The following is a 114,282-nucleotide window of genomic DNA, read 5'->3' as shown; positions in this document are numbered from 1 at the left end:
CTGGCTCGCCTTCGCCGGCCCGAACGGCACGGTCTATACGCGTGACGGCCGGCTCCAGATCGCCGCCAACGGCGACCTTCAGACGGTGGCCGGCTTCCCCGTCATCGATGCCGGCGGCGCGCAGATCACGCTCGACCCGAACGGCGGGCCGGTCTCGATCGCACGCAGCGGCGCGATCACCCAGGACAACAACGAGATCGGCACCATCGGCCTGTTCAACATTCCCACTGATGCCAATCTCGAGCGCTACGGCAATTCGGGCGTGACGCCCGACCGGCCTGCGACCGCCATCGCCGATTTCTCCCGCGACGGCTTCAAGCAAGGCTATGTCGAGGGCTCCGGCGCCAATCCGATGATGGAATTGACGAAGCTGATGGCGGCCTCGCGCGCCTTCGACGGCACCAATTCGATGATCGAGGGCACCGAGAGCTCGCTCCAGAACGCAATCCGGACGCTGGGCGAGCCCGGCAAGTAGAGTGCGCCCCGTGCGCAATGAGGGTGGACGGTCTCTTTGAACGCTCTTCGGCAACTCGAGTGGGCGCTGCTGGAGCTTCAGCAGAGCACTCCCCTGGCAAGCGTCAGCGGCGCGATCTCCGAGATCGCGCCGACGCATTTCCGTGTCTCCGGCCTGTCGCGCTTCGTCAGGCTCGGTGAACTCATCGGCGTCCACTCCGGCGGCAAGCCCCAGATCGGCGAGGTGGTGCGGATCGACAGCGAGGGCATCATCGCCAAGCCGTTCGACCGGCAATTTGCCGGCGGCCTCGGTTCCGTCGCCTACCGCATGCCGCCATTGTCTTTCGCGCCCGATCCGAGCTGGAAGGGCCGCGTCATCAACGCGCTCGGCGCCCCGCTGGACGGACAAGGTCCGCTGACGCCAGGATCGCGCGCCGTCTCGGCGGAGGCCGAGGCGCCCTCGGCCATGAAGCGCGCGCGCGTCCACAAGCCGCTGCGCACCGGCGTGCGCGTCATCGACCTGTTCGCCCCGATCTGCGCCGGCCAGCGCGTCGGCATCTTTGCCGGCTCCGGCGTCGGCAAATCGACGTTGCTCGCGATGCTTGCCCGCAGCCAGGGCTTCGACACCGTCGTGCTGGCGCTCGTCGGCGAGCGCGGCCGCGAAGTGCGCGAATTCATCGAGGACGTGCTGGGCGCCAATCGCAATCGTGCGGTCACCATCGTATCGACGGGCGACGAGAGCCCGATGATGCGGCGGCTGGCGCCGAAGACGGCCATGGCGGTAGCCGAATATTTCCGCGATCGGGGCGAATCGGTTCTGCTTGTGGTCGATTCGATCACCCGTTTCGCCCATGCCGCCCGCGAGGTCGCGCTCGCCGCCGGCGAGCCCGCGGTCGCGCGCGGCTACGCGCCGACGGTCTTCACGGACCTGCCGCGCCTTCTGGAGCGCGCCGGCCCCGGCGAGGAGGGATCCGGAACGATCACCGGAATTTTCTCCGTGCTGGTCGACGGCGACGATCACAACGAGCCGATCGCCGACACCATTCGCAGCACGCTCGACGGGCACATCGTGCTCTCCAGGCACATCGCCGACCAGGCGCGCTATCCGGCCGTGGACGTTCTGGCCTCGGTCTCCCGCCTCGCCCATAACGTCTGGGACCCCGAAGAGCGCGAATTGGTGAGCAAGCTGCGCACCATGATCGCCAAATACGAGGACACGCGCGATCTTCGCCTGATGGGCGGATACCAGTCGGGACGTGATTCGGGCCTCGACCAGGCGATCGACCTGGTTCCGAGAATCTACAGCGCAATGCGGCAAGACGCATCGGCTCAGCCGAGCGCAGATCCGTTCCGCGAGCTGAGGGACATGCTCAAGGGCGAGTAGCAGGTGAGACGGCGCACGACGCGCCCGCGATCTCGCCCTGCTCATTGTTTCTACAGTCGGTCGCGCATCCAGTCACGCGGCCGGCGCATGCCTCCCGTCACCGCCACCGCGACCCGTCGTGAGCGCATCAACCGTTCGGATGACTCATCGGGCGGCCGCGACGGAAGCGGAGACGGCTCCGCGAGCGGAACAACCGCCGCGTGTAATCCCTACAAGTTCTCTCGGCGATTCTCCGGACGCATTGCACAAGTTGTGGATGACTCATCAACGCGCATCAGCTTTTGTCATGCACAAGCTTCCATCAACTTGCATCAACGGCGGACAACGACGTGCCCTGCAATTAAACCGTCGTATACTTGCGGGCATGCTGCCCGTAGGACAACGTATTGCGTTCACTACCATGTGTCCCTAAGAGCGAGATTGTCTTGAACGTTACATTCGCCTGCAACGACATCCAGTCTCCGAGAGCGTCTCTACTTGATTTTGTTGAGAAGCTCATTCATCGTTTCGGTGGAATATCAAGAAACGTCTGCTTGTGACTTGAACTCAGGGGCTTCGGTTGAACAATTCCCGTCCATCGTCCGTTCGTGACGGCAACTTGGGCTCCCGTGCGACGACGACGCGATTGGCATGTCATCGGCGACGCGGCCTCTCGCTCCGGACGACGCGACGCACGCTGGTTCGGCTCGGGCGCGTTGCGGTCCGTGCCTTCGAGCAGGAATCGGGCACGACGTACTCATCGGGCATCTCCGGAGGTCTGACCTCTTTCGAATTAATCGCGAACCAGGGCGCAAGGCGGCTTCGGGACGCCGCAGACGAAGTTCCGGGGACGAGGTAAATCCATGCCATTGGCACGAGAGGCCGTCGAGCTGCTGGTCCAGGCGGCGAGGGCTTGGTATTTCGAAGGCAACCAGCATGGATTGCGCGATCGGGAATGGATGGCGCTGCGCTTTCTCGGCCGCGCCAACAGGTTTTCGCGCACACCGTCCGCGCTCGCCGGCTTCATCGGCTCCACCAGGGCGACTGCATCGCAGATCGTGAAGACGCTCGAGAGCAGGTCCTTCCTGGTGCGAAAGCCCTCGCACGAGGACAAGCGTTCCGTGGTGCTCCACGTCACCGCGCAGGGCGAGAAGTGCCTGAGCCAGCACGACCCGATCAACCACGTGGTGAATGCGGTCACGGCGCTCGGAACCGAGGAGTGCATCAGGCTGCGCGACTCGCTGCGGGAGATCCTCAATCACCTCGACGCAGCTCACCAGCGGCTCGATGCCAGCATCTGCCGGGACTGCATGTTTCTCGCCGAACGCAGCCTTGGCATCGGCCCGGCCGCCGCGAAGGGACGCGCAACCGCCGAATTCATGTGCCGGCTGTATCGCGCCCCCGTCTCGCTCGAGGAAACCGAACTGCTCTGCACCAGCTTCGAGCGCACCCGCGACCGCCCGAAGATCGAGGCGCATCTCGACCGTGCGCGCGTGGCGAGCCAGGGATGAGGCGAAGGCCCGCAGCCTGAGCGCAACTTCCGCACCGATGGCGCGGCCAAAGCTTGTGTAAGATTTCGCGGCGCTCGCAATGACGGCAGTATCAGCTCCGTCATCCCCGCACAACGGCGAGAGATAAGCGCCCGTAGTTTCCACATCGTCATTGCGAGCGCAGCGAAGCAATCCAGAATCCCTCCGCGGAAAGACTCTGGATTGCTTCCGCCTTCGCTAAGGCTTCGGCGGACAAGTCGCTGCGCTCGCAAGGACGGAGCAAGACGAATCGTCGTCATCTTCTGGCTCGCTTCTCGACTCGCAGACACGCCTTCACGTCCCCGCGGCGCATTTCGCCCGAGCTTTGCTTCATCGCTCCACCCTCTTTCAGCCAAGAGGGCGCAGGGAAGGCCGGGTGCCGGCTGGCACCCGCGGTCCGCTGTGCGCGTGTAGCGCATGAAAAGATGCACAGCGGCATACAGGTGCAGCCAAAACACTCGGCCTTCCCTGCGCAGTGGTCTGACGGCTTATGCCGTGATCTCCCGGGAGCCGAGTTCCTTCTGGCCTCCCTCACCCCGCGAATTGACGATGCCGTCCGCCCGGTCGGGCTCGCGTGCACCTCCGCAAAAGGCTTGACCGTAGCAACGACGGCCAGGACCACACGGTTTTGCCGTACGCGCATTCGCCGACCGCCACAGGGTTCTCCCGCGCCGTCGACGTCGCGGGAAAAATGTTGGCGAGACGAACTTTCAGCGCCGCTCATCCGCACGCGGTTTCGGGCTCACAGGGACTACCCGCCCTGCCCGCACCATGTCGTGCCGACGCTGCCGCGTCCACCGCAACCCGGCTCGCGAAACGTGACGACACAAGATCGCCCCTCAAGGTCAAGCTGGGATGGGCGACAAATACGACAAATCCGAATTTCGGTAAAGTGGAATATTTTTGCCGATGCGGATTGACAGCTTCGCGGGTGTTTTGCCCGTCGGGCAAACGAGGCTGTCTCCACACCGTCATTGCGAGCGCAGCGACTTGTCCGCCGAAGCTCTAGCGAAGGCGGATGCAATCCAGGCGCAAAAAAACACCCGGCGGTTTCCCGCCGGGTGTTCGTTCGTGTGGTTCGATAGATCTTACCAGTTGCGCTGAGCGCGGAGGATCATGGCGATCGAGTCCTGATCCTTCAGCTCGTAGGTCGCGGCCGGCTTGGCGGTCACGACGTTCGGGGTGACGCCAACCGTACCGGAGTACTTCTGGTCGAGATGGGTCCAGGAGAGGTCGGCCGAGAACGTCAGGTTCTTGACCGGGGTCCAGCGGGTGACGAGACCCAGCTGGCCGATCGCGAAGTCGGGGTTACAGCTGGTCACACCCGCCAGGCCACCGAACACGCCGCCAGCACCGCCGGCGCCGCAGAGGGTGGTCTTGGCCAGCGTACCGAACTGGGCCTGAGCGTAGGCGCCGTAGATCGCGGTGTTCCAGGCCGCATCCCAGTTGTGGGTGTAAGCGCCACGGAAGCCCCAGGTCTTGACGGTTTCCTGCGAGCTGCCGGTCACGAACACCGTGTCGGGAGCGTTGGCGAAGCCGATGCTGCCGTAGGCGCCAGCAACGCCCGAATTACCGTACAGCGCGTAGGAGCTGCCCGACAGATTCTGGAAGTTGTAGCGGGTCGCACCGTCGGTGTAGACGGCCTGGATGTTGATCGTGTCACCCGCGCCGGTCGGGATGTTCTTGATCGAGAGAGCGAGCTGAACCGCCCAGCCCCACTTGTCGTCGGGGTGGCCGGTGGTCTCGTTCGCACCGTAGTAGCCGACGTGGTTGTCATGCGCAGCCACAGACGCCTGGAAGAGGCCCCAGGCCTGGTCGACACGCACCTGACCGACGAGGTTCGGCGAACGCGAGCCGCCGATGGCGTTGGTGCCGTACGAACCGCCGATGATGCCGGCCGCGGTCGCGCCGGTCATGTTGAGGTTGCCGGCCTGATAGTACTGGGTCGCATCTTCAGCCGAGAACGACGCCGTCACGCCCTGGCCGAAGTCGGCCGTGTACGTGAACTGGGTCACACCGGTAACGGTGCCGGAGCCACCGACGAGGTTGTCGGTGATGTTGCCGGGATAGTTGGTCCAGGGCGCGTCGAACTGCGACACGGCCTTACCCATCGTGAAGCCGGCGAACTGGATGAAGGCGTAGTACACGCCGAGCGCACCGGCCGAGGTGTTGCCGTCGGTGCCGTTCACCGAGCCGGAGCCGTTCGAACCGACGAGGCCGGTGCCCGCAGCATTGAGACCGAGCGTACCGCTGTACTGGGTGCCGCCCGTTGCCGAACCGGTGGGGGTATAGTTGCCGGTCGTCCAGGTGAACACGCCGTCGAAGAAGGTACGGACGACGCCGTACTCGGTCGCGGTGCGGGTGTCGATGTTCAGGTCTTCACGAGCGCGGAAGGTGTAGTAGTTCATCAGGCGGTTGCGAGCACCGGCAACGCCGCCCTGGTTCGGATTGAAGTCCGAGTTGGTATTGAGGTTCGCGTCGGCACGCAAATAGCCGCCCAGCTTGATGCAGGTGTCGGTGCCCGGGATGTAGTAGAATCCGGCGCCGTACAGCGAGCAGACCTTCACGTATTCGACCGCTTTGGCCTTCACGGGAAGATCGGCTGCGAACGCACCGGAGACAGCCATCAGGCCGGCAGCCGAGCCGAGAAAGAGCGTCTTCGTCAACTTCATTAGTAAACCTCCAGGTCGGTTCGGGGGCTCGGCTCCTCGCTGGAGGCCGCGTTACCCACATCAATTTCCGTTCAATTCAGATCCGCACTGAAGGTCCGGACTGAAACGACAGCGAGGTGCCCCCCCTCCGTCGTGCTTCACGTATAGTTTATAAAAACAATCGTCTCAATTCATTGATTTAGTGAATCGCAAGTTGGAAAGGGGATGTTGCCTGCGAGCAACAGGAGGCGAAAGACGCGACACAAGTAGCTGAAATAAAAGAAAAAGCCCTCAGGGGGCATCCCGAGGGCTTTCTTGGAGGTCTCACATCGCTGGTCGTTGACAGCGGTCAAGAGCAGCAAATTCTGAGTGAGTACGACGTAACTTAATCAATTGTTTTGTGCAAGCATTAAGTGCCGACACGATTTCCCCAATGAAGAGTTCCGCGCACGATATGCGAGACGGTTTCCCAATATCCCGCTAAAAGGCTGATCAAAGACAAAAAGAAAAATGACCAAGGGGGAAGCCATATGATCGAGAAGAAGCTCGACCGGGCGATTACAGACTTCATCTGGAACGTCGTTGAAATCCACTCTCAGCTCGAGGACATCCACAGCAGCTGGGCCGGACTGCTGGGCATCACCGAGCCGCAATGGCTGATCCTGATGGCCATCACCGAGCTGGACGAGGGACGAGGCGTCGCCGGAATCGACGTCGCGAACAAGCTGCGCGTCCACCCCGCCTTCGTGACCAACCAGACCAAGAGCCTCGAGAAGCACGGGTTCCTGTCGCGACGGCCAGCGGCCGACGACGCCCGCTTCGTTCTGATGTCGCTGACGGAAAAGGCGACGACGGAAATCGAAAAACTGTCCAAGCGGAAGCTCGCCCTGAATTCGACCATGTTCAACGAGCTCGACGAGAAGACCCTCGCCGATTTGAATGCCGCGCTCGCGACCATTGCCAAGAATGCCCGGCTCGCTGCACGGCTACTGGCTATCGACGTGTCGTGATACGCGGTTCTTCACGACGCAGCCAAGGCGCGACGGCATGGGAAAGAATCCTCGGCGCGCTTCGGGTCGTTGTCTCCGGATGACTGCGCCGCGTTCGTCGCGAGAAGACCGCGGCTCAGTCATGCGGATCACGGGCTAAAGATAGGTGACGGGATCGAGGCGACGGGCAGCTCCAAGCTTGGCGTCGAGCCATTCAAAAATGAAGTCGTCCACCGTGATGAAATTCTCGACCTCGCCCAGAGGATACGGGATGCGGTTCGGCACGACGACCGAGCAGTCGGCTCCGGCCTGGCGATAGCCGGCTTGCAGCTCGAGCGCCTCCTGTTCGCGCACCATCGAGCGGCTCCCGACCACCATGAGAAGCGGACAGGCCATTCGACGCGGCGACGACAACGGACGCATCGAGGCTCCGCCCTCGACGACCTGCTCGACGCCTGTCATCCAGTGAACCGATGCCCGGTGCGCGACCGACCGCAAAAGACCGCCGTCGCACACGGCGGCGGCTACCCTGCGATCCGAGAGGACAAGGCGGGAGGCATGACTGGCGCCCGCTCCTTCGCCGTAGATCGCTATCCGCTGCGCGTCGACATCCGGGCGGGCCTCCAGATAGTCCAGCCAGCATTGGAGGATATGCTCCTGTTTGAGCGGACGACGAACAGGCGAACTGCCGGGATCGATGAGCAGAAGTGACATGTTCCGGCGAAGCGAGGCGGGCAAGAGCCTGCTCATCATCGAGGCCAGGGTGACGTCCTCGTCGGCGATGCAGATGACCGCGGGCGCGGAAGGCCCGTGACAGAGCGCCGGCAGGAAGAAGCCGGTCAACGCTCCCTGCTCGAAGCCGTCGATCTCGACGTGCTCGATCGCGTGAGCCGCATCGTCCGCGAAGCTTCTCAGGCTGAGACCGACCCTATCGGCGAAGTCGGTACTCGCGAGATCGTCCGGAGAAGACAGGCTTCGCGCGACTTCGAACGCCATCAGCGCGCATATCCACGCTTCGCACGCGACGATCCGGCCGGCACCGTCCGCGCGCGCGGATTCGGCGGAGCTCCGGTAGTCTTCCGCAACCCTCAACCAGTCTGAAAACCAAAGATGCCTGTGCGCCTCGCGCGCAAGCTCCGCGACAGACAGACTTTCGAAAAATTCGGACGCGCGCTTTCGCAAGCGTACGAGGCTTCCACCGGCGCCGTCACAGCGGCCATGAGGCCAATGATCACCTTCCATTTTTTCTCCGAACGGCGCCGTCAGCGATTGGTCGGGCTTGCCGGCTGCGCATTCAGCGCAGAGCCGTGCACGCCTGCTCGATGCGATCCCAGGCGTACCTGGTCGCGTCCATCGCGCTTGCGTCTGCTGATGCCGTCCGCCTCGCCGATCTGTCTCGCTGCCGTCTCGACTCCACGCAGGGACAGCACATCGTGCCCCGCGCAGGATCGGAGCGTTGTTGCAGCGAGACCCCATCCGATGTTCGTTTCGTCTTCGCTTCGCGCGGGCGAGGGCACTTGGCCAAACCGTGTGTAGCACCCATCAGCCGGTCTCAACACAAGTTGCACGCCGGCTCCAACTCAATCGTCACGTCTCAGCTCCGTTGCTGATGTACAGTCATGGCCCCGCGCCACTTTGCCATTTTTGCGGTCCTAGGTTTGTAGTTTTTTGTTGCGATCGACGGCTAAATATTGGCTGCCATTTGATGACAGAAGAGGCAGGGTCTGTGTCGGCTTCCACCGTGAATTCCTGATGACCCATCCGGCGCGCAGCTCATCACGATAGCGATAAAAGATGCGGCGGATTGCCGCTTCATCGATGCCGAATGTCTTACGCCGCGGGACTTCCCGACTGTCGTTCTCGCAGGAAAACTTGCGAGACGAATCCTCGACGTCGCGCATCCGCACACGGCGCGCGAAACGAGACGACGCATGTCGCCCTCCAGGTGAACCGGGATGGTCGAGACATCCGACATTCCGAACTTCAGATAAGCCACTTATTTAAGCAACTCAAGTATCTGCTGACGCCCTCGTGTCCGGGTGCGGATCGTCACGCTTTCGGCGTCGAGCAACACGGCCGGGCCGCCCGCCGAACCTTCCGCGCCTTGTATGCATTATCCCAGTTGCCATTATCGGGCACTTCGCTTTACATGCCGGCAACCTGCCCTCGGATTGCAGCCGGGGCACAAAAATCACATGACATTTCCAAGGGACGAAACATGGCGCGCAACATATTGATTCTCGGGGCTTCCTACGGCTCCCTGCTGGGCACGAAGCTGCTGATGGCGGGACACAACGTCACCCTCGTCTGCCGCGCCAAGACCGCGGAGCTGATCAACCGTGACGGTACCGAGGTCCGCATCAAGTTGCGCGACGAGGCGGTGCACCGGGCGATCTTCTCGCGCGACCTGCCCGGCAAGCTCGATGCGGTGACGCCGGCCGATGTCGACGTCTCCCGTTACGACATGGTCGGCCTTGCGATGCAGGAGCCGCAATACACCAACCACACGGTGCGCGTGCTCATGGTCAAGATCGCCGCGGCGAAGCTGCCGTGCCTGTCGATCATGAACATGCCGCCGCTGCCCTATCTGAAGCGGATTCCGGCGCTCGCAGGCATGGATCTCGAGGAGGCCTATACCAACGCGCAGGTGTGGGAGCGGTTCGAGCCGGGCCTGGTGACGCTGTGCTCGCCCGACCCGCAGGCCTTCCGTCCGCAGGAGGAAGCCGCGAACGTGCTTCACGTCGGCCTGCCCACCAACTTCAAGGCATCGGTCTTCGCCGACGAGAAGCACAACAAGGTGCTGCGCGAGCTCGAAGCCGACATCGACGCGGTGACGCTCGACGGCCACGACGTGCCGGTGAAGCTGAAAGTGTTCGATTCCCTGTTCGTGCCGCTGGCGAAGTGGTCGATGCTGCTGACCGGCAACTACCGCTGCATCACGCCGCACGAGCCGCAGTCGATCCGCGACGCCGTGCACGGCGATCTCAAGCGCTCGCAGACGATCTACGATCATGTCGACGCGATCGCCCGCCGCCTCGGCGCCGATCCGCAAGACCAGGTGCCGTTCGCGAAATACGCCAAGGCGGCCGAAAGCCTGCTCAAGCCGTCGTCGGCCGCGCGCGCGGTGGCCAGCGGCGCGCCCTTCATCGAGCGCGTCGACCTGCTGGTGAAGCTGATCTCGCATCAGCTCGGCGTGCCCAACCCCGAGATCGACCGCACGGTCGAGACCGTGGACCAGAAGCTGAACGAGAAGATCGTGCAGGGCGGATCGGGCGCGCAGTAGCCGCGCGCCACGTCTGTCGCTATCGCGCGACGCAGGCGCTCACGCGCTCAGGAATGATTGAAGCCAGATCAGGCCGGTCACGGCGACGAGCGTGACCGCGCCGGTGCGCGTGATGATCTCAGGGTAGCCGAGACGACGGGCGCCGCCGCCAAGCGTTGCGCCCAACGCAATCCACGCGGCGCCCGCGGTGACGATCTGAAGCGCGATCATTCCGAGCCACGGCAGGAGCTCGAACAGTCCGGCCTGGAGCGGCAGGAGCAGGAAGGCGAACACCATCGCCTTCGGATTCAGCAGCGTGGTGATCAGCACCTGACGGAACGTCACCACGGCGCCGCCGCGCAGCTCGCGCGCGTTGACGCGCCAGAGCATGACGGCAAGGCCCAGGATGTAGACACTGACCGCCACGCGAAGCACGACGGCCGCGAGCGGAATGCCGCTCACGACGGGACCGAGCGCCAGCCGCAGCAGCGCAATCGCCGCGAGATAGCCGAACAGCTCCGCCGCGAGCAGACGGAGCGACCGCGATATCCCGATCCCTGCCCCCGATGTCGCGAGCAAGGTGTTGGTCGGTCCCGGCATGGCGAGGAGAAAACAGGTCGCCGTGAAGAAGGTCAGGAAGTTCATAGCCCAGGCTAACAGCATCGCGCCGGCAAATCTTGATCTGCGTCATGCGGCGGCACCGCCATGCTCGACTTTGGCCGCGTTCGCACGGAACGGTTCCCGGTGTTGCCCGAACTCGATGAGAGCGATCGCGCCGTCCTGATCACGCGATCGTGTCGCTGCCCACGTCTCGTCGTCTTGCCTCGCGCTTAGGCGTGAGCAAGATAGCTTTGTAAGTCACCTTGCCCGGCATTGATTTGCGATGCCTGCGTTTGGGATCCAGACAAGAACACGAGAAGAAGCAATGGATCAGGCGATGCTGAGCGTCGTCCGTGCGGTCGAGGCAGGCGCGACGACCATGAAGGGCGTCATCGACGCGACCGGATTATCCCGTCTCAAGATCGAACGTGCGTTGGCTGCGCTGGAGAAACAAAAGCTCCTGGTGCGCGACGGCCAAGGCTTCAGGGCAACGGGTCTGCCGAGAACAGCGCCCAACCCGCGTCAATGCGGATCGTGCAACGCCTGCTGCGATATCCTCGAAGTCGCTGCGGTCGACAAGCCGGTGAACCAGCTCTGCAGGCATTGGCAGGCGGGCACCGGATGCACCATCTACGCGAGCCGCCCGCAGATGTGCCGGTCGTTCGCCTGCGCCTGGCTGCAAGGCCATCTCGACGATGCATGGTTTCCAGCGAAATCGGGCATCGTGGTGCATTTCAGCCAGGACGCCGTCAACGTCACGGTCGACGACGACTGCCCCGATCGCTGGCGCGAGGAGCCGTATTTCAGCAAGCTCGCCGAATGGTCGATGAACGGCATCAGGCGAATCGGAAACCGCGGCTACGCGACCCTCGTGGTCTCCAGCGAGAACCGATTCCTGCTGCTCGGACGCACCGTCGTTCCCGATCCGACGCCATCAGGCACCGCGTTCCTGCCGCTCACCCCCGACACGTTCCGGTTCTGGCGGGCAACATCACCGGAACATCTGCAGCGGCTGCACGAGCGCATCGCCGAGATCGAGCGGATCAGGCAGGAATTCGGCTCCTGCGCGATTCCCCCAAACGAGGACGACGATCCCGTCCCGCCCTATCGCCCCGCGCTTCTACGGTTGTCGAATCACGCCTGAACGCCGTCGTGGGCAACAGAGCATGATTCGCGCTGTGGTGCTCGACGCGCCCCGGCCGGGTTGATAAGCCCCTGTCCGCGAATGATGGGGACTTGAGTCGGGACATGACGGTTGCGATCGAGATGGGGCAGACCACGGCGGGCGCCGCGGCGGCCATGGACCTCGAGGAACTGCTGGCGACCCGCCTCCTGGTGCAGGGCAATTCGGGCTCCGGCAAGTCGCATCTGTTGCGGCGGCTGCTGGAGCAGAGCGCACCCTGGGTGCAGCAGGCCATCATCGACCCCGAGGGCGATTTCGTCACGCTGGCCGAGCGCTTCGGCCATCTCGTGATCGAGGCCGAGGATCACACCGAGCGCGGCCTTCAGGTCGCGGGCGAGCGCGCGCGGCTGCATCGCGTCTCCACCGTGCTCAATCTCGAGGGCCTCGATGCCGAGAACCAGATGCGCCGTGCCGCAGCGTTTCTCGGCGGCCTGTTCGACGTCGATCGCGACCATTGGTACCCGATGCTGGTGGTGGTGGACGAGGCGCAGCTGTTCGCGCCGGCAGTCGCCGGCGAGGTGTCGGACGAGGCGCGAAAACTGTCGCTCGGTGCCATGACCAATCTGATGTGCCGCGGCCGCAAGCGCGGGCTCGCCGGCATCATCGCGACGCAACGTTTGGCAAAGCTCGCCAAGAACGTCGCGGCGGAAGCCTCCAACTTCCTGATGGGCCGGACCTTCCTCGACATCGACATGGCGCGCGCCGCCGACCTGCTCGGCATGGAGCGGCGCCAGGCGGAAGCCTTTCGCGATCTCGAGCGCGGCCAGTTCATGGCGCTGGGACCTGCGCTGTCGCGGCGTCCGCTACGCCTGAACATCGGCCCGACCGATACCCACGCGCGCAACTCCACGCCGCGGCTGATGCCGATGCCGGACTCCGCACGCGAGGATATGCGCGCCGTGATCCTGGCCGCACCGCCGCCCGATGCCAGCCGGCCGCAGCGCCGGCCCGCGCCGGATCTGCTCGAACAGCTGCGCGCCGCGAAAGCGGCCGCCACGCCGGAGATCCGGCCTGAGGTGGTCGAGGTTCAGGTCAGCGCCGAGGAGCTCGCGGAGCGGCGCGAACGCGTCGACCGGACCCTGCGTGCCGTGCTCGCCGAGCCCGATGCCGGCTTCCGCGCCGTCGGCGTGCTCTATCAGGAGTTCGTGGTCCGCTGCCGCATCGAGGGCCTCGGCGCGGCCGTGCCTGACCTCAACGAATTCCGCCGCATGCTGACGCGCGCGCGCGCCGGGCTTGGCGCCGAGCATGCCGAGGACGACGACTGGCAGGACGTGTCGCTGCGCGCCTCGATCCTGCCCGACGACATGCAGGGCGTCTTCATGATGATCGCGCGCGCGGCGAAGGAAGGCTGGCCCTGCCCGGGCGATGCCGCGATCGCCCGCGCCTATGGCTCGCATTCGCTGCGCCGCGCGCAGCGCCTGCTCAGCTACATGGAGGAGCAGGGTCTCATCGTCTGCCAGCTCGACGGCGGCGGACGCAGGATCGTGACGCTGGTGGAGCTGGCCTGGGCGACCGCGCCCGGTGATCCCAATGGCGACGATCTGCCGGCGGAGCCGGCACAGAGCGCAGCTTCGGCCTGATCGTTACGCGGCCTCGGCCCCGCCGAGATAGGCGTCGCGGACGCGAGGATCGTCCTTCAGCGCCCGCGCGGGGCCGGAGAGCACGATCTTGCCGGTCTGGAGCACATAGGCCTCGTGCGCGATCTCGAGCGCGAGGCTGGCGTTCTGCTCGACCATGAACACGGACACGCCCTCCTGGTTGATGGTGCGGATCAGCTCCAGCACGCGGTCGACATAGAGCGGCGACAGGCCCATGGTCGGCTCGTCCATCACGATCATCCTGGGACGGCTCATCAGCGCGCGCGCCATCGCCACCATCTGCTGCTCGCCGCCGGACAGGGAGCCTGCGCGCTGCGACAGCCGCTGGCCGAGCTTCGGAAACAGCGTCAGCATCTTGTCGAGATCCTGCGCCACCGCATCGCGGTCGTTGCGCACGAAGGCGCCCATCAGGATGTTCTCGCGGACGGTCATGTCCGCGAACAGCCGCCGCGCCTCCGGCACCGAGGCGATGCCGCGGCGGACGATCTGCGGCGTGGAGAGGCCAATCAGCGAGGCGCCGTCGAACGTCACGTCGCCGGACCGCGGCTTGACGAGGCCGAGGATGATCTTCATCGTCGTAGACTTGCCGCTGGCATTGCCGCCGAGCAGGCAGACGATGTGGCCGCGCGCGACCGTGATCGACAGGTCGAAATGCACCTGGGCCTGGCCGTAGAAGGTGTTGACATCAGACAGCGCGAGCAGCGGCCCGGAAGAGGAATTCGTCATGCCGCGCTCTCCTGCTCCGCCGCCCCCGACAGGCCGTGACCGAGATAGGCCTCGATCACCTTGGGATCTCCACGCACCTGTTCGCCCGGTCCCTCCGCGATCTTCTTGCCCTCGTCCATGACGATGACGCGGTCGGAGAGGCGCATCACCATCTCGAGCTTGTGCTCGATCAACAGGATGGTCAGCCCCTCCGCCTTCAGCTCGGCGACGAGCGCCTGCATCTCCGCGGTCTCGGTCGGATTCATGCCGGCGGTCGGCTCGTCGAGCAGCAGCAGGCGCGGCTTGAGAGCGAGCGCACGGGCGATCTCGACGCGGCGGCGGTTGGCGTAGGAGAGGCTGTAGGCCGGCTGGTCGATCCGCGGCAGCAGCCGCTCGCCGAAGCGGGCGAGGATGGCTTTCACCTCCTCGCGCAGCCGCTCTTCCTCGTCCCTGACGCTGGCGGGACGCAGCAGCGCCAGCCCCAATTCGAGCAGCGGGCCGATCACCGGCACGGCCGGCTTCACCGCGCGCAGCCGCGTGTGCGCGCCGATCAGGACGTTGTCCATGACGCTGAGATTGCCGAAGACACGGCCGAGCTGGAAGGTGCGGGCGATGCCGTCGGCCGCGAGGCGCTCCGGCGAAAGGCCGGTGATGTCCTGGCCTTCGAAGCGGACTTGACCTGCGTCGGGCCGGTCGAGCCCGGTCACGAGGTTGAACAGCGTCGTCTTGCCGGCGCCGTTCGGGCCGATGATGCTGACGAGCTCGCCCCTGGCGAGGTCGAGATCGATCTCGTCGACCGCGGTGAGGCCGCCGAAGCGCCGCGTCAGCCCGCGCAGCGACAGCATGGATGTGTGCTGCTCTGCCATCACATCGTTCCCAACAGGCCCTGCGGCCTGAACCGCACCAGTAGCAGCAGCACGATGCCGTAGATCAGGATGCGGTACTCCGCCGCGATCCGGAACAATTCTGGCAGGCCGACCAGCGCCACCGATCCGACGATGGCGCCGACGACATTGCCGAGGCCGCCGAGGATCACGACCGTCAGCGCCAGGATGGACTGCTGCGTGTTGAAGGTCTCGTGGTTGATGTAGGAATAGAGATGCGCGGCGATGCCGCCGCTGACACCCGCCGCAAACCCGCCGAAGATGAAGGCCAGCGATTTGTAGCGGTTCAGGCTGAGGCCGTAGGCGCGCGCGGCGATGTCGTCGTCGCGGATGGCGCGAAAGCTGCGGCCGAGATGCGAGCCGAGCAGGCGCGCCTGGAGCAGCGCCAGAACGACCATGACCGCAAGGCTGAACCAGTAGACCGACGACGGGCTGACGAGGTCGTAGCCGAACAGCGACAGCGGCGGAATGCCGGAGATGCCGATCGGCCCGCGCGTGACGCTCTCCCAGTTCAGGATCACCAGCGACACGATCTCGCCGATGGCGAGCGTCGCGATCGAGACGTAGTGCCCGCGCAGGCGGAACGACGGCGAGATCAGAGCGGTGCCGAGCGCAGCGCTCATCAGGCCGCCGCCGATGATGGCGAGGCCGACGGGAACGGCGAAGCTCAGCGACAGCAGCGCGGACGTGTAGGCGCCGATCGCGAGCAGAGCCGCGTGTCCAAGCGAGACCTGGCCGATCGTGCCGGCGACCAGTGTCAGGCTGAGCGCGAGCATGCCGAGCAGCCAGGCGTTGATCAGGGTCTGGAGCACGTAGAACGACACCGGGAATAGCGGCAGGATCGCAAAGGCAGCGGCCGCCACCAGCAGCGCCCAGCGCGGAATGCGCACCGGCCGGCTCGGCGCGATGAAAGTCCCGGTGAGCGGCTCGGGCGGCGCCTGCCGCGCGCTGGCGAACAGGCCGTTCGGCCGCAACACCAGCACGACGACCAGCAGCAGGAACGCGAACAGATTGCGGTAGCTGGTGCCGAACACGGCTACGCCGTAGCTTTCGACCAGTCCCAGCAACAGGCTCCCGATCACCGCGCCCGGCACGTTGCCGGCGCCGCCGACGACTTCGGCGACGACGCCCTTGAGTGTCGCCTGAAGGCTCATCGCGGTGTCGATCTGGTTGTAGTACATGCCGACCAGCATGCCGGAGACGCCGCCGAGCGCCGCGGCGATGCCGAACACCGCCTGATTGACGCGGTTGACATCGACGCCCATCTGCATCGCGGCATCGCGGTCCTGCGCGGTGGCGCGCACCGCCCAGCCGAGCTTGCTGTAGCGCAGGAACACGAACAGCAGCAGCGCGCTGGTGATGCCGACGCCGGCGATGAGCAGATCGAGCGGGCCGATCGTGCCGCCGCCGATCTGGAAGCGGACGTCCGGCAACTGGCTCGGCAGCGCACGCGGGTTCGGCGAGAACGTCAGCATCACCAGCTGGTCGAGCACGAAGCTGATGCCGATGGTCGCGAGCAGCGGCGCGATGCGCACCGAGTTCTGGAGCGGCCGCAGGCCGAACCGCTCGATGATCAGCCCGACCAGCGCTGCGGCCACCGCGACCACGATGATGGTGAGCGGCAGCGGCGTATGCAGCTGCACCACCGCGACCCAGCCGATATAGGCACCGACCAGATAGATCGAGCCTTGCGCAAAGTTGATCAGCCGGCTGACGCCGAAGATCAGCGCGAGCCCGACCGCAACAAGGGCGTAGACATTGCCGACGATCAGCCCGTTGATCGTGTAGTCGAGCCAGGAAGACAAACGTTGGTCCCCGCGTAGGAAGGAAGGCAGCCGGAGCGGCGCGCTCCGGCCGTCAGGTCAGGTCGGCTTGCCGTCCCAGAGCGCGAACTGGCCCTTGCGCACGACCAGTTCTGCGTTCATGGCGCCCTTGACCCGGCGGCTCTCGACGTCGAACGTCGCCGAGCCGAAAATGACGCTCGACACATCCTTCACCTTGGCGAAGGCGTCGCGGATGGCGCGGCGATCGGTGCCGCCGATCCTCACGACCGCGGCCGCCATGTTCATCGCGTCGTAGGCATAGGCGTTGAAGGCGTCGGGCTCCTGCCCGTTGTACTTGGCCTTGAAGCCCGTGATGAATTTCTTCACCTCGGGCCTGGGATCCTCGGGGAAATAACGCGTGCCGAGATGGACGTCCTCGACCGCCTCGCCGCCGAGCTCCAGAAATTTCGGCGAGTATACCGAGCTTGCCGCGCAGATGGTCTGCTTCAGCCCGACCTGGCGGGCCTGGCGCGCGATCAGCGCACCGTCGGAATAGTAGGAGATCAGGATCAGCCCGTCCGGACTGGCGTCGCGCACGCGCACCAGGGTGGAGCGGAAGTCGCGCTCCTCCGCGATGTAGCCCTCGGTCACCGCGATCTCGGCGCCGTATTCCTTCGCCGCCTTGACGAAATAGTCGCGGCTGGTGCGGCCCCAATCGGTGTTGAGGTGGAGTATCGCGAGCTTCTTGAGACCGAGGCGCTTGACGGCATAGGCCGCCAGCAGCGGCTGCTCGTCGGCCTGGCTCACCGACGTGCTCCACATGAAGTCGCCACCCTTGGTGAAATCGGGGTGCGAATTGGTGAAACCGAACTGCACGAGGCCGCCGCGCTGATAGATCGGGGATGCCGCCATCGAGGCCGGGCTGGAGAAATCGCCGAGCTCCATGACGATCCGGGGATCGGACACGAACTTCTGGGCGATCGCCACCGACTGGCGCGGGTCGCTCTGGCTGTCCTCGAAGCTGTAGGCGAGCTTGCGGCCGTTGATGCCGCCGGCGGCCTGGATCTCGTCGAGTGCGAGATCGAAGCCCTGCTTCCACTGCGTGCCATATTGCGCGTTCGGCCCGGTCAGGGGGCCGCTGACGCCGAGCAGGATCGGCTCGGACGACTGCGCAAACGCGCTGCGCGAGAAGGCCGCTCCCGCCATCATGGCGGCGAGCGAGCCCTTGACCAGGGTACGGCGATCGATGTTGCTCATCTACGGCTCCATCCACTCAATGTTGAAACAAGCAGCAATTTCCATGCCGGTGAGATTGCCTATTTCGAGGGCTCACCGAGCGACAGCATCAGCCGGTTTGCCCAGTTGAAGAACGAGGCGCCGTTGATGACGTCGACGATCTCGGCATCGTCGAGACCGGCGCGGCGCAGCTCCTCGACATTGTCGGGCCCGAACGCGATCGGCGTCGCGGCCAGCGCCACCGAGGCCTTGACCACGGCATTCCAGCGCTCGCCGAGATCGGCCTCGACGCCTTCGTCGAGCAGCCGCTGCACGTCGTCGCGGCGCTTGGAATAGGTGCTGGCAAATCGCGCATGCACGGAGGCGCAATAGATGCAGCCGTTGTAGCGCGAGGTCGCGGCGGCTGCGAGCTCGCGCTCGGCGCGCGGTAGGCCATCGGCGACGTTGTAGAAGATGTCCTTGTCGGTCTTGGTGCGGGCTTCCAGCACCTCAGGATCGCGCACCAAGAGGCGGAAATATTCCGACTTGGCGCGGGCGCGATCGACCAGACCGGCGAAGTGCCGCTCGGTCAACTCGGCCTCGGGCAGCGGGTCGATCCACGACACCCAGCCGAGTTCGTCCTGGGTGAAGACGACGGGCGGATTGACGGTGTTTGCAGCGCTCATGATTGCGGTCTCCTTACGCGCCAGCCGCGGCGTTTGCAGTGCGCCCAAGCGAGGCGCCGAGCACGCGCAGGCCCGTGACCACGCGCACCTGGAACGACAGGAACGCAACGAGCTGGGAGAAGGTGACGATGCCGGTATTCGACCAGCCGGCGGCCAGCAGCGCCTTCATGTCGGCGGACGCGGCATCGCGCGGCCGGAACACCAGCAGATGCGCATGCTCAAGCGCCGCAACGAGCCGAGGACCGAGGTCGGGTTTGCGCTCTGCGCTGACGCGATAGATCAAACCGGCCGTGTTCTCGACCGACAGCGGTCCAGCCGGGAAAGCGCCGTACGGGCCCGAGGTCGCGCCGCGCGCGATTTCGACCTCGATCGCTTCGACCAGGCGCGCTCCTTCGGCGGTCGCCGCGAGCTTTGCCCGGTAGAACGCGGCGACAACGGGCTCGCGGTGAAGACCGATCACGAAGAACGCGACCGCGGCGCGCTCGGAAAGCGAAAAATCGCCGGCGTCGATCGGCTCGAACAGCGACAGATAGCTCTTCTGCGCGTTCTCGCGCGCCTGCACGCGCTTCGCGCGGATGCCGTCCAGGGCGGACCCCGGTTCGATCCCGGCGAGCGTGTCGATGATATCCTTCGTCGCCATCATTCAGCCTCGTGCAACGCGATCATGTTCATTCCGACTATTGTTTGAGCGTGATTTTTCGGAAGACCGCTGCGGACTTTGCACTAACGCGGCCCTTCGGCTCCGGATCATGCTTTAGCCCGCCAGCGCCACGTCTTGCGCCGCCGTCCGGGTCCAGCCCAGCGCCGGCGCCACCTTGTCCGCGACCAGCTCGATCGAGCGCAGGATATAGGGGTGCGGTGCATCGACCGAATGCGCCTGGAAGACCAGGTCGGTCACCCGCTCCAGCGTCGCGTCGCCACGCAGCGAGGCGATGACCTCGTCGGCGGCGCCGACATGCGTGTCGAACGCGGTGATCATCTCCGCCAGCGTCTCGCCCGGCGGAAGGTGACCGCCCTTCATGAATTGCGGCAGCGCGCGCCGCAATCCAATGTCGGCAAGGCGCATCGCCTCACGATGGTCGTCGGCGACGAAGACGCTGCGCGAGGCCATGATGCGCGGCTCGCGTCCCGGCGGCAGCGCTTCGAGATAGGCGTCGATGATCGGGTTCTGGATCTCGGCCAGCGTTGCGCGCGGCGCCTCCTTGGCCCGCGGCTGGGTACGCGAGAGCAGGAGGCCATCGCCCGCCTTGCCGGCGCGGGCGCCGCCGGCGACCGAGAATGTCGCCTGCCAGATCCGGCCGTCCAGTTGCGGCCGCTGCGGATAGAGCGTGTCGCCGCCGGTGAGCGGCTTACCGGCGAGCGCGGTGCGGACGACCTCGAGATTGCGCGCGAAGATCTCGTTGCGCTGGGCGCTGTCGAGACCGAAGGCGGCAAAGGCCGACGGATTGCCGCCGGTGCCGACGCCGAGCTCGAACCGGCCGTCGCAGAGAAGGTCGAGCACCGCGGCGTCCTCCGCCACCCTCACCGCATTCTCCAGCGGCAGCGTGACGATGCCGGTGCCGAGGCGGATGCGCGAGGTCTGCGCGGCGACATAACCCAGGAAGGTGAAGGGCGACGGCAGGCCGCCCTCGCGCTCGTGAAAATGGTGCTGCGCGATCCACGCGGAATCGAGGCCGGCCTTCTCGGCGCGCACGATCTGCTCGGCCGCAAAGCGATAGCGGTCCGCCGGCGGCGCCTCGTCGAGAAGCCGCGTGAAGAAGCCCAGTCTTTTCAGATTTGCGAACCGTTTCATGCCAACCGCGCCCAACGTTGCAACAGCCCGCATGATGTCTGCTGCCGCAGCGCGAGGCAAGCAGCCGCCGCGCAGGGCTGCCACCCCGGAGCCATCCATTCCTGCCGAAGATACGACGCCGGCTGCCTACCAGCTGGGCAGCACCGCCCCCTTGAACTTGGTCAGGACGAACTCCTTCACCTCAGGCGTATGGTAGCTGTCCACGAGCACCTTGACCCAGGGCTTGTCCTTGTCGGCGGTGCGAACCGCGATCAGGTTGACATAGGGTCCCTTCGGGTCCTCGCGCAGGATCGGATCCTTGACCGGATCGAGGCCCGTCTGGGTTGCATAGTTGGTGTTGATCGCGGCTGCGTCGACGTCGTCGAGCGCGCGCGGCGCCTGCGCGGCGTCGACCTCGATGAACTTCAGCTTCTTGGGATTCTCGGTGATGTCGAGCACCGTGGGCTTGAACCCCGTGCCATCCTTCAGCTTGATCACGCCCTTGTCGCGCAGCAGCAGCAGCACGCGGCCGCCATTGGTCGGATCGTTCGGGATCGAGACCTTGCCGCCCTCCGGGATATCGGCGAAGGCCTTGTGCTTCTTCGAATAGACGCCGATCGGGAAGTTCACGGTCAGGCCGACGGCCTCGATCTTGTAGCCGCGATCGGCTTTCTGGTTGTCCAGATACGGCTGGTTCTGGAACGAATTGGCCTGGATCTCGCCGGCGTCGAGCGCGGCGTTCGGCACCACATAATCGGAGAACTCGAGCAACTGGATATCGAGCCCCTGCCTGGCGGCGATCGGCTTCACCGCCTCGAGGATCTGCGCATGCGGCCCCGGCGTCACGCCGATCTTGATGGTCTCGGCTGTTGCTGTGGCCGACCAGGCGGCGAGCACGGTCGAGAGGATCAGAGGGAGGCGAAACGACATCTTGGTCTCCGTAGGTCTGCGACAATGATTGGAACCGTATTCGCTTCTCCGCAGGATGAAATCAATAAAATGGAAATCCATATTGGCGGCCTGGGCGGGCCACACCTTCTCCATTCGACGCCAAACAGAAAACGAATTCACGGCGCCCGACGGCGCTACAGTTGCTGACCAACGCGCTACTGCTGCCGGTGCCGGCCGTTGGCGTTGCCAGCATCAGGTGAGCCGCGCCTATTCGGACCGCCAGGTCGACGGCGACAGCATGACCAGGGCGCAGATCGCGGCATAGGCTGCGAGCGCCACCGCGACCATGGTGGCGAGCCCCGCCATGCCCGCGCCAAAGCTTGCCACCGCGATCCAGCCGCCGCCGGCCGCGATCAGGATCCGCGCGATCGAGGAGGCGAGCGGCCCCATGGCGCGCCCGGTGCCTTGGGCGGCGAAGGACGTGACGAAGCCGAAGCCGAGCGCGGCATAGGCCGGCGCCACGATGCGCAAATAGGTCATGCCTTCGCTCACCACTTCGGCATCGCGGCTGAAGAGATTGAGCCAGGCGGTCGGGAAGATCGCGACCAGTAGGCCAATCGTCCCGGTCATGACCATGCCGACGATGCCGCTGATCCAGCCGATCCGGCGCGCCCGCGCGGTCTGGCCCGCGCCCATGTTGACGCCGACCATGGTCAGGGTCGCCGTGCTAATGCCGAACAGCAGCGGGATCATGATGTAGTCGAGCCGCGAGGCGATGCCGTAGCCGGCGAGCGCGGAGGTGCCGAACAGGCCGACCGCGCCGGTGACGAGGATGACGGTGAGGTTGGTCAACACCGCGTTGAAGGCGGTTGGGATGCCGACCGTCAGCATGTCGCCGAAGATTTTTGGGCGCAGCGGCACGATGTGCAGCTTCAGGCCTGTCGCACCCGATGCCATGTAGCGCAGCAGGAACAGCATGGCCGCGCCATAATAGAGGCCGAAGGCGACGCCGGCGCCGCCGATGCCGAGCCGCGGGATCGGCCCGAGGCCGAAGATCAGCGCCGGCGAGACCGGGATGGTCACGATCGCGCCGACCAGCGTCACCAGCGCGGGCACCTTGACGTTGCCCGAACCACGCAGTGCCGCCGCCTGGAGGTTGACGATCCACACCGGAATGGCGCCGGCGAACAGATAATTGGAATAGGTGGTGGCCGCAGCGAGCGCATCGCCCTGGCCGCCGAGGGTACGGTAGAGCCACGGGCCACCGAGGATCACGCCGAGCGTGAACACGCCGCCGGCGAGGATGGCGAGCACGACCGCATGAAACAGCGCCGCCTCGGCATCATCGCGACGTCCCGCCCCGACCGCGCGCGCCACCGAGGACGCAACGCCAGAGCCGAACCCGCCGTTCGACATCATGGTCATCAGCATGAAGATCGGGAATACCAACGCGGCGCCCGCCAGCGCGTCGGTACCGAGGAACCCGACATAATAGGCCTCCGCAATATTCACCGCGGTCTGAGCCACCAGCACGGTCACGGTCGGCGCGGCCAGCTTGAGCAGCGTGGGCAGGATCGGCGCGGTCAGCAGTGCCGTTCGCCGCTGCTCCGCCACGCTTGGGGTGACAGCGACGCCTGGCGCGGCCGCCTGGCGAAGCGGAGCCGCGGCGGCATGGGCCGCGACTTGCGCGGCGGGCAAGGCCGGGGCGGCTGCATCCTCGACTGACATGAGTATCGTCCTCGCGTCCCTGCCGGACCGCCGCCGATCGGCCGCCCATTGCATTACAGCCATAATGTAATATTATGATCGTAATGCAATAGCCCCCTCCTCACGATTTCGTTGACCGGGGTGGGCATCCCAAGGAGGCGCGATTGGCGCGGTACGACAAGGGACACCGGGACGCGACGCGGCGGCACATCATCGACGTCGCCTCGGCGCAGTTCCGCGAGAGCGGCATCGCCGCCGTCGGTCTCGCCGGCATCATGTCCGAGGCCGGCCTGACCAACGGCGCCTTCTACACACATTTCGAATCCAAGGAGGATCTGGTGCGCGCGGTGCTGCTGGATGCGCTTGAGCGGCGCGAGCAGCGGCACAAGGGCAATCTCGCAAACGGCATCGCCCTGGAGACTACGATCCGCGACTACCTCTCCCCGCGCCATCGCGACCACGCCGAGACCGGCTGCCCGACCGCGGCGCTGGCGTCCGAGATCGCGCGGCATCCGAAGACGACGCGCGATGCCTTCACCGCAAAGATGTCCGACATCATTGCGCTGATGGCGGCGCAGATGCCGGATGGCTCGGCTGCGGAGCGCCGGCGGCGCGCGATGTCGGTCTATGCGACCATGGTCGGCGCGCTGCAATTGTCGCGGGCCGTGAGCGACAAGCAGTTGTCGGAGGAAATTCTGGAGAACGCGGTGAAGGCCGCGTTGACGCTTGCGAATGGGCGGTGACGCGTTCGAAATCTTCGGCGACCCAACTGCGGCCGCTCTCCGCCCCAGCTAGACGATGCCGCTTTGCCGGAGCGCGGCGATCGCGGCCGCGTCATAGCCGAGCTCCGCGAGGACACGATCGGTATGCTCGCCGAGCGTCGGCGGGCGGCTCGCGATGTCACCCGGCGTTTCCGACAGCCGCACGGCGGCCCGCGCCACCGGCGCGGGCTTCGGCAAGCCCGGATAATCGACGTCCTGCATGAAGCCGGCGGCGCGAATGTGCGGATGATCCAGCGCCTGCTGCGGGCTGAGCACCGGCCCGGTCGGAATCATGGCCTTGCCCAGCGTGTCGACGGCCTCCTGCGTGGTGCGCTCGGCGCACCAGCGCGCCATCCGCTCGCTGATGACGGGGCCGTTGTTGCCGCGGCTGATGTCGTCGGCAAAACGCGGATCGTTCAGCCACTGCTCCTCCTCGCCCATCAGCTTGGCCCAGCGTTTGAACAGCGGATGCCCCGTGACCTGGCACAGCACCCAGCCATCCCTGGTGCGGTAGATGTCGGCTGGAGCTGCGGTCTGGCCGAGATTGCCAGTCGGAACACGGTTGACGTTGATGACGGCCTGCTCGATCAGCGTGGCATTGGTGAGGGACAGCGCGGTGGCCAGCAGCGCGCCCTCGACGATCTGCCCGCGCCCGGACTTGCCGCGCTCGATCAGCGCGGCGAGCGTGCCGAACGCGCAGTGCAGCGCGGTTCCGAAATCGACCCAGTTCACCGCGGCGCGGTACGGCGGATCACCGCCGCCGGTCATGTACACCGAGCCCGACATGACCTGGCCGACACCGTCGAAGCCGACGCGGTCGGACCAGGGCCCCGGGCCGCCGAATGCGGTTGCCGTCGTCAGGATGATGTCGGGCTTGATCGCGCGAAGCGAGTCGTAATCGAGCTTCATCGCGCGCAGGGTCTGCGGCGGCAGGTTGGCGACGACCACGTCCGCGGTCGCAACCAGGCGGCGCATCACCTCCTGCCCCTCCGGCTTCATCGGATCGAGCGTGATGCACTTCTTGTTGCGGTTGACCTGGAGGAACAGCGCGCCCTCGCCGCCCGCGCCGACCGGCGCCACGAAGCGATCCTCGCTGCCGTCGCGCTTTTCAACGCGAATGACCTCGGCGCCGAATTCGGCCAGCAAGGTCGCGCAATAGGGACCCGCGATATAGCGCCCGAAATCGAGGACGCGCACGCCTTCCAGAACTCCCCCCATTGACCCTTTCCTTGATGTCTTCCGCCTAGATTACAGGGAATGGTTGCCGCGGCAAGGTGGCCGACGGCATGCCCCGATCAGCAGATGTGATCGGCCGACGGTCCGACTGGCCGACGTTCTGCTCTAATATGACCCGTCCGTCCCACACCCAGAGCCACAGCCATGCCGCAACAGTTCGATCGATCCGCTGAAGACCTCGGCAACGCGATCCATTTCGAGCACGTCAACATCCAGGTCCCGGATCAGCGCCTGGCGACGTTATTCTACGTCACGGGACTTGGGCTCACCCGCGATCCCTATCTGATGGTGTCCGACACCAACATGTGGATCAACGCCGGGCGGAGCCAGTTTCACCTGCCGAGCGGCAGGCCGCAGGTGCTGCGCGGCCATACCGGCCTCGTCATCGAGGGCCGCGAGGCGTTGCTGGCGCGATTGGCATCGGTCGCGAAGAAGCTCGAGGGGACGGCATTCACGTTCGCCGAGCACAATGACTATGTCGAGGCCGTCTGCCCATGGGGCAACCGGATGCGCGTCCATGAGCCGGACGCGGCGCGCTTCGGGCGGATCACGCTCGGCATTCCCTATGTCGAGTTCGACGTGCCGATCGGAACGGCATCGGCGATCTGCGCCTTCTATCCTGACATCATGGGCATGCCCTCAGGCATGCGGAATGGCGACGGCACGGTTGCGGCGGTGAAGACGGGCCGCGACCAGCACCTGCTGTTCCGCGAGACCGATCGGCCGCAGGGCGAGTATGACGGGCACCATGTGCAGATGTACATCACCGACTTCTCCGGCCCCTATCGCAAGCTGCTCGCGCGCAACCTGATCTCGCGCGAGGACAATCAATACCAGTACCGGTTCTGCGACATCGTCGATCTCGACAGCGGCAAGAAGCTGTTCACGGTCGAGCACGAGGTGCGCAGCGCGACCCACCCGATGTTCATGCGGCCGATGGTCAATCGCAATCCTGTCGTCACCAACCGGAACTACGCGTTCGGCCATGATCAGACGTCATGGGCGATGGGGCCGGATCAGTACGACGGATAGCGCGTTCAGGCTTCGCGGTAATCCAGCAGGATCAGCCCGACCAGGATGAAGGCGACCGGCCAGATCCAGGCCGCCGCCCGCCTGACCCGGCCGTCGAGACGCAGTTCGAGCCAGCGGGCCCAGCCGGCGGCGACGCCGCAGAGCGCAAGCGGGGTGTGGCTCATCTCGATGAGCAGCTGGTCCTTGATGTTGGCGATCGCATGAGAATGCGTGAGCAGCAGGGCGCCGCCGAGCGCCGTGGTCAGGGGAAACACCAAGGCCGACGGACCGGCCTTGGTGCCGCGCAGCCGCACACGCCATTCGAACAGGCCGAACACGGCGATGAGCAGCACGAAGATGCGATGCTGCGCCACCTCCGGATCACGCAGCGACTCGAAGAAGCCCGCCGGGCCGAGCGGCCAGGCCTGCTCGTCGGCGCGGAAGAACAGGAAGGCCGCCATCGCGAGGAAGAGCAGCGGCCAGTGCCGCGCCCAGCGCCCCCAGCGGAAATGCTCGACCAGCGCCAGGAGCCCGATCAGCACCACGAAGACGCCGGCCCAGTGATGGTTGTACTCCGACCAGGCGATATCTTCCGCATTTCGCGGCAGGATCGTGCCCTCACCGGGAACGTAGGCCGATTGCGCGCTCGCGCGCCCGGCGTCCGCCAGCGTGATCTTCGCCTGGAGCTGCGCGACGGTCAGTTTGTCGTAATCCGGGCTGGTCAGGCGCGGCGGCCATTGCGGCGCGGCGCGCTCGACGATCTCATGCCAGTCTAGGCGATCATGAGGGAGATCCGCGCCCGGCGGCAATGACGTCAGGGACGCCGCAGCAAGCAGCACGGTGATGCCGATGCCGATCTCGACCTCGGCGAAACGCTTCAGGCGAAAGATCGGCGTCGTGGGGTCGCGGCGTAGACGTTCGACGAGGAAGTAATTGCCCGAGCCAAGCATCAGCAGCATCAAGAGCAGCCCGACCTTCGCCAGTGTCATGACGCCATAGGCGGTGCCGTAGATCGCCGCGACGGAGCCGATATAGTTCGCCGCCATGACCAGACCACCGCAGACGATCGCCGCGACCGCCGCCATCGACATCAACGAATAGCGGCGCGCAATGAGGCGCCAGTCGCCGGCGTCCTTGCAGCCGTTCAGCGCGATCAGGAAATAGGGCAGACCGCCGATCCAGACGGCCGCCCCCGCCATGTGACCCGCATCGGACAGCAGCAGCGGCCAGCGCACATCCGGCCGGCTGGCCGCATGCGTGAGCCGGGTCTGCATCGCGAGCGCCAGCACCGACAGGGCGAGAAGCGCGGCCGACCGCGCCCGGTGCGCCGGACCGTTCGTCAGGACGGCGATGCCCGCTGCGCAAGCCGCGATCACGAGGTCAGCGCGGCCAAAATCGGCAGTGACCGCTTCGCTCCAGGGCACCTGAAGCGTCCCGACCAGCGCGGCCGCGTTCAGCGCCAGCGAGGCGACGGTGAGGAGCGCCCATGCGACGGCGCTGAACCGCAGGAACGTGCGGCATCGCTCCTCGATCGAGAGGCCGAAGACGGAGAGCTGCGGCTGCAGCGGCCCCCACAGCAACAGCTGAAACGCGAGACCGCCGAGGGTGAACGACTGGGCGATCAGGATCAGGCCGCGCAGGACCACCGACAGATAGCCGAAGATGTCGAGGAGCAGGTACACGGCCGTGGTTTCAGCGGACGGTGAACGGAATGTCGCCGCGGGTGATGTGCCCGTCGACGCTCAAAACCTGCCAGCGCAGGTGCCATGTCCCCGCCGGTAGTAGCGTCGCATCGGCATTGAGCTCGTCGGCGGGCGCATCGGAAGCCGGCCTCAGCGCGCGCGACGCACCGTCCGGTGCCAGCAGCGTCAATTTCGAGCGCGCGTGATCGATCCGGCTGTTGAAGTGCAGGCGGATCGCGACGGTGTCACCGGATATTGTCGCGCCGGTCGCCGGCGAGGACGAGACGATGATGGCGTGGGCCTGGGACGCGTGCGGATGAGCAGGAAGCCACAGGGCAGTTAGAACGAATGCGATTCGGAACAACCCGCGCATGATGCTCACTCGCTGTCGACAGCCGTCTCTTTCACCCGCCCCTGGCGTGTGAACTTTACCGGACGCTATGTTGGAGCGAGTTGGTTGTTCGCAAGAGCGCGAGGAATTTGGATCTGATCGCGGATCGCGGAAAATCGCCGATTGTTGCCGTTGCGACACACTCAGGTGCGATCACCCCGGCGCGGCGCCCCTGCTCAACTCGTCAGGATCGACCATGCGCCGCCGGGCGCTCGGAGCCATACGGCGATAGAGCACGACCGAGACGAGCCAGGCGAGCGCGAACAGCGCGATCACGGCAAAGCCGAAATTGGCGAGCGAGTCGTTGACGGCCTCGACCAGCGACCACAGCCCGCCGGACAGGCCGAGCTGGTCGCCGATAAGCCCGAGCGCCTCGATGCCGCCGATGAACAGCGCGACCGCGACCGAGGCGCCGGTGATCGTAAGGTTGTACCAGAGCTTGCGATAGGGATCGACGAAGGCCCAGCGATAGGCGCTGACCATCAACGCGGAATCGGCGGTGTCGACCAGCGCCATGCCGGCGGCGAACAGGGCGGGGAACACCAGCACATGCGCGAGCGAGGCGCCGCGCGCGGCTTCGGTGGCGGAGATGCCGAGCAGGCCGATCTCGGTCGCGGTGTCGAAGCCGAGCCCGAACAGCAGGCCGAGCGGATACATGTGCCAGGGTTTGGTGACGAGGCGGAACATCGGGCCGAGCAAGCGCGCCAGGAATCCGCGGGCAGCGAGCAGCGCCTCGAGCTGCGCGGCGTCATGAATGCCTTGCTCGCGCACCTCGCGCAGGATCCGCCACAGGCCGACGAAGATGGCGAGATTGATCGCCGCGATCACCAGCAGGAACAGCGCCGACACCGAGGTGCCGATCAGGGCGCCGATCTCCTTCAGCAGGCTGTCGCCGCCGAGACTCACGACGCCGAGCGCGAGCAGCGTGGTCGCGGCCAGGACGACCGTGGAATGGCCGAGCGCGAAATACAGGCCGACGCTGCGCGGCGTGTCGCCCGCCTGCATCAGCTTGCGCACGACATTGTCGATCGCGGCGATGTGGTCGGCATCGACGGCATGACGCAGGCCGAACACCCAGGCGAGCAGCGCGGTCGCCATCACCGCGGGCCGGTCGCCGAACATCGCGAAGGCGAAGACCCATGCGGCGATGTTGGCGGCGATCAGCCCGCCAAACAGCACGCCGGGCTCGAACGCCAGCCTCGCGATACCACCTGACTGAATCACGTCACCCCTCCGAGTATGATGTTTATACCAATCCATCATACTCGCCGGCAAGAGCGGGGCCATGTTCGGGGGACACAGCCGGTCACCCGGGAACGCGCGTCTCCACGATAGGCGATCGCGACATAGCGACGGCAGTTCGCGTCGAGCGCCTGGGTGGCGTGCAGGCGACCATCGGACCCATCCCCGACTCAATGCGCCGCCAGGATCTCTCCCAGAAACTTCCTGGTGCGGTCGTGCTGCGGATTCCTGAAGAAGCTTTCCGGCTCGGCCTCCTCCACGATTCTGCCGTCGGCCATGAAGATCACGCGGTCGGCGACCTGCCGCGCAAACCCCATTTCATGGGTCACGCAGATCATGGTCATGCCATCCGTCGCGAGGGCGATCATGGTGTCGAGCACCTCCTTGACCATTTCGGGGTCGAGCGCGGAGGTCGGCTCGTCGAACAGCATCACCTTCGGCTCCATGCAGAGCGCGCGCGCAATCGCAACGCGCTGTTGCTGGCCGCCCGACAGCTGGGCCGGATACTTCTCGGCCTGGTTCCCTATTCTGACCCGATCAAGCAGACGGCGCGCGGTCTCTTCGGCCTTCGCCCGCGGCACTCCCCGGGAGCGCATCGGCGCCAGCATGCAGTTCTCCAGCACGGTCATGTGCGGAAACAGGTTGAATTGCTGGAACACCATCCCGACCTCGCGACGCACCGCATCGACCGAGCCCGCAGCGTCGTTCAGCCGCGTGCCGGCGACGACGACTTCGCCGCGCTGGTAAGCTTCCAGCGCATTGATGCAGCGGATGAGGGTGGACTTGCCCGAACCGGACGGCCCGCACAGAACGATTTTTTCGCCCGGGCGGACCGTCAGGCTGATATCGGTCAGGACCTGGTAGGTGCCGTACCATTTGCAGACGTCGCGCATGGCGATCATCGGCTCTGGAGCAGTTTCCATCGCGACTACACCCGGCATGGCGCTCTCTCCCTGCCTAGCTGACGTTGAAGGGAATACCGGGAATGGTCTCGGGGAAGGCCGGCAGCAGATTATTCATCCAGTTCTGATAGATCTTCGCCAGCTCGCCATTGGCCCTGATCTTCTCGATGAAGTCGTTGGCGAAGGCGTTGATCTCGTTCTCCCCGAGCCGAGTGCAGGCGCCGTTGTAGAGTTTCGTGAATTCGAGCTTGTTCTCGTAATAGCCGGGTTTCGATTCATCGAGACGCGGAACGTAGAAGATGTTGCCACCGACCGCCTGGACCTGACCGGACAGCAGGGCCTGCATGGTCGGCGCGTCGCCGTCGAAGCGGCGGATGGTGGTGCCCGCCGGCGCGGCCTTGGTCACGTCGCTGTCCTGCACGCTGCCGCGCGCAACGCCGATGACGTATTTTCCCATGTCGGCCGGAGATTTGATCTCGAACTCCTTCGGCGCGATGAAGGTGATGATGTTCGCGCCATAGGGTTTTGAGAACTGCACGGCCTTGGCCCGCTCCGGCAGCATGGCCATGGTCGCGAACAGGATATCGACACGACCGGACGTCAGGGCCGGGATACGATTGGCGACCGCCAATTGCGTGAACTCGGCGGGCACACCGAGCTCCTTGGCGAACAGCGCCGAAATCTCCGCATCGTATCCGTCCTGCTTGCCCGTCGCATCGACGAATCCCCAGGGCGGATTATCGCCCTGGATGCCGATCAGAACCTTGCCCCTCGCCTTGATCTCCGACGGCGTCACCGCATAAGCGGCGCGCGTCAGCACGAATGGCGAGGCGATCGTCGCGGCTCCGAGCGCCAGCAAACGACGCCGATTGAGTCCTGTGGTCCTTGCGTTGGTCATCATTCCCTCCTCTGTCCTCGTCCTGTTGTCTGTTGCTGTCCTCGTCATCGCGCGGCGACGGCCATCCGGCGTTCGAGCCGCGCGCCAGCGAGCGACAGCGGCCAGCAGATGGCGAAATAGAGGACGCACACCAAGCCGAGGACGAGCAGCGGCTTGAAGTTCTGGTTGGACACGATGGTCCCTGCCCGCATCAATTCGGTGAAGCCGATGATCGCTGCGAGCGACGTTCCCTTGATCAGCTGGACCAGAAATCCGATCGTCGCTGGCAGCGAGATGCGGATCGCCTGCGGCAGGATGACATCCTGCATCCGCGAGACGTAGTTGAGGCTCAGCGCCTTGGCGGCCTCGACCTGGCCTTTCGGCACAGCCTCGATCGCGCCGCGCCAGATCTCGCCGAGGAACGCGCCGGAATGCAGCGTGAAGCCGATGGAGACCGAAACCCAGGCATCGAGCTTGAGGCCCGCCAGCGCCAGCCCGTAATAGACCACGAACAATTGCATCAGGAGCGGCGTGCCCTGGAACAAGGCGATGTAGCCGGCCGCGCCGCGCTCCAGCGCGCGGTGGCCCGACGTGCGCGCGAGCGCCACGCCGAGGCCGGCAATCGAACCGACCGCGAAGCCGATCGCGGACAGCGCGAGCGTCCATTTGAGGCCAACGAGCAGAAACAGGAACTGATTCCGGTCCATGGCCCCTCACTTCACGGGATAGCTGAAGTAACGCGCATTGATCAGCGCGAACATCTGCATCAGCATCCACGACATGACGAAATAGAGCGGCGTGACGACGCCATAGACCTCGAAACTGCGGAAGGTATTGGTCTCGATCGTCTGCCCGACCGAGGTCAGTTCATAGGCCGAGATCGCAGACGCGATGCTGGTCGTCAGCGTCAGCATGATGAACTGACTGGTCAGCGACGGATAGATCGCGCGCAGCGCCGGCTTCAGCACGATCAGGCGGAACACCTGCGCCCGGCTCAGGCTGAGCGCGAGACCGGCTTCCACCTGCCCCTTGTTGATCGACTGCACGCCACCGCGGATGATCTCGATCGCATAGGCCCCGCCGTTGACACCGAGCGCGATGATCGCGGTCAGTGTCGGATCGAGGCGAACGCCGACCAGCGGCAGCGCGAAGAAGATGAAATAGATCTGCCCGAGGAACGGCGTGTTGCGGATCGCCTCGACAAAGGCGATGACCAGCCAGCGCAGCGCAACGACGCGGGATTCGCGCAGCACGACGCCGCCGATCCCGATCGCAAGCGCCAGCACCATGCCGGACAACGCAAGCTGCAGCGTGCCGGCACAGCCCCACAGCAGGTCCGGAAGTCCGTCGAGCACGGGGCTAAAGTCGAACGTGTAGTTCACCTCGTTCCTCCCTCCGGGCGGCCCTTCTTGCCGGCGTCGTTGAGATCGCGCCGGGGCTCTGCCCATCCTGGTCCGCCGAGCGGGCGGCGAATGTGTTTGCGCTCAGGAAACCCTTTGCTGGTCTGGCGTTGCCGGCACGACCGGACTTGCGAGCGTTTCGTAGCGATGGCGCAGGTCGACGCGTCGTCCACCGGCGGCTGCCTCGGCGACCGCCAGGGTCGCGATCAGGCTTCGCGCGCCGTCCTCGACCGGCTGCAACGACCGCGCGTTGGCGCGAATGATGTCGCGGAAATGGTCGAGCTGAGCGACGTAGGGATCAATCGAGGAGGCATGGATGCGCTGGGCCTGGATCGGCTTGTTCCAGTCCTGCGCACTGCCGGCCTGCGACCATTGCACGAGCGCCGGAAATTCGATCGACCCGGTTCGGCCAAGGAAGCGATAGCTGCTCTCGCCGCTGAACGGGAATTCGGGGGCTTCGCCGAGCCCCTGCTCGGACGTCCAGGGCGATACGGCGCTGTCGCTGATGAAGAAGGTACCGAGCGCGCCGCTGTCGAACTCGATCAGCGCCGCAGCGGTATCCTCGACCGCAAAGCCGCGCTGGCGGTTCGACGCAATCGCTTCCACCGCGACGATCTCACCGACGGTGAAGCGCAAAAAATCGATCTCGTGGATGAGGTTGATCAGGATCGGTCCGCCGCCGGCCTGCGAGCGCCATGGCGCGATCTCGAAATAGGCGGCCGGCTTGTGCGTGGCCCAGATCGCCGACACCCCGACGACATCGCCGATGCGCCTGTCTCCCAAAGTCGCCTTCAGCGTCCTGACCTGCTGATGGTGGCGGCGGTGATGCCCGACCAGCGACTGGATACCGGCCTTGCGCACCTCGGCAATCAGGCTTGCCGCGGTCTCCACCGTATCCGTGACCGGCTTTTCGATCAGGATGTGAATGCCGCGCCTGGCGCATGCGATGCCCTGCTCGGCATGAAGCTGGTTGGGCGAGGCGATGATCACGGCCTCCGGCCGCGCCTCGTCGAGCAGTTTCCGGTAGTCCGCGAAGACAGGGGTCCCGGGATAATCGGCTGCGACCCGATCGGAGTTCACGTCGGCGATGCCGACGAGGTCATAGTCCCCACGCCCGGCCAGCTTGGCGAGGTGCTTCCGCCCGATCAGTCCCGCGCCGATGACGCCTATAGTGATGTTCTTCATCTCACGTCGTCCGTATCTGGATTGGGCCGCCGGCTTCGCGACGATGGTCTGGCCGCGACGCTCCGCGCGGCCGATGCTCGAGCAGGCGCCTCGTGCCGTTGAACGCCGTGGCGAGCCGGGCCCGCACGGCCAAGGCCGGCAGCGGCATCTCGACGCTGATGCTGGCGTCCGACGGAAGCGCTTCGAGCAGCTCGCCGAGCGGCAAGGCGCCCTCGCCCGGCGGCAACCGGCCTTCGCGCGCCTCGGCGATGATGGCGGCATCGCTCGCGGGTATATCCGCGACGGCGTCGCAGATCTGTACCGCACGCAAATGCTGCGCGGGCATCGAGATCAAATCGCCCGGCTTGCCGCCGGAACGATGCAGATGCAGCGCATCGACGAGAATGGTGCCGTTCGCCTTGCCCGCGCCACGCACGATCGCCTCGGCCTGCGGCAGCGAGCCAATCGCGCGCCAGCGCATGAACTCCAGATCGACACGCAGGCCGAATTGCTGCGCGAGGTCGCAAAGCTCAGCGAAATGCGCAGTGAGGCGGACCGGATCGTCGTCATCGCCCGATGCCGTGACCGCCACCGCGCCGAGATCGGCTGCGGCTTCGAACAGGCTCGCGAGCGGCGGAATGTCGATGCGCGGTGTGAGCTGAACGAACTCGATCTCGTTCAGTCGCACCCCCTCGCCGGCGAGAGACCGTTTGAGCTCGCGGTGCGCGTCCGTTCCGATCCGCGTCGGATAGGCAGGTCCGCCGGCAGTCACAGGGATCACGCGCAGGCCGATGAAGCGGAAGCCGGCATGCGCGGCCTCGGCCACAAGCGCGACAGGCGCAAGGTCCAGTGCCGTCAGATGAGCAAGGCCGAGATCCGTCATGGCTAATTAATCCATAGGTTAATTACAATTAACCCACGGGATAATTGCTGTCAAGGACCGCCGATTGCGCTATGGATGGAGGGGCAAGCAGGCCTGGCCGGATGCAAAGGACCGAACCGCCGGATGAGACCCAAGGAAAAGCCCGTCGCGGAGGACGCGAAGCAGCCGCCGGTGCGGCGGCGCGACCGGGAGCGCACCAAGCGCGAGATCCTGGAGATCGCGTTCGCGGAATTCGCCGAGAACGGCCTCGCCGGCGGCAATACCGATGCCATCGCCGCACGCGCCAACATCACCAAGCGGCTGATTTTCTACTACTTCAAATCCAAGGAAGAGCTGTTCACGGCCGTGCTCGAGATGGCCTACGCCAAGATGCGCGTCGCCGAGCAGGATCTTCACCTCGAAGCGCTCGCGCCGGAGGCCGCGATTCGCAGGCTGGCCGAGTTCACCTTCGATTTCGACCAGGCCAACCCGGAATATGTCCGGCTGGTCACGATCGAGAACATCCATCGCGGACGGCACATCCGGGGCAGCAAGAAGCTCAAGGAGATGACGCGGCCGATTGTCAGCCAGATCGCCGCGGTGCTGGACCGGGGCGTTCGCGCCGGCGCGATCAGACCCGGCATCGATCCGATCGAACTGCACATGTCGCTGAACGCGCTCTGCTTCTTCTCGGTCGCGAACCGGCATACGTTCGAGGCGCAATTCGCAACCGACATGTCCTCGCAGAAGGCCAAGGCACAGCGGCGGCTCGAAATCGCCGACCTGCTCTGGCGCTATGTGCGGAGCGACTAGCGAAGGCGAATTGACGATGCCCCGCCCGGCTGGGCGCGATGCATCGTCGCGACGGCACGACCGCGCCATACACACCTTCGCCATTTCGCCGCAGGGGTTCCCCGCCTTGTCGGCATTGCCGCCTTGCCCGCGATGCAACATGATGGGTCGCCGGTGACGACTTTTCTGCGCGAAGGTGGAGCTCATCCGATGAACGAGAACGAAATCCGCAAGGCCATCGCGGAGGTGAAGGACGGCACGCTGTCGCGGCGCTCGTTCATCCGGACAATGGCCGCGGTCGGGATCGCGGCGCCCGTTGCAAGCCAGATTCTGCTCTGGAACGACGTGGCGATGGCGGATGCCACCTTGCCATACAAGCCGACCAAGGCCGGCGGCGGCGGCCCGCTGAAGATCCTGATCTGGCAGGCCCCCACCTTGCTCAATCCGCATTTCGCGCTCGGCACCAAGGACCAGGTCGCCTCGCGCATCTTCTTCGAGCCGCTCGCCGGCTGGGACAGGGAGGGCAACCTCATCCCCTGCCTCGCTGCGGAGGTTCCGACCAAGGCGAACGGCGGCCTCTCGCCGGATGGCACCAGCGTGACCTGGAAGCTGAAGCAGGGCGTGCGGTGGCATGACGGCAAGCCCTTCACCGCCGACGACGTCGTCTTCACCTGGCAATACGCAGCGGACCTCGCGACCGCGGCGTACACCACGGGGTCCTACCAGAACATCAAGGTCGAGAAGATCGACGACCACACCGTCAAGGTCATCTTCAAGGCTCCGACCCCGTTCTGGGCCGACCCCTTCGTCGGCGCGGTCGGCCAGATCCTGCCGAAACATCATTTCGGCGACTATGCCGGCGCGAAGTCGCGCGACGCACCGGGCAATCTGAAGCCGGTCGGCACCGGCCCGTACAAATTCGTCGAGTTCAAGCCGGGCGATTTGATCCTGGCCGAGCGCAACCCCGATTATCACGTCAGGAACCAGCCGCATTTCGACACGCTCGAGGTCAAGGGCGGCGGCGATGCGGTCTCTGCCGCGCGCGCCGTGCTGCAGACCGGCGAATACGACTATGCCTGGAACCTGCTGGTGGAGGACGAAGTCCTCAAGCGCATGGAGGCCAGCGGCAAAGGCAAGGTGGAGTTCACGCTCTCCGGCGGCGTCGAGTTCATCGTCCTCAACACGACGGACCCGTGGACCGAGGTCGACGGCGAGCGTTCGAACGCCAAGACCAAGCACCCAACGCTGTCCGATCCGGCCGTTCGCCGGGCGTTCAACCTGCTGGTCGATCGCGAGGCAATCCAGAAATTCATCTACGGCCGCGCCGCCGTCGCGACGGCGAGCTTCGTCAACCAGCCCAGCCAGTTCAAGTCGAGCAGACTGAAATACGAGTTCAACGTCGACAAGGCGAACAAGATCCTCGACGAGGCCGGCTGGAAGATGGGCGCTGACGGCATTCGCGAGAAGGACGGCAAGAAGCTCAAATACGTCTTCCAGACCTCGATCAACGCCCCGCGGCAGAAGACGCAGGCCATCATCAAGCAGGCCTGCCAGAAGGCCGGGATCGATATCGAGATCAAGTCGGTCACGGCATCGGTGTTCTTCTCGTCCGATGTCGGCAACCCCGACACCTATTCGAAGCTCTATTGCGACATGGAGATGTACAACACGACGCAGCCGCAGCCCGACCCGGAGCGGTTCTTGAACCAGTGCGTGTCGTGGGAGATCTCGACCAAGGAGAACAAGTGGCTCGGCCGCAACGTCTCGCGCTGGTCCGATCCCGAGGCCGACAAGGCCTACAAGGCCGCACAAAGCGAGCTCGATCCGGTCAAGCGCGCCGCGCAGCTGATCAAGGTCAACGAGATCTTCTGCGAAGCCAACGTGCTCGTGCCGCTGCTGTCGCGCAACATCGTCGGCGGCGCCGTCAACAGCCTCATGACCGACATCTCGGGCTGGGACGTCACGACGTGGAATCTGGGGAGTTGGTATCGGAGTTGAGGGGGACATAGGAGCGCGACGAGCGCTGTCTCAATCGCATCATTGCCCTCCGGACGAGGGTGAATGCGACTTTCTTTCCGTTCAAGTACGGCGAAGGGTCGCTGCGTACGCTCATCCGCTCACCCTCTATCCACCACGCACTCGGCGGCATCGATAACGTACGCCGCGTGGCGAAAATCCCTGATGGTGGCGAGCTTGTCGGCGGACCAGTTCAGCAGCATGAAATATTTCGGCCGCCCGTTCGGCTCATTCGGATCGAACACCAGGATCGCGGGACGTCCGTCGACCTGCCCCGTCACCAGGTGCCAGTCGCTGACCTTCGAATAATTGCCGAAATAGCGCGACACCTCGGCCTTGCCTTTCAACCTGGTGCGGTTGACGAGCTCGAGCCTGACGTCATCGGCGATCATTTCGCGGATGGCGTCGAAGTCGCGGGCGTTGAAATGGCCGACATAGGCGTTGAGCCGCGTGCGGTCGGCGTCCGACAGGTTCGCCTGTGGCACGTCGTCGGGCTGCCCGGCGAACTCACGCAGCTGCGTGCGCCCGCGATGCAGCGCGGCCTTCACCGCCGGCAGGCTGAAATCCATGATGTCGCAGACCTCGGCCAGCGAGCAGCCGAGCACGTCCATCAGGATCACGCTGGAGCGCTGCGCCACCGGCAGCCGCATGAAGGTGCGCAGGCTGGTGGCAGCGATCTGGCGGCTTTCCAAATCATCGAGCTGGTCGGCAATCATCTCCACCTCCTCAGCCGAATGCAGCGCCTCCTGCCGGTTGCGGCGGCGCAGGAAATCCAGCGCGGTGTTGTGCGCGATGCGAAACAGCCAGCCCTCCGGATTGACGGCGGGCGTGACCGTTTGCAGCGCTTCCATCGCCTTGATCAGCGCATCCTGCAGCACGTCCTCACCGTCGATGACCGAGCCGACCATGCGTGCGCAGTAGCGATGCAGCTTCGGCCGCATCCCCGCCAGCAGGGACTCGATATCGATGGTGGCCAGGGGGTCTGGCGCCATTGTTCCTCCGCCTCGCCTGCTCAGGACTCGTCCAGCATACGATAGTTGCCGACGATCCTCACGTCGCGAACCAGCGGCGGCTCCGCGCAGCGGTCGCGGATGCCGTCCTGGAACGCCTGAAACGCCCTGAGCTTCGGGATCGGGCTCGAGCCGTCCTCGGCCGCGGCCTCGACAAAATGGATGAAGCTGTCGTCCTCCAGCCGCAGCGTCAGATAGCGCACGCCGTCTGGGCTCTCCGCCTTCAATTCCGCAAACACCGCCGCAACCAGCTCGGCGTTCCGGTCGGCCAGTTCCGGCTTGGCCTTGTACCTGATCAACGTCCTTCTCATCGCGCGCTCCTTTTTTCATGTCGCGACCTGGCTCGCGGCCGCCTCACCCCTAGGACGTTTGCCGGCAGCCGAAGGATGCGGCCCGGAAAAAATTATTTCCGGGCGCATCCCTTGCCCCTCCGGCCTCGTCTAGCCCGCAGAACGCGCCGCGACAGGGTGGCGCAGCACACGGAGAGAGGGCGATGCAGATCCCGACCAATCGCGCCGAGCAGAACTGGGTGCTTGGCGTCACCGCGCTGGCATCCTTCATGATGGCGCTGGACGCCATGATCATCACGACGGCATTCGCGGCCATCCGCGCTGAATTCGGCAGCCCGGTCGAGACGCTGCAATGGACCGTCAACGCCTTCAACCTGACCTTCGCCGTGCTGCTCCTGACCGGCGCCGCACTCGGCGACCGCTTCGGTCGCCGCCGCATGTTCGCGGCCGGGATCGCCCTGTTCGTCGTTGCATCGGCGGCCTGCGCGCTCGCAGGCAACGCCACCGCGCTGATCGCCGCCCGCGCGCTGCAAGGCGCCGGCGCCGCGCTGGTGATGCCGCTCGCAATGGCGATCCTGAGCGGCACGTTCGGCCGCGAGGAGCGCGCCCGCGCGCTCGGCATTTTCAGCAGCATCACCGGCTGCGCGCTGATCATAGGCCCCGCCATCGGCGGCTTCATCACCGAGCATCTCTGCTGGCGCTGGGTGTTCTGGATCAACCTGCCGATCGGCCTGATCGCGATCGCCCTGGTGCTGGCACGGTTGCGCGAAAGCTTCGGACCGGCCGCCGCGTTGGACATCCCCGGACTGTCGCTCGTGGCGCTTGCGGCGCTCGCACTGGTCTGGAGCCTGTTGCGCGGCAACGCCGTGGGGTGGGCGAGCGCCGAGGTCATGGGCGCGCTGATGTCGGGCCTGGTGTTCGCGGCCGGCTTCGTGCTCTGGGAATTGCGCACGGCCGCGCCGATGGTGCCGATGCGGCTGTTTGCATCGCGTGCCCTCGCCTCGGGCATGTCGGCAAGCGTCCTGTTCTACGCCGCGATGTATGGCGTGGTGTTCCTGCTGCCGCAGTTCCTGCAGACCACGCTGGGCTTCGATGCCTTCGGCGCCGGACTTCGCTTGCTGCCCTGGACGGCGACGCTGTTCGTCACCGCGCCAATCGCCGGCGCGGTCGTCAACAGGTTCGGCGAGCGGCCGCTGGTGGTGACGGGATTGCTGATGCAGGCGATCGGCCTTGGCTGGATCGCCGAGATCGTGAATCCCGCGGCTCCCTACTCCGCCCTGGTCGCGCCGCTGGTGCTGGCCGGCGTTGGCGTCTCGATGGCGATGCCGGCGGCGCAGAACGCCATCCTGAGCTCGGTCACGGTGGCGGAAATGGGCAAGGCGTCCGGCGTCTTCAACATGGGGCGCTTCCTCGGCGGCATGTTCGGCATCGCTGCGCTGGTAGCGACCTTCTCGGCCAACGGCGGGGCCTACTCGGCCGCGCATTTCGAGAGCGGATTTGCTGCGGCGATGAGCCTCGCCGCAACGCTGTCGTTGGCCGGCGCGATTGCGGGGTTGTTCCTGCCGGCACGGCGACGCATCGCCGGCGTAGCCGCGCCGCAGGATGCGTGACCTGTCGAACAGCGGACATGCCTTCCCGGTCTCGCGGCGCATTTCGCCCGAGGTTTGCTTGATCACTCCACCCTCATTAGCCAAGAGGGCGCAGGGAAGGCCGGGTGCCAGCCGGCACCCGCGGTCCGCTGCGCGAAAGGTAGCGCAAAAGAACCGCACAGCAGCATACAGGTGTAGCCAATCACTCGGCCTTCCCTGCGCAGTGGTTGGACGGCTTATGCCGTGCTCTCCCGGGAGCCGAGTTCTTGCTGGCCTCCCTCGCTCTCGCGAAATTCACCAGCACCGCGCCGGTTGACGCGACTGCCGCATCCGCAAGAGCTTGACCGTAGCAACGACGGCCAGGACCACACGGTTTTGCCGTACGCAGGGCCCGCCATTTCGCCGCAGTTTTCCCGGCCCTGTCGACGGAGCCGGAAACTTACAGACGAGACGAACCTGACAGCGCCGCTCATCCAGCACGAAGTCTTGGGCTCACGGAGAGCAATCCGCCCCGCCCACGCCTCTCGCGCCCGACGCTGCCGCGTCCACCGCAAGCCCGGCTCGCGAAACGTGACGACACAAGATCGCCCCTCAAGGATGAGCCGGGATGGGCGACACATACGACAAATCCGAATTTCGGTAAAGTGGAATATTCTCGCGGGGAAGGGTTGACGGGGTGGCGAAACAGGACAGGATTTGGCTAGCGGCAGCCAAAGTAAACGCGACAAAATCAGGATTCGCGGCGCTCTAGTCGTACTCCTCAAACGCCACTAGAAGGTCGGCGCTTCGGTGTGCCACCGCACCAGGGCGTCCATATCGACCAGCTCTATCCTATCGGACAGCCTCGCCGATTCCGTAGCCTCCTCAGTGAACGCGGCTGTGGTGACGATGTAGCCCCGAAAAGCGCCTTGTTCTTCAATGACGCCCTTGAATTGCTGGACAGTGGGCCGTCCGACCTTATTGTCAGCCGAATGTCGCTTGCATTGTATGACCATCAATCCATCAGGATGAACGGCAAAGCCGTCGGCACCGAAGTCGTTCGATTTTCGCGTCGCCCATGCCTCAAGGCCGGCGGCTTCGAAGAAGCTCATAGTGTGGCGCTCGAACTGGAAGGGGTCCATGCCAAGCAGATGCTTCCGAAGAGCCAACTCCTCAACCGGCACGGCGAACCGAGTTGGGTCCATCGGCTGCTCCTTCATCGCAGCCCTCATTCGCGCACTAGTGCGGCGCAGCCGTTCGTCTTGGATGATGACCTCTATGATCTCGGCGACATGAGGCCGCACCTCAGGGTTTGTAATGACGGCTTCGATTATCGATGTGATGCCCGCCGTGCCGAGAAAAATCAGCAATAGTACTGGGACCCCAAGAGCACCGCCAAACGCTGCGATACCGGCTGCATGTCCGCCGACTAACGGAATGGCAGCTAACGTCGCGGGCAGAGCGATCTTCATCGACAACGGAAGGTCGGATTTCCGGTAGTTTGAAACGGCTTCAGAAACACTCTTCGCAATCGCAACAATGGCCGTTCGAGAACTGATCAGTGTATTCAGCTCCTTGAATTTTTCGACAGGTCGCAGATCACTGGCAACGATAGCGCGCGACTCGCTGAGCCATTGTACGGCGAGCACCCGATCTTCCGCGCGCGTCGTATGCTTGATGGCCGAAGCAAAACGGCCGACCAGCCATTTTCTGATGCCCTCTGTGATTGCATCGAACATGATTGCCCCCTAAAACTGTAGATATTTCTATAGTGTCTGCGAACGATTAGCCAAGGAAATTTCAGATGAGAGCATATTGATACTCGTCTTGTTAGCCATCGCCACTTGCAGCGCCCGGTGTGAGGAAACGCCCGCTCCCAGCCGGATCGACGGAATAACCAAGTCGGCGCGTGACATGATACCAGCCATGCCTTCAATGCCGTCCGTATCCCTTCCGTCGATGCCTGACCTCTCCTTACCAGACCTTTCCGATGCGACCGGCAAAGTCATGACGGAGTTCAACACGTTCATTCAGCAAGTCGGCGACGCGCTGCCTGTCCTCGAACAGATGGGTTATGAGGTCACCACATTCAAAATCACCTGGGGTCTGCCACCCAAAGCCCGGTTGCGACTGAAATCGACTGGCAACCCCGACGTTCAAAAAGTGAATGCAATCGCGGCAAAGGCAGCAAGCGGCGGCGTGCTGGTTTCCGCGCTGATCACGAGCGCCACAACAGCAAAGCGCATTCAGAGCACTATGCGTTTGGGAACGGCCTACCTAGACGTGGATTTCGCTGTGCCGCCTCGGGTGAACATGAAGTTCGTTAGCTCGAAGGCGAGCGACAAAGATGAAATGCTCCGCGACGCGGACGAGTTGGAGATAGCTTGCAAGTGACTTTGCGTCTCTTCTTCGCGACAGCAATCGCGCAGCGCACGCGCGACCGCATTCTCAGGCACGCCAGCGATGTCCGCGGCCGCAATGGTCGCAAAGGTATTCTCGATCCTGAGATTGCCGCAATGATTGAGAAGTTTGAGCCGCCGGTGGTCAGGCAGATGAGAAAAGTCTTGCTTGCTGCAAAGCGCCGCGCCGACACAGGCGAACTCACGTCCTGAGGACGTATCGATAGCCTTCGTTAGAGAGCTGCGCGCCAGGTGTTTACGCAGCCGGCAAGGCAAAAGAGAACGTCGCGCCGCCGTCCGGCTCATTCGCGGCGAGAAGCTCGCCGCCGTGCTCGCGCACAATGCCGTAACTGATCCAGAGGCCGAGTCCCGTGCCCTCGCCGACCCGCTTGGTCGTGAAGAACGGCTCGAAGATGTGGCTGATGTGATCCTTGTCGATTCCCGGACCGTTGTCCGAAATCCGGAACAGGATCTCGTTGCCCTTGCGCGCCGCCGAGACGACCAGCCGCGGCAATTCGGTGTCGCGCATCGCGTCGATCGCGTTCTCGACGAGATTGACGATGACCTGGTGCAACTGTCCCTCGTTGCCGGAGATCCAGAGTTCCGGCTCGAGCTCCATCTGCAGGTCGATGCGCACCTGCTTGGTGCGGACGGCCCACAGCACAGCGGTGTTGATCAAACGCTCGATATTGACGCGCTCGACCTCGCCGAGCTTGCTGAAGGAGAGCCGGCGCAGATTCTTCACGATCTCGCTGATCCGGACCGCCCCCTCCATGGTGCCCTCGATCAGCGGGCCGAAATCCTCCATGACCTCGTCGATGCGCAGGCTCTTCTTCAGTGCGGCGAGGTCGCTCGCCCGGCCCTTGCCGTGGATCGCGTCGAGATAGGCGACGATGGCCGCGCGGTAGCGGATCAACGTGTGAATGTTGCCGTAAACGAAGCTGATCGGATTGTTCAATTCGTGCGCGACGCCGGCGACGAGACGGCCGAGGCTCGCCATCTTCTCCTGCTCGACCAGCTGCCGCTGGGCGCGCTGCAATTCCTGATGGGCCTTGTGCAGCGCCTCATAGGCGCGGCGCAGCTCGCCGATCGGCCGGCCCGTCAGCACCACGCCGATGAAGCGACCGCGATGATCGTGGCGCGGCGAGCTGTTGATCGCGAACAGATCGGTGCTGCCGCCGTCCGTCGCGAACCTCAATTCACCGTCGACGACGTCGGGCGTACCGCGCGGCTTCAATAGCGGCACCAGCTTGGCACCGTCGGCGGCATCGATGACGTCGGCGATGTTCCTGCCGACCACGTCCCCGACGCTGCGGCCGAGCGCATGCTGAAACGCGGAATTGACCTGCTGCACCATCCCCCTGGCGTCGCAGACGATCAGGATGTCCGAGACGGATTCGATGACGTTGGTGACGAAGGCCTGCGCCTCCTCGAGCTCCGCGTTCTTGTGCTCGAGGTCGACCTCGTAGCGCAACAGGTCCGAATAGACCTCGTCCATCTTGCGGATGACTTCGATCCAGGCGCCCTCGCGCTCGCGGTCGAACTCGATCGCGCCGCCGCTGGTGACCAGCTTGAGCAGCGAATCCGCCTCGCTCGCTTCAGGAGAATGCGTCGCCTTTGGCATTTTTTCTCAGATCATACCTGGACAGCTTGTTCCTGAGCCCTACCCGTGAGAGACCCAGCTCGCTGGCGACACGACTGATGTTTCCGTCGTTCCTCTCCAGGCAGTTCATGATAACCGACTTCTCGAGATCCTCCACCTTGTCTTTCAGCGAGGCCGATCCGTTCAGCCTGCCGTGGGCCGGCAGCGGCGCGGATCGCTTCCCATTGCGGCGGCCGAGCAGCGGCGGCGCGGCCAGCTCGTCCCGGTCGGCGAGCACGGCCATGCGCTGGATCTCGTTCTGGAGCTCGCGGACGTTGCCCGGCCAGTGATATTTGCCGAATTCCTCCAGCGCCGAACGCGCGAAGCGCAGGTTCGGCCGGTTGAAGGAGCTCTTGACCGCCGACAGCACGCCCTCCGCAATCAGCGGGATGTCCATCGGGCGCTCGCGCAGCGCCGGCATGTGCACCGGGAATGCGGCGAGGCGGTAGTACAGGTCGCGCCGGAAGCGGCCGGCCTCGACCTCCGCCTCCAGGTCGCGATTGGTCGCCGCCACCACGCGAACGTCGACCTTGCGCACGCGCTGCGCGCCGAGCGGCCGGATCTCGCTCTCCTGCAGCACGCGCAGCAGCTTGACCTGGAACGCCGGCGAGGTCTCGCCGATCTCGTCGAGGAAGATCGTGCCGCCATCGGCGACCTCGAACAGTCCGATGCGATCCTGGTAGGCGCCGGTGAAGGCGCCCTTCTTGCAACCGAACAGCTCGCTTTCCAGGAGCTCGTCCGGCAGCGCGCCGCAGTTCTCGACCACGAACGCCCTGTTGGCCCGCGCCGAGCCGTAATGGATCGCGCGAGCCAGAAGCTCCTTGCCGGTGCCGGATTCTCCGGTGATCAGAACCGAGATATCGTAGTCGGCGGCGCGCCTGCCGAGCTCGATCACGGCGTGCATCGGGCTTTCCGTCGAATGCACGATGCGGTCGAAATCGTAGAGCTGCTTGGCCACTCCGCGCTTGACCGAGACGACCTTCTTGATGTGCCCGGAGGTCGCCTTGACGTCGACGCCGGCGGTCTCGGTCTCCTTCTGCAGCCGATAGAGCTGAACCGCCTCCTTGACGGTTTCGACCAGCTGGTCCGGCTGCCAGGGTTTGGTGATGTATTGATAGATGCCGGCCTCGTTCAGTCCCGCGATGATGTCCTCGGACTCCGAATAGCCGGAAATGATCATCCGCACCGGGTCCGGCCAGAGCTCGCGGACGCGCTTCAGGAAGCTCACGCCGGATTCGTGCGGCATCCGCTGGTCGCAGAGGATCGCGTGGACGATCTCGCCCTCCAGCAGCTTCTCCGCATCGGTCGCGTTGCCGACGCAGAGCACCTCGAAATCCTCCCTGAGCACGCGCCGCAACGCTTCCTGCGAGCGGACCTCGTCGTCGACGACGAGAATGGTTCCCTGAATGCTCACGATGACACCGCCATGCCGACAGGCCGACCTGGCGCACGCCTGATACGGTGACCAGCGATGGTCAGCGGCGTGCGCGACTTCGGTACCTTATGGATGAAATTGTAGCGCGCGACATGATAGCTCGGATCGAAGCCGTAGAAATTCAGCTTCATCCGCCGCAGCTCCTCGTCGCGGTAGGATTGCAGGGGCTTTTCGGCCTCATCGGCGGCTCGCCGCTGCCGCTTGGCGGCAAGGCGCGCGGCAAAGCCGGCATCCGACGCCATGGCTGCGCCGCTCTGCACGAGGCTTGCGTCGGCGAGCGCCTCGCCCGACAGCACGCGGTCGACGATGGCGAGGCGCCGGGCTTCCGCCACGCCCATCGGCAGCCGGCATTGCGTGATCCGGGTTGCGTTCGCGGCCCCCGCACGGCGCGGCAGCAGATAGGTCCAGTATTCCGAGCCGTAGAGATTGCCCATGTCCTTGTAATGCGGATTGAGGATGACCTGGTCGCTCGCCCAGACCTCGTCGGCGGCAAGACTCAGGAACACGCCGCCCGCACCCGCATTGCCGCGAATGACCGAGACGACCAGGCGATCGGTGGTCTCGATGATCGCGCGGGCGAGATCGTCGATCGCATTGATGTTGCGCCAGGACTCGTCCGCGGCGCTTTCGGCCGCTTCGATCCCGGCAAGATGGATGCCGTTCGACCAATAGTCGGGGCCGCCGGTCAGCAGCAACACCCTGGTCGGGCGTTCCAGCGCCGCGCGATAGGCGCCGAGCAAGGCTTCGCAGTCGCCGGTCGCCATGGCGCCGTTGTAGAAGGAGAACGCGAGCTCGCCGACTTCGCCATGCTCGCGATACCGGATCGGGGCGTAGCCGCAGCCAGGCCGGTGCGGCAAATACGCCGCCTCCGCGGCGAAGACTTTCGCAGCCGGCAGCTTCAGGCTCTTCGGCGCGAGTCGCCTGACATGGCCGATCCAGACCGCGCCATCGACCGTGGCACGCGCCAGCGCGCCCTCGCATTGCGCGATGACGGTGCCGGGCACGCCGGAGATATCGTGCGCTTCGTGCGCATCGAACAGCCTGACCTCCTGGAAGAACAGGCTATCGACGAGGCCCGGCATGCCATCGGCGCTGTTGATCTTGCGCAGCACGGTCATGATGCTGTCGTGCTGCCAGTCGATCGTCCGGTCCGCCTGACGGCAAGGTCCGCGCACGCGAATGCGCGGGTCACCCGCCTGCATCGGCTGCGGGGCAGCCTGTCCGGCTTCGATCGCAGCGACCGCTTCGAGCACGGCTGCGACCGCGCAGGAGGTTAGCTCGTTGCGGTAGATGCTGGACTTGGCCGCGCACCGCATCGGGAAGCTGCGGAACGACCAGATTGGACCGGCATCGAACTCGCCATCCGCCTGTAGCACCGTGACGCCCCACTCGGCGACGCCTTCCAGAACCGCCCAGTCGAGCGCGGCCGGACCGCGGTCGCCGGGCGGCCCGGGATGGACGACCAGGCAGCGCACGCTCCGCCAGACGTCGTCGGGGATCGCGCGCTTCAGGAACGGCGCGATCACCAGGTCCGGCCGATGCAGCGCCACGCTCTCGCGCGTGACGTCGGCGTGGATGTCCAGCTCGACCGAAACCTCGTGGCCGCGCTCGCGCAACTCGACATGGAGCCGCTGCGTCAGGCTGTTGAAGGAGTGCGATAGCAGCAGGATGCGCATCTCGAAGCCTCAACAGATTCTCGGCAGTTGCTCGCCCGACAGCCAATCGACGATTCGACCGCCGCCGAAGCTCGTCGCCATCTGCACGAAATGATGATCGTCGGCAACGGCCTCGCCAATGTCGGCGGCGTCGCGGCCGAGCGGATGCGCCCGCATCGCGGCCAGCACCGCTCCGGCGGCCTCCGGCGCGACGATCGCGACCAGCTTGCCCTCATTGGCGACGTGGAGCGGATCGAGTCCAAGCAGCTCGCAAGCCGCAGCCACGCCCGGCTTCACCGGGATCGCCTCCTCGAGGAGATGGAAGCCGAGGTTGGACTGCTGGGCGATCTCGTTCAGCGTCGCGGCGAGCCCGCCGCGCGTGGGATCGCGCATCAGGCGGATGCCACGACCGCCGGCCTGCACCATCCTGGCGACGAGATCGTGCAGCGACGCCGAGTCCGAGACGATCTCGGTCTCAAAAGCGAGATTCTGCCGCTTGGACATGATGGCGACGCCGTGGTCGCCGAGCGTGCCGGAGATCAGGACGCGATCGCCGACGCGGGCCTTCTCGGCCGACAGATCGAGCCCGTCAGGCACGACGCCGACGCCCGCGGTCGAGATGAACAGGCCGTCGGCCTTGCCGCGCTCGACCACCTTGGTGTCACCGGTGATGATGTGGACGCCGGCGTCGCGCGCCGCCTCCCCCATGGACTCAGCGATCAGCTTGAGGTGGGCGAAGCGAAAGCCCTCCTCGATGATGAAGCTCGCCGAGAGATAGAGCGGCTTCGCGCCGGCCATGGCGATGTCGTTGACGGTGCCATGCACCGCGAGCGAGCCGATATTGCCGCCGGGAAAGAACAGCGGCGAGACCACATAGCCGTCGGTCGTCATCACCATGCGCCCGGCGCGGACGTCGAACGCCGACTGGTCGTTGCCGCGCGCCAGCCATTCATTGCCGAAGGCCTCGTGGAACAGGCCGGAGATCAACTGCGCCATGGCGCGGCCGCCCGAGCCGTGGGACAGGTCGACGCAGCCGTTCCTGATGTCGAGCTTGCGCTGATAGGCCTTCATGACGCCCGCCTCTGCTGATGATCGCGGAAGCGGCCATAGGTCCAGTGCGCGGCGCAGGCGCCTTCGGAGGAGACCATGCAGGATCCCATCGGCGTCTCCGGTGTGCAGACGGTGCCGAACAGCTTGCAATCCACCGGCTTCTTCACACCGCGCAGGATCGCGCCGCATTCGCAGGCCGGATTGTCGTCGACGCGCAGCTCGTTCATGTCGAAGCGGACCTCCGCGTCGTATTTCGCGTAAGCGCGCTTCAGCTTCAACCCGCTATAGGGCACCTGCCCGAGCCCACGCCACTCGAACTGGTCGCGCAGCTCGAAGATGTCGGACACCTCTTCCTTGGCGCGCAGATTGCCGTCGCGGTTCACGGCGCGGCTGTACTGGTTCTCGACCTCATGCCTGTGCTCGTTGACCTGCCGCACCAGCATCAGGATCGCCTGCATCATGTCGAGCGGCTCGAAGCCCGCGATCACCACCGGCTTGCCGAACTCCTCGGCGAAGAACTCGTAAGGCGCAGTACCGATGATGGTCGAGACGTGGGCGGGTCCGACAAAACCGTCGATCTCGACGCGGCCGATGTTGCGGATGTCCGGGCTCTCCAGGATGTTCTGCATCGCCGGCGGCGTCAGCACGTGGTTGCAGAACACGCTGAAGTTTTCGAGTTGCTTCTTCCCGGCCAATCGGATCATGACCGCGGTCGGCGGCGTCGTGGTCTCGAAGCCGATGGCGAAGAACACCACCTCGCGCCCGGGATTATCCTCGGCGATCCGGATCGCGTCGATCGTGGAATAGACCATGCGGATGTCCGCACCACGGGCCTTCGCCTTCAGGAGCGATGCGCCCTGCGAGCCCGGGACGCGCATCAAGTCGCCATAGACGCACAGGATGATGTCGGGCCGCATCGCGAGCCGGATCGCCATGTCGATGCGTCCGGCCGGCAGCACACAGACCGGACAGCCGGGCCCGTGGATCATCCGCACGTTCTTCGGCAGCATGTCCTCGAGGCCGTAACGCGAGATCGCGTGGGTATGGCCGCCGCAGAATTCCATGAAGCGATAGGGCTTTCGCGGATCGGCTTCCGCGCGGATCGCTTTGGCGAGCCCGAGCGCGATCTCCTTGTCGCGAAACTCATCGGCATATTTCATGACGCGGCTCCCTGTCCCTCGGTGCTGAGCTCGCGCAACAATTCGAGCGTCCGCCTCGCCTCCTCCGGATCGATCTTGGTCAGAGCGTAACCGACATGGATGATCACGTAGTCGCCGACGGCGAGGTCTTCGATCAGGGCGACCGAAATTTCCTTGCTGACGCCGTCGATGGAGACGATCGCCATCTCGTCGGGCAGAAGTTTTGTGACCTCAGCGGGTATCGCGAGACACATCAGGCGGTTCCTTCCTGGCCTTGCGGTTCGAGGAGTTTGAGTGCGGCGATCCAGGCCTGCCCGAGGCTGAGACCGCCGTCATTGGGCGGCATTTGCCGCGGCAACAGCGGCGAGAGACCGGCAGCGATACAGCCGCGCTCAATCTCGGAACTGAGGATCGCGTTGAGAAAGCAGCCGCCGCTCAAGGCGACGGTCGTGATGCCGGTCTCGCGCGCCGCGCGGCCGATCCAGTCGACGCAGGCAGCCGCAAGCGTTCCATGGAACAGCCCGGCCCCGTCGACTGGATCGATGCCCTCCGCCGCAAGCCGCGCAAGCAATGGAAACAGGGACAGCACGCCATCCTCGATCGTCCAGCCGCTCTTCGCGATGCGTGGCGTGCGAACATGCGCCTCCAGCTTCATCGCGGCTTCGCCCTCATAGCTCTGCACCGGGCAGAGACCGAGCAATCCCGCCGCTGCGTCGAACAGCCGGCCGGCGCTGGTCGTCACCGGCACGCCCGGCTGTTCGAGCATGGCGCAGAGACGTGCGGCCTGCGGCTGCGCCGCGAAACGGGTTGCGATCGCATCGCTGCGGCGAAGGCCATGCAGCACGCTTGCGGCCATGCGCCACGGCTCGCGCGCGGCACGATCGCCACCCGGCAACATCATCGGCGCCAGATGTCCGAGCCGCCGGAACTGCGCGCTCTGGCACAGCAGGAGCTCGCCGCCCCAATTGCCGCCGTCGCTACCCTGGCCGAAGCCGTCGAGCACCAGCGCCAACGCAGGTCCCGTGAGGCCATGCTCCGCCATGACGGAAGCGGCATGGGCATGATGGTGCTGGACCGCGATCAGCCGCTTTCCGCTCGCTTCGGCGAAGCGGGTCGAAGCCATGTTCGGGTGCAAGTCATGGGCGATAACTACCGGCTCGACGTCCAGCGTCGACAGCAGATGGCCGACGGTTTCCTCGAAGAAGCGGACGCCTTCCGCGGTGTCGAGATCGCCGATATGCTGGGAGACGAAGGCCTCGTTACCGCGCGTGACCGTCACGGTCGACTTCAGCGCGCCGCCGACGGCCAGGATCGGCGGCACGGTCTGCGCGAGACGAACCGGCTCGGGCACGTAACCACGGGCGCGGCGGATGAACCGCGTCCGCCCGGCGACGACCGCCGCCACGGAAATCGTCGGCGCGCGTGACGATGTCGCGGTCATGGGTGACGATGAGATCGGCGATGCCGGCAAGGCGCAGCTCCGCCTCGCGATCGTCGATCAGAAGCGGCTCGCCGCCGGGATTGGCGCTGGTGGCGACGGTCGCCCAGCTTTCGCCGGCCCGCTTATGCACCGAATTCAGCGCCTCGAAGATCAGGTGATGAAGCGGTGCGACCGGCAGCATGATGCCGATCCGCGACAGCCCCGGCGCAATCGCAGGCGCGAGGCTATGGCGGGACGTCATCAGCACGATCGGCCGCGGCGACGTTTCGAGCAAGGCGAGCTCGGCAGCATCGGCAGTAGTGAAGTCGGCGACCGCGTCCACCGAGCCGACCATCACGGCAAACGGCTTCTGGTCGCGCTCCTTGCGCTGCCGCAGCCGCTGCACGGCCGCTTCGTCACGGGCATCGCAGATGAGCTGGTAGCCGCCGAGCCCCTTGATCGCGACGATTTTGCCTGCGGCAATCGCGGCGGCAATCTCCTCGATTCCGTGGCTGAGCCTTGGGCCGCATTGCGGGCAGGCAATCGCCTCGGCATGGAAACGGCGGCTCCTGGGGTCGGCATAGTCGTCCGCACAGGCCTTGCACATCGCGAAGCGCTTCATCGCGGTGGTGGGGCGATCGTAGGGCAGCCGCTCGGCGATGGTGTAGCGCGGACCGCAATGGGTGCAGTTGACGAAGGGGTAGCGATGAAACCGGCTGGCGGGATCGAACAGCTCGCTCAGGCATTCCGGACAGGTCGCGGCATCGGCGACGATGCGCGTCGATACCCTGCCCTGCTTGCTGGCGCGGATGCAAAACTCCTCGCTCGCCATGGCGCCGACCGGGTGCACCGAGATCTCGTCGATGCGGGCGAGCGGCGGCTTTTCGAGCGGCAGCGCCGCGACGAAGTCCGACGCGCGCTCTCCTTCCACCTCGATGATGACGCCGTGGGGATCGTTGGCGACGAAACCGCCGAGGCCATAGCGCGTGGCGAGGCCGTAGACATAGGGACGAAAGCCGACACCCTGCACCGCGCCACGCACATGCAGGCGCAGCCGCCGTCCGTCCAGTGCTGTAGCCTCGCCGCCCATCGTCATTCCGCCGCCGTCATCGCGGCCGGCCTCGTCGCCTCCATCCGCCTGCGAATCCAGGCATAGAACGCCGCAAAGCCTTCGCCGGTGCGCGCCGACACCGTCAGCACCTCGATCTTCGGGTTGACCCGCCGTGCATATTCGATCGTCTTCGCCAGATCGAAATCAAGGACGGGCGCGAGATCGATCTTGTTGATCAGCATCAGGGACGAGGCGGCGAACATGTCAGGATATTTCAACGGCTTGTCCTCGCCCTCGGTGGTCGAGAACACCACGATCTTGCAGGCTTCGCCAAGATCGAACGCTGCCGGGCAAACGAGGTTGCCGACATTCTCGATGAAAAGCAGCCCGCCGTTCAGCCAGGGCAGCCGGTCATAGGCCTCGCCGACCATGGCGGCATCGAGATGGCAGCCCTTGCCGGTGTTGACCTGGATCGCCGGCACGCCGGTCGCGCGAATGCGCTCGGCATCGTTGGAGGTCTGCTGGTCGCCTTCGATCACGCCGATCGCAAAACTGTCCTTCAGCTCGGAGACGGCACGGGCCAAGAGCGAGGTCTTGCCGGCGCCGGGGCTCGAGACAAGGTTGAAGGCAAGCACCTCGTCGGCGCGGAAGCGGGCGCGATTGTCGGCGGCGAGCCTGTCGTTCTTGCCGAGGATGTCGCGCTCGACTTGGATGATGCGGTCGCTGCTCATGCCGGCGATCTTCTGGCCGGCCGGATTGGCGCCGCAGTCGAGCAGCCCGGCATCGCCGTGGGAGTGATCGTGGTGATGATGGTGGTCATGGTCATGACCGTGGTGGTGGTGATGATGCCCGTCGTGACCATGATCGTGGTCATGCCCGTGATCATGATGATGATCATGGGCATGTTCGATGGACGCCTTGCCGTCGCTGCAGCCGCAGACCGTACACATCAGTCGACCTCCAATTCCCTCACGCGCATCTCTTCGCCGCCCGTCACCTGCAATTGATAGCCGCCGCAGGACGGACACGGTTCGTATCGCTGCTTGATCTCGACGCTCTTGGAACAGGCCATGCACCACGCCGTGCCCGGCGTCTCGACGATCTCGAGTTTGGCGCCTTGCGCGATGGTCCGCGCGGCGACGGCCTCGAAGCAGAATTTCAGGGCCTCCGGCGCGACATGGCTGAGCGCACCGATCTCGAGGCAGACGACGTTCACCTTGGCGAAAGCGCGCTTGCGCGCTTCCTCCTCGACGATGCCGATGATGCCTTCGCACAGCGCCATCTCATGCATGGCCGGCCTCGCGAAAATCAAGGCTGAAGCCGACGCAGGGGTCGAAGGAGCCGACCAGCGCGCGAACCGCATCCTGGCCCGGTCGGCCGGCGGCGAGCGTCGCGCCCTTGAGGATTTGGACCAGTGGACCGCGGGCGTGAAAGTTCCACTCGGTCGGCGCCAGGAATTCGAAGTTGACGATGCGATCCTCGTCGTCGAGTACGACGGCGTGATAGAGTCGGCCGCGCGCACATTCGACCGCGGCCGCGCCCTTGCCGGCGCCGAGCCGATAGCTCGCCACGATACCGTGTTCGAGATCCGCGTCGCCGTGATCGAGCCAGGTGCACAGCTGCGCGACCTCGGCAATGCGCGCCCTCAGGCGCGCGGCGGGGCCCGCCGCCGTCGATGAAATCTCTTCGCGGTGCGCCTTGCGTGCCCAGACGCCGGTTTCCGGAATCTGGCCGCAGAGGTCCGGCGCATCGGAATAGGCCGCCCCGTCCGCCAGCAGACGCGCGACGATATCGAGATCGTTAGCCGCCGTCAGGAACGATGGCTCGGCCACCGGCTGCGACACCAGCTTGCCATCGCATCCCTCGACGGAAGCTGCGAGCGCGCTGCCCGACGCAAGCGCATGGTCTTCGGAGATCCCCAGCGTGCCGACCGCGGTCCTGATCTGCGCGACCGCATCGCGACGCAGGGCCTGCGGCACGGCCTCGCTCGGACCGCCGAGGAGCGCACTCGCCTGCATCACGGCGCGCACCGCCGCAGCGCTTGTGCCGTCGAGCCCGCGCCGTCCGACGAAGAGGCCGCGCAGCAATTCGGTCAGCCGTTCGGCGACGACCACGGTGAGGCGATGCCGCACCGTCGCGGGCGCCGCCTCCTGCCCTTGCGCAGCTTCCACTGCCGACAGGAATGCGACCTGATGGGCAACCGAGCAGAGCGAGAACAGCCGCGGCAGCACCGGGAGCAGCGAGGCCGCCGGCTTTCCCGCAAACAGGCGCGTCAGCGGCGGCCGGCTGCGCGGCTGGATCGCGACGTCGGCGATCGTGGCGCCGGAGAGCCACACCGTAATGTCGATCTCGTTGCGGAACGAGAGGCTCATCCGCGCCGCTCCGTCAGGGTACCCCGCAGGAAATTACGCCGATCGATCGGGGTTGTCGCGGGCTCGCGGCGGCGAACCGCCTCCTCGCTGTCGGCCGGCAGCATCAGTTCGGCAAGCGCGGCTTCAGCCGTCGCCCGCGCGGCGTCCATGTCGGCGAACTGGAACATCGGCGAGAACAGCGAGCAGCTCGCGATCCGGCCGATTTGCCCGACCTCGCTGATGGTGAACTCGATATCGCCCGCGGGAAAACGAATACGCGCAGTCGCGCCCGAGGTGGCCTGTGCCACCGCGCTCGCCGGCAGCACCACGTTCATGAACCAGGGCGTGACCATGATGCCGACGATCGTGCCGTTGAAGGCGCGGAAGCCGACCGCCTCGACGCCGAGCGCATCGTTGTAGATCGGCAGATCGCGCATGGCGCGCTCGCCGATCTCCCGATAGCTTCCGGCCAGGAGATCGCCCCATGCTACGGCGTCGGCGTCCGGATTTGGCGCGCTCCCGGTCATGATTCGATCGCCATGAACTTGGACTTCGGGGCGTCGCAATTCGGGCAGTGCCACTCCTCCGGCAACGCCGCGAACGGCGTGCCGGGCGCGATCTGCGCCACATCGTCACCGTCAGCCGGATCATAGACGGTCCAGCAGATGCCGCATTCCAGCCGCGTGACGTCGGTGACGTCCTGGCGCACGCCAAAATTCTCGAAGGCGCTCATTTGAAATAGGCCTCGATGATTTCCTTGAGCCGCTCGGCGGAATCCTCGAAATCCTCGTCCGCGGCCAGCGCAACGGTCGGCACGCCGCCGACTTCGAGCGTATCGAGAATGATGGTGTCCATGGCGTTGAAGAACTGCACGGACCAGACATTGCGGATGCCCGTGGACAGCACCCGGCAGGTGCCGTAGCCGCGCGACACCAGTTGGATCGGTCCGTTCCGGATCGTGTCCTGCAAAAAGCTCATGTCGACCGGACTCATCGGCAACAGCGTGAAATTGATGATCTGCGAGCGGATGCCGGGCCGCCACGCGAGCGCGCGCTCGCGGATTTCGGCGAGCACCGGCAGCACGTTCATGGCACCCTCGGGCACCTGTCCGATCTCGAAATCGGCGGATGTCAGGTCGGCGGCCGCGCGCTTGACGATCTCCGGGACGGCGCCGATCTCGAGGTATTCGTGGTTGGCGTCGGTCTCGAGCCGCACGCGCCAGATCCCCGCCAGCACCGATTCCTGGATCTGCGCCAGCGATCCATCCGGCAGCGCGACGACGCCGGCGACCTCGCCTTCGCCGAGCACGTCGGCAATGAGCTTGCTCTCGAGATCGTTGAGATTGGCGAGCCGGAACAATTGCGACGGCGCGTCGGCTTTCTGGCCCGCGATCGCATCTGCGATCCGCGAGAGCAGCGCGACCGCGTTTGGGCAGCTCCTGGCAAGCTCCGCGCTGTCGAGCGTTGCAAGCTTGGCGAGCGCACCGGCCGCCGTGAGGCTTCCTTTCGATGCATTGAGACTCTCTTCGCCGATCGGAAACACGCTGACCGGTTGCTCGGCGCCTTCGGGCGCATCCCAGAATCCGACTTTCATAACTCGGCACCTTGTGTGCGGTGCTGGGGCACGATGGTGACGGCCACCGCGGCGCTTTGCCCGCGCGGCCGGTCGATCAGCTTGGTGATGCGGTCGACATAGACTGACCAGTCCTGGATCTTGGCGATCAGCCCCAGTGTCTCGCCCTTGGCGACGAAGATCAGCGTCGGCTGCACGCGGACGCCAAAACGCTGGCCGAGCGCGCTCTCGTCGCCGCGCGCGATGACCGCACCGCGCAGCCGGCCGCCGAATGCGGCGATCAGCTCCGGCAGCACCACAGCGACGTCGGTCGCCTCCGGAAAGCGGTTGGGATCGCCCGCCGACAGCAGCACGGCGATCGCACCAGCCTCGTCTGCTGCGCCAAGAAAATGTTCAACCGTCGCGGCATCGACCTCATTCAGGCCGTGCCGCGTCAGATCATGCTTCCCCACCTGGAATTCCATTGGACCTCCCCTGATAAGCTTATGAATTGCTCGGGATAGGGGTTAGCAAGGCATGTGCCAGGACATGCTAGCGACTTTCCGGATTTATCTCATTGACTTACATCAGATATTTTATTGCGCGCCGATGATGCAGCCCCCCGATGATAAGATACTTTCCACATTCAGTGAAAGCTATCTTTGCAGATAGAAAGACGCATTCCAGGTAGCTTGTGGCGCCCGCACGCCGATCCGGCCGCGGAGGCGGTGATTCCAGTTGATGCCTGGACGTGGGCCTATTCGGACCGCAGGTGCGCTGGCAGTTGCGGCTCGCGGTCGATCAAATCGGCGAAGAAGCGGTCGCAATCCTCACCGTCGAGCGCAGCACCAAGACCGTCGATCGCGGCGCCAATCAGGCGCGCCTCTTCCTCATCGAGAAGCCGGATCGCGGTGTCGATATAGACCAGCACGTGGGTGCCGACCGGCGGGTTGGAGAGCAGCAGCACGGAGACGCGGCGCTGTTCGCCGCGAAATGCGCACAGCGCCGAGACGCCATCCGTCTCGACAATCGTCATCGGCAGGCCGAGGCACATCGTGCTTTCTCCGGAGATCGCGCCTCTCAGGCCGGCCGCATCTCGTAATTGGCGTGATCGATGTCATTGGCGAGCAGCCGCTCGGACTCCGCCAATGGCGCGCTGCGGCGGCTCACCGTGACGCCCCACTCGGCCAAGACCTGGCAGGCGAGATCGATCGAGGGCGCGATCTGGTCGCGCACCGGCGGCGTCAGCGGCCCGCCCCAGTCTTCGAGATCGAGCGGCTGGCAGCCGATCAGCACGAGATGCTTCGGGCACCGGCCGAGCAGGTCGGCGGCGCTGATGACCTCCTGGAAGCCGGTCTGGTGCAGGCTCATCTTCTTGGCGCCGGTGAAGCGAGGCACCTCGTCGTCGCGCACGAGCTTCAACCGGCCGGGCTCGAGCCCATAGTCGATGGCGTCGAACACGATGAGGCGGTCGGCCTCCTCCAGATAGTTCACGAGGTACAGCCCCTGCGTGCCGCCGTCGAGGATCGTGACGTTGTCAGGCACGGCGTAGCGGCGGTGGAACTCCTCCACCGCGCGCACGCCAAAGCCTTCGTCGGCCCACAGGATGTTGCCGATGCCGAGCACCAGGATGCGATTGTCTTGCGAGGATGTCGGCATCGTCAGTCTTCCCGTTTCAGTCGCGGAATTGCCGCTCGCCCGAGATCATCGAGGAGATGATGCTCTGGCGCGACATGATGTCTTCACGGACCGCGGCGTAGATGTGCACCATCACGAACACGACCAGCGCCCACATGCCGAGATGGTGCCAGGTGTGGACGTCCTGGCTGTTCGGCCAGATCGCAAACACCCAGCCGAACAGCTTGTGCTGCCAGCTGTCGATGCCCTGACCTTCCGAATAGAGCGCAAAGCCGGTGACGATCATGAAGGCCACGAACAGGGTGAAGCCCGTGAACATCGCGGTTTGCGCCAGCGGGTTGTGCCCGACATACATCTTCGGCTCGCGTTCCAGGAACGCGTACCAGCGGATTTCATGCAGCACTTCCTTCCAGAACTGCTTGCGGTGAACCGGGATGTAGAAGATCTGCCGGGAGTGATGGTTGCCGACGAAGGCCCACAGGATACGCGTGAGGAAGAACACCGCGAGCACCTGTCCCGCTGCGAAATGGGCGAAGCGAATGTAGCCCATCACGAAGTTGTCGGACGCCTCGCCCGCGACCGTCGGCAGCGGCGTTCCGATCAGATAGCCGGTCACCATCAGCACAATGATCGAGAACGCGTTCACCCAGTGGCAGATCCGCACCGGCGCTTCGTAGACATAGACGGTGGGACGCCCCACCGCACGTTCTCCGGAAGCGTCGGCGGCGATCGCCGCGAGGTCGGGCCTCGCGTCGGAGGCGGGAGCAACTGCATCCATCATGGCGCCCTCCTACCTGACCTTGACCTTGGCGAGCTCCTGGCCATCCGGGCTCATGACGTGCGTCGAACAGGCCAGGCACGGATCGAAGGAATGGATCGTGCGCAGAATCTCGAGCGGCTGCTCGGGATTGACCATCGGCGTGTTCATCAGCGACGCCTCGAAGGCGCCGATGTTGCCCTTGGGATCGCGCGGCGAGCCGTTCCAGGTGGTCGGCACGACGCACTGGTAGTTGTCGATCTTGGTGTCCTTGATCTTGATCCAGTGCGCGAGCGCGCCGCGCGGCGCCTCGGTGAAGCCGACGCCCTTGGCTTCCTTCGGCCAGCTCTCCGGCTTCCACTTGTCGACATTGGCGGTAGAGCTGTCGCCGGCCTTGATGTTGGCGACGAGCTTGTCCTGGAAGTAGCGCATCTGCCGTCCGGCCCAGACGGATTCGAGCGCGCGCGCGGCGGTGCGACCGAGCGTCGAGAACAGCGCCGACGTCGGCAGGTTCAAATCCCTCAGGAACTTGTCGACGGGATCCTTGAACTCGGATTTGTTCTGCGCGTAGCCGACCACCCAGCGCGCCAGCGGGCCAACCTCCATGGCGTGGCCCTTCCAGCGAGGTGCCTTGATCCACGAATACTTGCCGCCCTCGTCGAGCTGCTCGATCGCGGTCTTGGTGCCCTTCGCATTGGGCCCCAGCACGTAGTTCGGCTCGGTGACGCCGTCCCAGGGATGCAGACCCTTGGTCTCGTCGGGGTATTTGTACCAGGAGTGGACCACGAACTCCTGGATCTCGTCGGGGTTGGCGTGATCGACCGGAAACACCTCGGACAGATTGCCGTTGATGATGGCGCCGCGCGGCAGCTTCAGGCTCTTGGCGGAATAGTCGTTGGTATGTTCGGGCACGTCGCCATAGGCGAGCACGCTCTGGCCCGAGAGGCCGCCGCCATAGAGCCAGTCCTTGTAGAACGACCCGATCGCCGCCACGTCGGGCAGATAGACCATTTCGTTGAACTCGATCAGCCGGTCGATGATCGAGGAGATCAGGTTCAACCGCTCCATGTTGATGGCGCCGACGGCACCCGTGCCGTCGACGTTGATCGGACAGGGCACGCCGCCGACCAGCCAGTTCGGATGCGGGTTCTTTCCGCCGAAGATGGTGTGGATCTTGACGATCTCCTTCTGGAAGTCGAGCGCCTCCAGATAATGCGCCACGGCCATCAGATTGGCCTCGGGCGGCAGCTTGTAGGCCTTGCTGCCCCAATAACCGTTCTTGAACGGACCGAGCTGCCCGGACTCGACGAACTTCTTCAGCCTTGTCTGCAGATCCTTGAAATAGCCGGGCGACGACAGCGGCCAGTTCGAGATCGACTGCGCCAACGTCGAGGTCGCCCGCGGATCGGCCGAGAGCGCGGAGACGACGTCGACCCAGTCCAGCGCGTGAAGGTGATAGAAATGCACGACGTGGTCGTGCACCTGCAATGCAAGCTGCATCAGGTTGCGGATCGAATTGGCGTTCTCCGGAATGGTGATCCCGAGCGCGTTCTCGACCGCGCGCACCGACGTCAGTGCGTGGGTGCCGGTGCAGACGCCGCAGATCCGCTCGGTGAACGCCCAGGCGTCGCGGGGATCGCGGTTCTTCAGGATCACTTCGATCCCGCGCCACATCGTGCCGGTCGAGACCGCATTGCGGATGACATTGTCGGCGTCGACATTGACCTCGACCCGCATGTGACCTTCGATACGGGTCACCGGATCGACGACGATGCGCTTGCCGGAATTGTCGAGATTGAAGCCGTTGGGAGTCTGGATACCCATGGTGTTCCTACCCTAGTGTTTCTTTTCGCTCAGCTGTTGTGGTCGGCGTCTTCGCGCTTGGTCGCGAGCCGCTTCACTGCGGTCACGGCCGCATGCGCGGCCACCGCGGCGCCGACCGCGCCCGCCGCCACCATGCCGATCTGATCGGCGTTCTTCTCGATGCCGAACTGCTTGATGTTGGTGAGACGGTCGTAGAACGAGCCCTTGTCCCAGAAGCCGTCCTCGGAGCAGCCGATGCAGCCGTGGCCCGACTGGATCGGGAAGGATACGCCGCCATTCCAGCGCACGGTCGAACAGGCGTTGTAAGTCGTCGGGCCCTTGCAGCCCATCTTGTAGAGGCAGTAGCCCTTGCGGGCGGCCTCGTCGTCCCACTCCTCGACGAACTGGCCGGCGTCGAAATGCGGACGGCGGTAGCACTTGTCGTGAATGCGTTGCGAGTAGAACATCTTCGGCCGGCCCTGGCGGTCGAGCTCGGGCAGTTTTCCGAAGGTGGTGATGAAGGTGACGACGCCGGTCATCACCTCGGCGATCGGGGGGCATCCCGGCACCTTGATGATGGGCTTGTTGGTGATGACCTTGTCGATCGGCGTCGCCTGTGTCGGATTGGGCTTTGCCGCCTGCACGCAGCCCCAGGACGCGCAGGCGCCCCAGGCGATGATCGCCATCGCGTCCTCGGCCATCATCTTGAGCTTCTCGACGAACGGCTTGCCGCCGTCGATGCAGAACATGCCGCCTTCGTTCAGCGGCGGATTGCCTTCCACCGCGAGGATGTACTGGCCTTTGTGCTTGGCGCGGGTCTCCTCGAGGATGGCCTCCGCCTGGTGACCCGCGGCCGCCATGATGGTGTCGTCATAGTCGAGCGAGATCATCGACAGCACGGCATCCTTGACCAGCGGGTGCGCGGACCGGATGAAGCTCTCGGAGCAGCAGGTGCATTCGAGGCCGTGCATCCAGATCACGGGCACGCGCGGCTTGGTCTCGAGCGCGTTCGCGATGCGGCTCGCCGCCAGCGGCCCGAGCCCGAGGCTCGTCGCCGTCAGGCTGCAAAATTTGTGAAAGCTCCGACGCGTGATGCCTTGCCGCCTGATCACGCTGTAAAACGTTTCCGTCGCCGCGCCCATGTATCCTCCCGCCTTCGCTTTGACTTTTCGATGACGCCAAGGACAGCAAGAAGCAGGCCAACAGCCTGGAGCGATTCAAAAGTGGAGAGATTCCAGAACGTTGGGTGTTTGAATTGCTCGCAGGAGCGGTACACGAGGACGCTGGAGATACGAGAAGCGGAAACAATTCGATTTGCAGCCGGCAACGAAGTTTCCGGTCAGTGCGCGGTGCACACCATGCAGGGATCGAACGAGCGCACGATGTGCTGGATCGCGACCGCACGTGGGCCGGCATCGCCGACATCGGTGCCGACCAGCGCCTGCTCCAGCGGGCCGCCGACGTCGAAGGAATCGCGCGGCGAGAAATTCCAGGTGGTCGGCGCGATGATCTGGTAGCGCTCGATCCTACCCTGGCTTACCGCCATCCAGTGCCCGAGACTGCCGCGGGCGGCCTCGACGAGCCCGACATAGCTTCCGTCGGGGATCTCGCGCGCATTGTTGCAGAATGGCTCCGACAATCGCAGCGCGCGCGTCCACTGCTCCATGGCCAGCGCGATGCGCGCGGTCTCGATCAGCCGCGCGATCACGCGGCTGCGCACGTTGGTGCCGTCGCGCGCGACCAGATCCGTGATCAGCGCCTGACCGGCCACCGTCTGGCGCGCGATCGCGCCGACTTCGATCGGCTGGCCCGACAGCCGCGGCGCCTTGCACCAGCTATAGGCCGCCGGCTTGTCGGGATCCGGAACCGTGCTGCTCTGGGCGGGATCCGCGGAGGAATCCCGCATCCAGGCGTGCGAGACGTCCTCGGTGATCTGCGTCAGCGGCAGCGGTTCGATCGTGGCGCGCGGACCGAACAGGCCGCGCGGAAACAACTCGCTGTCGACGCCATGATAGGCGCCGTAGCTCATCATCAAGCCAGTGCCCCTGCCGAGCCCGGTCAACGCAAGAGTGTCCGCAAGCCGCAGGAAATGGGCGAAATCGCCGCCGCGGCCGTCGCGCCAGCTATCCAGCTCGTCCGCGGAGGCAATCGCCAGCACATTCTCGAGCGAGTCCGCGAAGACGACACGCTCGAGAAAGCTTCGAAAGGCCGTCGTGATCGACAGCAGCCGGACGCGCTCGCCAAGGTCGATGGCGCGCGTCGTGCCGCCTGGCTGGAACGCGAGGCTATGCGGCCATTTCCCGGCGATGATGCCCATGGTCTCGAGCAGCCGCGCCCGCGCCGGCAGGGCATCGCGCGCTGCGCTGCCGCGGGTTGCTGCAAAGCGCTCGCGCGTCTCCGCGTGCCAGCTGTGCGCCGCATAGGCCTCGCGGGCAAAGTCGGGCATGAAAAAGATATAGAAGTGGGTCAGATGGTCGGCCGCATTCTCCGCCGCATGGGCGATGTTGGTGGCGAGCAGCCCGTTGGGCGCAGCCTCGATCGACATGGCGTCGCGCAGGGCGGCAGCCGCCGCGACCGATTGCGAGACCGAGCAGATGCCGCAGATCCGCGGCGCCAGCGCCAGCGCGTCGAGCGGCGGCCGGCCTTCCAGGATCTGTTCGAAGCCCCGGTAGAGCGGCGCCGTCACCTCGGCGCGCATGACGCGGCCGCTCTCGACGTCGAGGCGGACTTCGAGATCGCCCTCAACACGGTTGAACGGGCCGATCGTGATCCGCGTCATGGCTTGCCCTTGGCCGTCGAACGGCCCGGCGGCACGACGACGTGGTCGGCGGTCGCATTCAGCCGCACGCGCCGCGGCGTCGCCGACTTCGACAATGCCGCGAGCGCGACGAACCAGGCCTTTGGCATGTCAGTCGGCAAACCAACCGGAATGCCGGCGAGCTTGGCGGTCTCCAGGAAGTTCTGCGCCCCTTCGAATCCCGGCGAGGTGCAGGCGATACAGGCATAGCCGCCCTTGGTGCAGGAGCCGCCGCCGTTCCAGGAGCGCTGGTTGCAGTCGCCGACCGCCTGCGTCGCCTTGCAGCCGAGATGCTCCATCAGGCAGCCGCGCTCCGACATCGTCTCGGCGCTCGCCTTGAACTCGTAGAACTCGTTGCGCGAACAGCCGTGATGGGCGAGATGATTGGCGATGAATTTCGGCCGTCCGTAACCGTCGAGATCAGTCGCGGCAAGATCCTTGCTGGTCAGTGCCAGGATGGTTTCCATCATCCAGCCAGGATGCGGCGCGCAACCCGCGACATTGATAACGGGCAGACCGAGTCGCGAACGGAAGCCCGCGCCCAGCGCGCCGCCGCTGTCGGAACCTTCGAACTGCAACCCCACGGCATCGGTCGGGTTCGATCCCGCGGCCGGCACGCCGCCATAGGCAGCGCAGCTTCCGACCGCGATCACGTAGTCGGCGAGCGGCGCGAGATCGAGCATCCAGCGATAGACCGAGCGGTTGGTGCCCGCGAGCATGTTGAAGCGGCCGCTGTCGTTCGGGCCGCGGGCGACGGAGCCTTCCAGCAAGAGCAGATCCAGCTGCACCTTGCCGTCCAGAACGGACTGGAGCACCTCGACCGCTTCCTCGCCCGTCTCTTCGCTCACTGACGGATGCCACAGCAGGTTGATGCCGAACTGCCTCAATTCGTCGAACCAGCCGGAGGCGCCGCTTTCGAGGATCGACATGGTGCAGCCGCCGCAACTGGCTCCCTGCAGCCAAAGCACGTTGGTCGTCCCATCCGATCGGCTCATGGCTCCTCCTTAGCCCGCAAGCATCCGTCGCTCGTAGCACAAGAGCAAGGCTCTGGCTTGAGGGAACTCAATCATGCCCACCCGACGTCGCGCCGTCATGCTTCAAGTGCCGCTGGCGAATCCGGTGCGTGACAATCCAGGTGACGCCGATAGCGACCGGCACGAACAGCGCGGTCGCCAGCGACGGCTCGACATGTACGCCGCCGTCATGCGCGCCCTTGGCAAGATACCCGAACAGGCTGACGACGTAATAGCCGATCGCTGCCACCGACAGGCCCTCGACCGTACTTTGCAGGCGCAATTGCAGCTTGGTGCGCTCGTTCATCGAACGCAAGAGGTCACGATTTTGCTCCTCCAATTCGACGTCGACGCGGGTGCGCAGGAGGTCGGCTGCGCGCGCAAGCTTGATCGACAAATTGGCCTGACGCTCCTCCAGGGCGGCGCAGGTCCGCATCGCCGGCGCCATCCGGCGGGCGAGAAACGACGACCAGGTCGGATAGCCTGCGATCTCGCCGCCTTCGATCACCCCAAGTCGAGCCTGCACGATGTCGTAATAGGCCCGGCTAGCCCCGAACCTGAACAGGCTGCCGGCGGCGCCGCGCTCGAGCGAGGCGGCGAGCGCAGTCAGCTCGGTCAGAAGGTGATTGTTGAGCTTGAGGCCCTCCGCACCCTGCATCTCCTCGAGCACCTCGACCAGTCGGCGCCCGATGTGATCGACCGATGGTGCGAGTTCGAGCGCAGCCGGCAAGCCGAGCAGCGCCAGCGTGCGATAGGTCTCGATCTCCAGCACGCGCTGCACCAGAGCGCCCAAGCGGCCCGGCGACAGGCCGTCGTTGCAGATGAGGATGCGAACAAAACCATGGTCGTCCGCGCGAAAGTCGGAGGCGACCACGGCAGATCCGCTGCGGACCGCCGCCATCGCGAGGCTGCCTCGTTCGAAAACCTCCTGGGCACGCTCCAGCGCCGCCGAGGTTTGCTCGACCCCGAGCTTGACCGCGACCAGCAATTGGCCGGACTGCGACAGGGAGCGTATCAATGCGGCGGGCCCATCGCCGATCTCGCCGAAACTCCGAGCGGACGTATCCGCGTTGCCGAGGATCCAGGTAAAGGTGGTGAACTCCGAGTGCTGCTCCCAGCGCAGCTGGATCGCGCCGATAGCGACCTGATGATGTTTCGTTCCTTCATCCGGCGGCTCCTGCCCGTGCGACGTGCAGAACGCGACGAACTTCTGCCGATTGGCGGCGGCAACCTCGCCCTGGCTGAGAAAGGCAAAGCGCAGCACGGTGAGCGGCGCCGTCAGCCGGGTGAACGGGCGGGCATGCACCTCGCCCAGCACCGCACCGCGCTGCGGGTGCAGCTCAAAACCGGCGAGATCGAGGTCACGGTTCATCGGTGGTCCCTTGGGTAGGCGCTCTCAGGCCGCGGTGTACCGCGAACCTCGCCATTCACTACCACAACACACCCATGCTCTTGCAATCACCCGTTGGCAGGATAGGCCGACCTCAGGCTGCGGCAACATTGGCCATGAAACCGTCGAGCTCGACGCGCAGGCGCTGGCTGGCCTCGGTCAGGCCGCGGGCCGATTGCAGCACGGCGGAGGCGGCCGCGCCGGTCTCGGTTGCCTCGCGATTGACCTGTTCGAGATTGGTCGAGACCTGACCGGTACCGGAGGCCGCATGCTGGGCGCTGCGCGCGATCTCCTGCGTCGTCGCCGTCTGCTGATCGACGGCGGTCGCGATCGAGCCTGATATCGACGATATCTCCCCGATCGTGCCGGCGATCGTCTTGATCGCCGCGATCGATTCACCCGTCGCCTGCTGCATGCCCTGGATGTGCGCGCCGATCTCCTCCGTGGCGCGCGCCGTCTGACTGGCGAGTGATTTCACCTCAGAGGCCACCACCGCAAAACCGCGGCCGGCATCGCCTGCACGCGCCGCTTCGATCGTGGCGTTGAGCGCCAGCAGATTGGTCTGCTCCGCGACCGCCGTGATCAGTTTTACGACGTCGCCGATCCGGTGCGAGGCCTCGGACAATGCGGCAATGCGCACGTCCGTGTCCCGCGCCTGTTGCACCGCACTTTCCGAGATGTCGTTGGAGTTGCGCACCTGTGAGCGGATCTCGTTGATCGAAAGCGACAGTTCCTCGGCGGCGGCGGCGACCGAACGGATGCTTCCGACCGCTTCCCGGGAAGCGCCAGCCACCGCTGTCGTCAAGTCACCGGTCGCTTCCGCATTGCGCGACAGCGTCGAGGCGGCGGCTTCCAGTTGCCGGGCCGAGCTTGATATGTCGTTGACGATGTCGCCGACCGCGGTCTCGAACGTGCCGGCAAATCGCGTCAGCTCCGAACGGCGAAGCTCCGCTGCCGACCTGTTGCGCTCCTCGATCTCGGCCGCCTCCCGCTCGGTGCGCTCGATCGCCTGGCGCTTGAACATCTCGACGGCGCCGGCCATTTTGCCCACCTCGTCGCGGCGGCCGAGGCCCGGCAGCACGATCTCGTGCCTGCCGCGGGCGAGCTCCGTCATGGCAGCGCACATGGCGATCACGGGACGCGCAATGCCGCGTCCGACAGCGAAGGACAGCACGAGGCCGATGGCGATCGATGCCAGCGCCAGCGCCACTACGACCGACTGGCCGCTGGCGATCTGCTCCGACGTCTTCTTTTCAGCCTCGGCCTGCTCGGCCAGTGCCACGCGCTTGAGCGAGCTCGCCGCCCCCGACAGGCCATGGCGCAGCTTCCACATGCTTTCCACGAGGCGGTCGATTTCCTGCGCGGACGCCACGACGCGTGCGACGCTTTCGCCATAGACGGCGAGACGATCGGCAAGCGCCTTCTCGCCGATGGCGTCCATCGAGCGCAACGCGCCGCGATCGACCAGGCGCTTGATCGTCTCGAGGCGTTGCGCGGCGGCCTGCGCCAGCGCGTCATCATGGCGCTTCAGCTCGGCGGTTGCGAGCAGATCAACGACCTCAAAGCGGTTGAGCGCGCCTCCGATTTCATCAGCATCGCCGGGCGATACCTTCGCATCCGCAAGGATGGATTTGATCGCACGCGACTGATCTTCCATCACGGTACCCGACCGGCTGATCTCCGACCGCAAGGCCAGCACCTTGTTGAAGGCGTCGGTATAGGCGCGATAGGCCTCGAACAGCTCCTTGATGGACTGCTGCCAGCTCAAGGTGGAGGTCTCGGTCTTGGCCGCGGTAATGGCTCCTTCCAGCCTTCGCCTCGCCTCCTCGGCCGCAGATTCCGCCTCCCTGGTGCCAGCCATCGCGAAATAGCGCGCGTTGCTCTGATAGGCGGACAGGGAACTGTCGATCTCGCGCGCGTAGTCGGACTCTGACATGCTAACCCGGTAGACACCGAAGCCGTCGAGGATCTTCTCATAGCCGAACCAGGCGCCGGCCATGGTGACGGCCGACAGCAGCAGCACGACCGCAAAGCCGATCATGATCTTTGCTCGGATCGACACGTTGGCGAAGACCGGCTCGCTCTTGGGAAGACTGATGGCGGCGGCATTCATCCGCCCATGGCCATGAAACAGGCCCGACATCGACTGCCCATCCCGGGCAAAAACGCGTGCAACGAAGCTCAGATTCATTTCGCAATACCCGTTCTCGGAAAGCTCGCAATGATGCGACGATGCGGCCACTCCCCTAATCATCGGTAAATCGAAAACTGTTGCTCCGCAGCGAACGAAGCCTCCAACGCGACGACGCTCAGCGTTGCGCCGCGTGCAAATTGAACGACTGCGCCGCTTGCGATGAAGAAACCGCAAGCAGTTTCAAGAAAGGCCTGAAAGGCGAATTTCCAGCATGAGATAAAATATGTTTCCATTTCGACGCATCATGCGGCGCATCAAGCGCTGTACGAATTTTTTTCGCAGCGGGGATTTTGCAAGAGAGTGCGCGCGATATTGTCGGAAAGGGTGAGCTGATTCGTTTGTTCCTGCGTCGGATCGCTTTTGGGCAGGAGCAATCGATGACTGAGATTTCCGAGATTCCCGGCACGCTCGATGCGATCGGCGCCGCGGGAACGAGCCGCCAATCGATCTATGTGTACGAAGCGCCGGTGCGGATCTGGCATTGGCTCAATGCCGCGCTCATCACCATGCTCGTGATCACCGGCTATCTGATCGCCTCGCCGCTGCCGTCGATGCCGGGAGAGGCTTCGAACTGGTACACAATGGGCTATATCCGCTTCATCCATTTCGCGTCGGGACAGGCGCTTGCCGTTGCCTTCCTCTATCGCATCTACTGGGCGATCGTCGGCAACCCTTATGCACGGCAACTCTTCGCGCTGCCGTTCTACAACCGGATCTGGCGCTGGGGTTTTCTATACGAGCTGCGCTGGTATCTCTTCCTGGTGCGCTACCCCAAGAAATATGTCGGCCATAACCCACTCGCCAATACCGCGATGTTCCTGTTCATCCTCGCGATGGTGGGGATGATCATGACCGGATTTGCCCTTTATGCCGAGGGCGCCGGCATCGACAGCCTGTGGTATCGTTTCTTCGGCTGGGTGTTCAAGATCTTTCCGAACAGCCAGGACGTCCACACCATCCATCATCTCGGCATGTGGTTCATCGTGGTGTTCGTCATCCTGCACATCTACGCCGCGCTGCGCGAAGAAATCATGTCGCGCCAGAGCTTGCTGTCCGCCATCATCACCGGCGAGCGCACCTTTCGCGACTCCCGACCTGACTAGCTAGAACGTCCCCGCGACCGTCAAGCGGAACGACAGCGGCTCGACCGGATGCAGCACGTAATCCATCACTCCGTTCCGGCAGACCGCGGCGGGCGCAACGCCGCCGGTGCAGAGATTGTACAGCGCGTCGGTCTTGAGCAACGAACCGTAGGCATAGGTAATCTGGTTCGTTCTCGCGTTGAAGAGATTGAGCACGTCGAGCTGGATGCGCCAGCCATTGTCGGCGCGATAGCCGAGGCGGCCGTTGAAGATGCTGGTCGCGGACGAGCGGAACGCATTGTCTTCCGTCAGCGGGCTGGAGGCGAGATAGCGCCAGCGCAAGGTCCCGAACCAGCCGGTCTTCTCGCCCAGGGTGATGCCGGCCGAGGCCACCATCGGCGGCGCGTTCGGGATGTAGTTGCCGGGCGCGTTGCCGATCTGCGCCTCCGGATAGCCGGCGAGCGCGGCGTAGACCTCCGCCTGGTCGCTGTCATAGCCGCGAAAGCGCGCACGGGTCATCGCCAGATCGGCGTCGACATCGATCCAGGATCGCGGCCGGTAATGGTTGGTCCACTCGAAGCCATAGCGGCGGCTGGCGCGGGTCGCCTCGGTGTCGCCGGCATCGCCGGAGAACAGGATCTCGGAATCCTGGTCGAGGATGAAGACGCTGAACGAGGTGTCGAGGCCGGGAATGATCCTGCTGCGAACGCCGACCTCAGCGCCCCTGGTGCGCACCAGTAGCGGCGACGGCGAGAGCTTTGTGGCGGGATCGCCCGGGTCTTCCGTCGTGGTGGCGCCACGGGCGTCGTTCGAGTGCATGCCGTAGCCGGCGCCGAGAATGAATTCGGTCTGGTTAAAGGGACCGAGCACCATCCGGAATTTCGGACTGCCGAGCGAGGCATTGACGTTGCCGGAGTTGTTGGAATTGAACAGCGAGGTGACGTTGGCGCCATAATAGTCGCCGCGCCAGCCCATTGTGGTCCTGAGCCAATCGGTCCAGCGCAGGGTATTTTCGGCGTAGACGCCGACGCTGCCTTCGCCGACCTGGTCGCTGCGGACCCTGGAGAGGTAGCTGCGCTGGACCGTGTTGGTGAGCGCCAGATCAATCGCGTCATAGCGCGATTGCAGGCCGAGCGTGGTCTGCATCGGCAGGCCCGCAAACGAGCCGTTCAGCGTGCGGGAGATATTGGCGCCGGCCATCAGGCGATCGTCGTGCTGGTGGAACTGGTCGCCGAGCACGGGATCGCGGAGGAAATAGGTGAAGTTGTTGAAGAGATCGAGCTGGCTCTTCACGACATAGGCATTGGCCTTCCAGGAGCCGAGATCGTCGCTCTGCGCGAGGCGGCCCGAGAGCGCGAAGCGGTTGGTGTTTCCGGCGTCGGTCGGGTCTTCCGAGCCGAACCGGTCGAGAAAGCTGCTCGTTATCGCGCGCTGCGGCACCTGGTCGGTGGAATTCCATTTGTTCGCATAGGCCATGCCGGTGACGGTCAGGCCATCCGTCGCGGTGCCCTGGCTAAAACGCACGAGACCGTTGAGCTTGCGCACATTGTCCGGATTGTCCCAGGGACCGTTGTAGGTGCCGATCTCGCCGGCGACGAGCAGCGCGCCCTCACCGAGCTTCGCGGAGTCCATGCCGAGCAGACGCCGATAGCCAAAGCTGCCGGCAGTCACCTGTGCGAGGCCCTTCTCGGTGCGGTCGATCAGGCTGATGCGCACGCTGCCGACGGAGGCGAAATCGCTCTCGTCGGCGAAGTACGGGCCCTTGCGCACGTCCATCGCGCTGATGGTCTCCGGGATCAGCCAGTTGAGATCGGCATAGCCCTGGCCGTGCGCGTGGGTGCGCATGTTGACGGGGACGTCGTCGACATAGATTGCGAGATCGGTGCCGTGGTCGAGATTATAGCCGCGCAGAAAATACTGGTTGGCTTTGCCCTCGCCGGAATGCTGGGTCAAGATCAGCCCCGGCACGGCTTCGAGCACCTCGCCCGGCCGTGCGAAGGGGCGCGTGTTGAGCTCTTCACCGGAGACGGTGAGCGCGCTGGCCATGCCCGGCGGCCCCTCTGGGCCGGAGGCGACGCTGCGGGTGCCCGACGCTGGCGCTGCTGCCGGATACACAAAGATCCGATGACCGGCCCGTGTCGATGTGCCGGCGTGCCGCGACGCGGGCGGCCTTTTGTGACGCGGTGTCTGGCCGGCAAAAATCTGGACCGGCGGCAGTTCGCGCAGGCCGCCATCGCTCTGTGCGAAGGCGTTGCCGTCGACCGCGAGGAGCCAGAGGGCTGAGAGTACCGTCAGCGGACCGCAGCGTCGGCAAGACTCAGACCGCCTCGGTCGCATCAGCGCATTCCAGGACTTCCGTGTCGGCAAGGCCCGAGCTGCCCGCAATTAGGCGGCGGTAGAGCACGATCGAGAGCAGCCAGGCGATCGCGAACAACGCGATCACGGCGAGGCCGACATTGGCGAGCGACTCGTTGAGGGCGTCGATCAGCGTCCACACACCGCCGGAGAGATCGAGCCGGTTGCCGATCAAGCCCAGTGCCTCAATGCCGCCGATGAACAGCGCGACCGCGACGGAAGCGCCCGTAATGGTGAGATTGTACCAGAGCTTTCGCATGGGATCGACGAAGGCCCAGCGATAAGCGCTGACCATCAGCGTCGAGTCCGCGGTGTCGACCAGTGCCATGCCGGCGGCGAACAGCGCGGGAAAGACCATGACGTCGGCGAGCGAAGCGCCGCGCGCGGCCTCAGAGGCGGAGATGCTGAGCAGGCCGATCTCAGTTGCAGTGTCGAAACCGAGCCCGAACAGGAAGCCGAGCGGATACATGTGCCAGGGTTTTGTCACCAGGCGGAACATGGGGCCGAGCAAGCGCACCAGGATACCGCGATGAGCGAGCAATGCGTCGAGCCCGGCGGCGTCACGAATGCCCTGCTCGCGCGCCTTGCGAAAGGTCCGCCACAGGCTGGCGAAGATGGCGAGGTTGATGGCCGCAATCACCAGCAGGAACAGCGCCGACACCGAGGTGCCTATGAAGCTGCCGATCTCCTTGAGCAGGCCGTCACCGCCAAGGCTCACCACGCCGAGCGCGAGGAGCATGGTCGCGACCACGACCACGCTGGAATGGCCGAGCGCGAAATAGAGGCCGGCCGATCGCGGCGTACCGCCCGCCTGCATCAGGCTGCGCACGACGTTGTCGATGGCCGCGATGTGATCGGCATCCACAGCGTGGCGCAGGCCGAACACCCAGGCGAGCAGCGCGGTCGCCATCACCACAGGCCGGTCGGCGAACAGCGCGAAAGCCCAGGCCCATGCGACGATGTTGGCGGTGATAAGCCCACCGAAGAGAACAGCGGGACCGGCACAGGAAGCAGTCCGAGACCGTTCGCTCCGTCGATGCGCATTGGCCAAGATCAGAACTCCCCTCGTATGATCTTTTTCTAAACCCGTCATACTGAAGGGCAACATTCGGGCCAGACAGCGGTCCTCCGCGGACGCGCTTCGCAATTGGACGCAAGCTAATGTCTTCAAAGAAGAAACGGTCTCAGCCGTATTCTTGAGGTTTCAAGACTGCAATGCGCGATCCGGAAACCAAGTAGCCAATAGCGCAAACATAGTTTGACACTCATAGCGAACGATTGGCAGCACCCGCTAAGGCGGTCCTTGCCCATGCAGCATCGCGCAACGAGAGTGCGTCAGAGGAAGGAGACCGAGGCCTTCCAGCCTGAAGAACCATTGAACGAGGAAAGTATGCTCACGCTCGCAGGCGGTTTGTGTCACCAGGCGTTGAATTTACCTGACAGTGCGCATGAAGAGAGGACACCTTGTCATCGGTAGTCGAGATCCGCACCTGCACATCCTTCGGTTTCGCAAGATAGGGCGATGAAGTCACCAGGATATCGGCCCCAGCCTCTGCGTAGGCCGCGGCATTAGCCGCATTGACTCCGCCGGCGGCGGCGATGATGGGACGTTCGCGCGTATACGCCATCACGGCTACGCGCTTGACTAACGCAGCGACCTCGGCCGGCGAAAACTTCTCGGCCTGGATCACGTCGAAGCCGGCGACCGCTGCGGCAAGTGCGGCATCAGCGGTCTTCACCTCGATCACGAGCTTCTTCTCTGGCGCCGCCCGGCGCAACCGCTCAACCGTCTGAAACAGCGGCTGTTGGCCAAGAAAGGCCCGGTGCTCGGGAAAGACCAGCACCGTCTCCGAGAGGCCGAGCCGGTGCATCACGGCCCCGCCGGCCTTCACGGCCGCCACAGCAAAGCGCTTGGTACCCGGCACGTTCTTGCGCGTGCAGGCAACCGGAATATTTGGTGCGACCGCCCTTGCCGCGTCGACGATGGCGCGGGTCTCGCTGGCCACGCCTGACCAGATCTCGATCAAGGTCTGCGCCACCTTCCAGCTCTTGAGCAGCGCCGCGGCCGGACCGCACGCTTCAAGGATCGGCGCGCCCTGCTGCAGCGCCGAGCCGGATGCGGCACAAAGGTCGACGCTGCAGCCAGACAGCTCGATGATTTTGGCGGCATCCTCGGCGAGCGCGAGCACCATCGGCGCGCGCGCGGAAAGACGCATAACGCCGTCAACTGCGCCGATCCCCAGTGCCTCGGTGGTAAGATCACCGTATGGAACGTCGTCTTCCAGTAAACGTTCGAGCTCGGCACGCGATGCAACGGTAGCCATATTGTGCTTCCCTTCGATCGTGTCAGCTTGCCGACCACATTGTCGGAAATCCGACACAGATAGTCAGTCCCGCCGCGGCACTGGGCGGAAACCCCGCTCTTTCAACGCCCGTTCCTGCAAGGCGCACACCAAGCTTCGTCCCCGCATCCGGCACGCCGATTGCTGAGCCTGCAATGGCCGGCGCCTCGCAGCAATCGGGCTTTGCGGAAGCGGTTGCCGTCCGTTGGAGTTCATCATGGGACTGTTTCGCTCGATCGCCTTCGTTGCGGGCCTGCTGCTCGCATCCGCGCCGGCGCAAGCCGCGCAGACTAACGTCGCCGTGGCTGCCAACTTCACCGAAGCCGCGAAGGAGATCGCAGCCATCTTCAAGCAAAAGACGGGACACGAGTCGCGCCCAACTTGTCGGCACTGCTGCAAAAAGATTCCATGGCGCCTGCACGCTTTGTCATCCACTTCGCGGAATTCACCATCGAAATGCGCGACACGCTCAAGATCGGGTTCATCGCATTGATCCAGCGCAAATCCGCGAGAATTTTTCCGGGACCAGCTGCTGCCGTCTGATCATACATGCTGCCCTCCGTTGATCGGTACTTCGGCACCCGTAACGTAGCTGGCCGCATCCGAGCACAGGAAGAAGATCACCTTCGCAACCTCTTCCGGCGTGCCCACGCGATGCAGGGGGATGATCGGTGCCAATTTGGCCTCGGTCTCCGGCGACAGAATGTCCGTCTTGATCTCGCCGGGGGCAATGGCGTTGACGCGAATTCCGAACGGCGCGTAGTCGTGCGCCATTTCGCGGGTCAGGCACGCGAGCGCGGCCTTCGACGTCGCATAGGCGGTGCCGGCAAACGGATGCACCCGGGAGCCCACGATCGACGTGACGTTGACGATCGAGCCGGCGGCCCGCTTCAGCTCGTCGGCGAGGCCCTGCGCAAACAGGACCGGCGCGAGCAGGTTGACGTGGAACACGCTCATCCAGGTTTCGACTGGCGTCGTCAGCGAATTCAACCGCGCGCCGTCAGCGGCCTTTGGCGAAATGCCGGCGTTGTTGATCAGTGCATGCAGCGGACCGCCGTTGAGCCGCTCCTTGATCTCGGCGACGACGCGCGGCAGCGCGCGATGGTCGCTCAATTCCACCTGCACATGATCGTCGGCCCCCGCATCCCAGGGACAACGACCACCGTCGAACGGTTGCCGGGAACATGTGACGATCCGCCAGCCGGCTTCGGAGAACAGCTTTCCCGTCGCATGCCCGATGCCCCGGGACGCGCCGGTCAGCACCAGCGTCTTCCGTTCACCGGCTTCCGCACGCGACTTGTCGCCGTGAAACGGACACAGGGCGACATCGGGCGCCGGCGCGCCACCCGGCGCACCGTCGCGATCCAGCAGATCGAGCGTCACCTCAACTCCTCACTGCGTCCAACAGGCGCCATCGGATTCAACCGAAAGCAACTTTGCAGGAATCGGGCCACGCCCTGTCGCCCAATCGCTGCGGTTTTCGCAGCCCGATGTCGGCTTCGCGACACGCTGGAAGGTTTGCAACACGCGCGCGTGCGCTTTCGCACTAAGCGGCGACGTCACCACGCGTTTCCGCTTTCTGAATGTTGGCCGGCAGTTGCGCGCTGTTTTTCAATCGTTCCAAATGGCCCGGCTCTTGCTCTTCACGTTGCAAGCTTGATCGCCCCTTGCTGCACCTTCCCTGCAACCGTGGTTTCAGATGCCCCAGCCGAACGACCACCGACTCTTTGCCGTCATCCTCGGTACCAACGAGATCGCATCCGTGATCGGCATCCAGCTCGTGCGCGCCGGACATTGCGTGGTGCTGTCGCACGATCCGGATCCACCGGTGATCCGGCGCAAGATGGCCTTTCACGATGCCCTCTTCACCGACACCGTGCAGCTCGAGGACCTCGTCGCCGAACGCGTCGACGACGGCGTGCAGGTCCATCAGGCCCTGGGCCGGGCGCCGCAGATCATGGTGACCTGGCTCGGCCTGCTCGACCTGCTTCCGGTCCGTCACATCGACCTCCTGATCGATGCACGCCTCCAGAAGCGCCGGATCACCCCCGACCTCAGGCGCCTCGCCCGGCTGACCATCGGGCTCGGCCCCGGCTTCTCGACGGATTTCAATTGCGATGTCGCGGTGGAGACCCGGCCCGGCAGGATCGGGCTCGTGACCGACACGCGCTGGACCGACACCGCCGACGGTGTCGCGAGTTCGCTGGGCGATGTCGGCGCGGAACGCTTCGTCTACTCGCAATTCGCCGGACGCTGGCACACGCCGGTCGAGATCGGTACCCGCGTCTACAAGGATCTCGTGCTCGGCCATCTCTCCGGCGTTCCCGTGGTTGCGCCGCGCGACGGCATTTTACGCGGCATCGCCCGCGACGGCAGCGAGGTTCCGGCCGGCGTCAAGCTGCTGGAGATAGATCCGCGCGGGCGTGATGCCCAATGGACCGGAACGGACGATCGCGGCCGCGCCATCGCCAACGCTACGAATGCCGCCGTCAGACTCTATGCGGCACGTCGCATTACGCAACGGAATCCGGCATGATCGTCTGCTCCTGCAACATCATCAGCGATCACGACATCAGGGGCGTCGTTGTATCGACGAGCGAAGAGCTTTGCTCAACCGCGCAAATCTACGGTTGCCTCGGATGCAGCGTACGATGCGGGCTTTGCTCGCATTCCGTGCGACAGATCCTTGAGGAGCATTTTCCGCGGAAAATGCAACACTCGAACATCTCGGAAAATACGCCGCGATCGTAGCTTCGGACGTCCCAGCACTCCACCGCCGCTTTGGCGAAGATCCAACTGAAGTCCGATTCGCCGGTTGTCAGGATGGCGAAGCTCGACCTGATCGTCATCGACGGGGAAAGCGGCTGGGCCGGCGCCTGCGACGCAAAACGGGGAAACGGAGAGACGGCTTGAAACACTCGAAAGCCGCTTGAGAGGGACTTGCGCGCGACCCGTCTCGTGCTGGCCTCACATCTTAAGAAGCCCGGACTCGATGTCGATCGGATAGCGAGCGCCGTCACCGACTATCATGGCGGTTCCGGCTTCGCCCGCGACATCTCGCGCGTCGCAGCGAACCGGCAAGACGGGGATTTTCAAGGATTCATCGGGAATATTGGTAGCGGAAGACCGCTACCGCCTTTCCCCACACGACGCAAATCTGCGATATTTCCTCCGATCGTCCGCCCATCCGACGCTCGAGACTGGCAGAAGAGAAGCCGCTGCGCGGGCTTAGTGCCGGCAGAGCCGCGGAGGTCCACGGCAACCGCCGGGATGAACCGGCAGGCCAATGCAGCCACCGTCGGCAAAAACGGTGCCTGTAAGACGACGGGCGGTTCGAAAGCGATAAAGGGCGCTTCGGGAGGTTACCATCGTCCCGGGGGCCATTTCTGCTGACGAGCAGCGGCTCGACCGATCAAGTCCTCATCCGGCCAGTCCATACACGGACATCCTGGCGGAAACGCCTCGTAACTGGTGCTCACCGAGATGCTCGACATCATGAGAGAGATGTCGAGCGACGGCTTCCGTCATGAGGAGATCCCGGCCTATCGTCTTGGTGAGCGCTTCCACACGGCAGGCCTCGTTGACGGCGGCGCCGATAACCGTGAAGTCCAAGCGATCCGGAGCACCGATGTTGCCGAAAAAGACCTCACCTTCGTGAAGGACGATGCCGGCCCGCAGCAAGTGGCGACCCTCGGCGTCGGACGCGACACGGATAGTCCGATTGGAAACCTCGAGCCGCGCGATCGCCTCTCTGGCCGCCGAGACGGCCGCGCGCGACGCTTCGGCGACGCCGACCGTTACCGGGAAGACCGCGAGCATACCGTCGCCGATGAACTTGAGGATTTCGCCGCCGTGAACGGCGGCGGCGCTCACCATCGTCTCGAAGTAGGCGTTGAGCAGCAGCAGCGTGTCGGCCGGGGCCAGGGCGTCCGACATCTTCGTGAAATTTCTGAGATCCGAGACCCAAATCACGGCGCGGATCGAGTCTCCGGCGCCGCGCTTGATTGCACCTTCGAGCACCCTGGTGGCAGCGCCGTAACCAAGGTAGGCTCCCAACGCGTTTTCGGAGATCTTCAACTCGCTGTGGCGTTGCACATGCAAGGCGAATAGTTTGAAGAGGCGGGTCAAGGACTCTATCTCGACCTCGGCGAAACCGCGGGCCGCTTTCGTCGCGATGGTGACCACGTTACGTGTATCAAGACCAGACAACGGGATCGCCACGTAGTCGGTCATGCCGGCGGCCGCGAGCTCGATCATGATGGGAAATTCCGCCTGCGCCGTCTGCTCATTCGGCCGTCGCCGGATCGTGTCGCCGGTCTCGACGATACGCTGCAACGGATTAAGCCTGTAGGCGTCGGAATCGACCGCGGCGTCAGCAACCCGCACCTCGTCGCAGAAGCCATCGTCGGCGTTCCAGACCCATGCGAATCCGACCAACTGGGGATGGAGCGTGCCGATATGCAGGGTAAGTCGATCGACCGAAGAGTCTGCCGCCTTCATCCGACGGATCAGCTTGACGAGAAGGTCAATCATCTGCCGCTCGACGGAGGCCTCTTCCAGGAGCCAGTTTTCGATCTGGGTGAAACTGTCCGCGATGCCGGCGGCGACAATGATCGGGCCGGCTCTTCGCACGAGCGAGACCGATCGGGGATAGGATCGAGGCGATGGATCGGACGTCTCAGAAGCCATTTCAGTTCCCTCGCGTATCGCCTGCCGCATCTCGACGGCAGACCGGTCTTGATCCCGTCCAGACGGCAGGATCCCATCGTTCCTGCCGACAATGCGGATGCGCCCGCTGCCAGCCGTCGACGGCGACGGTCAAGGTCGACCATCGCGTGCTCCCACCAGGCCATCAGCTCCGGCCCTTCAATTCCGATCGCTCACGCGCCGCGTCACTTCGGCTCGGCGGTGGCCAGGAACACCGCCGGCACAGCAATCAGCGGAGGCAGGACGAAGCACCAGGTCCCGAACTTCGCATAGAGACAAGCGCCGGCTGCGCATCCGAGTGCGAAGGCAGCCACGCTCGCCGTCATCTTGCCAAGCCGCGGTCTGGCGACGGTCAGCACCGAAGCCGGCGCGCCGCGCAAAACGTCTGCGACGTCGATCATGATCTGGGTGGTCGTGCCCGTCATCAAGGTGCTGGGAGGTTCGGTGCCCATATGGATGCGGTGCGCGGCGTTCTGGATGGCCATGGCGGCAACCAATATCATGCCGGTGCAGATCGCCTGCCAGCTGTCGCCTTGGACAAATGGCCCGAAGTAGACGGCACACGCGCCGCCTGCCGCCAGAAGTATCGTCTTGATGGCCAGCATCGAGCGAAAGATCGGCAGTCCCACTGCGGGGAGATAGAAGCTCAGGATTCTGCTGACAACCACGACGAAGCAGAAGACCGGGAGAGCGAGCAGCTTCGCCAGGCCACCGGACGTCCCCAATACCATGGCCGCGCCGAAGGTGACGAAGTTGCCGGTGACGTGCGCAGTGAACAATCCCTGGAGCGCAAGAAAGCCGGCGGTATCGACGAAGCCGGCATTCAGGCTCATGAGGAGCGGAAGCAAAAGTATATTGCGTGGCATGTCACCAACCATATTGAAGCTGGACACCCAGATAATTGCTGGTGTGTCCGCCGGCGCGGATGATCGTGTCGCCGACATCGAAATGCACGGCCTCGATGGCGCCCGTAAGATGATCGTTGAACGCGTAGTCGATGCGAAGCTGACCGTAGGCTCCCGTCCAATTGCTGCCGATCCCGGCGGTGCCCGCTATCGGCACGCTGGGCTGGACGTAGATCGCGTCGGCCGTCGTTTCGCGCCACTGCAAGCCGATCGCTCCCATCACCTTCAGCCGGTCCGCGGGACTGATGGTTATAGAGGGTTTGAGGTGAAGGATGTTCGCATATCCCGCATATCCGGCCAGCGTGAAATAATAGCCATTCGGGAACAGCGGATTGAACGTTCCCAGCGTTCCGTCTCCGGAGCGATGGTCGCCCGATGCAGCGTCGAACTGGAGGCCGATGCGGGGCAGCCAGGGAACACCGGTCAATGTATATCCGATCCGCGTGCCGACGGCCCAGGCACGGATATCCTTCGCTCCCACCTGGCCCGCCTGCCCCATGGCCTCGAGATCCCAGTCGAACTGTTGGGACTTCGCCGCGAATCTCGCATCCAGAACGTGACGGCTTTCGTCGCCCAATGCATCGAGATATCTGGCGCTCTTCCGCTCGTACAGCGAGTAGTAGCCCGACAGCTCGTTGTCACCCATGACCTTCCGCTCGACCCGGAGCGTGCTGAAGCGGAAGTTGTCGTTCGAGGTGTCGTCGAAAGGGCGAACGTCGAAATATTGGACGGGGCGGCTGACAAAGCCGATGAAGCGCCAGACGCCGGTTTCCCAGTCGGCCCAGATCGCATCGAATGATTGTCTGACGTTGGGACCATCCCGCGACGATACGAAGCGCTGCAGGTCGAAGGCGAAGTCCTGTCGTCCGATGCGCGCCTTCAGGGTCCCGCCCGCGAAAATGTTGACGTATTCGAGGAAGGCAAGGCGAAGGTCGGCACGGTCCTGGTCGACAGGGGAGATGCTGAGCTTGTCGAAGGCCCGATCGTCCTCGAGCTGCACGAAGGCGCGCCAGTTCTCGTTGAAATGAATGTCGGCGTGGACCTGCAAACGCTGTATGAGATAGCTGTCCGAGGACGTGTTGCCGGTGCCGAACGCCGCTGCGCTATTGGTCTCGAAGCGTTCGCGCAGCGTCGCCCCCAGCGAGACGTAGCTTTTCGGATCGGTGGCCCAAAGCGGGATGTATTTGAGCCCGTCAAACGGTTCGGTACGCAACCTGGGATCGGCAAGGACCGACCAGTCCTCTGCCCAGCGGTTCGCCTGGATCGCCGGCCGCTTGGAGACCGCAGCGTCCTCGGCCCGCGCGAACCCGACGCCGGCGCCAAGGGTCGCAAGCGTCAGAACGATCCAGAAGTTGCGCATATCGCCCCGTGCCAGCATCGGCGGACGTCACCTCATTTGGCGTCCGCCCGCGATGCACTCTTCGGGCCAAGGGAGTGGATCTCGGCGACGTACCCGCCGGGGAACATGACGAACGCAGCAGACCGGCTGCTCGACGTGTAGGATTCGACCAGCACCGTGGCGCCGGCGTCCTTCGCCTTGCCGAGGGTGGCTGCGAGGTCAGCGACTTCATAACCCGTCGTCTCCCGACCGTAGGGATAGGGCAGATGACCGTCGGTGACCAACACGACCATCTTCCCGAATGGGGACTCGATCCGGATGCGCCGGTAGGTCAAATCGGGTCTTCCGATCTCGACGCCGGGCGCCTTCGCGTCGTCCGAGACGACCTTGCCGCGGGAGAAGGCAAGAAAACTCCGGGTGAAGGCGGCGGCCCTGTCGGGCGAGACGTATACGCGATTCTCCGGAATCCGCTCGAAGGGAGCGTAGTCGGGTTTCGTCGTATGCCAGTAGAGCTGGAGGTTGACGCCGCCGGGCCACTGGACCACGGCATCGCGCCCGATGGGATCCGGGAAGGTGGAGACGATCACGTCAGCCCCCGCAGCGCGGGCCGCCTTGATCGCCTCGTCCATGTCGCCGACGAGGTAGCCGTTACGTTCGGCCCCGAAAGGATAAGGGATGGGCGTCTTGAAGCCGAACAGCGAGACGGTGCCGACAGGCGTCTGCAACAGTTGCGACGTGGTGCTGCTCGGCGTGGGCGTTACGGTTGCCACCACCTGCTTGGTGCTCTTGCCGCCAAACGTGGCCAGAAAACTGGATACGAACTTGTCCACGTCCTCAGGCGCGACGTAGACGTGCGTTGTGTCGTATTGCGGGGCAACGGCAACAGCCTGCTCCTTCGACTTCGTTGCTTCCCTGGCGACGACCGGCGAGCTCACCGCGACAGCCGCCGCCAACGCCACGACAGCGAACATCCGTGTTGATTTCATCAGGAAACTCCTTGGACGGATTGAGATCGCGGCGCCCGGTCCGGGTGATGCGAAGTCTCATTGGACAGAATCGATACGATGACAAGGCCCGCAATCAAGCCGAGATGCTCGAAGAAGGCATTCGTGGCCATGAATCTCTCATGGCCACCAATGGTCCAGAACGCGTTCGCGGTCAGCATCGCCACGAACGTGAGGACGCCGAGGCCGCCGGCGCCAAGCCAAACCCAGCGGTTGATGACGACGAGCAGAGACCCGAAGAGTTCGACCAAGATGGCGGCTGACGCCCACAGCCATCCCGGATAAAGGCCGAAGTGCTCCTGCTCGGCCGCGGCACCCGCGAGGTCGAGCAGTTTGGTGAAGCCGCCGAGCAGATAGGCCGATACCAGGGCCAGCCTGGCCGCATGCCACAGAAGCGGCCAGCGCAGGATCACGGAGATCCGGTTCGGTGTGGCTGCGGCAGGCATGTCAGACCGCCCAGCAGGCGCACCCCAGCGCGCCCCAGAAGCTTCGGAGGTCGGAGACCGGCAACCGGCTCGACCAGGCCGCCGCATGGTCGTGTCCGTGGACGCCGCAGGAATTGGCGCAGCCGCACATCTGCATGGCCTTCATCGCGAGGCTGGTATCCTTCGTCTTTGCCGTGTCGTCGGCCCAGGCCGCGTACCCGCCAAAGCGGCGGACCGGCGACCAGTCCGGCATGGCGGGCGGCGGTGTGACGCTCTCCAGCTTGGAGAAGTCTCCCGCGCCATAGACGATCCTGCCTCCGACCATGGTCAGCAGCGAAGTCGTATCGGCGATCTCGGCCTCGCTGCACGAGAAGTAGTCGCGGTCCGGGACGACGAGGTCGGCGAGCTGGCCGACCTGGATCCGACCCTTGTTACCCTCTTCGTTCGAGAACCACGTCACGTTTTCGGTCCACATCCGCAGCGCCGTCTCGCGATCCAGACAATTGCGCTGGGGCGTGATGCGCAACCCGCCGACGGTCCGGCCGGTGACGAGCCAGGACAGAGAGACCCACGGGTTGTAGGACGCAACGCGGGTCGCGTCCGTACCGGCCGACACCTTGACGCCCTTGTCGATGATCTTCTTGACCGGCGGCGTCGCCTCGGCGGCTCCCGCTCCGTACCGTTCCACGAAGTATTCGCCCTGATAGGCCATCCGGTGCTGCACGGCGATGCCGCCGCCGAGCGCCGCGATGCGATCGATCGACTGGTCCGAGATCGTCTCGGCGTGATCGAAGAACCAGTGCAGCCCTTCCAGGGGCATGTCCTGATTGACCCGCTCGAACACGTCCAGCGCCCGTGAGATCGTCTCGTCGTAGGTGGCATGGAGACGCCACGGCCATTTGTTCTGAACGAGGACCCGAACGACCTCCTCGAGCTCGCCTTCCATCTCCGCAGGCATGTCCGGACGGGCGACCCGAAAATCCTCGAAGTCGGCCGCCGAGAACACCAGCATCTCGCCGGCACCGTTGTGCCGGAAATAGTCGTCACCCTGCTTGTACTTCGAGGTTTTCGTCCAGTTGAGGAAGTCTGCCTTCTCGCCCTTGGGCTTCTGGGTGAAAAGGTTGTAGGCGAGTCGTATCGTCAGGAGGCCTTCGTCGCTCAGCTTCTGGATGACGGCGTAGTCGTCGGGATAGTTCTGGAATCCTCCGCCGGCGTCGATCGCACCGGTGACGCCGAGCCGGTTCAGTTCGCGCATGAAATGACGCGTCGAATTGACCTGATAATCGAACGGAAGTTTCGGGCCCTTGGCAAGGGTCGCGTAGAGGATGTTGGCGTTGGGCTTGGCCAGCAGCAAACCCGTCGGATTGCCCTTGGTATCGCGCATGATCTCGCCGCCCGGCGGTTCGGGCGTGTCCTTCGCATAACCGACGGCCCGCAGCGCCGCGCCGTTCAGGATGGCCCGATCGTAGAGATGCAGCAGGAAGACCGGCGTGTCGGGCGCGACGGCGTTGAGCTCGTCGATCGTCGGAAGCCGCTTCTCCGCGAATTGGTGTTCGGTGAATCCGCCGACCACTCTGACCCACTGCGGCGGTGGCGTGACGGCGACCTGCCGCTTCAGCATATCCATCGCAGTGGCGAGCGAGCGTACCCCGTCCCAGCGCAGCTCCATGTTGAAGTTCAGACCGCCGCGGATGATGTGAAGGTGGTTGTCGATCAGGCCCGGCAACACGCGCCGTCCCCTGAGATCGACGATCTTCGTGGACGGCCCCGCCAGCTTCATCACGTCATGATCGTGCCCGACCGCGACGAAGCGGCCATCGGCGATCGCGACCGCCGAAGCCGCCGGGTTCGAGCGATCGAGCGTCGTGAACAGACCACGATGCAGGATGATATCGGGTGCGGAGCTCATGAATGTTTCTCCTGGCCGTCCACCGAGGCGGCATTTTTCGATTGGTCGTTTTGACGACCGGGCAGCATGCCGAACATGTGTGGGGCGCACTTGGCTTGCTGCCACGCCGACGCCAGCCCGTGCCCGGACAACAGCTGCCGGGCCACGGGAACGATCTGCTCACCGGCGAGGATGCCAAGAAGCCCGACCAGCGCGACCAGCGGCGGCGCGGGCGAGCGCACGTTGAGAAGGCTGTAGATGACGCCGACCAACAGGCCGGCGCCAAGGGACAACAGATAGATCTTCATCACGGCGATCCGCAATTGGAGGAGGTTCAGCCGGCTTTCGCGCCCCCTTCGGAGGCATGTTCGCCGAGTGCCCATTTCGAGAAGCGGATCTGGATTCCGTAGGGCGAATGCGCGCGCTGGATGTCCATCATTCCTTCGTAGGTCTCGCTGCGCGCCCAGTCCTGCTGAAGCTCGTAGGCGTATTGCGACGAGGTGATGGGAACCGCTCCTGCCTGGATGGCGCGCTCCATGGCGCGGTTGTGGGCTTCGAGCGAGAGATCGCCGCAAGCGTCGGCGGCAATGTAGATCTCGTAACCTTCCTTGAGCATGTCCAGGGTCGGAAAGATCACGCAGGCCTCGGTCCAGAGACCGGCCAGCACGAATTTCTTGCGACCGGTGGCAGCCACCGCCTTGCGGAAGTTCGCGTCGAGCCAGGAATTCATCGACGTGCGGTCGATGATGTCGTGCTCCGGAAACAGCGAGGCGACTTCCGGCATGAAGGGGCCGGAGAAGGAATCCCGCGCCACCGTGGTCAGCACGGTCGGAATTTTGAAGAGCTTGGCGGCCTTTGCCAGGATCTGGACGTTGTTAACCGTGACGAGGCGGTCATGCGATTGAACGCCCTGGAACATGGCCGGCTGGTAGTCGATCAGAGCGATCGCGCTGTTGTCGGGGGTGAGCATATCGAGTTTCGACATCGAGAAGTTCTCCTTGCGATCGGCATGAGCGATCGAGCGAAAGGGGATGGATGGGCGGCTGTATCGTGAACCCTGAACGCCGGCCAACGCTTGGACGATTTCGTCGCGGCTTGGATTTCGGCGCGATGATCATTCACGTGCGGCGAATTGCCGGGCGCATGTCCGCAGCGCCGGTCGGAGATCGCCAGCATGTCCAAACGACGCGCAGATCGTGCAAGCCAATCCGCGCCCTATCCGCAAACTTGCGGGCAGGAGGACCGAACCGCCTTGCAGAATGCCGTTCGGTTTTCATCAATTCGTCACAGGAGCGAACGATGGCCTTGCTTGAATTGCGGGACGGCACCGAGCTTTATTACAAGGACTGGGGAAGCGGAAAGCCGATCCTGTTCAGCCATGGCTGGCCGCTTAGCGCGGACATGTGGGACGCGCAGATGCTTTTCTTCGCCGAGCGCGGTTATCGAACGGTGGCGTTCGACCGCAGGGGCTTCGGCCGGTCGAGCCAGCCCTGGACGGGCTACGACTACGACACCTTCGCCGACGACATCGCTGACATCGTTAATCATCTCAACCTGAAGGATGTGACGCTGGTCGGATTCTCCATGGGCGGCGGAGACATCGCGCGCTACGTGGCGCGGCACGGCACGTCGCGGGTCGCCAAATTCGTCCTGCTCAGCGCCGTGACGCCCCTCTTCGTCAAGACCGCGGACCATGACGGTGTCGACAAGTCGGTGTTCGACGGCATCAAGGCCGGCCTGGTGAAGGACCGTGCGCAATTCCTCGACGACTTCAGCCCCCTCTTCTACGGCACCAACCACGGCACGAAGGTGTCGCAAGGCGTCTTCAAGCAGACCCTTCAGATCGCGCTTCAGGCGTCGGTCAAGGCGACCATCGATTGCGTGACCGCGTTCTCGGAAACCGACTTCCGGCCCGACATGGCCAAAATCGACGTGCCCACCCTGGTGATTCACGGCGAGGACGATCAGGTCGTGCCGTTCCCCTACACGGGCAAGCTGGCCGCCGAGATGATCAAGGGCGCCAAGCTGAAGATTTATCCGGGCGCTCCGCACGCAACGGCGACGACGCATGCCGACCAGGTCAACGCAGACCTCCTCGCGTTCCTGAAGGCCTAACCGGAGAAAGTCGATGGCCCCGAATCCGCTTCATCTGCTCGAGCCCAGGGACTGCGCCCTGCTTTTGATCGACCAACAGGCCGGCCTGGCTTTCGGAGTGGGGTCGATCGACCGGCAGGTTCTCATGAACAGCGTGGTCGCGCTCGCGAAGACCGCGACCGTGTTCGGCCTGCCGGTCGTCGCCTCCACCTCGGCGACGAAAGTGTACAGCGGGCCGCTGATGCCGGCGGTCAAGGCGGCGCTTCCAGGCGTCGAGCCGATCGACCGGCGCAGCATGAACATGTGGGAAGACGACAAGGCGCGCGCGGCCGTTCTGGCCACCGGTCGAAGCCGCCTGATCGTTTCGGGTCTGCTGACCGAGGCATGCGTGACGTTCGCGGTGCTTTCTGCACTGTCAGCCGGCTTGGAAGTCTACGTCGTCGGCGACGCCTGCGGAGGATTGACGACTGCGAGTCACGAACTGGCTCTCGGCCGGATGCAGGCCGCAGGCGCCCGCCTCACATCCTGGATCCAGGTTCTGCTCGAGATGCAGCGCGATTGGACGAGGCATGAAACCTACGATGGCGCACGCGCCATCGTCGAATCTCATGCCGGAGGATACGGGATCGGCCTGGCCTACGCCCGCGACATGATCCGACCCGCTTGAGACAGGATCCTGCTTGCGTCAGCCCTCGGAGCGGGCCCTTCGCCATGCTCCGGGGCTGGCCCCCACGTTGCGGGAAAACACCCGGGTGAAGTAGCTCTGGTCGCCAAAGCCGCAGATCAGTGCAATGTCGGCGAGCGGAAGCTTGGTGCTCTGCATGAGGCGCTTCGCCTCGTCGATGCGAAGCTGGGACAGGAATTCGTGCGGGGCAACGCCCGTGCTGCGCCGGAACGATCTGGCGAAGTGGCTTGGCGTCAACTTGCATTCGGCGGCGACGTCGGCAATCGTCAGATTGCTGGCGAGACGCGCTCGCATGATTTCCTTGGCGCGACGCTCCTGCCAGGGGGCAAGGCCTCCACCCGCAGCTTTTCCTTGTGGGCGCATTCCGCCATAGGTTTGGGCGAAATGGGCCAGAACACTCAACCCGATCTGATCGACGAAGAGCTGATTGCTCGTCGGATCCTGCTCCACCGCACTGAGCAGAACGCTGGACAGGGTCGACAGGAAGGGGTCACGCTGATCCCTGCTCCATTTGAGCGTCGAGATCGGTTTGGCCCCGTGCTCACGGGCAAACTCGTCGAGGGCCGTCTGGGGCACGTAGTATTGAACGGCATCGAACGGGCCTTTGAACTCACATTGAGGGTTGTCCATCAGATTGATGACGCTCACGGTCCCCGCACCGAAAGCTCCCGAATATCTCGGTCGTCCAGCGAGCCAACAGGAATGCCGATCGAGGTCACCGAGCTGTTGCAGGATGCTGAAGGCCGGTTCGGAAGGAATGACCGCGGTCCGCTCCCGAACGAATTGAGAGCAGGTCAGCCGGGTCATCGCCAGTGCCAACTGCCCTTCGCGCTTGATGCGCAGCAGGCAGTCACCCTCCATTCCCAGGTGCTGGCTGAGGCGACGACCGTAGAAGCCGCCGGTCGTACTATCAGACTCTTCCATCATCGGGGTATTCAAAGCTATCCATCATTGGATATGCCGCCATCATGAGTCCGAAGGACCACCTGCAGATCACGTCCGCCGCACCGATTTTCCTCTTAGAGCGATAGTCGTCCTCGTTCAAGTCACCGATCCGACAGTGGCGTGTCAGCAGGAAAATCGATCGCAAAACGAAACGATGACCCAGCATAGGTGACATTTGGCGGACTTGATAATCCGCTCCAATTCCACTTTATCTGTGAAACGGTTTCATAGATGGATACACGATGGATAATCGCATCGGGGAAATGCAGGTCTTCCTCCGTGTGGTGGAAGCCCAGAGCTATTCCGAGGCAGCCCGTCGACTGTTGATGACACCGTCAACCGTCAGCAAGCTCATCGGAAGGATCGAGGCGCGGCTCGGCGTCAGACTGTTCGAGCGTTCGACGCGGCGGCTGTCGCTGACGTCAGAGGGTCGGATGTACCACGACAAGAGTGTTGCACTGCTGGCCGAACTCGATGGCATCGAACGCGGCATTTCTCGGGGTGCAGCGGCGGCCGGCGGGACGATCCGGGTCAACACCACGGTGTCCTTCGGCATTCTCGGCCTCGAGCCTCTGCTCCCCGCCTTTTGGCAAGCACACCCTGAGATCGTGGTCGACATCTCGCTCTCCGACGAAATCGTCGACATGTACCTCGACCGGACCGATGTCGCCTTCCGGGTCGGGCCGTTGCAAGCCTCCGCGATGGTTGCCCGACGCATCGGGGTCGTCAAAAGAAGGATCGTCGCATCTCCAGACTACATAAATCGGCTAGGTGAGCCAAAAAGGGTTCAGGACCTTTCACGTCACAACTGCCTGGGATTCAATTTCCGGCGCTCTGCCCCGGTCTGGCCTCTGAAGGAGAGCGGGCGAATTGCCGACCGGGCAATCAGCGGCTCGCTGCTCGCAAACAACGCTCAAAGCCTGCGGCGAATGGCAATCGTGGGCATCGGCCTTGCAAGGCTCGCCGACTATCACGTCCGCGACGACATATCGGCTGGCCGCCTGGTCGAGGTTCTCAAGGGCACGGCAGGTGACGAGGAACAAATTCATGCGCTTTATCACGGTGGACCGCGGCTGCCCTTTCGCGTGAGAGCATTCCTTGACTTCATGTGCCCGCGACTGACCGATTTCATGGAAGGTCGGGCTCGCGATGGTCGACAGGCAGTTCAAGCGAGCGGAGGCAGGATCGCCGCCAGTTCGGCGCGACGCTCTTCGAGAAAGGCGGGAAGCTGAAGTTGCTGGCCGAGCTGCTCCGGCGCCTCGTCGACCGCAAAACCCGGGCCGTCGGTCGCGATCTCGAAAAGCACGCCGCAGGGGGCGCGGAAGCCGACCGCGTTCAGGTAGGTCCGCTCGATGGGATCGCTCACCACGATGCCGTACACCGACTGGAGTTTCTCGACCATCTCCGATCGATCGTCGAGATTGCTCGCGCGGAAGGCGACGTGCCGGATGGTGCCGCCGCCGAGGCGCCCCCGCGATGACTTTCCGATCATGCGCAAGGTGATCGTCCCGCCCGGACCGTCATGAGCCACGAAGCGCATGGCGCCGTTTCTCTGAGAGACCAGCTGGAAATCGAAAACCTTCTGGAGGATGTCGATGGTCTCATCCTCCTCGCGGACATTCAGCGTGACGCCATGAAGGCCGCGCAGCGCGAGATCGGCCTTGGAGTTTGGGTCCGCCTGCCCCGATCGTCCCTCCCATGTCTCGATCAGCGAGAGGGCCGTACCATCGGGATCCGAGAAACAGAGCGTACGCTCGCCGAAGGGCGACACCTCCGATCGATAGGGCACACCCGCAGAAGCGAGCCGATCGGCCCACCCGTCGAGTGAATCCCCTGCGACGCGGAAGGCGGTCTGCACCACCTCGCCGGCGCCGGTCAGCCCCGGCGTCACGCAATTCCAGGCCAGCGTGCTCATTACGGTGCCCGGATTTCCGACGTCGTCGCCGTAGTAGACGTGGTAACTGCCGGGGTCGTCATAGCAGACGGTCTTCTTGACCCGATTGAGCGACAGCACACCCGCGTAGAAGCCGCCGGCGCGCCGCACGTCGCCGATGATTGCTGTGACGTGATGAAGTCCCCGTGCGTTCACGCAGTTGCTGCCTGATCCTCGATCCCGAAGCCGTCCGTTCGGGGTACCATGTCCACCTCGCGGATCCTCGTTCTCCCTTGCGTTGCTGGTCGTTACGAACATGCAATCCCGAACATCGCCGCGCGTCTTGGACTTTTTCCCGATCTTGGAACCGCCGCCAGGGTAAAATTCGGTGCCCCAACCGACCGTTTCCGCAACTACAGCGACGCAATCGTGCAAAACGCCGTGACAACCTGCAATCAGTCCCCTCCGACTTGACCAAGGATCGTGCCCGGAAACCTCTTACTCCGGGCATGACATCGGTGACCACCATTCGTCGCGCAACCTGCCGAGCAAACGGCATCCGCCAGTTCTATCTGGAGGCTGGGGCCGGTCCTCCGATCGTGCTGTTGCACGGCTTCCCGGAGACCAGCTTCGCCTGGCGTTTCCAGATACCGGCGCTTGCCCCCCACTACCGGGTAATCGCGCCGGACCTGCGCGGATACGGCGAGACCGACAAACCGCCGAACGGCTACGACAAGAGGACGATGGCCAACGACATCGTCGAGCTCTTGAAGACACTCGGCGTGGGGCGCGTGGCACTGATCGGACACGATCGCGGCGCGCGGGTCGCGACCCGCCTGGTCAAGGACCACCCGGATCTGGTCGATCGCCTCGTCGTCATGGATAACGTTCCAACCCGCATCGTCGCGCGCGAGATGACTGCGAAAGTCGCCCGCGAATACTGGTTCTTCATGTTCCACCAGATCCCCGACCTGCCGGAGGCACTGATCGCGGGACGCGAGGACATCTGGCTTCGTCACTTCTTTTCCGACTGGTGCCACGACCCGATGACGATCTCCGGCGAGGCGTTCGAGACCTACGTGAAGTCCTACAGCGCGCCTGGCGCCGTACGGGGCGCGATGTCCGACTATCGCGCCAGCGCAGAAGACATCGCGCAGGATCTCGAGGACGCGGAGCAGAAGATCCGGTGTCCCGTGCTGTCCCTTTGGGGTGAAGACTTCGGCGCCGTCGGCCGTCTCTTCGACATGAAGGCGGTCTGGAGCGAGATGGCGGAAACCCTCTCGGTCGCCCCGATCGAACGTTGCGGCCATCTTCCGCAGGAAGAACAACCGGAAGCGGTCAACAAGCTTCTTCTCGATTTTCTGAAGGGCTGGAACGGATGAAATCCTCAACCGCACCATGTCATGCCGTCGACTGAACCGGGACACCTGGCGATGAGGAGACAAGGATGAAGCCGATCCGCACCGTCGCGATGTTGACATTCGTATCCCTGCTGTCTCACGGCCAGGTGCATGCCGGCGCTCCCCAGGTACGCACCCAGGCGCCGGGCTTCTATCGCATCATGCTCGGGCGCATGGAGATAACGGCCTTGCTCGACGGGACCCATCCGTTTCCAGTCCACGACGTGATGACCAGGAACGAGACGATGCCGGGCGGAGACCGGAAAGCCGTGAAGCTCGCGGAAAGCCATCCCGGTAGAGGGGATGCCGTGCTCGCCGCCTCCGATCTCGCAGCTCCCGTGGAAGGCTCGATCAATGCCTTCTTGGTCAACACGGGAGACAGGCTCATTCTGATCGACAGCGGCGCCGGCAGCCTCTATGGCGCATGTTGCGGGCACCTTCTCGAAAATCTGCGCGCGTCCGGATACAGACCGGAGCAGATCGACGAGATCTATCTCACGCACTTGCATGCCGATCACGTCGGCGGCATCGCTCCAGAAGGAAAGCCTGCGTTTGCCAATGCAACCATAAGGGTCAACCAGAAGGACCTCGACTACTGGCTCGACGCCAAGAACGAGAGTGAAGCTCCCAAATTCCTCAAGCCGATGTTCGAAGGCGATCGCGCCTCGTTGAAGCCCTACAGGGAATCCGGCCGGCTGAAGCCCTTCTCGGAAGGTCAGGAGCTTTCGCCGGGGATTCGTGCAATTCCTACTCCCGGGCACACCCCAGGACACACCTCGTACGAGGTCTCGAGCGGAGGGCAAACATTGCTTGTCTGGGGCGATCTCGTCCATGTTGCGCCGATCCAGTTTCCCGATCCCGCCGTGACCGTGACTTACGACAGCAATCCGCTGTCGGCGGAACTGGAACGCACGGCAGCCTTCGCTCGGGCCGCGCGGACGTCGACGTGGATCGCGGCGGCTCACATCGCCTTTCCTGGAATCGGACATATCCGCTCGGTCGATGGCCGGTTCGAGTGGCTACCGGCGAACTACACCACCGTGTTGAAACCGACGAACGACTGACGCGACGCTCGGATTCTCGAGCATTTTGATCCGACACCGCCAGCCTTGCGCGGGTTCGATGGTTTGAGTGAATCAATGCCCCTATCCAACGAAAAGCCGGATCCATCGTCGACGGTGCCCGACACTTCCCCGTGGATCGCGTTTCGGCACACCACGTTCACGGTTGTCTGGATTGCAACCGTCGTCGCCAACGTCGGCACCTGGATGTACAACGCTGCGTCCGGATGGCTGATGACCAGCCTCGATGCCAATCCCCTCACCGTCTCCCTGGTTCAGGTCGCGAGCAGCCTTCCGATGTTCCTGTTCGCGCTGCCGGCTGGCGCGCTGGCGGATACTGTCGACAAACGCCGTTTTCTGATTGGTTGTGAAATCGTCCTTACAATCATCGCGGCAGCAAGTGCGGTGCTCGTCGGGCTTAACCTCGTCACTCCGCCCATCCTTCTGCTGTTCACGTTTCTGCTCGGCGCCGGCGCTGCGTTCACCGCGCCCGCATGGCAGTCGGTTGTCCCTCAGCTTGTCCCGAGGCAAGACCTGGCCGCGGCCGTGGCCGGCAACGGCGTAGGCGTCAACATCAGCAGAGCCATCGGGCCGGCGCTGGGTGGCGCCGTCATCGGCGGGTTCGGCATCGCGGCCCCCTTCTGGATCAATGCTCTGAGCAATTTCGCCGTGATCGGAGCGCTCCTGTGGTGGCGCCCGGCGTCTTCGCAAGGCAGCGCGCTTCCACCGGAACGTCTCGCTGGCGCCATGGTGATCGGCTTCCGCCATGCGCGATTCAATCCGAAGCTTCGTGCGACACTCGTCAGGGCGGCGGCGTTCTTCTTCTTCGCGAGCGCCTATTGGGCACTGCTCCCCCTCGTGGCGCGCAATCAGATCGCGGGCGGTCCAGCACTCTACGGCATCTTGCTCGGAGCGATCGGCGTGGGTGCCGTCATCGGTGCGTTCATACTGCCCTGGATGAAGACAACCTTCGGGCCCAACGGGCTCGTTGCGGCCGGCACCGCCGGCACGGCGCTTAGTCTGATCCTCCTGGGCATCGCGCGTCACGCGGAGATCGGACTTGCGGCGTGCCTGATCGCCGGTATCTCATGGATCGGCGTCCTTGCGACGGTCAATGTCTCAGTTCAGGTCTCACTGCCGGACTGGGTGCGCGGCCGGGGGTTGGCGATCTTCGTCACCGTGTTCTTCGGCGCGATGACCGCTGGCAGCGCGCTCTGGGGTCAAATTGCCTCTGGACTCGGCTTGCCTACGGCGCACTTCCTAGCCGCTGCGGGCGCCGTCGCAGGAATCGCGTTGACCTGGCGCTGGAAGCTTCAAACCGGTGCAGGCATCGATCTTGCGCCCTCGATGCACTGGCCCTCACCTGTCTTGGCAATCGAGGCAGACGCTGACCGCGGGCCAGTCCTGATTACGGTCGAGTACCGCATCTCCGCGGAGCGCCGCGAAGCCTTCCTCGTCTCCATCAGAGACTTGGAGCAACAACGAAGGCGTGATGGCGCATATTCCTGGGACGTCTTCGAAGACGCCGCCGAGAGCGGACGCTTTCTGGAGACGTTTATGGTCGCGTCTTGGCTTGAGCACTTGCGGCAACACCAGCGCGTGACCAATACCGACAGGGCCGTTCAGGACGCCATCCGCAAATTCGGCGCCGCGGCCGAGCCCAAGGTCACCCATCTCATCGCCGCCAATTTTCGGCAAACCGGCTTAGGCACGCCCAGCAAACAGTCGTTGCTGTAGATGCTGATCTGCCGACGTTGGGGCGCTACCACCTAGCGTTAGAAATCGTACAAAATCGTAGTTTGGAGCGCAAAATCTGAGCCTTGGTAGCGGGTGACCGCTATCGTCCGCCTATCCTTGCGTCCCAAGCTCGGGCAAGTCGCCAACTTGAAGAGCACGCCGTAACGGCCGAGCGCGACCATCCCAAAACTGACTCTGCGTTGATTTGTCTTGATCTCCCAGTGCACACGACACCGACTACCCCCGACAGTTAGGACTTTTCCTAAGGTTAGATCGGTCCGCTCGTCTCAATTTGCCGCCCCACCTCGTGCATAGCTTGGTCGAGTACCCGGAACCCCGGTAGATTTCCTCGCGCGCATTCTTCTGCGCGTCATAGATCCTGATCTGGAGCATGGGAGAACACTTCTTTAGTTTTTCTCCACCTCCCTGGCGCAGTTACGAATTCCGCGCCAGCAAAGGCTGTAACCGCACCCGAACGGATGTAGCCGATGTTACGGGTGCCAGACGAAGCGCCATATCCGAACTGACGACTGGGCATTCGACCTTCCCAGGATGACATTCTGTCCGGAGTGCAGAACCCGTCTGATCGCGCGGAGCGATTGCGATGAGGGAGGCTACGATGGATTTTTCGCGGATGTCGGATGGAATCCGGCTGCATCACGCCTCTCTTCACCACGATGGGTACGATGGCGAGGACGAACAGAGCCCTGCGCCGAGTGCCCCGTTCGTGGCAGACGCGGTCGGCGGTGGCGCCCTAGTCCATCGTCCCGGCCCGTTTGCAGGTCCTGGAGCGCACCCCGCGAGCGCGAATACCCAGCATAATGACTCCGACCCGGTTCAATCCAAACATCCCACATCGGGGGTCGACACGGGCGGCCACGCCGGCGACCACGCTGCGGCGGGTCTGGATGCTCCGTCCACGAAGCCTGCTGCCGGCGCATCCTATCCCGGGATGAGCATTGCTTCGGTCGAGAGTGGGGCGAACACGGCCGGGAACGGCGGGGATGGCCACTTTTACGGAGGGATCATTCACGCGTCCCTGTTGGTCTATGAACCGATCAACATCTCCGTGAGCCTGGGATACGGCTCGGTCGCTCTAGCCAACCAATCCAACAATTTGAATGTCGATCAATCCGCTTTTCAGATGGCCGGCGTCGGCGGCCATGGCGGCAACGACAACATTGCAGCGGGTGGGAGCGTCAGTACGTCGTTGGGCGCCGGCGTGATCGCGAGCGGCGACAACGGCGCCGGAAATGGGGGCAGCGGTTATTTTTCGGGTGCGATAGTGGACGCTCCCGTGGTGATCTATCATCCGATCAATATTGCGATGGCGGGTTCGGGCGGCACTGCGCATGCAAGTCAATCGAACACGGTCGACATCGATCAATCGGCCACTCAGATCGCGGGCGTCGGCGGAAGTGGCGGAAATGCCAATGTGGCCGCCGGCGGCAGCGTTATCACGCTAGACCCCAGTTGGGGATCAAGCAACGGAGGGAGCATCTGGGACGTTCAAACGGGCGGAAGCCAGGCCGGCAATGGCGGCGACGGCGCGTTCTACGGCGGGCTCGTCCATACTTCCTTCGTACTGTACGACCCGATCAACATCGCAGTCGCGGGCTATGGCTCCAACGTTCATTCGGTCCAGACAAATGACGCCTACGTGGATCAATCCATAGTTCAGATCGCCGGCATTGGCGGACACGGCGGCAACGGCAACGCCGCGGCGGGCGGCCATGCAAGCCTTCTTTCCCATGGCTTGTGGGGCGGCTCCGACACGATCGCGACCGGTTCGAACGGCGCAGGCAATGGCGGCAACGGCTATTTTGTCGGCAGCCTGATCGATGTCAGCGTCGCGATCTATGCACCCATCAATATCGCAATCGCGGGTCCCCATTCGACAGCCCTAGCCGATCAGGTCAACAACGTGCACATCGACCAGAGTGCGGTCCAGATCGCCGGGCTTGGCGGGGACGGCGGCAACGGCAATCTCGCGCTGGGTGGCGATCTTTCCGCCCATCTTCTGTCGGATCTTCACCTGATGGGATAGCGAAACATCGCGCCGCTCGCACAAGCCCGATCGCGAGTTGCGTCGATACTCTGCGCATGCAAGCTCGCCCTGCGGACCCTCCCGGATGTTTCGAGCTCCGATGTTGTGCGACGAATGTCATACTTTCGTACGTAGGTCGACCAGACCGGATGGTGTCCGATTTGACATCTATCGCCATCGCGCTTGGGCGGATCAGACTTGCCGCGCGCGTCCGCCTGATCGGGATGGATGATGCACGAAAGCCAACAGAAAGCAGGAGGCTCAAATGTTGCCCAAAGCGATCAACATCTCGGACTCGATCGGATTCAAATCGATCAGCACCGGTGGTCAGAACGTCGGAAATGGCGGCGACGGCACCTTCAAGGGAGCCATCATCAGCAAGCCGACGCTCAACTTCGATCCAACCAACAAGGCGGAAGGTGCCGACGTGCACGTGAGCACCGGCGATCACGTCAATCAGACGGCAGACTGGGATGCCGGCGGCGCCAACGCGCAGGCCTCGTTGTTTTCGAAGGCCCATGGCGGAGACGCCCAGTCGAACGGAAGCCAGAAATCCTACAGCGGTTACGATACCTCCAAGGTATACGCCAATACGGATGCGACCCAGATCAACAAGCTCGCGGTGGACCAGCACCAAGAGGTCGTGGCCGGCATCGGCGGCAATGGCGGAGACGGTAACGCCGCGCTCGGCGGAGAAGTGAGCTTCCATCTCGATACTTCTTTCTGACCACCGGCTCGTCCGACTGGCAGGGACCGGTGGCCGCCGCCACCGGTCTGAAGTTCGAGCCAATACCCCGCCGATACGATACCGTTGGCAGACGACGTTGGCCATCGGTCAAGTGCACCGGACCTCGATTTCAGGCGGTGACGATCATGCTGATGCCGCCCATTCGGTTGCCCATCCTGCCGCAGGTCCGGACGCCACTGCACGCAGCCCTCCGGTCCTGTGTGGGACCACTGGGTCTCGTATTCGCATATAGTTGCAGCTACAACCTGCTTCTGTTTGCGCCCTCCATCTATCTTCTTCAGATCTACGACCGGGTGTTGTCGAGCCGGAGCGGCGAGACGTTGCTCCTGCTCACGCTCATTGTCGCGATCACGGTGCTCGTCGGCGGCGTCTTTGATGCATTGCGGCGCGCCGTCCTGGGACGCCTCGGCGCCTGGCTCGACGATCGCCTTCGTCCCTGCGTGATTTCGGCCGGCCTCGAATCGGCGCTTCGCAGCGATTGGACGCAAGCATCGGGCGCATATCGGGATCTCACCGTGCTGCGCCAGTTCGTCGAATCCGGCGCATGTCCGATGCTGTTCGACGCGCTCTGGGCGCCCTTGTTCCTCCTTGTCCTCGTTCTGATCCATCCCCTGCTCGGCGTGGTGGGCGCCTGCTGCGTCGCCTTCCTGTTCGCGCTCACGGTTGCCGGAGAGCTGGTCACGGAAGACGTTCTGCTCAGATCCGGCGCCGCGCTATCCAGAAGCTGCGGCCGCCTCCAGACTGCAGCGAGCAACATCCACATGATCCGCGCCATGGGAATGCTCGATAGCGCTGCGCGCATGATCCACCGTGACGCGCAGCACGCCCGCAGAGAGCACGATGTGGCACTCCGGCGAGGCGAGATCGTCTCACTGGCCGCCAAGCCGGTTCGCGCGCTGTCGCAGGTCCTGATCATGGGGGCTGCCGCATGGCTCGTCCTCGATCACGGGAAGAGTCCGGCAATCATCTTTGCTTCCACGCTGATGTTCAGCCGGGCGCTCGCGCCGGTCGAAAGTGCGGTCGCAGGCTGGAAATCGCTCGTGACGGCCGTGAGCGCTTGTCAGCGGCTCGGCGCACTTCTCGCCGCATTCCCCGTCGCCCGGCAGCAGAGCCCAGAGGTTTCTCCGCTGCAGGCGCGAAGCGGCCTCGTCGTCGACAATGTTGACGTGAGGCTTGCGGGGACCAACCATCTGCTCCTGAACGGCGTCTCGTTCAGCCTCATGCCCGGAGAATGCCTTGGCATCATCGGTCCGTCCGGGTCAGGCAAGTCCTTGCTCGGCCAGGTGATCGCCGGGCTGTCGATGCCAACGCATGGCCGTGTCGTCCTCGACAATACCGACGTCTCGCTGTTTCGCGAGGGCCTAAAAGGCGACCGCCTCGGATATCTCCCCCAGGACATCAACCTCCTCGGCGACACGATCAACGACATCATCGCACGCCTTGACGATGCCGATCGGCGGAAGGTCATCGAAGCGGCCAAGCTCGTCGGTATCCATGGGGCGATCATGCGCTTGCCGCTGGGTTACGACACGGTGGTTCAGAGTGAAGCAACCTTCTCGCGCGGGTATCGGCAGCGCCTCGGTCTTGCCCGCGCCTTTTTCGGCAGTCCACGCCTCATCGTTCTCGACGAACCCAACGCCAGCCTCGACTACGGGGGCGAGCGAATGCTCCTGGATGCCATCGAGCGCATGAAGCTCGCAGGCGTCATCCTTGTCGTCATCACTCACCGGATGGGTCTTCTCGCCGCCACGGACAAGATTGCCATCATGGAGGACGGTGCGGTCGCCGCGTTCGGCGACAGCGAGGACATCTTTGAACGGCACCTGAGCCGACCCCAGGTTACTTCACAGATAGCGCCATGATTTGGAACTCTCTCACCATCTGGAAACTTCCCGCCGTCTCGAGACTTCCCATGATCTGGGACCAGCTCGTGCGAGCGCCGGCGCCCCACCCACCCGCTCGGCGATTTGGCGTCGTGGTGACCGCAATCGACGATTTCGAGCCTCTGGAATTTCCATGGTGCTCGACGCCCACGCCGACCTCTCCGCGCGGAAGGCTTCGCGGCATCACCGTCGCGGGCAATCTGCTGGTGCTCTGCTTCATGCTGGGGCTTGGTACATGGGCGAGCCTCGCGCCTCTCGAAAGCGCCGCGATCGCGTCTGGCGTCCTGGAATCGGAATCGAGCCGCAAGACGATCCAGCATCTGGAAGGCGGTATCATCAGGAAGATCCTGGTTTCGGATGGCGATATCGTGCGCAGCGGCCAAACGCTGATCGCGCTGGACGACACCCGGGCCGGCTCGGAGATGCAAAGCCTCCAAGGTCAATTTTGGGATGCAGCTGCTCGTGCCGCACGGCTTCAAGCCGAGCAGCAGAGATTCGAGAGGATCGCAATCCCGGACGCGCTGGAACAGGACAGCAGGCAGAACGGAGTGGCCGCCGCTGCGGTGTCGGCGCAGCAGTTCATTTTTCAGGCACGCATGCAAGTTCACGAGTCGCAGCTTGCGGTCATTCGCGAACGAAGGCATCAAGTCGAGAAGGAGATCGAAGGTCTCAAGGCTCAGGAAACCGCCACCGGGCAGCGGGTCGAAATCGTTCGGGAGGAACTGGATATGGTCGCGACCCTCGTCAACAAGGGGCTCGAACGGCGGCCGCGGCTTCTGAACCTGCAGCGGGAGCTGGCCGACGTCGAGGGCCGCCGCGGCGAGATCGCCGCGCAGATTGCCCGCGCCGGGCAGGTCATCAGCGAACAGCAGGCCACATTGTTCAAGCTCGAGAGCGAGAGGCAGAACGAGATCGCACAGTCGCTTCGTGAAGCACAGAACCAGATATTCCAGCTCCGCGAGCGGTTGCTTGCGGCCAGGGATCAGCTATCGCGAACGGAGGTCAAGGCGCCCGAGGACGGCGTGATAACCGATCTGCGGGTTCATACAGCCGGCGGTGTCATCGGAGCAGGTGCTCCGCTCATGGACCTAGTGCCCCGGCAAGACCGTCTCATCGTAACCGCGCGCCTGAGGCCCGAGGACATCGATGTGGTTCATCCCGGCCTCAGTGCCGAGGTTCACCTCGTACCGTACAATCAGCGTCGCGTGCCTCGCCTGAAGGGAACCGTCGTGCACATATCCGCAGACCGGCTCCTCGACAAGCGTACCGACCAGCCATACTACGCGACAAAGATCCGGATCGACGATGGGCAGATCGCGGCAAACGACATCCAGATCGTCCCCGGCATGCCGGTTCAAGTGTTCATCACGACCGGGCGAGGCACCGTGGCTCTCTACGCGCTCAGGCCCCTGCTCGACAGCTTCCGTGGTGCATTCAGAGAGGACTAAAGCGCGATGAGATTGGGATGAATCGTCATCGCGCTTTAGGTTGTTGTTGGAGCATGATCTCCACGCAAACGCGTTCCGCGTTTGTCGCGAGGGAGAACCGCTGCGCACCTTGCGTTAACGCGGCCCTCCGGGTCCGGATCATGCTTTAGGTCTCCGGCATTAGAGCCGCACCGGGGTCGTGATCGCGACTCTGCGCGGGCAACCGGCCGCGCCAGCGGAGGACGGCTTCCGTGCGATTGTGCGCAGCACATTTCCTCATGATATGCTGAATGTGCATTTTGACTGTGCTTTCCGAGAGGCCCAATTTGGCGGCGATCAGCTTGTTGGGCAGGCCGAGCTCCAGTTCCGCCAGAACCTGTTGCTCACGAGGCGTGAGATCGGTCACGCTCCTCCTGTCGATAGCCACTCTGGCTCCCTCGTTAATCAGATATGCGGGCACAAGCCCGCGCGCATCCGGTGGCTCGAAATCCGTTATCCTGTTCATCCCGGCCACGGGCAACGGCCTGTAGGCGCCGCCGACAAGAACAAGGCGCAGGCCTGCTATGGCGATCTCGATCGGTAGCGAGGTGGAAAGAAAGCCGCGCACGCCCCGCTGCATCGCGGCCTGCACGGTCGGTTCGTCGTCATGATTTGAGAGGACAACAGTGGCGGCGTTGGGACAACACTCCGCAACGAAGGCGAGATCGTCCTCAACCGAGGGATCGCCGATGGGCTTGTCCGCGATACTCAGCATCACCAGACGAACATCGCGGGCAGACGTGCAGTCCAGGCCTTGGACCGTTGCCATGTCAAGGATCTCAAATTCGTCCAACTCCCTCCTGAGGACGTGCAGAATGCATGTACGAGGCAACACGAGCGGCTCGATGATCACCAGAACCGGCAAGTGAAGCGATTCATTGAGCCGCTTTGACGTGTTGATTATGTCGTGCATGATGCCCTCGAGATGAAACGAATTTCCGCTATATTCCCATTCCGTATTGCGTCTCCCGTGCTGCTGCGTTCATCCTGAATGCATCATCACGAGAGCGGCGCAGTGCCGCCGTTAGTGCCGCATCCACTGCGGGATCACTTGACACCTGGGTGGAAATTCTTTCCGCTCAAATCATTTTGGCGTGTACCGCGCGGTGGCGCAGTCGACGCATCCCTAATTGCAGATATTTCGATACGCCGTTGAGGCCGCCGACCCTGACCTACCGTCGACGACGTATGCTTCATCCTCCTTCACGAGATACAGAAACGGCCGCTCTCCAGTCTCGCCGCCTGACGCGCTTCTTCCTTTCACGCGCCCGCAAATCGTATCCACGCGGCGTCCAAGCATGTTCTTTCGCATTGCGCGCTTCACGTCGCTGAGTTCGACCGTCTCCGGATCCCCCATCTGCGTCGCGATCGCAACCTTCGCCTTGTCCAGAGCACGATCCGACATTTCCGCGGTCCGTTCCGGTGCCGGGACGCTGATCCTCGTCCGCGGGGACGCCGCTTTGGCAAGATCGGTCGATCCGCGTTTCTTCGGAGTTGATGTCTTGCCGGGCCTTGCCTGCGTTGCGGAATTCGATCTGACAACCGCAGGCTCTGGCGCCAACGCAGTCGGCATTGGCTGCGCGGGTTGGGCGACAGCGCCCCTGTCGAAACAGGGTCGTGACGCGCACCCGAGGAAATACCCCCGGGACGGCGCGAACCAGCCAAAGCCGATCAGGACTCCTGCCAGCACTCCGACAAATAGCAGTCCCATCCGATTCCCCTCCTCGGGAGCTCGGCTCGCACTCGTAACTAGGACTAATTCCGCGCTGGTGATCTATCTGTTGCGCAAAAGCATTAAGCGCCCATTAAGCGCGCGCCGTTGTCCGGCCCATGCCTGGATGGACGGATTAGATCGGACTCCAGACCCGTGCCGCGATGATCGCAAAAGGCCAATCGTGAAAGCAATCATGGCCGATTTGGTCCGCTCTCGGACCATTCTGCAACTTGCGAGTTCGTCCGAAGGTTTGCACCACCAAACGCTGCCAATCGCCGACTTAGGGCCTTCAGGCAAGTTTCGGAGCACGCACCAGCGCTTCGTACCAGAACCGGCGTCAACGAAACGCAACGAAAGCACTTGGACCCGAACAAAACCGCAGGAGATCAACGGATCTGACCAATCTTCGGCCGCTCATAACGATCTGGTTGCAGGTTCGAGTCCTGCCGGGCCCACCACCGTGATCAATAGCTTACCTCGTTCTCGGTGCCTGCAGTGACACCGCCGTACCAGAAACCGCACCAGATACATCCACTTTTCGTTCGCGCGCAGCTCGTGAGCATGTCAGGCAAGCTCGATTGCTGATGAGTGATGCGACATGCATTCACGAACCCTGCCTTTACGGCCGACGGAAGCGGTCTCTACATTTGGTGATCGAAGCTCATCGGCGCAGGGCGCGGAGATAGACCCCTGCGCAGTCATCGAAATGAGGCACGAACCTCATCGACGGTTTGCTTCGGATCCTGGAGGTGAGGAAAGTGCCCAATACCGGGAAGAATCGCGAGTTCGGCGTGGACTCTTTCGGCGAATTCTGCGCCCATCTCCTTCTTGATGTAGAGGTCTTTCTCGCCCCAAACTACCTTCACCGGCGTTTTAAGCCGGGCGAGTTGCGATTCGAAACGGTCCTGGTCCCGCGTAAAGTACGAGTAATAGTGGGAGAAAGCGTCTACCGTCGTCATGGCGCCCTGGCTCCATCCGCGGGACATGTCGTCCCTGAATTCCTCCGTAACTTCGAATTGCGCTTCCTTGGGCAAGCCTCTTGTGAAGGTGTTTGCGAGGATCTCGTCGCGATTCCTGTTCATGTTGGCGCGGATCTGATCCATTGCAGGCCCCGCCTTCAGGCCTTGCAGGCTCTCATACATGAACTGGGGCCTGTCAAAACGGGGCGAAGTCGCCAACGATAATTGTCCTTGCGATATCAGGTTTTTCCACCGCCAGCAGGAGTGCCGGTAGCGCTCCGATGTCGGTCGCGTAGATCGTGAGCCTCGAGGTGTCGATGCCTGTTTTCACGATGTACTGATCCAGAATATGCGCGTAGTCCTTCGGCGAATAGGAGAACCTGTCGACCGCTGGCCTCGATGAAAGACCGTAGCCCGGCCAGTCGAAAGCGTGGACGTCGTAGTCATCGGCGAGAGCCGCGGCAATATCCTTCCAGGCGTACAGGGTCTCCGGAAACCCGTGCAGGAAGAGAACAGTCCCCTTCCGCCCCGGGTTACGCAAAACCATCCTTCTGAGCGCGATATCTTCGTTGATCTGGAAAAAGTCGATCGCGCTGTCGTTGATCCGGTGTGACATGATGTGTGTCCTTTCGTCCTGTTACCTGATCAGCGTGCAGGCAGAAGTGATCTGGAGGCTGAACGAAGCTCGGCGGAGAAGAGTTCCGGCACCTCCAAGGCTTACTGTCCGAGTACGGCCTGCGGCGTGTTCCGAAAGCTGATTGCAATACGATTGTAGGCGTTCATCAAGCCAACTGCGATCGTCAGATCCACAAGTTCTCGCTCGCCGAACACGGCGCGGGCAGCCTGATAGGCTTCATCCGGCACATTGGTCTCCGCGACGCGCGTCACGTTTCGGCCCACGCAAGGGCGGCGCGCTCGCGCTCGTCGAAGAGGTTACCGGCTTCCCTCCACGCCTGTACCAGCGCCAGCTTTTCGATCTTCACTCCCTTCTTGAGCAGGTCGCGCGTGTGCGAGTCGAGACAATACGCGCAGTTGTTGATCTGTGAAATTCGCAGGTAGACCAGGTCGACCAGCGCGGGTGGAAGGTTGCTCTGCATTATGTAACCGTAGACGCCGCCGAGCGCTTTCACGCCTGTCGGTGCAATCTGATTGTAGTCGAGACGCTTGCTCATTTTTTGCTCCTTGATGACAAGTGTTATTTGATCGGGGTAGTCAGTTCCCTGTCGTCGGTATCAACGACGAACACGGCGAGCAGCCTTGCTGGCCTGGTCTTGCTGGCATTGCGGCTGATGGAATGGCGCGAGCCTGGCGTCTCGTAAAAACTTTCGCCGGCGCGGTAGACCCGCCTGGGTCCGTCATTCACCTAGGACTCGATTTCTCCCGACAGAACGTAGCCGAAGATGAAAGCCGACTTGGCGTGGATGTGCGGAGCTGACGCCCCGCCCGGCGTATAGTCGACGATCATGGCCTTCAGTGACTTGCCGGGAATGTTGGGGATCATCTGTTGAAAGCGCGGCGTGACCGTTTCGCCGCCGCCATGGGCGACGGCAGGCGTTGCAGTGGCGATGGCAACGGCAGCGAAAGCCGCGCCAAAGATGAATCGTATTTTCATGGTGGTGTTCTCCTTTGTCCCGCATAGGTGCGGCTGCTCTGGTCCGAAAAAAAGCACCAAGAACGCACAAAAATCGTGTACCAAGGGGGCATGACCAAGCCGCTGCGGCTGGAGCTTGATCGATCTGCGAAGACGCCCCTGGCCGAGCAGATCCGCAAAGGCATCAGGGCCGCCATCGAGAACGGCGTGCTCGCTCCGGGAGCGCGTCTGCCCTCCTGGCAGGACCTGGCAGCCCAACTCGGTGTCGCTCGAGGCACGGTGCGATCGGCGTACGAAAAGCTGTCCGCTGCTCAACTCATCGTCGCTTCCCGCGCGGCCGGAACGCATGTCGCGGATCGTCCTTCCATTGCTGCTCGACAGGAAGAAACAGCCGATCCCGGCTCGTTCATGGAGATGTATCGGGAGCTCACTGCGGGGCCGGCGATTTTCCAGATGGGCGTGCCCGCGCATGAAACTTTCCCCGCCAAGCTCGTCGCCCGGATTCGTTCGTCCGCTATTCGCGTGGAAATGAGTGGGCCGGCGATATATCCGGACGCTCGTGGTGAGCTGGAACTACGGCGGGAGATCGCGGCGTATCTTGCTATCGCGCGTGGTATCGAGTGTACAGCTTCCCAGATCATCATCACCGGCGGCTACTGCAGCGGCTTGGGACTGGCGCTCCGTGTGCTCGGCCTCGAACGGAGAAGAGTCTGGATGAAGGGTCCAGGCTTCCCAATCACCCGGCATGGCCTGGAGCTCGCAGGATTGTCGCTCGCCCCAATCCCGGTTGATGCGGACGGCATTGATGTCAGTTATGGCCTGAACCATGAGCCCGATGCGGCGCTGGTTGTTGTAACTCCAGGGCAGCAGGCGCCGCTCGGGTGCACGTTGTCGCTGGAGAGGCGCTTGCGCCTTCTCGACTGGGCCGCTCAGAAAGGGGCGTGGGTGATCGAGGATGACTATCTGAGCGAGCTTCAACTGAAGGGTCGGGCCACACCGGCACTTGCCTCGCTCGATCGCGCCGGGCGCGTCATCCACATCGGATCTTTCAGCAAGACTCTGACCCCCACCCTGCGGCTGGGCTTTCTGGTCGCTCCTCCGTCGCTGACGTCTCAGTTCGCCGAGGTCGCGGCGTGTCTCGCGCCGGCGCCTGGGCCGTCTGTGCAACTCGCGACTGCGAAATTCATGCGTGACGGCCACTATATGCGGCATCTTCGACGTACGAAGCGTGTCTATGCAGCGCGAGGCGACGCGTTGCTAAAGACCCTTCGCCCACGCGCCAAGGACATAACGATCGCTGGATTGGCGGTGCTAATGCAATTGCCGGACGGGACACCAGACCTCTCCATCGCCAGGGAAATGCTGTCGTTCGGATTGGCGCCTGCTCCACTATCGCCCTGGTATGCAGAGGCAGCTTCCGCACGATCCGGTTTGCTGCTAGGCATCGCGACAGCTCCTAACAAGCGTCTCGCGGCGTCTTGCGACCGCCTCCTTGGGATCATCGATCGTCTTATGTGACGAACGCAGAGGCAGGGCGCTCGCGAGGACAACGCTCATAAGGTACGTCGTGGCCTTGCTGGAAGAGTCAAGCAGGGTTTGGCTGCAGGACTGGCGAAGGGAGAGAATCTAGAAAGAAAGTTCCTCTTCCGCTGCATCCCAGGTGCTCTGGGTAGGCGAGAGGGACAAGATTTGCCGGCCTCTCCGCGTACCGCCGCGGGTCTAGACTGCCGTTGGACGCGGCATCATTGTACCCGAACAGGCTAATCCAGACGCGCGCAACCCTGCCCGGCTAGCCATTTGGATGGCAAAGCCAAACAACAACCTGGGCAGACGGTACAAGCCCGCCTAAAGTTTCCTCAGCGGCTTCCTCCGACCAGCCCAGACTTGATTCCAGGGGCTCCTTTAGGTGGCTCTGAATGGGCCCTCCGCGGACCGGTGAGGACGACGGATTTTCGAAATCCTTCGCGGCTTTGTCTTGTTTGCCGACCAAGCCGGCTTATTTTCGGAGCGGTCAGCACTCGCTAGCTTCGACTGCTATTTCAAAAAGCGACTAGAAGATAGGAGGAGAGCATGAAATTCCGTCCGCTTCACGACCGGGTCGTGGTCAAGCGCATCGACGCGGAAGAGAAGACCGCTGGCGGCATCATCATTCCCGACACGGTCAAGGAGAAACCCTCCCAAGGTGAAGTCATCGCCGTTGGCCCCGGCGGTCGTGACGAAAGCGGCAAGCTGATCCCGATCGACGTCCGGGTCGGTGACCGCGTATTGTTCGGCAAGTGGTCCGGCACCGAAGTCAAGATCGACACCCAGGAGCTGTTGATCATGAAGGAGAGCGACATCATGGGCGTTCTCGCCGACGTGTCTTCCAAGAAGAAGGCCGCCTAGTCCACCGCTCAAGCGCCTGTCGAGCGCCTCATCAAGGGTGAAACCAAGTCAAAAACTCAGGGAAACCCACTATGTCAGCAAAAGAAGTCAAATTCGGAGTCGATGCCCGCGACCGCATGCTGCGCGGTGTCGACATCCTCCACAATGCGGTAAAAGTGACGCTCGGACCGAAGGGCCGCAACGTCGTCCTCGACAAGTCGTTCGGCGCTCCCCGTATTACCAAGGATGGCGTCACCGTCGCCAAGGAGATCGAGCTCGAGGACAAGTTCGAGAACATGGGCGCCCAGATGGTGCGCGAAGTCGCCTCCAAGTCCGCAGACGCGGCTGGCGACGGCACCACCACCGCGACCGTGCTCGCCGCTGCGATCGTCCGTGAAGGCGCCAAGTCGGTTGCCGCCGGCATGAACCCGATGGATCTGAAGCGCGGTATCGACATGGCTGTGGAAGCCGTGGTCGCCGACCTCGTCAAAAACTCCAAGAAGGTCACCTCGAACGAGGAAATCGCCCAGGTCGGCACGATTTCAGCCAATGGCGATGCGGAGATCGGCAAGTTCATCTCCGACGCCATGAAGAAGGTCGGCAACGAGGGTGTCATCACCGTTGAGGAAGCCAAGTCGCTCGAGACCGAACTCGAAGTTGTCGAGGGCATGCAGTTCGACCGCGGCTATATCTCGCCCTACTTCGTCACCAACGCCGATAAGATGCGCGTTGAAATGGATGATGCCTACGTCCTGATTAATGAGAAAAAGCTATCTCAGTTGAATGAACTACTTCCCTTGTTGGAAGCCGTGGTGCAGAGCGGCAAGCCGCTTGTGATTATCGCCGAAGACGTCGAAGGCGAAGCGCTCGCCACCCTCGTCGTCAACCGTCTCCGCGGCGGCCTGAAGGTCGCGGCCGTCAAGGCTCCGGGCTTCGGCGATCGCCGCAAGGCCATGCTCCAGGACATCGCGATCCTAACCGGCGGCCAGGCGATCTCGGAAGACCTCGGCATCAAGCTCGAGAACGTCACGCTCAATATGCTCGGTCGCGCCAAGAAGGTGATGATCGACAAGGAGAACACCACGATCGTCAGCGGCGCCGGCAAGAAGGCCGACATCGAAGCGCGCGTGGCGCAAATCAAGGCGCAGATCGAGGAGACCACCTCGGACTACGACCGTGAGAAGCTGCAGGAGCGTCTTGCCAAGCTCGCGGGCGGCGTCGCGGTGATCCGCGTCGGCGGCGCGACTGAGGTCGAGGTGAAGGAGCGCAAGGATCGCGTGGACGATGCGATGCATGCGACCCGCGCGGCGGTTGAAGAAGGCATCCTGCCAGGCGGCGGCGTTGCGCTACTGCGTGCCTCCGAGCACCTCAAGGGCATTCGCACCAAAAATGACGACCAGAAGACCGGGGTCGAGATCGTGCGCAAGGCGTTGTCCTACCCGGCCCGCCAGATCGCAATCAACGCGGGCGAGGACGGCTCGGTCATCGTCGGCAAGATCCTCGAAAAGGATCAGTACTCGTACGGCTACGACTCGCAGACCGGCGAATACGGCAACCTGGTCTCCAAGGGTATCATCGATCCGACTAAGGTGGTTCGAGTGGCGATCCAGAACGCGGCGTCCGTCGCAGCGCTCCTGATCACCACCGAAGCTATGGTGGCGGAAGTGCCGAAGAAGAACACCGGTGCGGGCGGCATGCCTCCGGGCGGCGGCGGCATGGGTGGCATGGGGGGTATGGACTTCTAAATCCGACATTCAGAGCTCAACAATAAGGCTCGGCAGCGACGCCGAGCCTTTGCTGATTTCCTAGCGGTCAGCCGCGGTCCAACACTTGCGCACCGTATTGCGCGAGCGCGTCGAAGCCTGCGCCGCCGACGAGTTCGAGGGGGAAACCGCCCGGAATCATCCTGAGGAGCCTCCATTCCCGAAAACAGCGACCGACGCTCGCCGCCCAAAATAAAGAGATTGCCAATCATACCAGGACGACGCGCCTCGCGAAGAGTCCAATCGCGGCGATCGTGCACGGGCAGCTTCTCAGCTCTGTGAACCGGTGCGACCGGCCCCGATCCGCCATCTTTTCCCAACCACGTCGCCGTAAGTTCGCTCTTGGACAGACTGCCTCAACGGGTCCGTCTCAAACTAACGATGTTTCATATCTGGCGATTGCCAAGCGGCGCGCCCCGGCAGCCCTTTAGGGTTGAAGGCCACGGGGTATTTTCGCATTTAGGTTGCGATATTTTCCCGGTCCGATGCGACAGGATTCCTTGCGTTGTTGGGACACACAAAGCCAGCTAGTATTCTTCAATTGACTTGCTGAATGCTGTTTCCAGTCGGAGTATTTCCATGGCTAGGCGAGCAGTATCCCGTGATGATTTTAAAGGCTTGTTCGCGCTCTTTGCATTCGCGGCGCAACACAACGAAAACCACCACGGTGCGTCTCGGCTGCTCCACCTGTTCATGTCCAGCCGATATATTCCTGATGACCTTCTCGATCTATGGTCAGAGTGCGCCGAGGCAACTGGTCCTGAAACTATAGGCGAACAACTCTGCCTGCGCGCTCACGCGGTGGCTGACGGCAGTTCGAGCTACGACCATGCCAGCGCATTTCTGCACGCGTTGCTCAAAGCGCTCGATCAAACACAGCACTGAGCCTTCGTCGACCACTTGCTGACCCTGCGCCTTATCGCTCCGAACGACTACACCGTTCACGACGACGGCAGCCGCGTTCGGCCGCATCCGAGATGATCAGTCTGCTTAGCCCCTAGAAGCAGACCAGGTACAGACGGCCCAGTACGGACGCGAAGAGCCACTCCAGACGTCATTGGCATGGCGCAGACCTGATCATCGCCATGTATTGTGCGCGAGCCGAGAGTGGTGCGCCACGGACGTTTAGCTGCGTCGAGCGTTACCGCTTACACGGACCTTAGTAGCGCCGCCGGATCCAAACGCGCCGCCCGCTGAGCGGGTAGCAGACCGAAGATAATGCCGATGAGACTGGAGCAGGCGATCGCGATCAGCGCCATCCGTTCGTTGAATTCAGTTGGCCAACCTAGCGCGGCGGGAACAACGCGCGCGCATGCGTAGCCAACGGCCAGTCCCAACAGGCCGCCGATCGTGCATAGGAGCACCGCTTCGAACAGAAACTGTCGACGGATGTCCTGCGGTCGGGCGCCGAATGCCAGTCGAATGCCTATTTCATTAATCCGTTCGGTCACCGACACGAGCATGATGTTCATCACCCCAATGCCGCCGACTAGCAATGAGATTCCTGCAAGCGTGGACACCAGCAACGTGAACTGGCGATAGGCTCGGTCACGCATCTGGGCGACCTGAATGAGGTTCTGAATTCGAAAATCGTCGGCCTTGCGCCCGACGATCTTGTGACGTTGCCGCAGGACGCGCGCAATCGCGGTTTCTGCCGCGGGCATTGACTGAGCGGATTCGGTTTTCACCAAAATCGAATGCACGGCATCGGGATTGGCCTGACTGCGTCCAATGGCGAAGATTCTCGCCGACGACAGCGGAATGAACATGACGTCATCCTGATCTCGCCCCGTGAAATCCTGCCCCTTCTCGGCAAGCGTTCCGATCACGAGATAGGACGAGCGTTCAATACGGACAAAACGGCCAAGTGGATCACTGTCCCGGAACAGCTCACGCGCCACGGTACGACCAATGACGGCTATTTTTGCGGCCGATGCGACTTGGTCATCGTTGAAAAGCTGACCTTCCGCAAGCCTCCACCCGCGCGCTTCAAAAAAAACGGGCGTCACACCGGCAACAAGTGTCGACCAGTTCAGGTCTCCTGATATCGTCGTCTTCTGCTCGCCGACGAACGGTGCCGCGATAACAACATCGGGCACTTCGCGGGCGACAGCGATTGCATCGCCCGCCGTGAGCGAAAGGATGGTGCCCGCCTGCTGTCGTACGCCCTGCGCGACTTGCGCGCCAGGTTGCACGAGCAGCAGATTCGATCCAAGCGAGGTGATCTGTCTCGAAACCTCGGCACGGGCTCCCTCCGCCACCGCGACCACGATCAGGACGGCCGCAATGCCGATGACAATGCCGGTCACTGCGAGAATGGAGCGCAGTATGTGCACACGCACAGACCGAAACGCGAGATAGATATAACTGAATGATCGCATTGAACTCTCACGCCGGTCAAACGCTCATGAGGTAGCATCACATCCCTGGTCGCCGACAATTGCGCCGTCCCGTAGCTTGATCCTTCGCCACGCATACGCCGCGACCTCAGGATCATGGGTTACAAGCACGACCGTGAGGCCGGCGCGCTGCAATTCGCCAAGAAGCGCTAGAATGGACGAGCGCGTGCTGGTGTCCAGTGCGCCAGTCGGTTCGTCGGCCAGGAGAAGGTCGGGACCGTTGACGATCGCCCGCGCGACGGCAACACGTTGCTGCTCACCTCCAGAAAGCTGGGCAGGCACATGGTGCATTCGCCCGCCCAGCCCCACCTGCTCGAGCGCAGCGCGTGCCCTCGCGATCGGATTCCGCAGCGGCTCGCGCCGATAGAATAGCGGCAAGCCGACATTCTCGAGCGCGGTCAGCCGGGGTAGCAAGTTGAAGTTTTGAAAGATGAACCCGATGCGCCGGTTTCGCAGTTCGCTCAAGTGTCCCTTCGACTGCACGAATATATCTTCGCCATCGAAAAAATAGCGGCCGCGTGAGGGATGATCAAGGCAGCCGAGGATCGAAAGCAACGTCGATTTTCCAGATCCCGATGGGCCCATGACCGCAACGAACTCTCCGCGATCAATTTTCAGGCTTACGTCGGACAATGCGCGAACCTTTTGGTCACCGAACCGGTGTTGCTTGTGGATATGGTCGAGGGTGACGAGCGATCGCATGCGCTAACCGGCCAAGCGGCTCCAATCTAACGTTTGCTCCGATAACCGACGGCAACCTGTTCGCCCATTTTGAGATCTGGCGACCGGATCTCAGTGAGCGAATCTCCGGTAGCGCCCAGTGACACGGTGGCGGCAGCCAAATGACCCGATTTCGTGCGGACCCAGATCACGCCCTGACCGGGTGCAGGGTTGCTTCCGCCGTCTCGGGTCGGACGAAAACTCAGCGCGGCGTTGGGAACCACCATCGCGTCTTGATGCTCCTGAACCAGGATGCGGACGTCGGCCGTCATTCCCGGAAGCAGAAAAGCGTCTGGATTGGGCGCCGAAATCATCACGGTGTAGGTCACGACGTTTTGCACCATCCGCGCAGCCTTCCGAATCTCGCGCACGCGCCCCTCGAATACGCGGCCCGGATACGAATCCACGCCGAAGAAAACGCGCTGCCCGGTTCGCACCGCGCCGATATCAGCCTCGCTGACGAATGCATTTACGCGCATGTCCGAAAGATCACGCGCGATGGTGAAGATCGTCGGCGCCTGCAGGCTCGCAGCCAGCGTCTGGCCAAGCTCGACGCTGCGCCGAATCACGACCCCGTCGATCGGTGACTTGATGGTGCTTCTTTCGAGGTCAAGTCGAGCCCGTTCCAGAGAAGCGCGCGCAGCCATTACCCCGGCCGCGCGTATCTGCTCGCGCGCCTTGGCCGCGGACAATTCCGCGGCGAACGCCCGAGCCGTCATCTGTGCTCGCTCGGCGTCGCGCTGGGAAACACTGCCGTTCTTGCTGAGCGCAGCCTTGATCTGAAGCTCCCGCAAAGCGTCATCGTGGCGTGCCTGTGCGCCCTCGATGGCTGCCTTGGCCTCTTCCTGTTGTGCCAACGCGACCGCGAGCGCAGCCTCCGTTTCCTTGAGCAAGACTTCAAAGGTCGCGCTGTCAAGCGCCGCAAGCGGCTCGCCGGCGCGTACGCGGGAATTGTGGTCAGCCATGAGTCTGGCGACCTGACCCGACAGCTGTGAGCTGACCTCGACGGTGTCGACGGCTTCGAGCGTTCCGGCAGCAGTGACGTTCTGAACAACGTTATCGCGCGTGATGCTGACGTAGCGCAGATTGTCATGATTATCCCCAATTGCGGAGACCGGGCTATCCGGTGCCCACAACGGATACGCAACAGCAATCGCAACGCCTCCCAGTGTTGCGCGCATCAGAAGTTTTCGATGTAAACTCAGTTGATTATCCGTGCGAATGATAGCCTCGCCGCATTAGCTCTTGCGGTGCTCCATGCTGAACGTGGCCCCCCTTCTTGGCAACGCCGCAGGCGCGGCGCGTTCAGACCAGAAGACCTGATGGTGAACGCGCCGCTTTTGGCGCGATCCGAAACGATCGCAGTCGGCTGGATTAGGGCACCGAAGGGCTGCCGGTGGGCACAGTCTTCGTCCCGGTCAGTGCGGGCGGAGGTGTCTTAAGAATCTTCACCCCGGTCGTCGTATCCGTTGCCGGGACGGTATGGTCCTCGCCCTGAAATACGCTGCCTTGACCTGGGACTTCGTCACCCGGCCGACCTGGATTGTTGATTCCGTTCAGGAATGGTTGGCTCGTCGTAGTCGACAGTCCGCCCGCAGCCACGGCGGTGAACAGGTGGTCTGCTGCATAGCTTGGGCAGGCGCCTGCAAGCAGGGATACGCCTGCTGCTAGGATCGTGAGTTTCCTCATCATCAACTCCTCTTCTGAGGTGAGCTGCGCCAACGCGCGGCGAGCTCGTCACCTGCGCTGTTAGCCAAGTTTGAATGCAGTGGATCTCCTGCGGTTCCTATATCTCGCGGAATAGCGCTCAATGTCCGATGACGAATGAGTTAGTTTCTGACAAGGACGTCAGAATCGTCGAGATGAGTGGACGATCCTTCGAAATTGCGGTGACAGTGCCGGACTGCACCCCCTTAAGTAAGACACGGCAATTGCAGTGACAGTGCGGTTGCTCGCCATGCCGGTCTTTGCAGTCTTGCCTTCAAGTCGCCTACCATAGAGCGCGGCATACCGTTCTCACCTGACGTTGAATCAGCGAGGCTCAGGCGGCACCGCACCAACGCGACTGATCCTTTTGAGAGTTGTCTGAGATGGGTCAGAATGCGAAGAACTCAACCTAAGAAAATCTAGTCCGCCGTGCCTCACTGAGCGGACCTTAACGAGGTGCGCCGCTACTTCGCTGATGGGCCACGAGCGTAACGTCGCCGCGCAGCTCGATTAAAATCTCATGTTGGCCTGATGTGCCGGGATGAAAGTGTCAAGAGTCAGCATCGTTGACATGCTCGGTAAGAAAGGTCGGCGCTTTCTATGCCAAACGGAAATGCGTAGCCGCGTGCAAGAATTCGCTCTAATCTTGCCAACGCTCGGTCGAAATCCCTGACCTCGAGCCAGATCATGACCGACACGCTCATCACTATTGCTGCTACGGCTACGGCGCGACTTTGGTCCGCGCAGGCGGTGTTGGGGCAATCAGACTGGAGCGCGACTTCCACACGTACAACAGTCGAGATTGTCCGCTGGGACCACCCGCAGCCTGTCGAGGAGAAACAGGATCAATTTGGCAAACTTCAGCGGAGGAGCCGCGATGGGTAGCAACTTGAAAAGCGCATGTGACGGAGTTTTGCAAAGCGTCGTCACGGGCAAAGACCGTGTTCCCGGCGTGGTCGCGATGATCACTGATCGGTCGGCCAACATCTACGAGGGCGTCGCCGGCGAGCGTATGCTTGGCAGCGGTCAGCCAATGACGGCCGATACCGTCTTTGCCATCTTCTCGACCACGAAAGCCATCACAGGCACAGCCATCTTGCAATGCGTCGAGGAAGGCAAGCTCGACCTGGATGCCCCGGCGAAGAGCTATGTTCCCGAGATCGGTAAGCTCGAAGTGCTCGAAGGATTCGATGCCGGCGGAAAGCCGAAGCTGCGGACGCCGAAACGCGACATCACCACCCGAATGCTGATGCTGCATACGGCTGGCCTCGGCTACGACTTCTTTAACGCCAGCTATTTCCGCCTGGCCCAGGAGCAGGGCCAGCCGAGCGTCGTCACCT

101 protein-coding genes and 5 pseudogenes (2 of these 106 only partly in view) are annotated in these 114,282 nt (G+C 63.8%); 33 read left to right on the top strand and 73 right to left on the bottom strand.

Translation table 11 applies throughout. The features are described 5' to 3' along the window. The 3 genes from flgF to ACVWW6_RS16915 all read left to right on the top strand — a co-directional run. Positions 1–475: the 3' portion of a flagellar basal-body rod protein FlgF gene (flgF, locus tag ACVWW6_RS16925; protein ID WP_011089622.1), read on the top strand. 254 nt of this gene lie to the left of the window's left edge; only the last 475 of its 729 coding nucleotides appear in the window; the start codon falls outside the window, past its left edge; its stop codon occupies positions 473–475. Positions 476–511: 36 nt separating this feature from the next. Continuing rightward, on the top strand, positions 512–1,837 hold the full coding sequence (gene fliI / locus ACVWW6_RS16920; protein WP_456681091.1) for a flagellar protein export ATPase FliI: 1,326 nt from the start codon (positions 512–514) through the stop codon (positions 1,835–1,837). Between the two features lie 842 nt (positions 1,838–2,679). Further along, entirely contained in the window at positions 2,680–3,327 is a 648-nt protein-coding gene (locus ACVWW6_RS16915) for a MarR family winged helix-turn-helix transcriptional regulator (RefSeq protein WP_456681090.1), read from the top strand. A 1,106-nt stretch (positions 3,328–4,433) separates the two neighbouring features. Here the strand turns inward: ACVWW6_RS16915 and ACVWW6_RS16910 are convergent. Then, positions 4,434–6,017 (bottom strand): porin, encoded by a 1,584-nt coding sequence (locus tag ACVWW6_RS16910; RefSeq protein ID WP_304567326.1) that lies wholly within the window; start codon positions 6,015–6,017, stop codon positions 4,434–4,436. A 509-nt stretch (positions 6,018–6,526) separates the two neighbouring features. Between ACVWW6_RS16910 and ACVWW6_RS16905 the strand changes: the two genes are divergently transcribed. Then, positions 6,527–7,006, top strand: coding sequence for a MarR family winged helix-turn-helix transcriptional regulator (locus tag ACVWW6_RS16905; protein ID WP_011089627.1), 480 nt, complete (start codon positions 6,527–6,529; stop codon positions 7,004–7,006). Positions 7,007–7,141: 135 nt separating this feature from the next. Here the strand turns inward: ACVWW6_RS16905 and ACVWW6_RS16900 are convergent, their stop codons facing one another. Then, positions 7,142–8,227, bottom strand: a complete 1,086-nt coding sequence (locus ACVWW6_RS16900) for an alpha/beta hydrolase family protein (RefSeq protein WP_161533550.1) — start codon at positions 8,225–8,227, stop codon at positions 7,142–7,144. Positions 8,228–8,637: 410 nt separating this feature from the next. Next, positions 8,638–8,886 (bottom strand): hypothetical protein, encoded by a 249-nt coding sequence (locus ACVWW6_RS16895; RefSeq protein WP_456681089.1) that lies wholly within the window; start codon positions 8,884–8,886, stop codon positions 8,638–8,640. A 317-nt stretch (positions 8,887–9,203) separates the two neighbouring features. On the opposite strand from ACVWW6_RS16895, the gene ACVWW6_RS16890 reads away from it, so the two are divergent. Continuing rightward, positions 9,204–10,268, top strand: a complete 1,065-nt coding sequence (locus ACVWW6_RS16890; RefSeq protein ID WP_456681088.1) for a ketopantoate reductase family protein — start codon at positions 9,204–9,206, stop codon at positions 10,266–10,268. Between the two features lie 39 nt (positions 10,269–10,307). Here ACVWW6_RS16890 and ACVWW6_RS16885 read toward each other — a convergent pair whose 3' ends face one another. Beyond that, positions 10,308–10,910, bottom strand: a complete 603-nt coding sequence (locus ACVWW6_RS16885; protein ID WP_271551540.1) for a LysE family translocator — start codon at positions 10,908–10,910, stop codon at positions 10,308–10,310. 262 nt (positions 10,911–11,172) lie between these two features. Here ACVWW6_RS16885 and ACVWW6_RS16880 point away from each other — a divergent pair, with 262 nt between their 5' ends. Both ACVWW6_RS16880 and ACVWW6_RS16875 read left to right on the top strand, forming a co-directional pair. Then, positions 11,173–11,991 (top strand): CxxCxxCC domain-containing protein, encoded by an 819-nt coding sequence (locus ACVWW6_RS16880; RefSeq protein ID WP_038965652.1) that lies wholly within the window; start codon positions 11,173–11,175, stop codon positions 11,989–11,991. A 104-nt stretch (positions 11,992–12,095) separates the two neighbouring features. Then, positions 12,096–13,610 carry an ATP-binding protein gene (locus ACVWW6_RS16875; protein WP_060908746.1) on the top strand — a complete coding sequence of 505 codons (1,515 nt, stop codon included), beginning with the start codon at positions 12,096–12,098 and terminating at the stop codon, positions 13,608–13,610. Between the two features lie 3 nt (positions 13,611–13,613). Here ACVWW6_RS16875 and ACVWW6_RS16870 read toward each other — a convergent pair whose 3' ends face one another. From ACVWW6_RS16870 to ACVWW6_RS16830, 9 genes are all read right to left on the bottom strand, one after another. Continuing rightward, complete coding sequence (locus ACVWW6_RS16870) at positions 13,614–14,354, bottom strand: ABC transporter ATP-binding protein (RefSeq protein ID WP_011089634.1); 741 nt, start codon at positions 14,352–14,354, stop codon at positions 13,614–13,616. Continuing rightward, on the bottom strand, positions 14,351–15,199 hold the full coding sequence (locus ACVWW6_RS16865; protein WP_456681087.1) for an ABC transporter ATP-binding protein: 849 nt from the start codon (positions 15,197–15,199) through the stop codon (positions 14,351–14,353). The genes ACVWW6_RS16870 and ACVWW6_RS16865 overlap by 4 nt, the downstream gene beginning before the upstream one ends. Further along, complete coding sequence (locus ACVWW6_RS16860) at positions 15,199–17,022, bottom strand: ABC transporter permease (RefSeq protein WP_038965650.1); 1,824 nt, start codon at positions 17,020–17,022, stop codon at positions 15,199–15,201. The genes ACVWW6_RS16865 and ACVWW6_RS16860 overlap by 1 nt, the downstream gene beginning before the upstream one ends. A gap of 57 nt (positions 17,023–17,079) precedes the next feature. After that, positions 17,080–18,237 carry an ABC transporter substrate-binding protein gene (locus tag ACVWW6_RS16855; protein ID WP_028174227.1) on the bottom strand — a complete coding sequence of 386 codons (1,158 nt, stop codon included), beginning with the start codon at positions 18,235–18,237 and terminating at the stop codon, positions 17,080–17,082. A 59-nt stretch (positions 18,238–18,296) separates the two neighbouring features. Further along, complete coding sequence (locus tag ACVWW6_RS16850; RefSeq protein ID WP_011089638.1) at positions 18,297–18,881, bottom strand: alkylhydroperoxidase domain protein; 585 nt, start codon at positions 18,879–18,881, stop codon at positions 18,297–18,299. A gap of 13 nt (positions 18,882–18,894) precedes the next feature. Continuing rightward, complete coding sequence (locus ACVWW6_RS16845; protein WP_038965667.1) at positions 18,895–19,521, bottom strand: CMD domain protein; 627 nt, start codon at positions 19,519–19,521, stop codon at positions 18,895–18,897. 114 nt (positions 19,522–19,635) lie between these two features. Continuing rightward, on the bottom strand, positions 19,636–20,673 hold the full coding sequence (locus ACVWW6_RS16840) for a putative FMN-dependent luciferase-like monooxygenase (RefSeq protein WP_161533545.1): 1,038 nt from the start codon (positions 20,671–20,673) through the stop codon (positions 19,636–19,638). Between the two features lie 126 nt (positions 20,674–20,799). Beyond that, a complete protein-coding gene (locus tag ACVWW6_RS16835; RefSeq protein WP_456681086.1) occupies positions 20,800–21,582 on the bottom strand; it encodes a MetQ/NlpA family ABC transporter substrate-binding protein in 783 nt (260 codons plus the stop codon). Between the two features lie 228 nt (positions 21,583–21,810). Continuing rightward, positions 21,811–23,271 (bottom strand): MATE family efflux transporter, encoded by a 1,461-nt coding sequence (locus ACVWW6_RS16830; RefSeq protein WP_456681085.1) that lies wholly within the window; start codon positions 23,269–23,271, stop codon positions 21,811–21,813. Between the two features lie 143 nt (positions 23,272–23,414). Between ACVWW6_RS16830 and ACVWW6_RS16825 the strand changes: the two genes are divergently transcribed. Beyond that, entirely contained in the window at positions 23,415–23,993 is a 579-nt protein-coding gene (locus ACVWW6_RS16825; protein ID WP_456681084.1) for a TetR family transcriptional regulator, read from the top strand. 48 nt (positions 23,994–24,041) lie between these two features. Here ACVWW6_RS16825 and ACVWW6_RS16820 read toward each other — a convergent pair whose 3' ends face one another. After that, positions 24,042–25,229, bottom strand: coding sequence for a CaiB/BaiF CoA transferase family protein (locus tag ACVWW6_RS16820; RefSeq protein WP_456681083.1), 1,188 nt, complete (start codon positions 25,227–25,229; stop codon positions 24,042–24,044). A gap of 162 nt (positions 25,230–25,391) precedes the next feature. Here ACVWW6_RS16820 and ACVWW6_RS16815 point away from each other — a divergent pair, with 162 nt between their 5' ends. Then, complete coding sequence (locus tag ACVWW6_RS16815; RefSeq protein ID WP_456681082.1) at positions 25,392–26,279, top strand: VOC family protein; 888 nt, start codon at positions 25,392–25,394, stop codon at positions 26,277–26,279. Between the two features lie 5 nt (positions 26,280–26,284). Here ACVWW6_RS16815 and ACVWW6_RS16810 read toward each other — a convergent pair whose 3' ends face one another. From ACVWW6_RS16810 to ACVWW6_RS16770, 9 genes are all read right to left on the bottom strand, one after another. Next, positions 26,285–27,940, bottom strand: a complete 1,656-nt coding sequence (locus ACVWW6_RS16810; RefSeq protein WP_456681081.1) for a copper resistance D family protein — start codon at positions 27,938–27,940, stop codon at positions 26,285–26,287. A 10-nt stretch (positions 27,941–27,950) separates the two neighbouring features. Next, positions 27,951–28,313, bottom strand: coding sequence for a copper resistance CopC family protein (locus ACVWW6_RS16805; protein ID WP_456681080.1), 363 nt, complete (start codon positions 28,311–28,313; stop codon positions 27,951–27,953). 171 nt (positions 28,314–28,484) lie between these two features. Then, positions 28,485–29,555 (bottom strand): HoxN/HupN/NixA family nickel/cobalt transporter, encoded by a 1,071-nt coding sequence (locus ACVWW6_RS16800; protein WP_456681079.1) that lies wholly within the window; start codon positions 29,553–29,555, stop codon positions 28,485–28,487. A gap of 188 nt (positions 29,556–29,743) precedes the next feature. Further along, positions 29,744–30,514: an amino acid ABC transporter ATP-binding protein gene (locus ACVWW6_RS16795; protein ID WP_084302433.1), complete on the bottom strand. Its 771-nt coding sequence runs from the start codon at positions 30,512–30,514 to the stop codon at positions 29,744–29,746. Positions 30,515–30,530: 16 nt separating this feature from the next. After that, a complete protein-coding gene (locus ACVWW6_RS16790; protein ID WP_456681078.1) occupies positions 30,531–31,373 on the bottom strand; it encodes a transporter substrate-binding domain-containing protein in 843 nt (280 codons plus the stop codon). Between the two features lie 44 nt (positions 31,374–31,417). Continuing rightward, positions 31,418–32,059 (bottom strand): amino acid ABC transporter permease, encoded by a 642-nt coding sequence (locus ACVWW6_RS16785; protein ID WP_456681077.1) that lies wholly within the window; start codon positions 32,057–32,059, stop codon positions 31,418–31,420. Between the two features lie 6 nt (positions 32,060–32,065). Beyond that, positions 32,066–32,734: an amino acid ABC transporter permease gene (locus ACVWW6_RS16780; RefSeq protein ID WP_456681076.1), complete on the bottom strand. Its 669-nt coding sequence runs from the start codon at positions 32,732–32,734 to the stop codon at positions 32,066–32,068. Positions 32,735–32,836: 102 nt separating this feature from the next. After that, positions 32,837–33,937: a Gfo/Idh/MocA family protein gene (locus ACVWW6_RS16775; RefSeq protein WP_456681075.1), complete on the bottom strand. Its 1,101-nt coding sequence runs from the start codon at positions 33,935–33,937 to the stop codon at positions 32,837–32,839. A gap of 1 nt (position 33,938) precedes the next feature. Beyond that, positions 33,939–34,799 carry a sugar phosphate isomerase/epimerase family protein gene (locus ACVWW6_RS16770; protein ID WP_456681074.1) on the bottom strand — a complete coding sequence of 287 codons (861 nt, stop codon included), beginning with the start codon at positions 34,797–34,799 and terminating at the stop codon, positions 33,939–33,941. Between the two features lie 123 nt (positions 34,800–34,922). Between ACVWW6_RS16770 and ACVWW6_RS16765 the strand changes: the two genes are divergently transcribed. Together ACVWW6_RS16765 and ACVWW6_RS16760 are read left to right on the top strand one after the other, a co-directional pair. Continuing rightward, positions 34,923–35,591: a TetR/AcrR family transcriptional regulator gene (locus ACVWW6_RS16765; RefSeq protein ID WP_028174210.1), complete on the top strand. Its 669-nt coding sequence runs from the start codon at positions 34,923–34,925 to the stop codon at positions 35,589–35,591. Between the two features lie 189 nt (positions 35,592–35,780). Further along, positions 35,781–37,568: a peptide ABC transporter substrate-binding protein gene (locus ACVWW6_RS16760; RefSeq protein WP_456681073.1), complete on the top strand. Its 1,788-nt coding sequence runs from the start codon at positions 35,781–35,783 to the stop codon at positions 37,566–37,568. A 119-nt stretch (positions 37,569–37,687) separates the two neighbouring features. On the opposite strand, the gene ACVWW6_RS16755 is transcribed toward ACVWW6_RS16760, so the two are convergent. Further along, complete coding sequence (locus tag ACVWW6_RS16755; protein ID WP_060908763.1) at positions 37,688–38,578, bottom strand: sigma-70 family RNA polymerase sigma factor; 891 nt, start codon at positions 38,576–38,578, stop codon at positions 37,688–37,690. Positions 38,579–38,598: 20 nt separating this feature from the next. After that, on the bottom strand, positions 38,599–38,907 hold the full coding sequence (locus ACVWW6_RS16750) for a hypothetical protein (RefSeq protein ID WP_456681072.1): 309 nt from the start codon (positions 38,905–38,907) through the stop codon (positions 38,599–38,601). Positions 38,908–39,089: 182 nt separating this feature from the next. Here ACVWW6_RS16750 and ACVWW6_RS16745 point away from each other — a divergent pair, with 182 nt between their 5' ends. Then, on the top strand, positions 39,090–40,496 hold the full coding sequence (locus ACVWW6_RS16745; RefSeq protein ID WP_456681071.1) for a DHA2 family efflux MFS transporter permease subunit: 1,407 nt from the start codon (positions 39,090–39,092) through the stop codon (positions 40,494–40,496). A gap of 749 nt (positions 40,497–41,245) precedes the next feature. Here ACVWW6_RS16745 and ACVWW6_RS16740 read toward each other — a convergent pair. Continuing rightward, entirely contained in the window at positions 41,246–42,193 is a 948-nt protein-coding gene (locus tag ACVWW6_RS16740; RefSeq protein ID WP_456681070.1) for a restriction endonuclease, read from the bottom strand. Positions 42,194–42,380: 187 nt separating this feature from the next. Between ACVWW6_RS16740 and ACVWW6_RS16735 the strand changes: the two genes are divergently transcribed. Both ACVWW6_RS16735 and ACVWW6_RS16730 read left to right on the top strand, forming a co-directional pair. Then, complete coding sequence (locus ACVWW6_RS16735; protein WP_456681069.1) at positions 42,381–42,848, top strand: hypothetical protein; 468 nt, start codon at positions 42,381–42,383, stop codon at positions 42,846–42,848. Then, a complete protein-coding gene (locus ACVWW6_RS16730) occupies positions 42,839–43,066 on the top strand; it encodes a hypothetical protein (RefSeq protein WP_456681068.1) in 228 nt (75 codons plus the stop codon). The genes ACVWW6_RS16735 and ACVWW6_RS16730 overlap by 10 nt, the downstream gene beginning before the upstream one ends. A 43-nt stretch (positions 43,067–43,109) precedes the next feature. Here the strand turns inward: ACVWW6_RS16730 and ACVWW6_RS16725 are convergent, their stop codons facing one another. The 24 genes and pseudogenes from ACVWW6_RS16725 to ACVWW6_RS16610 all read right to left on the bottom strand — a co-directional run bounded on the left by ACVWW6_RS16725 (position 43,110) and on the right by ACVWW6_RS16610 (position 67,972). Continuing rightward, the gene (locus ACVWW6_RS16725) at positions 43,110–44,477 is read right to left on the bottom strand and encodes a sensor histidine kinase (RefSeq protein WP_011089662.1); all 1,368 of its coding nucleotides are present in this window, start codon (positions 44,475–44,477) and stop codon (positions 43,110–43,112) included. After that, complete coding sequence (locus ACVWW6_RS16720; RefSeq protein WP_011089663.1) at positions 44,452–45,909, bottom strand: sigma-54-dependent transcriptional regulator; 1,458 nt, start codon at positions 45,907–45,909, stop codon at positions 44,452–44,454. Before ACVWW6_RS16720 ends, ACVWW6_RS16725 begins: the two co-directional genes overlap by 26 nt. Then, the gene (locus tag ACVWW6_RS16715) at positions 45,906–47,606 is read right to left on the bottom strand and encodes a hydrogenase maturation protein (protein ID WP_456681067.1); all 1,701 of its coding nucleotides are present in this window, start codon (positions 47,604–47,606) and stop codon (positions 45,906–45,908) included. Before ACVWW6_RS16715 ends, ACVWW6_RS16720 begins: the two co-directional genes overlap by 4 nt. 9 nt (positions 47,607–47,615) lie before the next feature. Beyond that, positions 47,616–48,656, bottom strand: coding sequence for a hydrogenase expression/formation protein HypE (gene hypE / locus ACVWW6_RS16710; protein WP_456681066.1), 1,041 nt, complete (start codon positions 48,654–48,656; stop codon positions 47,616–47,618). Beyond that, positions 48,653–49,795, bottom strand: coding sequence for a hydrogenase formation protein HypD (hypD, locus tag ACVWW6_RS16705; protein ID WP_456681065.1), 1,143 nt, complete (start codon positions 49,793–49,795; stop codon positions 48,653–48,655). Before hypD ends, hypE begins: the two co-directional genes overlap by 4 nt. After that, the gene (locus tag ACVWW6_RS16700; protein WP_011089667.1) at positions 49,792–50,028 is read right to left on the bottom strand and encodes a HypC/HybG/HupF family hydrogenase formation chaperone; all 237 of its coding nucleotides are present in this window, start codon (positions 50,026–50,028) and stop codon (positions 49,792–49,794) included. Before ACVWW6_RS16700 ends, hypD begins: the two co-directional genes overlap by 4 nt. Beyond that, positions 50,028–52,290 (bottom strand): annotated as a pseudogene (gene hypF, locus ACVWW6_RS16695) (carbamoyltransferase HypF). The gene ACVWW6_RS16700 and the pseudogene hypF overlap by 1 nt, the downstream one beginning before the upstream one ends. Continuing rightward, entirely contained in the window at positions 52,287–53,195 is a 909-nt protein-coding gene (hypB, locus tag ACVWW6_RS16690; protein WP_456681064.1) for a hydrogenase nickel incorporation protein HypB, read from the bottom strand. The pseudogene hypF and the gene hypB overlap by 4 nt, the downstream one beginning before the upstream one ends. After that, positions 53,195–53,536, bottom strand: a complete 342-nt coding sequence (hypA, locus tag ACVWW6_RS16685; RefSeq protein WP_456681063.1) for a hydrogenase maturation nickel metallochaperone HypA — start codon at positions 53,534–53,536, stop codon at positions 53,195–53,197. The genes hypB and hypA overlap by 1 nt, the downstream gene beginning before the upstream one ends. Further along, a complete protein-coding gene (locus ACVWW6_RS16680; protein ID WP_456681062.1) occupies positions 53,529–54,617 on the bottom strand; it encodes a nickel-dependent hydrogenase large subunit in 1,089 nt (362 codons plus the stop codon). Before ACVWW6_RS16680 ends, hypA begins: the two co-directional genes overlap by 8 nt. Beyond that, positions 54,614–55,123 carry a [NiFe]-hydrogenase assembly chaperone HybE gene (hybE, locus tag ACVWW6_RS16675; RefSeq protein ID WP_011089672.1) on the bottom strand — a complete coding sequence of 170 codons (510 nt, stop codon included), beginning with the start codon at positions 55,121–55,123 and terminating at the stop codon, positions 54,614–54,616. Before hybE ends, ACVWW6_RS16680 begins: the two co-directional genes overlap by 4 nt. Continuing rightward, entirely contained in the window at positions 55,120–55,329 is a 210-nt protein-coding gene (locus ACVWW6_RS16670; protein WP_011089673.1) for a rubredoxin, read from the bottom strand. The genes hybE and ACVWW6_RS16670 overlap by 4 nt, the downstream gene beginning before the upstream one ends. After that, on the bottom strand, positions 55,326–56,189 hold the full coding sequence (locus ACVWW6_RS16665; protein ID WP_011089674.1) for a hydrogenase expression/formation protein: 864 nt from the start codon (positions 56,187–56,189) through the stop codon (positions 55,326–55,328). The genes ACVWW6_RS16670 and ACVWW6_RS16665 overlap by 4 nt, the downstream gene beginning before the upstream one ends. Further along, positions 56,186–56,632 carry a hydrogenase accessory protein gene (locus ACVWW6_RS16660; protein ID WP_456681061.1) on the bottom strand — a complete coding sequence of 149 codons (447 nt, stop codon included), beginning with the start codon at positions 56,630–56,632 and terminating at the stop codon, positions 56,186–56,188. Before ACVWW6_RS16660 ends, ACVWW6_RS16665 begins: the two co-directional genes overlap by 4 nt. Before the next feature lie 272 nt (positions 56,633–56,904). Beyond that, a complete protein-coding gene (locus tag ACVWW6_RS16655; RefSeq protein ID WP_028174195.1) occupies positions 56,905–57,201 on the bottom strand; it encodes a HypC/HybG/HupF family hydrogenase formation chaperone in 297 nt (98 codons plus the stop codon). Positions 57,202–57,227: 26 nt separating this feature from the next. After that, positions 57,228–57,806 carry a HyaD/HybD family hydrogenase maturation endopeptidase gene (locus ACVWW6_RS16650; RefSeq protein ID WP_011089677.1) on the bottom strand — a complete coding sequence of 193 codons (579 nt, stop codon included), beginning with the start codon at positions 57,804–57,806 and terminating at the stop codon, positions 57,228–57,230. Between the two features lie 16 nt (positions 57,807–57,822). Beyond that, positions 57,823–58,566 carry a Ni/Fe-hydrogenase, b-type cytochrome subunit gene (gene cybH, locus ACVWW6_RS16645; protein WP_028174193.1) on the bottom strand — a complete coding sequence of 248 codons (744 nt, stop codon included), beginning with the start codon at positions 58,564–58,566 and terminating at the stop codon, positions 57,823–57,825. Positions 58,567–58,575: 9 nt separating this feature from the next. Next, positions 58,576–60,366, bottom strand: coding sequence for a nickel-dependent hydrogenase large subunit (locus ACVWW6_RS16640; RefSeq protein WP_456681060.1), 1,791 nt, complete (start codon positions 60,364–60,366; stop codon positions 58,576–58,578). A 29-nt stretch (positions 60,367–60,395) separates the two neighbouring features. After that, positions 60,396–61,487 (bottom strand): hydrogenase small subunit, encoded by a 1,092-nt coding sequence (locus ACVWW6_RS16635; protein ID WP_011089680.1) that lies wholly within the window; start codon positions 61,485–61,487, stop codon positions 60,396–60,398. 197 nt (positions 61,488–61,684) lie between these two features. Next, positions 61,685–63,124, bottom strand: a complete 1,440-nt coding sequence (locus ACVWW6_RS16630; protein WP_456681059.1) for a nickel-dependent hydrogenase large subunit — start codon at positions 63,122–63,124, stop codon at positions 61,685–61,687. Continuing rightward, positions 63,121–64,137 carry an NADH-quinone oxidoreductase subunit B family protein gene (locus tag ACVWW6_RS16625; RefSeq protein ID WP_011089682.1) on the bottom strand — a complete coding sequence of 339 codons (1,017 nt, stop codon included), beginning with the start codon at positions 64,135–64,137 and terminating at the stop codon, positions 63,121–63,123. Before ACVWW6_RS16625 ends, ACVWW6_RS16630 begins: the two co-directional genes overlap by 4 nt. 67 nt (positions 64,138–64,204) lie before the next feature. Further along, positions 64,205–65,527 carry a DUF3422 domain-containing protein gene (locus ACVWW6_RS16620; RefSeq protein ID WP_011089683.1) on the bottom strand — a complete coding sequence of 441 codons (1,323 nt, stop codon included), beginning with the start codon at positions 65,525–65,527 and terminating at the stop codon, positions 64,205–64,207. Positions 65,528–65,639: 112 nt separating this feature from the next. Continuing rightward, a complete protein-coding gene (locus tag ACVWW6_RS16615; RefSeq protein ID WP_456681058.1) occupies positions 65,640–67,688 on the bottom strand; it encodes a methyl-accepting chemotaxis protein in 2,049 nt (682 codons plus the stop codon). Between the two features lie 107 nt (positions 67,689–67,795). Continuing rightward, positions 67,796–67,972: a hypothetical protein gene (locus tag ACVWW6_RS16610; protein ID WP_162185817.1), complete on the bottom strand. Its 177-nt coding sequence runs from the start codon at positions 67,970–67,972 to the stop codon at positions 67,796–67,798. A gap of 144 nt (positions 67,973–68,116) precedes the next feature. Here ACVWW6_RS16610 and cybH (ACVWW6_RS16605) point away from each other — a divergent pair, with 144 nt between their 5' ends. Continuing rightward, the gene (gene cybH, locus ACVWW6_RS16605) at positions 68,117–68,842 is read left to right on the top strand and encodes a Ni/Fe-hydrogenase, b-type cytochrome subunit (RefSeq protein ID WP_456681057.1); all 726 of its coding nucleotides are present in this window, start codon (positions 68,117–68,119) and stop codon (positions 68,840–68,842) included. On the opposite strand, the gene ACVWW6_RS16600 is transcribed toward cybH (ACVWW6_RS16605), so the two are convergent. The 3 genes from ACVWW6_RS16600 to modD all read right to left on the bottom strand — a co-directional run bounded on the left by ACVWW6_RS16600 (position 68,843) and on the right by modD (position 73,500). Next, on the bottom strand, positions 68,843–71,158 hold the full coding sequence (locus ACVWW6_RS16600) for a TonB-dependent receptor (protein WP_456681056.1): 2,316 nt from the start codon (positions 71,156–71,158) through the stop codon (positions 68,843–68,845). It lies immediately after the preceding gene. Beyond that, the gene (locus ACVWW6_RS16595; protein ID WP_246740534.1) at positions 71,139–72,284 is read right to left on the bottom strand and encodes a HoxN/HupN/NixA family nickel/cobalt transporter; all 1,146 of its coding nucleotides are present in this window, start codon (positions 72,282–72,284) and stop codon (positions 71,139–71,141) included. The genes ACVWW6_RS16600 and ACVWW6_RS16595 overlap by 20 nt, the downstream gene beginning before the upstream one ends. A 286-nt stretch (positions 72,285–72,570) precedes the next feature. Next, positions 72,571–73,500 (bottom strand): ModD protein, encoded by a 930-nt coding sequence (gene modD, locus ACVWW6_RS16590; protein WP_456681055.1) that lies wholly within the window; start codon positions 73,498–73,500, stop codon positions 72,571–72,573. Between the two features lie 235 nt (positions 73,501–73,735). Between modD and ACVWW6_RS16585 the strand changes: the two are divergent. Both ACVWW6_RS16585 and ACVWW6_RS16580 read left to right on the top strand, forming a co-directional pair. Next, positions 73,736–73,888, top strand: a pseudogene (locus tag ACVWW6_RS16585) (molybdate ABC transporter substrate-binding protein); the annotation flags it as partial. Positions 73,889–73,899: 11 nt separating this feature from the next. Continuing rightward, positions 73,900–74,061, top strand: a complete 162-nt coding sequence (locus ACVWW6_RS16580) for a hypothetical protein (protein ID WP_456683257.1) — start codon at positions 73,900–73,902, stop codon at positions 74,059–74,061. On the opposite strand, the gene ACVWW6_RS16575 is transcribed toward ACVWW6_RS16580, so the two are convergent. After that, complete coding sequence (locus ACVWW6_RS16575; RefSeq protein ID WP_271553866.1) at positions 74,062–74,901, bottom strand: SDR family NAD(P)-dependent oxidoreductase; 840 nt, start codon at positions 74,899–74,901, stop codon at positions 74,062–74,064. 316 nt (positions 74,902–75,217) lie between these two features. Between ACVWW6_RS16575 and ACVWW6_RS16570 the strand changes: the two genes are divergently transcribed. After that, positions 75,218–76,054 carry a xanthine dehydrogenase gene (locus ACVWW6_RS16570; RefSeq protein ID WP_456681054.1) on the top strand — a complete coding sequence of 279 codons (837 nt, stop codon included), beginning with the start codon at positions 75,218–75,220 and terminating at the stop codon, positions 76,052–76,054. Positions 76,055–76,938: 884 nt separating this feature from the next. Here the strand turns inward: ACVWW6_RS16570 and ACVWW6_RS16565 are convergent. The 8 genes from ACVWW6_RS16565 to ACVWW6_RS16530 all read right to left on the bottom strand — a co-directional run bounded on the left by ACVWW6_RS16565 (position 76,939) and on the right by ACVWW6_RS16530 (position 84,771). Further along, entirely contained in the window at positions 76,939–78,207 is a 1,269-nt protein-coding gene (locus tag ACVWW6_RS16565; protein WP_456681053.1) for an adenylate/guanylate cyclase domain-containing protein, read from the bottom strand. Between the two features lie 203 nt (positions 78,208–78,410). Further along, positions 78,411–79,091: a YoaK family protein gene (locus ACVWW6_RS16560; protein WP_028174184.1), complete on the bottom strand. Its 681-nt coding sequence runs from the start codon at positions 79,089–79,091 to the stop codon at positions 78,411–78,413. A gap of 1 nt (position 79,092) precedes the next feature. Continuing rightward, positions 79,093–80,508: an alginate export family protein gene (locus tag ACVWW6_RS16555; RefSeq protein ID WP_161533512.1), complete on the bottom strand. Its 1,416-nt coding sequence runs from the start codon at positions 80,506–80,508 to the stop codon at positions 79,093–79,095. Between the two features lie 14 nt (positions 80,509–80,522). Continuing rightward, positions 80,523–81,455, bottom strand: coding sequence for a hypothetical protein (locus ACVWW6_RS16550; protein ID WP_028174182.1), 933 nt, complete (start codon positions 81,453–81,455; stop codon positions 80,523–80,525). Beyond that, complete coding sequence (locus tag ACVWW6_RS16545) at positions 81,455–81,919, bottom strand: DoxX family protein (RefSeq protein ID WP_456681052.1); 465 nt, start codon at positions 81,917–81,919, stop codon at positions 81,455–81,457. The genes ACVWW6_RS16550 and ACVWW6_RS16545 overlap by 1 nt, the downstream gene beginning before the upstream one ends. Before the next feature lies 1 nt (position 81,920). Continuing rightward, positions 81,921–83,807, bottom strand: coding sequence for an amidohydrolase (locus ACVWW6_RS16540; protein WP_028174180.1), 1,887 nt, complete (start codon positions 83,805–83,807; stop codon positions 81,921–81,923). Further along, entirely contained in the window at positions 83,804–84,094 is a 291-nt protein-coding gene (locus tag ACVWW6_RS16535; RefSeq protein ID WP_038965613.1) for a XapX domain-containing protein, read from the bottom strand. Before ACVWW6_RS16535 ends, ACVWW6_RS16540 begins: the two co-directional genes overlap by 4 nt. Before the next feature lie 26 nt (positions 84,095–84,120). After that, on the bottom strand, positions 84,121–84,771 hold the full coding sequence (locus ACVWW6_RS16530; RefSeq protein WP_011089697.1) for a hydrolase: 651 nt from the start codon (positions 84,769–84,771) through the stop codon (positions 84,121–84,123). A 314-nt stretch (positions 84,772–85,085) separates the two neighbouring features. Between ACVWW6_RS16530 and ACVWW6_RS16525 the strand changes: the two genes are divergently transcribed. Together ACVWW6_RS16525 and ACVWW6_RS16520 are read left to right on the top strand one after the other, a co-directional pair. Next, positions 85,086–85,901 (top strand): alpha/beta fold hydrolase, encoded by an 816-nt coding sequence (locus tag ACVWW6_RS16525; RefSeq protein WP_038965612.1) that lies wholly within the window; start codon positions 85,086–85,088, stop codon positions 85,899–85,901. 13 nt (positions 85,902–85,914) lie between these two features. Then, complete coding sequence (locus ACVWW6_RS16520) at positions 85,915–86,547, top strand: hydrolase (RefSeq protein WP_028174177.1); 633 nt, start codon at positions 85,915–85,917, stop codon at positions 86,545–86,547. 18 nt (positions 86,548–86,565) lie between these two features. Here ACVWW6_RS16520 and ACVWW6_RS16515 read toward each other — a convergent pair whose 3' ends face one another. Then, positions 86,566–87,492 carry a helix-turn-helix domain-containing protein gene (locus ACVWW6_RS16515; protein WP_028174176.1) on the bottom strand — a complete coding sequence of 309 codons (927 nt, stop codon included), beginning with the start codon at positions 87,490–87,492 and terminating at the stop codon, positions 86,566–86,568. 260 nt (positions 87,493–87,752) lie between these two features. Between ACVWW6_RS16515 and ACVWW6_RS16510 the strand changes: the two genes are divergently transcribed. Beyond that, positions 87,753–88,742: a LysR substrate-binding domain-containing protein gene (locus ACVWW6_RS16510; RefSeq protein ID WP_456681051.1), complete on the top strand. Its 990-nt coding sequence runs from the start codon at positions 87,753–87,755 to the stop codon at positions 88,740–88,742. On the opposite strand, the gene ACVWW6_RS16505 is transcribed toward ACVWW6_RS16510, so the two are convergent. Further along, entirely contained in the window at positions 88,676–89,599 is a 924-nt protein-coding gene (locus ACVWW6_RS16505; RefSeq protein WP_038965611.1) for a ring-cleaving dioxygenase, read from the bottom strand. The genes ACVWW6_RS16510 and ACVWW6_RS16505 overlap by 67 nt on opposite strands. Between ACVWW6_RS16505 and ACVWW6_RS16500 the strand changes: the two genes are divergently transcribed. The 7 genes from ACVWW6_RS16500 to ACVWW6_RS16470 all read left to right on the top strand — a co-directional run bounded on the left by ACVWW6_RS16500 (position 89,590) and on the right by ACVWW6_RS16470 (position 99,707). Next, complete coding sequence (locus ACVWW6_RS16500) at positions 89,590–90,765, top strand: alpha/beta fold hydrolase (RefSeq protein WP_271553858.1); 1,176 nt, start codon at positions 89,590–89,592, stop codon at positions 90,763–90,765. The genes ACVWW6_RS16505 and ACVWW6_RS16500 overlap by 10 nt on opposite strands. 65 nt (positions 90,766–90,830) lie before the next feature. Then, on the top strand, positions 90,831–91,847 hold the full coding sequence (locus ACVWW6_RS16495; protein ID WP_161533504.1) for an MBL fold metallo-hydrolase: 1,017 nt from the start codon (positions 90,831–90,833) through the stop codon (positions 91,845–91,847). Between the two features lie 75 nt (positions 91,848–91,922). Continuing rightward, entirely contained in the window at positions 91,923–93,581 is a 1,659-nt protein-coding gene (locus ACVWW6_RS16490; protein ID WP_456681050.1) for an MFS transporter, read from the top strand. 619 nt (positions 93,582–94,200) lie between these two features. Then, a complete protein-coding gene (locus ACVWW6_RS16485; RefSeq protein ID WP_028174169.1) occupies positions 94,201–95,628 on the top strand; it encodes a hypothetical protein in 1,428 nt (475 codons plus the stop codon). Between the two features lie 265 nt (positions 95,629–95,893). Continuing rightward, on the top strand, positions 95,894–96,355 hold the full coding sequence (locus ACVWW6_RS16480) for a hypothetical protein (protein WP_011089707.1): 462 nt from the start codon (positions 95,894–95,896) through the stop codon (positions 96,353–96,355). Positions 96,356–96,501: 146 nt separating this feature from the next. Continuing rightward, on the top strand, positions 96,502–98,238 hold the full coding sequence (locus ACVWW6_RS16475; protein ID WP_456683162.1) for a type I secretion system permease/ATPase: 1,737 nt from the start codon (positions 96,502–96,504) through the stop codon (positions 98,236–98,238). A 50-nt stretch (positions 98,239–98,288) separates the two neighbouring features. After that, positions 98,289–99,707, top strand: coding sequence for an HlyD family type I secretion periplasmic adaptor subunit (locus ACVWW6_RS16470; RefSeq protein WP_231166645.1), 1,419 nt, complete (start codon positions 98,289–98,291; stop codon positions 99,705–99,707). 145 nt (positions 99,708–99,852) lie between these two features. Here the strand turns inward: ACVWW6_RS16470 and ACVWW6_RS16465 are convergent, their stop codons facing one another. The 5 genes and pseudogenes from ACVWW6_RS16465 to ACVWW6_RS16445 form a co-directional block, all read right to left on the bottom strand. Continuing rightward, the gene (locus tag ACVWW6_RS16465) at positions 99,853–100,638 is read right to left on the bottom strand and encodes a LuxR C-terminal-related transcriptional regulator (protein ID WP_456681049.1); all 786 of its coding nucleotides are present in this window, start codon (positions 100,636–100,638) and stop codon (positions 99,853–99,855) included. A 213-nt stretch (positions 100,639–100,851) separates the two neighbouring features. Continuing rightward, positions 100,852–101,436, bottom strand: coding sequence for a hypothetical protein (locus ACVWW6_RS16460; protein WP_456681048.1), 585 nt, complete (start codon positions 101,434–101,436; stop codon positions 100,852–100,854). A gap of 701 nt (positions 101,437–102,137) precedes the next feature. Continuing rightward, positions 102,138–103,014, bottom strand: a pseudogene (locus ACVWW6_RS16455) (alpha/beta fold hydrolase). A gap of 101 nt (positions 103,015–103,115) precedes the next feature. After that, a pseudogene (locus tag ACVWW6_RS16450) lies at positions 103,116–103,570 on the bottom strand (carboxymuconolactone decarboxylase family protein). A gap of 23 nt (positions 103,571–103,593) precedes the next feature. Further along, positions 103,594–104,010: pseudogene (locus ACVWW6_RS16445) on the bottom strand (cupin domain-containing protein). A gap of 90 nt (positions 104,011–104,100) precedes the next feature. Between ACVWW6_RS16445 and pdxR the strand changes: the two are divergent. The 4 genes from pdxR (at position 104,101) to ACVWW6_RS16425 (ending at position 109,001) form a co-directional block, all read left to right on the top strand. Further along, positions 104,101–105,507, top strand: coding sequence for a MocR-like pyridoxine biosynthesis transcription factor PdxR (gene pdxR, locus ACVWW6_RS16440; RefSeq protein ID WP_456681047.1), 1,407 nt, complete (start codon positions 104,101–104,103; stop codon positions 105,505–105,507). A gap of 552 nt (positions 105,508–106,059) precedes the next feature. Next, a complete protein-coding gene (locus ACVWW6_RS16435; RefSeq protein ID WP_011089716.1) occupies positions 106,060–106,374 on the top strand; it encodes a co-chaperone GroES in 315 nt (104 codons plus the stop codon). A 71-nt stretch (positions 106,375–106,445) separates the two neighbouring features. Beyond that, on the top strand, positions 106,446–108,098 hold the full coding sequence (gene groL, locus ACVWW6_RS16430) for a chaperonin GroEL (protein ID WP_011089717.1): 1,653 nt from the start codon (positions 106,446–106,448) through the stop codon (positions 108,096–108,098). 597 nt (positions 108,099–108,695) lie between these two features. Next, positions 108,696–109,001, top strand: coding sequence for a hypothetical protein (locus tag ACVWW6_RS16425; RefSeq protein WP_133415035.1), 306 nt, complete (start codon positions 108,696–108,698; stop codon positions 108,999–109,001). Between the two features lie 263 nt (positions 109,002–109,264). Here the strand turns inward: ACVWW6_RS16425 and ACVWW6_RS16420 are convergent, their stop codons facing one another. From ACVWW6_RS16420 to ACVWW6_RS16405, 4 genes are all read right to left on the bottom strand, one after another. Further along, positions 109,265–110,497 (bottom strand): ABC transporter permease, encoded by a 1,233-nt coding sequence (locus tag ACVWW6_RS16420; protein ID WP_456681046.1) that lies wholly within the window; start codon positions 110,495–110,497, stop codon positions 109,265–109,267. 24 nt (positions 110,498–110,521) lie between these two features. After that, positions 110,522–111,217, bottom strand: a complete 696-nt coding sequence (locus ACVWW6_RS16415; protein WP_456681045.1) for an ABC transporter ATP-binding protein — start codon at positions 111,215–111,217, stop codon at positions 110,522–110,524. Between the two features lie 26 nt (positions 111,218–111,243). Then, complete coding sequence (locus ACVWW6_RS16410) at positions 111,244–112,416, bottom strand: efflux RND transporter periplasmic adaptor subunit (RefSeq protein WP_456681044.1); 1,173 nt, start codon at positions 112,414–112,416, stop codon at positions 111,244–111,246. A 193-nt stretch (positions 112,417–112,609) separates the two neighbouring features. Beyond that, positions 112,610–112,957: a hypothetical protein gene (locus tag ACVWW6_RS16405; RefSeq protein ID WP_143279716.1), complete on the bottom strand. Its 348-nt coding sequence runs from the start codon at positions 112,955–112,957 to the stop codon at positions 112,610–112,612. Positions 112,958–113,819: 862 nt separating this feature from the next. Between ACVWW6_RS16405 and ACVWW6_RS16400 the strand changes: the two genes are divergently transcribed. Further along, positions 113,820–114,282 carry the beginning of a serine hydrolase domain-containing protein gene (locus ACVWW6_RS16400; RefSeq protein ID WP_456681043.1) on the top strand. 737 nt of this gene lie beyond the right edge of the window, so only the first 463 of its 1,200 coding nucleotides appear in the window; the start codon lies at positions 113,820–113,822; the stop codon falls past the right edge of the window.

The sequence above is a fragment of the Bradyrhizobium sp. USDA 3311 genome (assembly GCF_054062495.1).
Note: the sequence above shows the minus strand (reverse complement) of the source record. Positions and strands in the feature narration are given on the sequence as shown.

Coding starts and splice junctions, on each gene's coding strand:
- ACVWW6_RS16640 (WP_456681060.1), bottom strand. CDS start 60,366: ATGGGTATCCAGACTCCCAACGGCTTCAATCTCGACAATTCCGGCAAG.
- cybH (WP_028174193.1), bottom strand. CDS start 58,566: ATGATGGATGCAGTTGCTCCCGCCTCCGACGCGAGGCCCGACCTCGCG.
- ACVWW6_RS16885 (WP_271551540.1), bottom strand. CDS start 10,910: ATGCTGTTAGCCTGGGCTATGAACTTCCTGACCTTCTTCACGGCGACC.
- ACVWW6_RS16480 (WP_011089707.1), top strand. CDS start 95,894: ATGTTGCCCAAAGCGATCAACATCTCGGACTCGATCGGATTCAAATCG.
- hypE (WP_456681066.1), bottom strand. CDS start 48,656: ATGAAGGCCTATCAGCGCAAGCTCGACATCAGGAACGGCTGCGTCGAC.
- hypA (WP_456681063.1), bottom strand. CDS start 53,536: ATGCATGAGATGGCGCTGTGCGAAGGCATCATCGGCATCGTCGAGGAG.
- ACVWW6_RS16895 (WP_456681089.1), bottom strand. CDS start 8,886: ATGCGCGACGTCGAGGATTCGTCTCGCAAGTTTTCCTGCGAGAACGAC.
- hypD (WP_456681065.1), bottom strand. CDS start 49,795: ATGAAATATGCCGATGAGTTTCGCGACAAGGAGATCGCGCTCGGGCTC.
- ACVWW6_RS16535 (WP_038965613.1), bottom strand. CDS start 84,094: ATGAAGATCTATCTGTTGTCCCTTGGCGCCGGCCTGTTGGTCGGCGTC.
- ACVWW6_RS16775 (WP_456681075.1), bottom strand. CDS start 33,937: ATGAAGAACATCACTATAGGCGTCATCGGCGCGGGACTGATCGGGCGG.
- ACVWW6_RS16410 (WP_456681044.1), bottom strand. CDS start 112,416: ATGCGCGCAACACTGGGAGGCGTTGCGATTGCTGTTGCGTATCCGTTG.
- ACVWW6_RS16855 (WP_028174227.1), bottom strand. CDS start 18,237: ATGAGCAACATCGATCGCCGTACCCTGGTCAAGGGCTCGCTCGCCGCC.
- ACVWW6_RS16835 (WP_456681086.1), bottom strand. CDS start 21,582: ATGTCGTTTCGCCTCCCTCTGATCCTCTCGACCGTGCTCGCCGCCTGG.
- ACVWW6_RS16915 (WP_456681090.1), top strand. CDS start 2,680: ATGCCATTGGCACGAGAGGCCGTCGAGCTGCTGGTCCAGGCGGCGAGG.
- ACVWW6_RS16850 (WP_011089638.1), bottom strand. CDS start 18,881: ATGAGCGCTGCAAACACCGTCAATCCGCCCGTCGTCTTCACCCAGGAC.
- ACVWW6_RS16495 (WP_161533504.1), top strand. CDS start 90,831: ATGAAGCCGATCCGCACCGTCGCGATGTTGACATTCGTATCCCTGCTG.
- ACVWW6_RS16750 (WP_456681072.1), bottom strand. CDS start 38,907: ATGAGAAGGACGTTGATCAGGTACAAGGCCAAGCCGGAACTGGCCGAC.
- ACVWW6_RS16435 (WP_011089716.1), top strand. CDS start 106,060: ATGAAATTCCGTCCGCTTCACGACCGGGTCGTGGTCAAGCGCATCGAC.
- ACVWW6_RS16655 (WP_028174195.1), bottom strand. CDS start 57,201: ATGTGCCTCGGCCTGCCGATGACGATTGTCGAGACGGATGGCGTCTCG.
- ACVWW6_RS16795 (WP_084302433.1), bottom strand. CDS start 30,514: ATGCCGGGTGTAGTCGCGATGGAAACTGCTCCAGAGCCGATGATCGCC.
- ACVWW6_RS16870 (WP_011089634.1), bottom strand. CDS start 14,354: ATGACGAATTCCTCTTCCGGGCCGCTGCTCGCGCTGTCTGATGTCAAC.
- ACVWW6_RS16620 (WP_011089683.1), bottom strand. CDS start 65,527: ATGAACCGTGACCTCGATCTCGCCGGTTTTGAGCTGCACCCGCAGCGC.
- ACVWW6_RS16485 (WP_028174169.1), top strand. CDS start 94,201: ATGGATTTTTCGCGGATGTCGGATGGAATCCGGCTGCATCACGCCTCT.
- ACVWW6_RS16740 (WP_456681070.1), bottom strand. CDS start 42,193: ATGTTCGATGCAATCACAGAGGGCATCAGAAAATGGCTGGTCGGCCGT.
- ACVWW6_RS16610 (WP_162185817.1), bottom strand. CDS start 67,972: ATGGAAACATATTTTATCTCATGCTGGAAATTCGCCTTTCAGGCCTTT.
- ACVWW6_RS16910 (WP_304567326.1), bottom strand. CDS start 6,017: ATGAAGTTGACGAAGACGCTCTTTCTCGGCTCGGCTGCCGGCCTGATG.
- ACVWW6_RS16545 (WP_456681052.1), bottom strand. CDS start 81,919: ATGCCTGCCGCAGCCACACCGAACCGGATCTCCGTGATCCTGCGCTGG.
- ACVWW6_RS16785 (WP_456681077.1), bottom strand. CDS start 32,059: ATGGACCGGAATCAGTTCCTGTTTCTGCTCGTTGGCCTCAAATGGACG.
- ACVWW6_RS16900 (WP_161533550.1), bottom strand. CDS start 8,227: ATGGAAGGTGATCATTGGCCTCATGGCCGCTGTGACGGCGCCGGTGGA.
- ACVWW6_RS16415 (WP_456681045.1), bottom strand. CDS start 111,217: ATGCGATCGCTCGTCACCCTCGACCATATCCACAAGCAACACCGGTTC.
- ACVWW6_RS16665 (WP_011089674.1), bottom strand. CDS start 56,189: ATGAAAGTCGGATTCTGGGATGCGCCCGAAGGCGCCGAGCAACCGGTC.
- ACVWW6_RS16715 (WP_456681067.1), bottom strand. CDS start 47,606: ATGCGCATCCTGCTGCTATCGCACTCCTTCAACAGCCTGACGCAGCGG.
- ACVWW6_RS16630 (WP_456681059.1), bottom strand. CDS start 63,124: ATGACGCGGATCACGATCGGCCCGTTCAACCGTGTTGAGGGCGATCTC.
- ACVWW6_RS16725 (WP_011089662.1), bottom strand. CDS start 44,477: ATGCCAAAGGCGACGCATTCTCCTGAAGCGAGCGAGGCGGATTCGCTG.
- ACVWW6_RS16475 (WP_456683162.1), top strand. CDS start 96,502: ATGCTGATGCCGCCCATTCGGTTGCCCATCCTGCCGCAGGTCCGGACG.
- ACVWW6_RS16830 (WP_456681085.1), bottom strand. CDS start 23,271: ATGTCAGTCGAGGATGCAGCCGCCCCGGCCTTGCCCGCCGCGCAAGTC.
- ACVWW6_RS16490 (WP_456681050.1), top strand. CDS start 91,923: ATGCCCCTATCCAACGAAAAGCCGGATCCATCGTCGACGGTGCCCGAC.
- ACVWW6_RS16805 (WP_456681080.1), bottom strand. CDS start 28,313: ATGCGCGGGTTGTTCCGAATCGCATTCGTTCTAACTGCCCTGTGGCTT.
- ACVWW6_RS16420 (WP_456681046.1), bottom strand. CDS start 110,497: ATGCGATCATTCAGTTATATCTATCTCGCGTTTCGGTCTGTGCGTGTG.
- pdxR (WP_456681047.1), top strand. CDS start 104,101: ATGACCAAGCCGCTGCGGCTGGAGCTTGATCGATCTGCGAAGACGCCC.
- ACVWW6_RS16650 (WP_011089677.1), bottom strand. CDS start 57,806: ATGCCGACATCCTCGCAAGACAATCGCATCCTGGTGCTCGGCATCGGC.
- ACVWW6_RS16765 (WP_028174210.1), top strand. CDS start 34,923: ATGAGACCCAAGGAAAAGCCCGTCGCGGAGGACGCGAAGCAGCCGCCG.
- ACVWW6_RS16680 (WP_456681062.1), bottom strand. CDS start 54,617: ATGAGCCTCTCGTTCCGCAACGAGATCGACATTACGGTGTGGCTCTCC.
- hybE (WP_011089672.1), bottom strand. CDS start 55,123: ATGACCGGGAGCGCGCCAAATCCGGACGCCGACGCCGTAGCATGGGGC.
- ACVWW6_RS16820 (WP_456681083.1), bottom strand. CDS start 25,229: ATGGGGGGAGTTCTGGAAGGCGTGCGCGTCCTCGATTTCGGGCGCTAT.
- ACVWW6_RS16845 (WP_038965667.1), bottom strand. CDS start 19,521: ATGGCGACGAAGGATATCATCGACACGCTCGCCGGGATCGAACCGGGG.
- ACVWW6_RS16635 (WP_011089680.1), bottom strand. CDS start 61,487: ATGGGCGCGGCGACGGAAACGTTTTACAGCGTGATCAGGCGGCAAGGC.
- ACVWW6_RS16770 (WP_456681074.1), bottom strand. CDS start 34,799: ATGACGGATCTCGGCCTTGCTCATCTGACGGCACTGGACCTTGCGCCT.
- ACVWW6_RS16700 (WP_011089667.1), bottom strand. CDS start 50,028: ATGTGTCTCGCGATACCCGCTGAGGTCACAAAACTTCTGCCCGACGAG.
- ACVWW6_RS16670 (WP_011089673.1), bottom strand. CDS start 55,329: ATGAGCGCCTTCGAGAATTTTGGCGTGCGCCAGGACGTCACCGACGTC.
- ACVWW6_RS16460 (WP_456681048.1), bottom strand. CDS start 101,436: ATGGGACTGCTATTTGTCGGAGTGCTGGCAGGAGTCCTGATCGGCTTT.
- ACVWW6_RS16560 (WP_028174184.1), bottom strand. CDS start 79,091: ATGCCACGCAATATACTTTTGCTTCCGCTCCTCATGAGCCTGAATGCC.
- ACVWW6_RS16905 (WP_011089627.1), top strand. CDS start 6,527: ATGATCGAGAAGAAGCTCGACCGGGCGATTACAGACTTCATCTGGAAC.
- ACVWW6_RS16615 (WP_456681058.1), bottom strand. CDS start 67,688: ATGTCGGGCCTGTTTCATGGCCATGGGCGGATGAATGCCGCCGCCATC.
- ACVWW6_RS16625 (WP_011089682.1), bottom strand. CDS start 64,137: ATGAGCCGATCGGATGGGACGACCAACGTGCTTTGGCTGCAGGGAGCC.
- ACVWW6_RS16530 (WP_011089697.1), bottom strand. CDS start 84,771: ATGTCGAAACTCGATATGCTCACCCCCGACAACAGCGCGATCGCTCTG.
- ACVWW6_RS16570 (WP_456681054.1), top strand. CDS start 75,218: ATGCCCCAGCCGAACGACCACCGACTCTTTGCCGTCATCCTCGGTACC.
- ACVWW6_RS16510 (WP_456681051.1), top strand. CDS start 87,753: ATGGATAATCGCATCGGGGAAATGCAGGTCTTCCTCCGTGTGGTGGAA.
- ACVWW6_RS16470 (WP_231166645.1), top strand. CDS start 98,289: ATGATCTGGGACCAGCTCGTGCGAGCGCCGGCGCCCCACCCACCCGCT.
- ACVWW6_RS16735 (WP_456681069.1), top strand. CDS start 42,381: ATGCCTTCAATGCCGTCCGTATCCCTTCCGTCGATGCCTGACCTCTCC.
- ACVWW6_RS16550 (WP_028174182.1), bottom strand. CDS start 81,455: ATGAAATCAACACGGATGTTCGCTGTCGTGGCGTTGGCGGCGGCTGTC.
- ACVWW6_RS16465 (WP_456681049.1), bottom strand. CDS start 100,638: ATGCACGACATAATCAACACGTCAAAGCGGCTCAATGAATCGCTTCAC.
- ACVWW6_RS16595 (WP_246740534.1), bottom strand. CDS start 72,284: ATGTTGCCCTTCAGTATGACGGGTTTAGAAAAAGATCATACGAGGGGA.
- ACVWW6_RS16515 (WP_028174176.1), bottom strand. CDS start 87,492: ATGATGGAAGAGTCTGATAGTACGACCGGCGGCTTCTACGGTCGTCGC.
- ACVWW6_RS16755 (WP_060908763.1), bottom strand. CDS start 38,578: ATGGCGCCAGACCCCCTGGCCACCATCGATATCGAGTCCCTGCTGGCG.
- ACVWW6_RS16815 (WP_456681082.1), top strand. CDS start 25,392: ATGCCGCAACAGTTCGATCGATCCGCTGAAGACCTCGGCAACGCGATC.
- ACVWW6_RS16555 (WP_161533512.1), bottom strand. CDS start 80,508: ATGCTGGCACGGGGCGATATGCGCAACTTCTGGATCGTTCTGACGCTT.
- ACVWW6_RS16880 (WP_038965652.1), top strand. CDS start 11,173: ATGGATCAGGCGATGCTGAGCGTCGTCCGTGCGGTCGAGGCAGGCGCG.
- ACVWW6_RS16760 (WP_456681073.1), top strand. CDS start 35,781: ATGAACGAGAACGAAATCCGCAAGGCCATCGCGGAGGTGAAGGACGGC.
- ACVWW6_RS16600 (WP_456681056.1), bottom strand. CDS start 71,158: ATGCGACCGAGGCGGTCTGAGTCTTGCCGACGCTGCGGTCCGCTGACG.
- ACVWW6_RS16540 (WP_028174180.1), bottom strand. CDS start 83,807: ATGAGCTCCGCACCCGATATCATCCTGCATCGTGGTCTGTTCACGACG.
- modD (WP_456681055.1), bottom strand. CDS start 73,500: ATGGCTACCGTTGCATCGCGTGCCGAGCTCGAACGTTTACTGGAAGAC.
- ACVWW6_RS16565 (WP_456681053.1), bottom strand. CDS start 78,207: ATGGCTTCTGAGACGTCCGATCCATCGCCTCGATCCTATCCCCGATCG.
- ACVWW6_RS16520 (WP_028174177.1), top strand. CDS start 85,915: ATGGCCCCGAATCCGCTTCATCTGCTCGAGCCCAGGGACTGCGCCCTG.
- ACVWW6_RS16525 (WP_038965612.1), top strand. CDS start 85,086: ATGGCCTTGCTTGAATTGCGGGACGGCACCGAGCTTTATTACAAGGAC.
- ACVWW6_RS16875 (WP_060908746.1), top strand. CDS start 12,096: ATGACGGTTGCGATCGAGATGGGGCAGACCACGGCGGGCGCCGCGGCG.
- cybH (WP_456681057.1), top strand. CDS start 68,117: ATGACTGAGATTTCCGAGATTCCCGGCACGCTCGATGCGATCGGCGCC.
- ACVWW6_RS16865 (WP_456681087.1), bottom strand. CDS start 15,199: ATGGCAGAGCAGCACACATCCATGCTGTCGCTGCGCGGGCTGACGCGG.
- ACVWW6_RS16425 (WP_133415035.1), top strand. CDS start 108,696: ATGGCTAGGCGAGCAGTATCCCGTGATGATTTTAAAGGCTTGTTCGCG.
- ACVWW6_RS16790 (WP_456681078.1), bottom strand. CDS start 31,373: ATGACCAACGCAAGGACCACAGGACTCAATCGGCGTCGTTTGCTGGCG.
- ACVWW6_RS16890 (WP_456681088.1), top strand. CDS start 9,204: ATGGCGCGCAACATATTGATTCTCGGGGCTTCCTACGGCTCCCTGCTG.
- ACVWW6_RS16840 (WP_161533545.1), bottom strand. CDS start 20,673: ATGAAACGGTTCGCAAATCTGAAAAGACTGGGCTTCTTCACGCGGCTT.
- ACVWW6_RS16745 (WP_456681071.1), top strand. CDS start 39,090: ATGCAGATCCCGACCAATCGCGCCGAGCAGAACTGGGTGCTTGGCGTC.
- ACVWW6_RS16660 (WP_456681061.1), bottom strand. CDS start 56,632: ATGGAATTCCAGGTGGGGAAGCATGATCTGACGCGGCACGGCCTGAAT.
- groL (WP_011089717.1), top strand. CDS start 106,446: ATGTCAGCAAAAGAAGTCAAATTCGGAGTCGATGCCCGCGACCGCATG.
- hypB (WP_456681064.1), bottom strand. CDS start 53,195: ATGTGTACGGTCTGCGGCTGCAGCGACGGCAAGGCGTCCATCGAACAT.